Origin of the sequence: Dyella sp. AD56, from assembly GCF_002878475.1 — a bacterium.
Classification (GTDB): Bacteria; Pseudomonadota; Gammaproteobacteria; order Xanthomonadales; family Rhodanobacteraceae; genus Dyella.
In genome coordinates, this window is the sequence record NZ_NRDP01000023.1 from 1 (window position 1) to 115,343 (window position 115,343).

92 protein-coding genes and 2 tRNA genes (1 of these 94 running past the window's edge) are annotated in these 115,343 nt (G+C 62.7%); 60 read left to right on the forward strand and 34 right to left on the reverse strand.

The genetic code is table 11. The features are described from left to right. Positions 1-498 precede the first annotated feature (498 nt). Both DyAD56_RS14535 and DyAD56_RS14540 read left to right on the forward strand, forming a co-directional pair. Positions 499-1,662 carry a YXWGXW repeat-containing protein gene (locus tag DyAD56_RS14535; RefSeq protein ID WP_102303496.1) on the forward strand — a complete coding sequence of 388 codons (1,164 nt, stop codon included), beginning with the start codon at positions 499-501 and terminating at the stop codon, positions 1,660-1,662. A 171-nt stretch (positions 1,663-1,833) separates the two neighbouring features. Continuing rightward, a complete protein-coding gene (locus tag DyAD56_RS14540) occupies positions 1,834-2,421 on the forward strand; it encodes a YajG family lipoprotein (protein WP_102303497.1) in 588 nt (195 codons plus the stop codon). Positions 2,422-2,469: 48 nt separating this feature from the next. On the opposite strand, the gene lpxH is transcribed toward DyAD56_RS14540, so the two are convergent. From lpxH to DyAD56_RS14575, 7 genes are all read right to left on the reverse strand, one after another. Continuing rightward, on the reverse strand, positions 2,470-3,198 hold the full coding sequence (gene lpxH / locus DyAD56_RS14545) for a UDP-2,3-diacylglucosamine diphosphatase (protein ID WP_102303498.1): 729 nt from the start codon (positions 3,196-3,198) through the stop codon (positions 2,470-2,472). A gap of 6 nt (positions 3,199-3,204) precedes the next feature. Beyond that, positions 3,205-3,897, reverse strand: a complete 693-nt coding sequence (locus DyAD56_RS14550; RefSeq protein ID WP_102303499.1) for a peptidylprolyl isomerase — start codon at positions 3,895-3,897, stop codon at positions 3,205-3,207. A gap of 88 nt (positions 3,898-3,985) precedes the next feature. Further along, positions 3,986-5,503: a Ppx/GppA phosphatase family protein gene (locus DyAD56_RS14555; protein ID WP_102303500.1), complete on the reverse strand. Its 1,518-nt coding sequence runs from the start codon at positions 5,501-5,503 to the stop codon at positions 3,986-3,988. Positions 5,504-5,585: 82 nt separating this feature from the next. Continuing rightward, positions 5,586-7,688 (reverse strand): polyphosphate kinase 1, encoded by a 2,103-nt coding sequence (gene ppk1, locus DyAD56_RS14560; protein ID WP_102303619.1) that lies wholly within the window; start codon positions 7,686-7,688, stop codon positions 5,586-5,588. A 110-nt stretch (positions 7,689-7,798) separates the two neighbouring features. Continuing rightward, positions 7,799-9,067, reverse strand: coding sequence for a phosphate regulon sensor histidine kinase PhoR (gene phoR / locus DyAD56_RS14565; RefSeq protein WP_102303501.1), 1,269 nt, complete (start codon positions 9,065-9,067; stop codon positions 7,799-7,801). 343 nt (positions 9,068-9,410) lie between these two features. Next, on the reverse strand, positions 9,411-10,100 hold the full coding sequence (gene phoB, locus DyAD56_RS14570; protein WP_019465465.1) for a phosphate regulon transcriptional regulator PhoB: 690 nt from the start codon (positions 10,098-10,100) through the stop codon (positions 9,411-9,413). Between the two features lie 122 nt (positions 10,101-10,222). Further along, positions 10,223-11,938 (reverse strand): M48 family metalloprotease, encoded by a 1,716-nt coding sequence (locus DyAD56_RS14575; protein ID WP_102303502.1) that lies wholly within the window; start codon positions 11,936-11,938, stop codon positions 10,223-10,225. A 208-nt stretch (positions 11,939-12,146) separates the two neighbouring features. Here DyAD56_RS14575 and grxC point away from each other — a divergent pair, with 208 nt between their 5' ends. From grxC to DyAD56_RS14595, 4 genes are all read left to right on the forward strand, one after another. Beyond that, positions 12,147-12,410: a glutaredoxin 3 gene (grxC, locus tag DyAD56_RS14580; protein ID WP_102303503.1), complete on the forward strand. Its 264-nt coding sequence runs from the start codon at positions 12,147-12,149 to the stop codon at positions 12,408-12,410. Then, entirely contained in the window at positions 12,407-12,811 is a 405-nt protein-coding gene (locus tag DyAD56_RS14585; protein ID WP_102303504.1) for a carboxymuconolactone decarboxylase family protein, read from the forward strand. Before grxC ends, DyAD56_RS14585 begins: the two co-directional genes overlap by 4 nt. A 198-nt stretch (positions 12,812-13,009) precedes the next feature. Continuing rightward, the gene (locus tag DyAD56_RS14590; RefSeq protein WP_102303505.1) at positions 13,010-14,023 is read left to right on the forward strand and encodes an isocitrate dehydrogenase; all 1,014 of its coding nucleotides are present in this window, start codon (positions 13,010-13,012) and stop codon (positions 14,021-14,023) included. 153 nt (positions 14,024-14,176) lie between these two features. Continuing rightward, positions 14,177-15,271, forward strand: a complete 1,095-nt coding sequence (locus DyAD56_RS14595) for a sterol desaturase family protein (RefSeq protein ID WP_102303506.1) — start codon at positions 14,177-14,179, stop codon at positions 15,269-15,271. Between the two features lie 8 nt (positions 15,272-15,279). Here the strand turns inward: DyAD56_RS14595 and DyAD56_RS14600 are convergent, their stop codons facing one another. The 4 genes from DyAD56_RS14600 to thiD all read right to left on the reverse strand — a co-directional run bounded on the left by DyAD56_RS14600 (position 15,280) and on the right by thiD (position 18,560). Then, positions 15,280-15,744 (reverse strand): carboxymuconolactone decarboxylase family protein, encoded by a 465-nt coding sequence (locus DyAD56_RS14600; RefSeq protein WP_102303507.1) that lies wholly within the window; start codon positions 15,742-15,744, stop codon positions 15,280-15,282. 34 nt (positions 15,745-15,778) lie between these two features. Next, the gene (gene sigJ, locus DyAD56_RS14605) at positions 15,779-16,678 is read right to left on the reverse strand and encodes an RNA polymerase sigma factor SigJ (protein ID WP_102303508.1); all 900 of its coding nucleotides are present in this window, start codon (positions 16,676-16,678) and stop codon (positions 15,779-15,781) included. Between the two features lie 57 nt (positions 16,679-16,735). Beyond that, entirely contained in the window at positions 16,736-17,680 is a 945-nt protein-coding gene (locus tag DyAD56_RS14610; RefSeq protein WP_102303509.1) for an aspartyl/asparaginyl beta-hydroxylase domain-containing protein, read from the reverse strand. Positions 17,681-17,774: 94 nt separating this feature from the next. Beyond that, positions 17,775-18,560 (reverse strand): bifunctional hydroxymethylpyrimidine kinase/phosphomethylpyrimidine kinase, encoded by a 786-nt coding sequence (gene thiD / locus DyAD56_RS14615; RefSeq protein ID WP_102303510.1) that lies wholly within the window; start codon positions 18,558-18,560, stop codon positions 17,775-17,777. Between thiD and DyAD56_RS24100 the strand changes: the two genes are divergently transcribed. Continuing rightward, positions 18,559-18,759 (forward strand): hypothetical protein, encoded by a 201-nt coding sequence (locus tag DyAD56_RS24100; RefSeq protein WP_199178994.1) that lies wholly within the window; start codon positions 18,559-18,561, stop codon positions 18,757-18,759. The genes thiD and DyAD56_RS24100 overlap by 2 nt on opposite strands. Here the strand turns inward: DyAD56_RS24100 and DyAD56_RS14620 are convergent. The 4 genes from DyAD56_RS14620 to DyAD56_RS14635 all read right to left on the reverse strand — a co-directional run bounded on the left by DyAD56_RS14620 (position 18,700) and on the right by DyAD56_RS14635 (position 21,880). Continuing rightward, positions 18,700-18,993: a GIY-YIG nuclease family protein gene (locus DyAD56_RS14620; RefSeq protein WP_102303511.1), complete on the reverse strand. Its 294-nt coding sequence runs from the start codon at positions 18,991-18,993 to the stop codon at positions 18,700-18,702. The genes DyAD56_RS24100 and DyAD56_RS14620 overlap by 60 nt on opposite strands. A 48-nt stretch (positions 18,994-19,041) precedes the next feature. After that, the gene (locus DyAD56_RS14625; protein ID WP_102303512.1) at positions 19,042-20,421 is read right to left on the reverse strand and encodes a PhoH family protein; all 1,380 of its coding nucleotides are present in this window, start codon (positions 20,419-20,421) and stop codon (positions 19,042-19,044) included. A gap of 151 nt (positions 20,422-20,572) precedes the next feature. Continuing rightward, positions 20,573-21,034, reverse strand: coding sequence for a peroxiredoxin (locus DyAD56_RS14630; RefSeq protein WP_102303513.1), 462 nt, complete (start codon positions 21,032-21,034; stop codon positions 20,573-20,575). Between the two features lie 279 nt (positions 21,035-21,313). Continuing rightward, complete coding sequence (locus tag DyAD56_RS14635; RefSeq protein ID WP_102303514.1) at positions 21,314-21,880, reverse strand: glycine cleavage system protein R; 567 nt, start codon at positions 21,878-21,880, stop codon at positions 21,314-21,316. 268 nt (positions 21,881-22,148) lie between these two features. Between DyAD56_RS14635 and dapA the strand changes: the two genes are divergently transcribed. Beyond that, positions 22,149-23,042 carry a 4-hydroxy-tetrahydrodipicolinate synthase gene (gene dapA, locus DyAD56_RS14640; RefSeq protein WP_102303515.1) on the forward strand — a complete coding sequence of 298 codons (894 nt, stop codon included), beginning with the start codon at positions 22,149-22,151 and terminating at the stop codon, positions 23,040-23,042. A 38-nt stretch (positions 23,043-23,080) separates the two neighbouring features. Then, positions 23,081-23,674, forward strand: a complete 594-nt coding sequence (locus DyAD56_RS14645) for a hypothetical protein (protein ID WP_102303516.1) — start codon at positions 23,081-23,083, stop codon at positions 23,672-23,674. A 100-nt stretch (positions 23,675-23,774) separates the two neighbouring features. Here the strand turns inward: DyAD56_RS14645 and fdxA are convergent, their stop codons facing one another. After that, complete coding sequence (gene fdxA, locus DyAD56_RS14650; protein WP_102303517.1) at positions 23,775-24,098, reverse strand: ferredoxin FdxA; 324 nt, start codon at positions 24,096-24,098, stop codon at positions 23,775-23,777. Between the two features lie 50 nt (positions 24,099-24,148). Beyond that, positions 24,149-24,224, reverse strand: a tRNA-Glu gene (locus tag DyAD56_RS14655). Between the two features lie 192 nt (positions 24,225-24,416). Here DyAD56_RS14655 and pcnB point away from each other — a divergent pair. The 6 genes from pcnB (at position 24,417) to pgi (ending at position 30,259) form a co-directional block, all read left to right on the forward strand. Continuing rightward, entirely contained in the window at positions 24,417-25,778 is a 1,362-nt protein-coding gene (pcnB, locus tag DyAD56_RS14660) for a polynucleotide adenylyltransferase PcnB (RefSeq protein ID WP_102303620.1), read from the forward strand. Continuing rightward, positions 25,775-26,257: a 2-amino-4-hydroxy-6-hydroxymethyldihydropteridine diphosphokinase gene (gene folK, locus DyAD56_RS14665; RefSeq protein ID WP_102303518.1), complete on the forward strand. Its 483-nt coding sequence runs from the start codon at positions 25,775-25,777 to the stop codon at positions 26,255-26,257. Before pcnB ends, folK begins: the two co-directional genes overlap by 4 nt. Before the next feature lie 56 nt (positions 26,258-26,313). Next, positions 26,314-27,144 carry a 3-methyl-2-oxobutanoate hydroxymethyltransferase gene (panB, locus tag DyAD56_RS14670; RefSeq protein WP_102303519.1) on the forward strand — a complete coding sequence of 277 codons (831 nt, stop codon included), beginning with the start codon at positions 26,314-26,316 and terminating at the stop codon, positions 27,142-27,144. A gap of 25 nt (positions 27,145-27,169) precedes the next feature. After that, the gene (gene panC / locus DyAD56_RS14675) at positions 27,170-28,015 is read left to right on the forward strand and encodes a pantoate--beta-alanine ligase (RefSeq protein WP_102303520.1); all 846 of its coding nucleotides are present in this window, start codon (positions 27,170-27,172) and stop codon (positions 28,013-28,015) included. 100 nt (positions 28,016-28,115) lie between these two features. Then, a complete protein-coding gene (panD, locus tag DyAD56_RS14680; protein ID WP_102303521.1) occupies positions 28,116-28,502 on the forward strand; it encodes an aspartate 1-decarboxylase in 387 nt (128 codons plus the stop codon). A 113-nt stretch (positions 28,503-28,615) separates the two neighbouring features. Next, positions 28,616-30,259, forward strand: coding sequence for a glucose-6-phosphate isomerase (gene pgi / locus DyAD56_RS14685; RefSeq protein ID WP_102303522.1), 1,644 nt, complete (start codon positions 28,616-28,618; stop codon positions 30,257-30,259). 41 nt (positions 30,260-30,300) lie between these two features. Here pgi and queG read toward each other — a convergent pair whose 3' ends face one another. Next, positions 30,301-31,371 (reverse strand): tRNA epoxyqueuosine(34) reductase QueG, encoded by a 1,071-nt coding sequence (queG, locus tag DyAD56_RS14690; RefSeq protein WP_102303523.1) that lies wholly within the window; start codon positions 31,369-31,371, stop codon positions 30,301-30,303. Positions 31,372-31,431: 60 nt separating this feature from the next. Here queG and DyAD56_RS14695 point away from each other — a divergent pair, with 60 nt between their 5' ends. From DyAD56_RS14695 to DyAD56_RS14715, 5 genes are all read left to right on the forward strand, one after another. Continuing rightward, complete coding sequence (locus tag DyAD56_RS14695; RefSeq protein WP_102303524.1) at positions 31,432-32,916, forward strand: NAD(P)H-hydrate dehydratase; 1,485 nt, start codon at positions 31,432-31,434, stop codon at positions 32,914-32,916. Then, positions 32,913-33,371 (forward strand): tRNA (adenosine(37)-N6)-threonylcarbamoyltransferase complex ATPase subunit type 1 TsaE, encoded by a 459-nt coding sequence (tsaE, locus tag DyAD56_RS14700; protein ID WP_102303525.1) that lies wholly within the window; start codon positions 32,913-32,915, stop codon positions 33,369-33,371. The genes DyAD56_RS14695 and tsaE overlap by 4 nt, the downstream gene beginning before the upstream one ends. Positions 33,372-33,570: 199 nt before the next feature. Continuing rightward, entirely contained in the window at positions 33,571-35,196 is a 1,626-nt protein-coding gene (locus tag DyAD56_RS14705) for an N-acetylmuramoyl-L-alanine amidase (RefSeq protein ID WP_102303526.1), read from the forward strand. A gap of 88 nt (positions 35,197-35,284) precedes the next feature. Further along, positions 35,285-37,123: a DNA mismatch repair endonuclease MutL gene (gene mutL / locus DyAD56_RS14710; RefSeq protein ID WP_102303527.1), complete on the forward strand. Its 1,839-nt coding sequence runs from the start codon at positions 35,285-35,287 to the stop codon at positions 37,121-37,123. A gap of 80 nt (positions 37,124-37,203) precedes the next feature. Further along, entirely contained in the window at positions 37,204-38,115 is a 912-nt protein-coding gene (locus DyAD56_RS14715; RefSeq protein WP_102303528.1) for a DUF1684 domain-containing protein, read from the forward strand. Between the two features lie 61 nt (positions 38,116-38,176). On the opposite strand, the gene DyAD56_RS14720 is transcribed toward DyAD56_RS14715, so the two are convergent. Beyond that, positions 38,177-38,959 (reverse strand): enoyl-CoA hydratase-related protein, encoded by a 783-nt coding sequence (locus tag DyAD56_RS14720; protein ID WP_102303529.1) that lies wholly within the window; start codon positions 38,957-38,959, stop codon positions 38,177-38,179. Between the two features lie 153 nt (positions 38,960-39,112). Between DyAD56_RS14720 and DyAD56_RS14725 the strand changes: the two genes are divergently transcribed. The 4 genes from DyAD56_RS14725 to DyAD56_RS14740 all read left to right on the forward strand — a co-directional run bounded on the left by DyAD56_RS14725 (position 39,113) and on the right by DyAD56_RS14740 (position 41,626). Continuing rightward, the gene (locus DyAD56_RS14725) at positions 39,113-39,829 is read left to right on the forward strand and encodes an FKBP-type peptidyl-prolyl cis-trans isomerase (protein WP_233202467.1); all 717 of its coding nucleotides are present in this window, start codon (positions 39,113-39,115) and stop codon (positions 39,827-39,829) included. Positions 39,830-39,948: 119 nt separating this feature from the next. Next, positions 39,949-40,146, forward strand: coding sequence for a DUF1289 domain-containing protein (locus DyAD56_RS14730; protein WP_102303531.1), 198 nt, complete (start codon positions 39,949-39,951; stop codon positions 40,144-40,146). Then, positions 40,143-40,748, forward strand: a complete 606-nt coding sequence (locus DyAD56_RS14735) for a CoA pyrophosphatase (protein WP_233202469.1) — start codon at positions 40,143-40,145, stop codon at positions 40,746-40,748. Before DyAD56_RS14730 ends, DyAD56_RS14735 begins: the two co-directional genes overlap by 4 nt. Next, a complete protein-coding gene (locus DyAD56_RS14740) occupies positions 40,745-41,626 on the forward strand; it encodes a sulfurtransferase (RefSeq protein ID WP_102303532.1) in 882 nt (293 codons plus the stop codon). Before DyAD56_RS14735 ends, DyAD56_RS14740 begins: the two co-directional genes overlap by 4 nt. A 53-nt stretch (positions 41,627-41,679) precedes the next feature. On the opposite strand, the gene DyAD56_RS14745 is transcribed toward DyAD56_RS14740, so the two are convergent. The 4 genes from DyAD56_RS14745 to uvrA all read right to left on the reverse strand — a co-directional run bounded on the left by DyAD56_RS14745 (position 41,680) and on the right by uvrA (position 47,506). After that, positions 41,680-42,435: an enoyl-CoA hydratase/isomerase family protein gene (locus DyAD56_RS14745; RefSeq protein ID WP_102303533.1), complete on the reverse strand. Its 756-nt coding sequence runs from the start codon at positions 42,433-42,435 to the stop codon at positions 41,680-41,682. A gap of 99 nt (positions 42,436-42,534) precedes the next feature. After that, positions 42,535-43,956: a DUF4139 domain-containing protein gene (locus tag DyAD56_RS14750; RefSeq protein ID WP_233202497.1), complete on the reverse strand. Its 1,422-nt coding sequence runs from the start codon at positions 43,954-43,956 to the stop codon at positions 42,535-42,537. A gap of 140 nt (positions 43,957-44,096) precedes the next feature. Beyond that, on the reverse strand, positions 44,097-44,528 hold the full coding sequence (locus tag DyAD56_RS14755) for a thioesterase family protein (protein WP_199178991.1): 432 nt from the start codon (positions 44,526-44,528) through the stop codon (positions 44,097-44,099). Between the two features lie 71 nt (positions 44,529-44,599). Beyond that, positions 44,600-47,506 (reverse strand): excinuclease ABC subunit UvrA, encoded by a 2,907-nt coding sequence (gene uvrA, locus DyAD56_RS14760; RefSeq protein WP_102303536.1) that lies wholly within the window; start codon positions 47,504-47,506, stop codon positions 44,600-44,602. A gap of 183 nt (positions 47,507-47,689) precedes the next feature. On the opposite strand from uvrA, the gene DyAD56_RS24105 reads away from it, so the two are divergent. The 5 genes from DyAD56_RS24105 to cgtA all read left to right on the forward strand — a co-directional run bounded on the left by DyAD56_RS24105 (position 47,690) and on the right by cgtA (position 51,127). Continuing rightward, positions 47,690-48,436: a DUF2059 domain-containing protein gene (locus DyAD56_RS24105; protein ID WP_233202472.1), complete on the forward strand. Its 747-nt coding sequence runs from the start codon at positions 47,690-47,692 to the stop codon at positions 48,434-48,436. Positions 48,437-48,533: 97 nt separating this feature from the next. Continuing rightward, positions 48,534-48,848 (forward strand): 50S ribosomal protein L21, encoded by a 315-nt coding sequence (gene rplU / locus DyAD56_RS14770; RefSeq protein ID WP_038616498.1) that lies wholly within the window; start codon positions 48,534-48,536, stop codon positions 48,846-48,848. A 19-nt stretch (positions 48,849-48,867) separates the two neighbouring features. Continuing rightward, a complete protein-coding gene (rpmA, locus tag DyAD56_RS14775; protein ID WP_102303537.1) occupies positions 48,868-49,125 on the forward strand; it encodes a 50S ribosomal protein L27 in 258 nt (85 codons plus the stop codon). 155 nt (positions 49,126-49,280) lie between these two features. Further along, positions 49,281-50,051: a hypothetical protein gene (locus DyAD56_RS14780; RefSeq protein WP_146010520.1), complete on the forward strand. Its 771-nt coding sequence runs from the start codon at positions 49,281-49,283 to the stop codon at positions 50,049-50,051. Next, positions 50,048-51,127, forward strand: a complete 1,080-nt coding sequence (gene cgtA / locus DyAD56_RS14785) for an Obg family GTPase CgtA (protein WP_102303539.1) — start codon at positions 50,048-50,050, stop codon at positions 51,125-51,127. Before DyAD56_RS14780 ends, cgtA begins: the two co-directional genes overlap by 4 nt. 474 nt (positions 51,128-51,601) lie before the next feature. Here the strand turns inward: cgtA and rpsT are convergent, their stop codons facing one another. Further along, positions 51,602-51,865: a 30S ribosomal protein S20 gene (gene rpsT, locus DyAD56_RS14790; protein WP_102303540.1), complete on the reverse strand. Its 264-nt coding sequence runs from the start codon at positions 51,863-51,865 to the stop codon at positions 51,602-51,604. Positions 51,866-52,142: 277 nt separating this feature from the next. Between rpsT and murJ the strand changes: the two genes are divergently transcribed. The 16 genes from murJ to DyAD56_RS14870 all read left to right on the forward strand — a co-directional run bounded on the left by murJ (position 52,143) and on the right by DyAD56_RS14870 (position 76,880). After that, positions 52,143-53,735: a murein biosynthesis integral membrane protein MurJ gene (gene murJ / locus DyAD56_RS14795; protein ID WP_199178992.1), complete on the forward strand. Its 1,593-nt coding sequence runs from the start codon at positions 52,143-52,145 to the stop codon at positions 53,733-53,735. Positions 53,736-53,783: 48 nt separating this feature from the next. Then, the gene (locus DyAD56_RS14800; protein ID WP_102303542.1) at positions 53,784-54,737 is read left to right on the forward strand and encodes a bifunctional riboflavin kinase/FAD synthetase; all 954 of its coding nucleotides are present in this window, start codon (positions 53,784-53,786) and stop codon (positions 54,735-54,737) included. Positions 54,738-54,852: 115 nt separating this feature from the next. Continuing rightward, positions 54,853-57,735, forward strand: coding sequence for an isoleucine--tRNA ligase (ileS, locus tag DyAD56_RS14805; RefSeq protein ID WP_102303543.1), 2,883 nt, complete (start codon positions 54,853-54,855; stop codon positions 57,733-57,735). Between the two features lie 192 nt (positions 57,736-57,927). Next, on the forward strand, positions 57,928-58,419 hold the full coding sequence (lspA, locus tag DyAD56_RS14810) for a signal peptidase II (RefSeq protein WP_102303544.1): 492 nt from the start codon (positions 57,928-57,930) through the stop codon (positions 58,417-58,419). Positions 58,420-58,496: 77 nt separating this feature from the next. Then, entirely contained in the window at positions 58,497-59,456 is a 960-nt protein-coding gene (ispH, locus tag DyAD56_RS14815) for a 4-hydroxy-3-methylbut-2-enyl diphosphate reductase (RefSeq protein ID WP_102303545.1), read from the forward strand. A 52-nt stretch (positions 59,457-59,508) separates the two neighbouring features. Further along, positions 59,509-59,584, forward strand: a tRNA-Thr gene (locus DyAD56_RS14820). 498 nt (positions 59,585-60,082) lie between these two features. Continuing rightward, entirely contained in the window at positions 60,083-61,714 is a 1,632-nt protein-coding gene (locus tag DyAD56_RS14825; RefSeq protein WP_102303546.1) for a ShlB/FhaC/HecB family hemolysin secretion/activation protein, read from the forward strand. A gap of 57 nt (positions 61,715-61,771) precedes the next feature. Next, complete coding sequence (locus tag DyAD56_RS14830) at positions 61,772-71,239, forward strand: filamentous hemagglutinin N-terminal domain-containing protein (RefSeq protein ID WP_102303547.1); 9,468 nt, start codon at positions 61,772-61,774, stop codon at positions 71,237-71,239. 59 nt (positions 71,240-71,298) lie between these two features. Then, positions 71,299-72,414 (forward strand): deaminase domain-containing protein, encoded by a 1,116-nt coding sequence (locus DyAD56_RS14835; protein WP_146010521.1) that lies wholly within the window; start codon positions 71,299-71,301, stop codon positions 72,412-72,414. Positions 72,415-72,833: 419 nt separating this feature from the next. Beyond that, positions 72,834-73,319, forward strand: a complete 486-nt coding sequence (locus DyAD56_RS14845) for a hypothetical protein (RefSeq protein WP_146010522.1) — start codon at positions 72,834-72,836, stop codon at positions 73,317-73,319. A gap of 45 nt (positions 73,320-73,364) precedes the next feature. Beyond that, positions 73,365-73,874, forward strand: coding sequence for an Imm42 family immunity protein (locus DyAD56_RS14850; protein ID WP_102303551.1), 510 nt, complete (start codon positions 73,365-73,367; stop codon positions 73,872-73,874). A gap of 40 nt (positions 73,875-73,914) precedes the next feature. After that, positions 73,915-74,214 carry a hypothetical protein gene (locus DyAD56_RS14855; protein WP_146010523.1) on the forward strand — a complete coding sequence of 100 codons (300 nt, stop codon included), beginning with the start codon at positions 73,915-73,917 and terminating at the stop codon, positions 74,212-74,214. 169 nt (positions 74,215-74,383) lie between these two features. Further along, positions 74,384-74,758 carry a hypothetical protein gene (locus tag DyAD56_RS14860; protein WP_102303553.1) on the forward strand — a complete coding sequence of 125 codons (375 nt, stop codon included), beginning with the start codon at positions 74,384-74,386 and terminating at the stop codon, positions 74,756-74,758. 144 nt (positions 74,759-74,902) lie between these two features. Beyond that, positions 74,903-75,316 (forward strand): hypothetical protein, encoded by a 414-nt coding sequence (locus DyAD56_RS14865; protein WP_199178985.1) that lies wholly within the window; start codon positions 74,903-74,905, stop codon positions 75,314-75,316. A 49-nt stretch (positions 75,317-75,365) separates the two neighbouring features. Beyond that, positions 75,366-75,932 (forward strand): hypothetical protein, encoded by a 567-nt coding sequence (locus DyAD56_RS23630; RefSeq protein WP_146010524.1) that lies wholly within the window; start codon positions 75,366-75,368, stop codon positions 75,930-75,932. A 165-nt stretch (positions 75,933-76,097) separates the two neighbouring features. Next, positions 76,098-76,880: a hypothetical protein gene (locus DyAD56_RS14870; protein WP_102303555.1), complete on the forward strand. Its 783-nt coding sequence runs from the start codon at positions 76,098-76,100 to the stop codon at positions 76,878-76,880. Between the two features lie 497 nt (positions 76,881-77,377). Here DyAD56_RS14870 and DyAD56_RS14875 read toward each other — a convergent pair whose 3' ends face one another. Further along, a complete protein-coding gene (locus DyAD56_RS14875) occupies positions 77,378-79,048 on the reverse strand; it encodes a WG repeat-containing protein (protein WP_102303556.1) in 1,671 nt (556 codons plus the stop codon). Positions 79,049-79,682: 634 nt separating this feature from the next. On the opposite strand from DyAD56_RS14875, the gene DyAD56_RS14880 reads away from it, so the two are divergent. From DyAD56_RS14880 to DyAD56_RS14915, 8 genes are all read left to right on the forward strand, one after another. Then, complete coding sequence (locus DyAD56_RS14880) at positions 79,683-80,276, forward strand: GspH/FimT family pseudopilin (protein WP_102303557.1); 594 nt, start codon at positions 79,683-79,685, stop codon at positions 80,274-80,276. Then, positions 80,273-80,758, forward strand: a complete 486-nt coding sequence (pilV, locus tag DyAD56_RS14885) for a type IV pilus modification protein PilV (RefSeq protein ID WP_102303558.1) — start codon at positions 80,273-80,275, stop codon at positions 80,756-80,758. Before DyAD56_RS14880 ends, pilV begins: the two co-directional genes overlap by 4 nt. Further along, positions 80,755-81,762 carry a PilW family protein gene (locus DyAD56_RS14890; protein WP_102303559.1) on the forward strand — a complete coding sequence of 336 codons (1,008 nt, stop codon included), beginning with the start codon at positions 80,755-80,757 and terminating at the stop codon, positions 81,760-81,762. Before pilV ends, DyAD56_RS14890 begins: the two co-directional genes overlap by 4 nt. A gap of 73 nt (positions 81,763-81,835) precedes the next feature. Beyond that, the gene (locus tag DyAD56_RS14895; RefSeq protein ID WP_102303560.1) at positions 81,836-82,369 is read left to right on the forward strand and encodes a PilX N-terminal domain-containing pilus assembly protein; all 534 of its coding nucleotides are present in this window, start codon (positions 81,836-81,838) and stop codon (positions 82,367-82,369) included. Between the two features lie 66 nt (positions 82,370-82,435). Continuing rightward, on the forward strand, positions 82,436-86,170 hold the full coding sequence (locus DyAD56_RS14900; RefSeq protein ID WP_233202476.1) for a PilC/PilY family type IV pilus protein: 3,735 nt from the start codon (positions 82,436-82,438) through the stop codon (positions 86,168-86,170). A gap of 62 nt (positions 86,171-86,232) precedes the next feature. Beyond that, positions 86,233-86,688 (forward strand): type IV pilin protein, encoded by a 456-nt coding sequence (locus DyAD56_RS14905; protein WP_304529235.1) that lies wholly within the window; start codon positions 86,233-86,235, stop codon positions 86,686-86,688. Between the two features lie 163 nt (positions 86,689-86,851). Beyond that, positions 86,852-87,874: a prepilin-type N-terminal cleavage/methylation domain-containing protein gene (locus DyAD56_RS14910; protein WP_233202478.1), complete on the forward strand. Its 1,023-nt coding sequence runs from the start codon at positions 86,852-86,854 to the stop codon at positions 87,872-87,874. 1 nt (position 87,875) lies between these two features. After that, positions 87,876-88,427, forward strand: a complete 552-nt coding sequence (locus tag DyAD56_RS14915; RefSeq protein WP_102303562.1) for a PilX N-terminal domain-containing pilus assembly protein — start codon at positions 87,876-87,878, stop codon at positions 88,425-88,427. Here the strand turns inward: DyAD56_RS14915 and recD are convergent. The 4 genes from recD to DyAD56_RS14935 all read right to left on the reverse strand — a co-directional run bounded on the left by recD (position 88,424) and on the right by DyAD56_RS14935 (position 100,348). Beyond that, complete coding sequence (recD, locus tag DyAD56_RS14920) at positions 88,424-90,433, reverse strand: exodeoxyribonuclease V subunit alpha (protein WP_102303563.1); 2,010 nt, start codon at positions 90,431-90,433, stop codon at positions 88,424-88,426. The genes DyAD56_RS14915 and recD overlap by 4 nt on opposite strands. Next, positions 90,423-94,088, reverse strand: coding sequence for an exodeoxyribonuclease V subunit beta (gene recB, locus DyAD56_RS14925; protein ID WP_102303564.1), 3,666 nt, complete (start codon positions 94,086-94,088; stop codon positions 90,423-90,425). The genes recD and recB overlap by 11 nt, the downstream gene beginning before the upstream one ends. After that, a complete protein-coding gene (gene recC / locus DyAD56_RS14930) occupies positions 94,085-97,636 on the reverse strand; it encodes an exodeoxyribonuclease V subunit gamma (protein WP_233202480.1) in 3,552 nt (1,183 codons plus the stop codon). The genes recB and recC overlap by 4 nt, the downstream gene beginning before the upstream one ends. Before the next feature lie 258 nt (positions 97,637-97,894). After that, positions 97,895-100,348, reverse strand: coding sequence for a TonB-dependent receptor (locus DyAD56_RS14935; RefSeq protein WP_102303565.1), 2,454 nt, complete (start codon positions 100,346-100,348; stop codon positions 97,895-97,897). 341 nt (positions 100,349-100,689) lie between these two features. On the opposite strand from DyAD56_RS14935, the gene DyAD56_RS14940 reads away from it, so the two are divergent. From DyAD56_RS14940 to DyAD56_RS14950, 3 genes are all read left to right on the forward strand, one after another. Beyond that, positions 100,690-101,130, forward strand: a complete 441-nt coding sequence (locus tag DyAD56_RS14940; RefSeq protein WP_233202498.1) for a DUF3574 domain-containing protein — start codon at positions 100,690-100,692, stop codon at positions 101,128-101,130. A gap of 1 nt (position 101,131) precedes the next feature. Next, complete coding sequence (locus DyAD56_RS14945) at positions 101,132-102,724, forward strand: hypothetical protein (protein WP_102303567.1); 1,593 nt, start codon at positions 101,132-101,134, stop codon at positions 102,722-102,724. Positions 102,725-102,965: 241 nt separating this feature from the next. Next, positions 102,966-103,721: a hypothetical protein gene (locus tag DyAD56_RS14950; RefSeq protein ID WP_102303568.1), complete on the forward strand. Its 756-nt coding sequence runs from the start codon at positions 102,966-102,968 to the stop codon at positions 103,719-103,721. A 25-nt stretch (positions 103,722-103,746) separates the two neighbouring features. On the opposite strand, the gene DyAD56_RS14955 is transcribed toward DyAD56_RS14950, so the two are convergent. Both DyAD56_RS14955 and DyAD56_RS14960 read right to left on the reverse strand, forming a co-directional pair. After that, complete coding sequence (locus DyAD56_RS14955; protein ID WP_102303569.1) at positions 103,747-104,196, reverse strand: hypothetical protein; 450 nt, start codon at positions 104,194-104,196, stop codon at positions 103,747-103,749. Positions 104,197-104,423: 227 nt separating this feature from the next. Next, the gene (locus DyAD56_RS14960; RefSeq protein ID WP_146010525.1) at positions 104,424-105,902 is read right to left on the reverse strand and encodes a hypothetical protein; all 1,479 of its coding nucleotides are present in this window, start codon (positions 105,900-105,902) and stop codon (positions 104,424-104,426) included. Positions 105,903-106,232: 330 nt separating this feature from the next. Here DyAD56_RS14960 and DyAD56_RS14965 point away from each other — a divergent pair, with 330 nt between their 5' ends. From DyAD56_RS14965 to DyAD56_RS14975, 3 genes are all read left to right on the forward strand, one after another. Then, positions 106,233-107,009 (forward strand): TIGR00266 family protein, encoded by a 777-nt coding sequence (locus DyAD56_RS14965; protein ID WP_102303571.1) that lies wholly within the window; start codon positions 106,233-106,235, stop codon positions 107,007-107,009. Between the two features lie 259 nt (positions 107,010-107,268). Then, positions 107,269-107,967 carry a response regulator transcription factor gene (locus DyAD56_RS14970; protein WP_233202482.1) on the forward strand — a complete coding sequence of 233 codons (699 nt, stop codon included), beginning with the start codon at positions 107,269-107,271 and terminating at the stop codon, positions 107,965-107,967. A gap of 2 nt (positions 107,968-107,969) precedes the next feature. Further along, positions 107,970-109,814 (forward strand): ATP-binding protein, encoded by a 1,845-nt coding sequence (locus tag DyAD56_RS14975; protein ID WP_102303573.1) that lies wholly within the window; start codon positions 107,970-107,972, stop codon positions 109,812-109,814. Here the strand turns inward: DyAD56_RS14975 and DyAD56_RS14980 are convergent. Then, positions 109,811-113,203 (reverse strand): Ig-like domain-containing protein, encoded by a 3,393-nt coding sequence (locus DyAD56_RS14980; RefSeq protein ID WP_102303574.1) that lies wholly within the window; start codon positions 113,201-113,203, stop codon positions 109,811-109,813. The two genes, DyAD56_RS14975 and DyAD56_RS14980, sit on opposite strands and share 4 nt — an antisense overlap. A 222-nt stretch (positions 113,204-113,425) precedes the next feature. Here DyAD56_RS14980 and DyAD56_RS14985 point away from each other — a divergent pair, with 222 nt between their 5' ends. Beyond that, complete coding sequence (locus DyAD56_RS14985; protein ID WP_102303575.1) at positions 113,426-113,932, forward strand: N-acetyltransferase; 507 nt, start codon at positions 113,426-113,428, stop codon at positions 113,930-113,932. Between the two features lie 148 nt (positions 113,933-114,080). Here DyAD56_RS14985 and DyAD56_RS14990 read toward each other — a convergent pair whose 3' ends face one another. Next, a complete protein-coding gene (locus tag DyAD56_RS14990; protein ID WP_102303576.1) occupies positions 114,081-114,356 on the reverse strand; it encodes a hypothetical protein in 276 nt (91 codons plus the stop codon). A 46-nt stretch (positions 114,357-114,402) separates the two neighbouring features. Next, positions 114,403-115,343: the 3' portion of a hypothetical protein gene (locus DyAD56_RS14995; RefSeq protein WP_146010526.1), read on the reverse strand. The gene runs 4 nt beyond the window's last position; only the last 941 of its 945 coding nucleotides appear in the window; the start codon falls outside the window, past its right edge — the gene reads right to left on this strand; it ends in the stop codon at positions 114,403-114,405.

Below are 115,343 nucleotides of genomic sequence, written 5' to 3' on the forward strand. Positions count from 1 at the left end.
CCTCGTGGGGCTTTTTGCGTATCTGGCGGAGAGAGAGTTGTGGACGAACGCTCCGGTTATTCGGCGCATCCTGCGCCTCACCCTTCGGGCCATCGGCTGCGCCGATGTTCGCTCCGGCATCCTGCCTCCGCAGTCGACGAAATTGCCTGGAGCAATTTCGGACAGCCGCAGGCTGGCCCCGAAGCGCGCAGCGCGTAGGGGTGAGGCCCAAGGATGGGCCGAACAATCCCGACCTCCACGCAAACGCGGCATCCAGCGAAGCTAGCAGGGGCTTTAGAAGCGTGCGCGAATTCTTCGTCCTCGTCCTGCAAAACGTTACCGCACGATACGGCCAGCACGTTCGATTTTGCGCACCCACCAGCAAGACCCGCGCAAGAAATCATTCATCCCTCAGATCAACTGCTGAACACCTGCGAACCCGCGGTCCGTGGTGACGTACGACCTTGCGCCACCTCCCGCGTTATTTGGCCCAAGACCCACCACCTGGGAGTCGGCGTCATGGGTAACCTCACATCGGATCGTCGCAGCGTCACGTCGTATCGCCGCCTGTTTCGTCCTCTCGTCGCCGCGTTGGCCTTGGCGACAGCGGCGGCATTACCCCTGAGCGCCAGCGCTGGCGTGTCCGTCGGCATCGGCATCTCCGTTGGTGTGGCGCCGCCGCCGCTGCCGATCTACGTGCAGCCGGCCATTCCCGCACCGGGCTATATCTGGGTGCCGGGTTATTGGGCCTGGGGTGGCGACGATTACTACTGGGTTCCCGGTACGTGGATCATGCCGCCGTATGTCGGTGCGCTGTGGACGCCGGGTTATTGGGGCTGGGGCGGAGGCGTTTACGTCTTCCACGGTGGTTACTGGGGGCCGCACGTGGGCTTCTATGGCGGCATTAACTACGGCTTCGGTTATACCGGTGTGGGGTATGGGGGCGGATATTGGCGCGGTAGTTCGTTCTACTACAACCGCTCGGTCAACCACATCGACAATGTGCACATCACCAATGTCTACAACCACACGGTGGTGAACAACGTGACCGTCAACCGCACCAGCTTCAACGGTGGTCAGGGCGGCATCGCGGCGCGCGCTACGCCGCAGGAAATGAACTTCGCGCACGAACAGCATGTGGGGCCGGTGGCTGCGCAAGAGCAACAGCGCACGATGGCGAGCCAGAATCAGGCGATGCGCGCCTCGTTCAATCACGGTGCTCCGGCGATCGCCGCAACGCCGCGAGCGGGTGCGTTCAACGGGCCGGTCGCAGGTGGTTTCGCACATGGTGCAGCAGGGCAGGCGGCACCCGCTGCGATGAATGCGCAGCGCACCAATGCACCCGCGCAAGCGCCGGCCAACGCGATGGCGCTGCACTCGGCAGGTTTTGCCCTGCATAACAATGGGGCCGCGTACGTGCCGAATGCTTCGAATGCCGCGCATGCGAACAACTATTCGCCGGCGGCGAACCATGCGGCTTATACGCGCGGGCCGTCGAACCCCAGCGGTGGCTATCATGCGGCCACTCGTCCGCAGCAACCGTCCTATGCGCAACACGCATCGCGGCCGGCCCCGGCGCCTGCGTACCACTACCACGCACCTGCACCACATCCGGCGCCGCATCCGCAATCGCAACCGCACGCCCAGGCGGCGCCGCATCGCGGTGGGTCGGAGCATCGCTGATCCAAGCGTTTAATCGTGGGCATCAGAACGCCGGCTGGGCTTGTCGCAGCCGGCGTTCTTCGTCGTGCGGTGCCGTGTCCTCCACTAGAATACGCGGCAGCCCGGTTCCGGGCTGTGCGGGCGCGGGAGCGTCCGTCCATATAACCATCGAAGCATGGAGAGGGGAAATCGATGTTGAAGCGTTTCGTGTTTGTGGCGTTGCTGGCCGCATCTGGCAGTGCCATGGCTTCAAAAGACTTGAGCAACATCCCGCTGGTGTGGTCGCCGACGCAGAGCTTCGCGGAGTTCGGTGCGGTCGATCTGAACGGCATCAGCAACGTGAAAGTGCAGATCAATGGGTTCACGGACGTCCGTAAGAACCCCGCGTTGATCGCTGAGAACCACGAGAAGAACCCGGTGCGGCAGGTGACCACGAAGGACAACGTGGCGGCCTTCTTGACCGATCATGTCAAGGAGACCTTCACCAAGGCAGGCCTCAATGTGGTCGATTCTGGTGGTGACGTCGTCGTGTCGGGTGAGATCCGCGACTTCTTCGTCAACGAGAATGACCAGTACGTAGGCAACGTCACGGTCTACGTGACGGTGACCAATACCGCGGGCAAGGTGCTGTGGCAGGGCGTGGCCGGTGGCGGTGCGACCAATTTCGGTCGCTCGTACAAGGCGGACAACTACTACGAAACCTTGTCCAACTCGGTGTTGAAGCTGAGCAACAGCCTGCTCAACAGCCAGGGTTTTCACAGCGCACTGCAATCGCACTGACGCCGTGAATGGAAGATCACTCGCCGCATGCGGCGAGTGATCTTCGGATCAGTGCAGGGCGAGTCCCTGCAGTTCCACGCCCTCAGGCGTCACGCGCAGCACCGACCCCTGTTCGTACCAATCGCCCAGCACGATGCGTTCGGCCGACTTGCCGTCGACGTCGAAGCGATGGATCACCGGGCGGTGAGTGTGGCCGTGGATCAGGCGTGTAACGTCAACCTTGCGCATGGTATCGGCCACGGCTTCGGCATTGACGTCCATGATGGTTTCCATGGTGCTGCTTGTGTGCGCCTTGCTGTCTGCACGCGCCTTGGCTGCGAGTGCGCGGCGCGCATCGAGCGGCATCGCCAGGATCTGCGCCATCCACTCCGGCGTGCGTACTTGCTTGCGCATCGTCTGATAAGCGATGTCGTCGGTGCACAGCACGTCGCCGTGCATCAGTAAGGTGGGGCGGCCATAGAGGTCATGCACGGTGCCATCGTCGAGCAAGGTGAAGCCGGCACGCTCGGCGAAATTCTTGCCGAGCAGAAAGTCCCGGTTGCCGACCATGAAGTAGACCGGCACACCCTTGTCGCTGAGTGATTTCGTGGCGCGTGCGATGCGGGTGGGAAGCTCGGCGTCGTCATCGTCGCCGACCCACGCTTCGACGAGGTCGCCGAGGATGTACAGCGCATCGGCGGAGCGTGCTTCGTCGCTGGCGAGAAACTCTTCGAACAGCCGCGTGATCTCGGGGCGACTGTCGTCCAGATGCAGATCAGAAATGAACAGCGTTGTCATCGTGCCTCAGCCCTTCTTGCCGCTGGGCTTCTTGGCCGGCTGGGTGGCAGGTGCGGCCTGTTGGGGCGTTGTAGCGGGGGTTGCCGCCGACTCCTCACCCACGACATTGGCGCTGTCGATCACTATCAGCGGGTTGGGCACGTCGCCCGCGAACGGACCGAGGCCGCGCGTGGGCAGGGCGGCCATCTTGTCGACCACGTCCATGCCCTTGATGACCTTGCCGAACACGGCGTAGCCCCAAGTCAGTCCGCTCTGGTTGCCGACGAAATCGAGGCGGCGGTTGTCGACCAAGTTAAAGAAGAACTGCGCGGTGCCGGAATTCGGGTCCGCACCACGTGCCACTGCGACTGTGCCACGAACATTGGACACGCCGTTGTCGGCCTCACTGGGAATGGCCGAGCGCGTGCGCTTGGCCTGCAGGTCGCGCGTGTAGAGGCCGCCCTGGACCAGATAGCCGGGAATGGCGCGGTGAAACACCGTGCCGCTGTAGAAGCCATCGCGCACGTATTGGAGGAAGTTTGCGACGCTCTTGGGCGACTTGTCCGGATAAAGCTCCAGCGTGATGTCGCCCTGCGAGGTATGCAGTACCACTTCCGGATGCGCCGTGGCGGCGGGTACCGCGGGCGCCGGCTTGGCAGCCTGGGCGAACATCGCGGACGACGGGAGCAGCAGGAGCGCGGCGAGCAAGAATCGGGTCATGGCGGGTCGGGCGGCGTTTGGCATCAGGACATCATACGCGGCGAAGCGGTTTCATGGCCGGGCTCGTGGGAGCCCGTACCGGCGGAGGTCAGGATGGATGGACTTCCAGCAGCAGTCCCAGTTCGTTCAACGGGGACTGTTCCTGCTCCAGGTCGGCCTCGCTGAGGGGGTGCTGGTCCAGCCAGGACGAGGGAATGGTCAGGCGCAGGCGCTGGCTGGTGGCGGCCAGTTGCATCTGCGGCAGCGATTCGGCGCGGCGCGCGCGGCGGAACAGTACCGCCAGGCGAAGTAGGGCGGTGATGTACCGGGCCAGTTGGCGATAGCGCTGCGGCAAGGCCAGGAACGTGGCCTTGTCCGGCTTGCGGCGGTGTGATTCCACGATGGCCGCCAGCAATTGCTGTTCCTGCCGCGAGAAGCCGGCCAGGTCCGCATGCCGCAGGATGTAGGCGCCATGATGGTGGTGCTGACTGTGCGCGATGGCGAGGCCGATTTCATGCACGCGGGCGGACCAGGAGAGCCATTCGCGTGCCTCGGGGTCCAGCTTCCAGATGCGGGCGATCTGGTCGAAGAACATCAGCGCGGTGGACTCCACGCGGCGTGCCTGGGCGCGATCCACGCCGTAACGGTTGGCGAGTGCGTCGATGCTGGCGGTACGTGGATCGCTGCCGCCGGCGCGACCAAGCAGATCCCACAGCAGGCCTTCGCGCATGGAGCTTTCGCACACGCGCAGGCGCTCGATACCCAGCGCCTCGAAGGCCGCTTCGAAGATGACCACGCCGCCGGCAATGACTGGCGCACGGTCTTCGGCCAGCCCGGGTAGCTTCAGCGCGCCGATCTGGCCCTGTGTCAGCAGGACATCGCGCAGGGCCGCCAGCGAGGCCGGTGTGATGCCGTCATCGGAGAATCGCATGGCTTGGACGACCGAGCCGATGGCCTTGGCCGTGCCCGAGGAGCCGTAGGCTTCCATCCAGCCGGATTCGCGGTAGTCCTCGGCGAATTGTTGCAGCAGCACGCCGATTTCGTTGTTGGCGCGCTGCCAGCGTTTGCGGTTGAGCTTGCCGCCGGGGAAAAAGCGCAATGTCGAAGCGATGCAGCCGGCTTGTACGCTTTCCGTGTGCATTGGTGCGAAACCGCGACCGATGATGAACTCGGTGCTGCCGCCACCGACATCGATGATCAGGCGGCTCTCACGCGAGGCGGACAGGTCATGCGATGCGCCGAGGAAGATCAGTCGGCCTTCTTCGCGACCTGACACGATTTCCACCGGATGGCTCAGCGCTGCTTCGGCTGCCGTTAGGAAGGCCTGAGGCGAGGCGAGGCGACGAACGGTATTGGTAGCCACTGCGCGCACGCGGCTCGATGGAATGCCGGCGATGCGCTGGCCGAACCGCGCCAGGCAATTGAGCGCGCGAGCGCGATGCTCAGCGTCCAGCGTGCCGTCCGCGCGCAGACCAGCCGCCATGCGGACGGTTTCGCGCAGGCGATCAATCACGCGAGGCTCGCCGTGCTCCACGCGAGCCACCACCATGTGATAGCTGTTGGACCCCATGTCGACGGCAGCGATCAGTTCGCCGTCCTTGATCTGGATCTGATCGCCTTGGCTCATGCGGGGCTCATTCCGGGCTGCAAGGTGCAGATTCTCTCACGCGGAAACCAGGGCGAGTAGCTTGAATTGAGGCAGCGCTGCCTCAAACGGTCCCCGGTGTCAGCTTGGCCAGCAGCCACTGCTGCGCGCTGTGTGGTGGCTGATCGCCCGGTTCAGCGCGGGTGTAGCGGCCGCTGTCGTCCAGCAGCCAGGACTCGGTGTTGTCGGCCAAGTAGTTCGCCAGCGTTTCTTCGTAGACGCGTGCGGCGAGTTCCGGATTGAGGATGGGGAAGGCCACTTCAATGCGGCGCTTGAGGTTGCGCTCCATCCAGTCGGCGCTGCCGCAGTAGATTTCGGGGGTGCCGTCGTTGCCAAACCAGTAGACCCGGCTGTGTTCGAGGAAACGCCCCACGATGGAACGCACACGGATGCGTTCGGATATTCCCGGCATGCCGGGCCGTAGCGTGCAGGCGCCGCGCACGATCAGGTCGATCTCCACACCCGCCTGCGAGGCGCGGTACAGCGCCTGGATAACCTGCTCCTCGTTGAGCGCATTGAGCTTGGCCACGATGCGTGCCGGGCGGCCGGCTTCCGCATGCGCCGTCTCGCGCTCGATCTTGTCGAGCACGTTGCGATAGAGGGTGAACGGCGAGTGCAGCAGATGTTTCAGTTCGATCACCGGGCCCAGGCCCGAGAGTTGCTGGAAGATTTTGTGCAGGTCCTCGCCCATGCCGGGGTGCGAGGTCATCAAGCCGATATCGGTGTAGCTGCGGCTGTTGGACTGGTGATAGTTGCCTGTGGATAGATGCACATAACGGCGCAGCACATCGTCTTCGCGGCGCACGATCAGCAGCATCTTCGCGTGAGTCTTGTAGCCCACCACGCCGTACACGACCTGCACGCCGGCTTCTTGCAGGCGCGTGGCGAGGCTGATGTTCGCCTCCTCGTCGAAACGTGCGCGCAGCTCGATCACTACGGTTACGTCCTTGCCGTTGCGGGCTGCTTCCACCAGCAGGTCCACCAGCGGCGTGTCGACGCCGGCGCGGTAGAGGGTTTGCTTGATGGCCAGCACGGACGGATCCTGCGACGCCTGGCGCAGCAGGTCGATCACCGCGGCGAAGGACTCGTAGGGATGGTGCAGCAACACGTCGCGTTGGCGTAGCACGTCGAACTTGCAGCGGGCGCCGACGAAAGCCGGGGGTAGCTGCGGAATGAAACGAGGAAACTTCAGTTCCGGGCGATCCAGACCGTCGTAGATGGTGCCGGCGCGGATAATGTTCACCGGGCCGTCGCAGCGATAGACGTCTGTTTCTTCGAGCTCGAAGTTGGCGATGAGCATGGCCACGATGGCCTTGGGGCAGTCGTTACCGATCTCCAGCCGGACCGGACGCGCGTAGCCACGGCCGATCAGCTCTTCGCTCAGCGCGCGCGCAAGGTTGTCCACCTCGGCTTCTTCCACCATCAGTTCGCTGTTGCGAGTGACGCGAAACTGGTACGAACCGGCCACCTTGAAGCCGGGGAACATCAGATCGACGAAGCCCTGTAGCAATTCGGCGAGGAAGATGTAGTGATCGCCGCCGTCGCAGACTTCAGTGGGCAGGCGGATGATGCGGGGCAGTGAGCGCGGCGCGCGCACCAGCGCCATGTGGCCTTCGCGACCGAATGCATCGCGCCCCTTCAGCACCACGGCAATGTTCAGCGTCTTGTTGAGGATGCGCGGGAACGGGTGAGCGGGGTCCAATCCCAGCGGGGACAGCACCGGCAGTACTTCGTTCTCGAAATAGCCTTGCAACCAGCGGCGCTGGCGCGGCGTCCAGTGCTCACGCGTGAGGAAATGGATGTTCTCCGTATCCAGTGCGGGGCGGAGCTCGTGTTGCCAGGTCTCGTACTGCTGGGCGACAAGGTCCAGTGCACGCTTGCGGATGCGCGTGAGCAGCTCACCGGAGGACAGACCATCCGGACCCGGCGCGGCCGAGCCGAACGCATGGTGGTGCTTGAGCATGGCCACGCGCACTTCGAAGAACTCATCGAGGTTGTTCGCCACGATGCTCAGGAAGCGCAGGCGTTCCAATAGATGAATGCGTTCGTCGCGCGCTTGTGCCAGCACGCGGAAATTGAATTCGAGGGCGGCCAGCTCGCGGCTGAGGTAGAGCTCGGGGGCGGCACGATCGAGAATGGGCGATGGGGTGGCAGGCTTGCGACGCATCCCCACATTCTGGCCCATACCGCGCTTTGTTACATGGCGCAGTGCCGCGTAATGTGATCGTCATTCAGCCCGCGCGCCGGAAAGGCGTCCGGCGCGCTTGTACGGTCCGCTTACTCGGGGTCGCCGACCCCGGGCGCCAGCAGTCGCTCGGCGCTGAACCAGCAGGAGAAGGTGGAGCCCTGGCCGGGCTCGCTCTGGATGTCCAAGCGCGCCTGGTGCAGGTTGAGCACGTGCTTGACGATGGACAGCCCCAGGCCCGTGCCGCCGCTTTCGCGCGAACGGCTGGAGGACACACGGTAGAAGCGCTCGGTCAGACGAGCCAGGTGCGAGGCCGGAATGCCGTAGCCGGTATCGGTGACGGAATAGACCGCGCCTTCCGACGTGCGGCGCCAACGGATGGTGATGCGACCGCCGGTAGGCGTGTAGCGCACGGCGTTGCTCACCAGATTGGAGAAGGCGCTGTGCAGGTCCTTCACCGAGCCCAGCAGGTCGGCCTCGGCCGTCGCTTCCACGGTGACCTGGTGGCGACCTTGGCTCAACGCCTCGGCCTCCTTGCGGATGGTGGCGAGCAATGGCGTCATTTGCACGCGCTCGTCCTGCACGTGTTCCTGTGTTTCCAGGCGCGAGAGCGTAAGCAGATCCTCGACGATCTGGCCCATGCGCTTGGACTGTGCGCGCATCTCGCTGAGCACGGGTGCGAGTTCCGGCACGTCTTCCGGGTCGATCAGTTCGAGGTAGCCGTGGATGACGGTGAGCGGCGTGCGCAATTCGTGCGATACGTTCGCGACGAAGTCACGGCGGATCTGTTCCAGGCGCGTGAGGTGGCTGATGTCGCGCGCCAGCAGCAGTCGCTGGCGACGACCGAATGGCAGCAACGTCACATTGATGTGGCGGTTTGGATGGCCGGGCGCGGTGACGTCATTGAGCGGCTCGCGCGCACCTTCTTTCAACCAGGTGGCGAGTTCCGTGGTGCTGAGGCGCTCGTCCAGATGCGCGCCGCGATCCTGCGGGCGACGCAGGCCCAGCAGGTCTTCGGCGGCGTGGTTAAACCAACGCACGTGTTGCTCGTTGTCGAGCAGCACGACGGCATCCGGCAAACTGCCGGCGGCGCTGCGCAGGTCGCGCAAACTGGAGGCAATGCGGCGGGAGCGCGTCATGAAACGGTCATGCTGAAGAGAGGTCGGTGACGAAATCTGCATCATCATGAGCTTTCCTTGATGACGGATTCGGGTCAGTAGAAAGACGATTTCAACGATGGCGACCAGCGCAAAAAACGCGGTCGCCAAGCCTCCCGCAAGCCATCCGGCAAGCGCGCCCGCAAGCAGTCCGGCGGCGAGTGCGGCCGGCAGCTTCCAGGAGCGGTCGAAGGTGTTTGGCATGGGAGATCCGCTTGAAGTTGCCGAGCTGGCAACGCGCCAGCATCGGCAAAAGCACGCGTTACCGCAATAGGAACATAGAGCCTGCTCGGTGTCTCTGCATGGCCCGCGTTGAGTCAGTACGCCCGCCAGGGAGTGGAGCGTGGCGAAGCGCCTGACTGGCTGTCAGGTCGAGCCGCGCGCCGCTTCGTGGCGGGCGTACTGACTCAACCCTTCGGGCCGGGTCTGTTTGCCCCCAGGCCCGCGTCATCACTCGGTTATGTATCGACATACACTCCCTCGTTCTTCCTTGGCCTGCGGACAAACAGCTTCCGGCGCGGGCCATGCAGAGACACCGAGCAGGCTCTTAGACGCTGGCGGAGAAGCGGTAACCCGCGCCGCGCACCGTCTGCACCATGTCGTCCAGCTTCCATGGCTCGAGCGTCTTGCGCAGTCTTCGGATATGGACGTCCACCGTGCGTTCTTCGACGTACACGCTGCCGCCCCATACATGGTCGAGCAGTTGCGCGCGCGAGTACACGCGCTCCGGGTGCGTCATGAAGAAATACAGCAGGCGATATTCCGTGGGACCGATGGTCACCGGCTCTTCGCCGGCAAACACGCGGTGCGCGGGGCCATCGATGCGCAGGCCGCCGAGCTCCACCATGCCCGAACCGTCGTCACCCTGGCTGCGCCGAAGCACGGCCTTGATGCGGGCGACCAGCTCACGGGTGGAGAACGGCTTGACGACGTAGTCGTCCACGCCGGCTTCCAATCCGTTGACGCGGTCCATCTCTTCGCCGCGTGCGGTGAGCATGATGATGGGAACTTCGCGGCTGAGTTCTTCCTTGCGCAGGCGGCGCGCAAGGTCGAGGCCGCTGGTGCCTGGCAACATCCAGTCGAGCAGGATGAGGTCGGGCACTTGCTCAGCAATGGCCAACTGGGCCGCTCGCGCGTCGGCGGCATGGATGGCATCCATGCCGGCCTTACGTAGGGCGAAGGCGACCATGTCGCGGATCGAAGCTTCGTCTTCGACAATCAGGATGCGCTTGTGCACGCGTTAAGTCCGCTGGGGGAGGGCTGTGACGCAAATATTGCAACTGGGTAATGTTACGCCCAGATGACATTTCACGTTGCCGCAACATGACAGCGGACTCGCCGTCTCACTATCTGATGAAATCAGTGCGCGGAATTCATGGCGCTGAAGCACAGCCGCCCCTGGCAGTTTCCCTGGTTCTGCAGCTGCTGGCTGCGGCCGTCCGGGTTGTCATCGGTCTGGATGCGGCGCTTGCGTAGCTCCATCACCAGCGGGGTCAGATCGTTGATACGAGCCTGAATGCGGGCCCGGGAGTAGTAGTCGAGATCAGGCCGTTGCTGCAGGCGCTTGAGCTGCTCCATCGCATCGAAGGGGCGGCCGGAGAGGTAGGAGGCGTCCGCGTAGGCCTCGCCGGCACGTATCGGGTCGCCGGCCTTGTCGGCGGCGAGTGCGTAGGTGCGGTAGAGCTCTGGCTCGTCGTTGTTGTCCAGCATCGGCATGACCATGACCGCCGCCTGCCTGGCTTCTTCCTGGGTGCCGCCGTCCGTCAGCGCCTTGGCATAGCCCATGCCGATGGCGCGGTTGCGGGGAGATTGCTGGTTGAGGTCGGCATAGATGGCCAATGCCTCGGCGCGTCGCCCGGCCTGTAGCTTGGCGTCGGCCATGGCCAGACGCACGACCTGGTTGTCCGGGTGTGTGCTGAGCAGCGGTTGCAGCTCATCAATGGCCTTGGCTCCACGGTTGCTGCGCGTGAGTGCCAGCGCGTAGCCATAGTGGTTGGACGCTGTATCGAAGCCGCGCTCATGCTGGAGATTGTTGGCGTAGTAGGTGGCCAATTGCCCGGCGTCTCCGGAGAGTACGCGCACGCGTTCGCGCATGAGTGAGTAGGTATCCAGCCCACCCTTGCTGTCCCGGCTGGCGATGGAGGTGGGGTCTTTCACGAAGGCAATGGGCGCCGTGCTCTTTTCCCACTGGCTCTTGTCCAGGGTCGAGCCGGATGGCCGCTGTTTCTGCCGGTCGATAAGCGTGCCGGCACGTGCCTTGGCGTCGCTGATGCGGTCCAGGGTGACAGGATGGTCTTGCAGGAAGGCCGGGACATCGCCGATGTCGCCTCCGGAACCAACGCGCAGCGTGTCTTCCATACGGCCGAAAAACGAGGCCATGGCGCTGGGGTCGTAGCCGGCATTGGCGAGGGTCTGTATGCCGGCGCGGTCCGCTTCGATTTCGTCTTTGCGGGTGAAGTTGATCTGCCGCTGCAACAACAGGCCCTGACCGCCGGCCAGGATGGCGCCTGCCGCGTCGCCAGCGCCGGCACCTGCACCGGCAACGATGGCACCCAGCAGGACTAGCGCCATCAGCGGCGTGTCCTTCTTGGAGGCTTCGAAGGCGCGCTGCAGATGGTTCTGCGTGATGTGGCCAATTTCGTGGGCGATCACGCCGGCGAGTTCGCTCTCGCTGTTGGTGATGATGATCAGGCCGGAGTTCACCGCGATGTAGCCGCCAGGCGCCGCGAACGCATTGATCACGTTGTCTCTGACAATGAAGAAGGCGAAGTGGTCCTTGGGCTTCTCGCTGCCCGACACCAGGCGATAGCCAAGGTCGTTGATGTAGTCGTCCAGCATGGGATCGTCGACCACCATGTCCAGCGCGCGCATCTGGCGCAGCATGGCGGCGCCATAATCCTGGGCTTCCTGCGGCGAGATCAGTGCATTGGCTGAGCTACCCAGGTCGGGCAGGCGCACGTCCTTGTCCTGGGCGGCTGCACCGAAGGTAAGGCCGGCGCAGACCATGGCCGTCAGGAGGCGGGTGGGTGTGAAACGACGCTTGGGCATCCTGCCCGCGGGCTTTGCTTCGGTCATGTGCTCAGCTTTTTGTGTATCCGCCCCCACCTGGGACCGGGGAAACAGCTCGTTTCCGGGTGGGTTTGGTGCGGTTCGCCTAGGTGCGCGACAATACCATTACTGACATCGACTTAAGGTGTCGGTTCAGTTGCCTTCACAGTTGTTTACAGCGTCGGAGCCCCCCATTTAAGGGCACCGTAGGGTTACCAGGTTTTCGGAGTGTGTCGTGCCCAAGATTGAGGTCTATTCCAGCGCGGTGTGTCCGTACTGCGTGTCTGCCAAGAACCTGCTCAAGTCCAAGGGGCTGGAGTGGAGCGAGGTGCGCATCGACACCGATCCGTCTCAGCGTGACGTGATGCTGGCGCGCAGCGGCGGCCGCCGCACCGTGCCGCAGATTTTTATCAACGACCACCACGTGGGTGGTTTTGACGACCTCGTCGCCGCCGATCGCAGCGGCAAGCTTGCCGAACTGCTGGAGACCCATGCATGAGCGCTCCTAAGGACCAGGCCGCCAAGGATCGCGTCGCCGAATTCACGGCGTTCCGGCAGCGCATGAACGAGCGCATTCTTTCGGAGGACAACCAAGTCGTCCGTCGCTTCTTCGCGCTGGATACACAGACCTACAAGCCCGGCGCGCTGGACGTGAAGACCAAGGAGCTGCTGGGCCTGGTCGCTTCCATGGTGTTGCGCTGCGACGACTGCATCAGCTACCACGTGGCCCAGTGCAAGGAAGCGGGCGTCACCCGCGAAGAATTCTTCGAAACCTTTAGCGTTGGCCTGGTGGTGGGCGGCTCCATCGTCATCCCGCACCTGCGGCGTGCGGTGGACTTCCTTGACCAGTTGGAGTCAGGCGAAGGCGCTGAGGCGGCCGACTGCGCCAGCCACGCCTGATCAGCCGCGGGGCGGCTCACTCCTTGCCGCCCCGTTGACGCGTGCGAGTTTATTCAATGCAGCATGCGAGGATTTGCATCGGCGGCATGGCTTTCCGGTCTGGTCGCGTCGCGCCGCATCGGGGATAATTGGCGGGATTTATAACCCTGTCGTCCCCCACCACAGGGTTGCTCGATTCATATCCCAAGGAGTGTCCCCATGAGCAAGACCATTGCCGTGATTCCGGGCGACGGTATCGGCCCCGAGATCATGAACGCCACGCTGCGTGTGCTCGATGCGCTGGACTGCGGCCTATCCTATGAGTTCGTCGATGCCGGCATGGTTGCGTTGGAAAAGAGCGGTGACCTGCTGCCCCAGCCGACGCTCGACGCCATCGCCAAGCACAAGGTGGCGCTGAAGGGCCCGCTGACCACTCCGGTGGGCGGTGGCTTCACCTCCATCAATGTCACGCTGCGTCGCCACTTTGATCTGTACGCCAACGTGCGTCCGGCGATCAGCTTTCCGGGTACCAAGGCGCGCTTCGACAACGTCGACATCATCACGGTGCGCGAGAACACCGAGGGTGCGTACCTGTCCGAAGGCCAGACCCTGTCGGAAGACGGCGAAACCGCCATCTCGATGATCCGCAACACGCGCAAGGGCTCCAGCCGCATCGTGCGCTATGCCTTCGAACTGGCCGTGAAGAAGGGCCGCAAGAAGGTCACGGCCGTGCACAAGGCCAACATCATCAAGACCGCGTCGGGCTTGTTCCTCAATGTGGCGCGCGAAATTGCCAAGGAATACCCGCAGATCGAGTTCAACGAGATGATCGTTGACAACGCCTGCATGCAGTTGGTGATGAAGCCGGAGCAGTTCGACGTCATCGTCACCACCAATCTGTTCGGCGACATCCTGTCGGATCTGTGCGCAGGCTTGGTGGGCGGCCTTGGGCTCGCCCCGGGCGACAACATCGGTACCGAGGCGGCCATCTTTGAAGCCGTACATGGTTCGGCTCCGGACATTGCCGGCAAGGGCGTTGCCAACCCGTGCGCGTTGCTGCTCGCCGCCGCCGACATGCTCGACCATCTCGGCATGGTGGAGAAGGGTGACAAGGTGCGCAACGCCATCCGCGACACCATGGTCAACGACCGCGACAGCGTCACGCCGGACATCGGCGGCAAGGGCACCACGTCCAGCTTTGGCGACGCCATCGTCAAGCGCGTCAAGGCCTGAGTCTGACCTGAGCTCAAAAGCCCCTCTCTTTGAGAGGGGCTTTTTTGTGCGCGTGTGTCGCTAGCAGGGTGCATCTGAACGCAGTTTCGTGCGGCAAGATCGTGCTCCGGGTGCGGACGTAGAATCGAATCCCCGTGCTGGAAACCCGGTGCGATGAACGCATTGGACTACCCGTGGACGGCGACGCTTGCCTGGACGACCACGCACGTCATCCATCCGGCGCTGCTATCGCTGCATCTGTCATGGTTGGACAGTCAGGCGTCCGATATCGCCCGTTACTTCCTGCTCACCATCGCGCAGGTGGCGCTCATCGCGCTGGTGTTGCGCCCGCTGGAAAACGTATGGCCCGCCGAGCGCTGGGAGCAGCGGCGTACCACCGCCATCGATGGCCGCTACACGCTGATCAAGCTGTTCGTCGTGCTTCCGTTGTTCACCTATCTGGTGTTGTTTCCCCTCAACCAATGGATGGGCGGTGACAGCGAGGGTGATGGCGCGGGCTTGGTGAGCATCCAGACGGGCGTGCTCTGGCTGTCGGTGCATCCGCTGGTGTTGTTCCTGGTTTATTACGCTATCTACGACTTCGTGCTTTACGTGGTGCACCGACTGCAGCACAGCATTCCGTGGTGGTGGGCATTGCACAGCCTGCATCACAGCCAGCGCCAGCTCAGTTGCTGGTCAAACGATCGCGATCACTATCTGGACGATTTGCTGGAAGCGCTCATCGTCGCGGCCGTGGGCGTGGTAATCGGCGTGGCGCCCACCGAGTACGCGTTGCTGGTGTTGCTGGGTGAGCTGCTGCAGAACCTCGGACACGCCAACATTCGCCTGCATTTTGGACCGGTGCTGGGTCGCGTGCTGGTGGATCCGCGCTATCACCGCTTGCACCACATGCGCGTGGACCCTGATCAGCCCACGCTGCATGCGTGCAATTACGCCTTTATTTTTCCGCTGTGGGACATCCTGTTCGGCACGGCGCTATACGGGCAAGCGCAGCGGCCGACCGGCGTGTGCGATCCGACGGTGGATGCAGATAACCGGTATGGCATCGTCATGCAGCAACTGACCACGCTGCGTCGCTGGTGGGCGGCCATCCGCTGCAGGGCCGGATGGATGCCGGGAGACGTAGCGTTCGACGAGAATTACCGGCCGGTCTCCGTTCGACACGTCGACCTGCACGCGCTGGAAAGGGAAGGGCGACCTCTGCGGGCAGCCCCGGATGCCGAGGGCTCGGCATCCGCACCCACCTGATCGTGGTATCAGGCGGCCTGCTTTGCGGCGGGCTTGTAGTTGCCCGCAGGCGTCCGGAACGCCACATTGACGCGGTTCCAAGTGTTGATCATGCCGATGATCAGAGTGAGGTTGACCAGTTCCTCCTCGCTGAAGGCAGCGCGGGTACGGTCGTAGACCTCATCGAACACGCCGTGCTCCCCCAATCGCGTGACGGCTTCCGCCCAGCCCAGCGCGGCGCATTCGCGCTCGCTGTAGATCGAGGTTTCACGCCAGCCTGACAGCAGGTACAGACGCTGCTCGGTTTCGCCAGCGGCACGTGCGTCCTTGCTGTGCATGTCCATGCAGAACGCGCAACCGTTGATCTGCGAGACGCGCATCAGCACGAGGTCCACGAGCGGGCGCTCCAGACCACACTGGTGCGAGGCCTGGCTGAAGTCGAACAGCGGCTTCATGGCCTGGGGATACTTCATGAAAGAGAGACGCTTGGACATGATGGGTTCCTTGGCAGGCGGCCAGAGTGGCCGTTCAAGACAAGGACGCACCAGTCTCGGGATTCGTGACAGCTTCCAGTCGCGCGAGTTTTTCCGGGTTGCGCAATGAGTGGATGCTGGTGATGCGCTCGCCGTCGGTTTCGATCCACGCGACGGTCGCGAGCTTCGCATCCACCCAAGTGAGCAGCGCTGGCGCGCCATTGAGCCACTGCAGGCGGTGCACGATGGGCAGGTGGCGGTAGCGCTGGGCGATGATGCTGTAAAGCCGTACGACGCGTTCGCCGCCGTGCAGCGGTCGCAACGTAGCCCTGACTAGGCCGCCGCCGTCGGCAAGATGGACAGCATCTTCCGCGAACAACGCCTGCAGCGATTCGACGCTGGCGCTTTCCAGCGCATCTCGGAATTTTTCCAGCAGGCGGCGCTGGGCATCCGGAGAGTGCGTGAAACGAGGACGACCCTCGCGCAGGCGTTGCCGTGCGCGGTGTACGCGCTGGCGGCACGCATCCTCGGCGATCTGCAGCATGGCTGCCGTTTCTGCGTGGCTGTAATCGAATATCTGCACCAGCAGGAAGGCGGCGCGCTCTTCCGGGCTCAGGCGCTCCAGCAGCGCGAGGAAAGAAAGGCTAAGGCTTTCGACACGCTCTAGCTCGGCCTCGGGCTGCTCCGTTTCCCCGACCAGCGGCTCCGGGAGCCAGGGGCCGGTGTAGTGTTGGCGTTCTGTCTTGGCGCGGCGCAGGCGATCCAGCGACAGGCGCGTGGTGACGGTGACCAGCCACGCCTCGGCGTCATCGAGTGCGTTGGTGTCCTGCTGATGCCAGCGCAGCCAGGCGTCGTGCAGTACGTCCTCGGCGTCGGCCTGGGTGCCGAGCATGCGATAGGCCAGGCCGAGCAGGCGAGGACGGTGTTGCTGAAAGATGGCGGTGGCGCGGTCCATGGTGTTCTCCTACGGCTGACACGTCATGGACGCGCGAACGTCACCGTTCGTGACAGCTCAACGGAAGAACGGCCAGGGCGCCAGGAAGATGATCCAGATCAGCACCAGCATGCCGACGTACTTCGCTGCGCGGAACAGCTTGGGGAACTTCTTCTTGAAGGCTCGATTGCGGTCGCGGCTGCGCTGGTTCATGGCGAACACACGGTTGACGAAGCCGGTCTTCTCTTCCGGGGATTCGGTATTGGGCGAGGCGGTGATCTTGCCCATGAAGGCGCCGACCCGCTTGTTGATCGAGTTCATGAAACGCGTGCGCAGCGGGCGCTCCACATCAGCGAACAGGATGACGCGGGTCTGGTCGGTGCGGTTTTCCGCCCAGTGCACATAGGTTTCGTCGAACACCACGTCCTTGCCATCACCCCAGCTGTGGATCTCGCCGTCGACAAAGATCCGGCACTCCTCTGAGTTCGGCGTGATCAGGCCCAGGTGGTAGCGCAGCGAGCCGGCGAACGGATCGCGATGCGGATTGAGTTTGCTGCCCGGGGGCAGCAAGGCGAACATCGCGGCTTTCACGCTGGGGATCGAATTGAGCAGCGCTACTGTCTTCGGGCACAGCGTTTCGGCAGAGGCCAGTGGCTCGCCGTACCACTTCAAGTAAAAGCGCTTCCAGCCCTGCTTGAAGAAGCTGTTGAAACTGGCGTCGTTGTTCTTCTCGGCTGCGCGGATGTAACCCTCATCGAACAGGTGCAGCGCTTCTTCGCGGATGGCCTGCCAGTTGGCTTGCAGCAGATCCAACTGGGGAAAGCCGCGGCGGTCGAGGATGGGGCGGGCGGGTACCGCGGAGAAGGCGTACATCAGCAGGTTGTACGGCGCGAACACGGCCGAGTGATCCACCAGCTGGCGATCGAAGCGCAGCTTGAACCGTCCGCGCAGGTGCACCAGCAGCACGCACAGCACGAACAGCGCAAAAATGACCAGCAGCACGAGACGCGGAGCGAGGATCATGGACAAAATGAAGCCGGGAGCCTAAACCCCCATTCTACCCCCTGAGCCCGTGGGCGCTCGGGCGACGGTTCAGCCTGCGTGCGGATTTGCCACATCAATGGCCGAGCACATGGACTGGGCCGCCGCCTGGGCGGTAACTGCGTTCAAGCGCACGCTGCACATAGGCCACGGCCCGGCGCACGGCCGAGCGGGGCGCCTGTCCCTTGGCCAATTCCGCCGCGATGGCGGAGGCCAGCGTGCAGCCCGTGCCATGCCCCTCAATGGGCAGGCGGCGATGGCGTAGCTCCATGACGCCGCGTTCGTCGTAGAAGCGATCCACGACCTCGCGTTCGTCCGAATGGCCGCCCTTGAGTAGCACAGCGCGCGCGCCGAGGGCGAGCAGAGCCTCGCCGGCACTATCGAAATCCTTGGCTTTGCGCAGTTTGCGTCCCAGTAGCGCCTCGGCTTCGGGTAGGTTGGGCGTGAGGATGTCTGCCAGCGGAATCAACTCGTCCACCATGGCCTGCACGGCGTCTTCATCGAGCAGTCGCGAGCCGCTGGTGGAGATCATCACGGGGTCGACCACCAACCACGCTGGCTTACGCGTACGCATCTCCTTCGCGACGAGCTTGGTCACCACAGCGCTGCCCAGCATGCCGGTCTTTACCGCGCCGATCGGGAAGTCGTCAAAGACCGCGTCGAGCTGGCTGCGGATGTGTTTCGTGGGCACGGTGTGCACCGCCGTCACGCCACGCGTGTTCTGCGAGGTGATGGCAGCGATGACGGACAGCCCATGCACGCCGCGTGCGTGGAAAGTCTTCAGGTCGGCCTGAATGCCTGCGCCGCCGCCTGAGTCGGAGCCGGCGATGGTGAGGGTGATGGGTGGTGAGGCGTGGGGCATGATTCTTTGTAGTTCAAGAGCGGTGGCGGCTTATCGTAATACCGGCTTCGGCCGAAACTGGATTCCGGCCTGCGCCGGAATGACGATCAAGAGCAAACGCTTCGTACTTGCCGTCATTCCGGCGCAGGCCGGAATCCAGTTAAAGCAGCGTCGGGTAAAGATCAGCCCACTCGGGATTCTCGCCTTCAATCAGCCGTAACTTCCAAACTCGTTTCCAGTCTTTGAGTCGCTTTTCGCGGAGGATGGCGGACTCCATGGTTTCGTGCTGCTCGTACCAAACCAGGTTATGGACATGGTGGCGGGATGTGAAGCTATCTACTACTTCGTTGCGGTGCTGCCAGATGCGTTTGATGAGATCACTGGTGACACCAACGTAAAGCGTGCCGTTGTGATCTGACGCCAAGATGTACACACAGGGTTGCCGTCGATCCATAACGTCTTCCAGGCAGCGCCCCGGCGTGCCGGGGCGCTGGCGTGTTCCTTACAAGGCTTCCGACGCAAAATCCGCCAATCGCGAGCGCTCGCCGCGACGCAGTGTGATGTGCGCCGAGTGCTCCCAGTGCTTGAAGCGGTCAACGGCGTAGGTAAGGCCGGATGTCGTTTCCGTGAGGTAGGGCGTATCGATCTGCTCCACGTTGCCCAGGCAGACGATCTTGGTGCCGGGGCCCGCACGTGTGATCAGCGTTTTCATCTGTTTGGGCGTGAGGTTCTGCGCCTCGTCGATGATCAGGTAGCGCGACAGGAAGGTGCGCCCGCGCATGAAGTTCAGCGAACGGATCTTGATGCGCGAGGCAAGCAGATCGTTGGTGGCCTGGCGTCCCCAACTGCCGCCTTCTTCCGGGTTGGCGAGCACTTCGAGATTGTCGGTGAGGGCGCCCATCCAAGGCGTCATCTTTTCTTCCTCCGTGCCGGGCAGGAAGCCGATGTCTTCACCGACGGAGACCGTGGCGCGCGTCATGATGATTTCACGGTAACGCTGCTGATCCATCACCTGCGCAAGACCGGCGGCCAGCGCCAGCAACGTCTTGCCCGTGCCTGCGGTGCCCAGCAGAGTGACGAAATCCACGTCCGGATCCATCAGCACGTTCAATGCAAAGTTCTGTTCGCGGTTGCGCGCAGCAATGCCCCATACGCTGTGATTCGCATGACTGTGGTCATCAAGCAGCACCAGTGTGGCCTTGGCGTCATCGACGTGCAGTACGCGCAGTTCCACGCTGTTGTCGCCCGGCATGAACAAGCACTGGTTGGCGTACCAGTCTTCGTCGTCGCGGCGGTCGAGTTTGTAGAAGGTGCGGCCGCGCTCATTCCACGACTGCACTTCAGGGTGTCTGTCCCAGAAGTCTTCCGGCAGTTGGGTGGAGCCTGTGTAGAGCAGGGTGAAGTCGTCGAGGGCGCGGTCGTTCTCGTAATCTTCGGCGTCGATGCCGTAGATCTTCGCTTTGATGCGAAGGTTGATGTCCTTGGTGACCAGTACGACCGAGCGTTCGGGATTCTGGTCGCGCAGTTCGATCACCGCCGACAGGATCAGATTGTCCGCCTTGCCATGGCCGTTGGTGATGCGCTGCTGGAAATACAGCCTGCCCACCGCACCGCCACGCTTGAGATTGACGCCCTGTGGGTTGGACAACTCAAGGCCATTGCTAATGCCATGGCCGTTGCCGCGCACAATCAATTCATTGAGGAAGCGGCTGACCTGGCGACCGTTGCGTGAGACTTCCGAGGCGCCTTTCTTCTTTTCGTCCAGTTCCTCCAACACCGTCATGGGAATGAAGACATCGTGCTCTTCGAAGCGGAACAGCGAGGTCGGATCGTGCAGCAACACATTGGTGTCGAGAGCGTAGATGCGCTTGCTTCCGGTCATACGGAAGAAACCTCTTGAGCGTGCGAGGGAAATGAACCGCGGCATGCGGTATGCCGCGGGGACCCGGCCCATCCGGCCGGTTTGCCATGCGCCGTGGCAAATGCCCGTCCCCAAGGACGGGCGGCGACATGACGAAAGGAGCGATGCAGGGTCACTTGGCGGGAATAGCGTCGAGCACAGCCAGAGCGTGTCCTGGGACTTTCACGTTGCGCCATTCCTGGGCCAGCCTGCCTTCGGGATCGATCAGGAAGGTACTTCGTACGACACCCATGTGACGTTTTCCATACAGCACCTTCTCGTGGATCACGTCGAAGGCGCTACACCAGGTTTCGTCGGGGTCGGAAACCAGCGGAAACGGCAGCTCCTGCTTGGTCGCGAAGTTCGCGTGGGACTTCACCGAATCGCGCGAGACGCCGATCACCTGCGCGTGGCGTTTCTGGAATTTGGGGTACAGGTCGCGGAAATCCTTGGCCTCGTTTGTACAACCGGGGGTGCTGTCCTTCGGATAGAAGTACACCACCACCCATTGACCTTTCAGGCTGTCAAGCTTCAGTTCGCTGCCGTCGCCGGTGTTGCCTTTGAGCTTGGGGACTTTCTTGCCAACGTCGGGCATGGGTTCTCCTGCGAGGCCGTGGCGGGCCTCGACTGCATGTCATCGATCAAGGGGAACGGGGCAGCGGAGGAGGGCGTAAGGGCGATCAGCGCGCGCCCTGTGGTCAGTGCGACTCGACCCTCGTGCTGCATGCATGCCTCTCCAGTGCTGCCCCTGGGGAACAGACTAGCGCTTGCCACGGCGAATGAAAGCCCTTGCGGGAGATCACCGTGGGGAGCATGCTCAAAAACCCGGTCGACAGGCTGGAAAATCCGGTTTCTCAGCGCTCGCTCGCGCCGCTCAGAACTTCACTGGATCCATGATGGCGTCGAGGTTCAGGCCATCGCAGAACTCTAAGAAGTCATCGCGTAGTGCGGCGATATGCGTCGCCGCGGGAATGCCGATGGTGATCTGTGCCTGGAACATGTCCGCACCGGTCTGCATCGCCTGGTAGCGCAGTGAGCTGAGCTGTTCGATGACGATGTCGCGGCGGTCGAAGAAGTCGATGATCTTCACGAGGATGCCCGGCCGATCCGCCGAGATCACTTCGATGAGATAGGGCAGCAGGTGCGAGTGATGCTCGCGCGGCCCAGTGCGGTAGAACGACAGCCGAACGTCCTCATCGCGGGCGACCTTGGTCAGTGCGGTCTCCAGCTTGGCCACCGCGTCCCACGACCCGGTGGCGAGCAGGGTCAGTGAGGTGTCTGCGCCGATCGATGCCACGCGGGCGTCGGCCAGGTTGCAGCCGGCTTCGGCGATGCGTTTGGCCAGCGTCAGCAACGGCGCGCGCGGAGAAGGGGTCAGCGTCTGGATCAGCAGCTGGTTGTCGCTGCTGGTGCGCGCGGAAGAACGATTCAAGGAGTCCACCTGTGGCGGCCCCGCACGAAGCGGGTGAGAAAGCACATCCGCCGAGCTTACTGGCCGCCTGCGGAGCCCCGCAAGTAAGGCCTTGGGACGGCCGGTTGGCGGGTCAGGCGGATCGCGGCTGCCGTTAGGTTTTCGGCGTCATCCACAAGATGAGCGATCGCCGCAGACAGGCATGATCTTGCGGCCCGGCACATCCCCGGCCGTCTTGTATTGGCGTAAGAGGCTTTTCCAGTACCATGCGGGGTTTGAGTTTGAGCCGGAGCCGGTCTTGGATATTCGCGGAAGCATCTGCGCGCTGATAACGCCGTTCACGGCGGACGGCGGGCTTGATCTGGTGGCTTTCGGAAAGCTGCTGGACTACCAGATGGCCGGCGGAACCGAGGGCGTAGTGGTGGCCGGGTCTACCGGCGAGGCCCACATGCTCGAGCATGACGAGTACGACCGCCTGCTCGCCTTTGCGGTAGAGAGGGTGGCTGGACGTATTCCAGTGATCGCAGGCACGGGCGAGGCCGGCACCGCCAAGACTGTGGCGTTGACCCGCCGTGCGAAAGCCCTGGGCGCCCATGCGGCGCTGGTGGTGGCCCCGTATTACGTGCGCCCCACGCAGGAGGGGCTGCGTCGCCACTTCCTCGAGGTGGCCGATCACGGCGGCCTGCCGGTGTTGCTCTATAACGTTCCTACGCGCACGGCCTGCGACTTGCTGCCGGCGACGGTGGCCGCGCTGCGTGATCATCCGAGCATCGTGGGCATCAAGGAGGCCCAGGGTTCGGATGAGCGCATCAGCGCGCTTGCGGAACTTGCGCGGCCGGATTTCGTCTATCTGTCCGGCGATGACGGCACGGCCTGCAGGGCCATGCTCGCCGGAGGGGCGGGAACGATCTCGGTGGTAGCCAATCTGGTGCCTCGTGCGTTCCGCATGCTGTGCGATGCGGCAACGGCCGGTGATCGGGGGGAGGCACAGCGTTGCGACGCCGTGCTGGCTCCGCTGGTATCGGCGCTCAACTGCGCGCCGAACCCGATCGCGGTCAAGGCAGGGTTGCCCCCGCTGGGGCTGGGATCGGCGGCTCCGCGCCTGCCGTTGGTTGAATTGGAGGACGGCCCGGACCGTGCGCGACTTCGCGAAGCGCTGGCGGCTCTGGCATCCTTGGCGAATGCGGCCTGATTTTTCGGGCAACTGACACTTCTACGGAATCTGCTTACATGAAGAAATCCCCGCTTGTCGTGGCCCTGCCGGTACTGGCCCTGTCTGCCTTGCTGCTCTCCGGCTGCGGCATGTTCCGTTCGCAGAAGGCCTGGGAAACCGCTAAACAGGAAACGCCTCTCGAAATTCCGCCGGGCATGGACACCCCGTCCACCAGCGCAGCGCTGGTCATTCCTGAGACGGGTGCCAACAACCCGACGGCTAACGGTGCCACGGCCCGTGTTGGCAAGAGCAGTGCCCAGATTGCTGACGGCTTCGTGCTGAACGACAACGTCGACAACACCTATCGCCGCGTGGGTCAGTCCCTGGAGAACGGTGACATCGGCCAGGTGGTCGCGCATGACGACGCCGCCCACACCTACACGCTGAGCGTGGTGGCATCCGACGAGCCGGCGCAGAAGAAGGGTTTCTTCAGCAGCATGTTCAACGGCAAGTCCAAGCAGAGCGCGGACGCCCCGGGCGCCACGCCGCACCAGGTGACCCTGACCATCGGCACCAGCGGCGAGAAGGCCAGCGAAGTGCGTGCGCAGGGCGATGCCTCCGCGGTGGCGAAGGTGATCGATACCCTCAAGGGCCGTATGGGCGGCGGTTGATCCGCTGCCTTCCGGCCACGAAAAACGCCGCCCTGGGGCGGCGTTTTTTTGCGCGAAACCGGTGTAAAGCCTGGTTACGCGTCGCGAGCCTGGTGACGCCTCAGCGCTCGAGCAGGCCCAGCTTATCGGGCTTGTTTTCCCATTCCTTGGCGTCGGCCAGGGCATCCTTGCGCTCGGTGATCACGGGCCAGCCCTTGGCCAGTTCCGCGTTCAGCACCACAAACGATTCCTGACCCGCGGGGACGTCGTCCTCGGGGTAGATTGCATTGATCGGGCACTCGGGTTCGCAGAGAGTACAGTCGATGCACTCGTCCGGATCGATGACAAGGAAGTTGGGACCTTCGTGGAAGGCGTCGACGGGACAAACTTCGACGCAATCGGTGTATTTGCACTTGATGCAGTTGTCGGTAACGACAAAAGTCATGCTGTCGCGCGCCTGTTGGTGGAAGGACGCGGCCCGTGCCAGGCCGGAAGTGGCGCTCCCTACGAGGTTCGAACTCGTGTTCCCGCCTTGAGAGGGCGGTGTCCTAGGCCACTAGACGAAGGGAGCGAAATGCACCGGAGCGCGCTAGTATAGCGGAATTGTCTCGCCCAGCAATGCCCCGGAGGGGCCGGAATTGATAGGGTGGAACGACCGTCGGCTCTCTGGGGCAGATGGATATGCATGTGGATGCGGCGGAACGATGCCGCGAATGATCGCTTTGAATGGCGCACTGCGCCTGCAAGCAAGGATCCAAACCGCTTGAATCACGACGCAAGGACCAACGCCACGCCTGCATTGCGCATCATTCCGCGCGAGCAGCACGTGATTTCGCGCAAGAACATCAGCAAGGCAGCACTGCGCGTGCTCTACCGCCTTAATGAGGCAGGCTATCAGGCCTATCTCGTGGGGGGCGCCGTGCGCGATCTCCTGTTGGGCGGGCATCCCAAGGATTTCGACGTGGCCACCAGCGCCACGCCCGACGAGGTCAAGAAACTCTTCCGCAACTGCCGCCTGATCGGACGCCGCTTCCGTCTGGCCCATGTGGTGTACGGCCCGGAAATTATCGAGGTGGCCACGTTCCGCGGCACCGGCGAGGAAGAGGGCGAGGGTGACCGCCATATCGTCGACGGCCGCATCGTGCGCGATAACGTGTGGGGCACCATTGAAGAAGACGCGTTGCGTCGCGACTTCCGCGTCAATGCGCTTTACTACGACATCAGCGACTTCTCGGTGCGCGATTACGTGGGCGGCATGCAGGACGTGCAAGACCGCGTGTTGCATCTGATCGGCGATCCGGCCACCCGTTACCGCGAAGACCCGGTGCGCATGCTGCGCGCCGTTCGTCTCGCCGCCAAGCTCGATTTCCGCATCGATACTGCGGCGGCCGCGCCGTTCGCCGAGTTGGGCCCGCTGCTGGCCGATGCCGCGCCGGCGCGCCTGTTTGACGAATCGCTGAAGATGTTCCTTTCCGGCCACGGCCTCAAGAGCTTCCGCATGCTCGAACAGACGGGCCTGCTGAAGTTCATGTTCCCGGCTACGGCGCGCGCGCTCAAGCGCGGTGACGAGGCGCTGCGCGCACTGGTCGAGCAGGGGCTGGCCAACACCGATGCCCGCGTGGCCGAAGGCAAGTCGGTGACGCCGGCCTTCCTGTTCGCCGTGCTGCTGTGGGGCGAAGTGCGCGATTTGGCGCACACCTGGATGACCAAGGATATGGAGCCAGTGGCCGCGTGGGAGCGTGCCGCGACGCACGTCATCGCTGAGCAGTGCCAGCGCGTGGCCATTCCACGTCGTTTTACGCTCACCATGGAAGAAATCTGGGGCATGCAGCCGCGCTTCGAGCAGGTGCAGCGCAAACGCGTGTTCCGCCTGATGACTCATCCTCGCTTCCGCGCCGCGTTCGATTTCCTGCTGTTGCGCGCGGCCGAGTCGCCGGCGGTCCGGCAGTTGGGTGAATGGTGGGATCACGCCCAGCAGTTGCCGCCCGAAACGCTGGCGGCGGCTTTGGCGTCGGGTGGTGCCTCGGGTGGCGCGATTGAGAGCAACACCCCTGCGCCTAAGCCGCGCAAGCGGCGTCGGCGCAAACCGGCCTCGAAGTCGGGTGGGAAATCGGATCAGGCGTGACCAAAGGATTCGTTGCGCTGGGCAGTAATCTCGGTGACGCGCGTGGCCAGGTGCTGAGTGCGTTCGACGCGCTGGCCCGCCTGCCGCAAACCCGGCTGCTCGGGCGTTCCTCCTTCTACCTGACGCCGCCGTGGGGCGTACTGGATCAGCCGGCCTTCATCAACGCGGTGGCGTACATCGATACCGCGTTGTCGCCGCATGATTTGCTCGACGCCTTGCTGGACATCGAGCGTGCTGCCGGGCGCGTGCGTGACGGTGAGCGCTGGGGGCCGCGCACGCTCGACCTGGACGTGCTGTATCTGGATGGTGTGGCGATATCCGATGAGCGACTCACGTTACCGCACCCCCGCATAGCCGATCGAGCCTTTGTGCTGCTGCCGCTCCATGACCTGGCGCCGGACCTAGTGTTGCCGGGGCAAGGGCGTGTGGCCGACCTGCTTGCCCATGTCGATACCGCTGGTTGCGAGCGTCTGCCTTGAGCCATTCACGTCCCACGCGGGATAATCCACGTCTGCTTCCGTTCTAGGAAATCATCGTGTACGCGCAAAAAGCGAACGCACCCACGCGCAAGTCAGTCACCGTGCCAGCGCTGCGTGCGATGAAGGCGGAAGGCCGTCGCATCGTTATGCTGACCTGTTACGACGCGAGCTTCGCGGCGCAGTTGGAAATGGCCGGTATCGACGTGGCCTTGGTAGGCGACTCGCTGGGTATGGTTATCCAGGGGCACAAGAGCACGCTACCGGTCACGCTGGATCACATGGTCTATCACACCGGCATCGTGGCGCGCGGACTCGACGCGACGCTGCTCATTGCCGACCTGCCTTTCATGGCCGATCGCGATGTTCCGCATGCGCTCGAAGCCGGCGCGCAGTTGGTGGGCGAGGGCGGCGCTGCGATGGTGAAGATCGAGGGTGCGTCGCCGCATATCCTGGAAGTCATCACGGCACTGGTCGAGCGAGCTATTCCCGTCTGCGCGCACTTGGGGCTTACCCCGCAATCCGTACATAAGTTCGGTGGGTTCCGTATTCAGGGGCGTGCGCAGGATGCCGCCGACCGGCTCGTTGAAGAAGCCAAAGCGGTGGAAGCTGCTGGCGCCGACTTGCTGGTACTGGAAGGCATTCCCACGGTCCTGGGCGAACGCATCACGCGGGCCGTCTCCATTCCGACCGTTGGCATCGGTGCCGGCCCGCATTGTGACGGGCAGGTGCTAGTCATCCATGACATGCTGGGCGTCACGCCGGGTAAGCGACCGAAATTCAGCAAGGATTTCCTCGCAGGACGCGACTCTGTGGCTGCGGCGATCGCGGCCTATGCCGAGGACGTGCGCAGTGGCGCCTTCCCGGCACCGGAACATTGCTTCGACTGAAGCGACAGAGCAAAGCAGAACCGATATGCAAACAGTGCAAGATGCCGCGCAACTGCGCGCCGTCATCCGCGGCTGGCGCGGCCAGGGCCTTACCGTGGGCTTCGTGCCCACCATGGGCAATCTCCATGCCGGTCACCATTCGCTAATCAAGCTGGCCCGCGCCCGGGCAGAGCGCGTGGTCGCAAGCGTCTTCGTCAATCCGACGCAGTTCGGGCCGAACGAGGATTTTGAGCGCTACCCCCGTACCTTGGTGCAGGATCAGGTCGGCCTGGCAGAGCAGGATTGCGACCTGCTGTTCGCGCCGGAAGTCGCCACGCTGTATCCATTCGGTTCCCAGAACAGCGTAAGCCTCCACGTGCCCCAGCTCACCGAGACGCTGGAAGGGGCTCATCGCCCCGGCCACTTCGACGGCGTCGCCACCGTGGTGTGCAAGCTGTTCAACCTGGTTCAGCCGGACCTGGCCGTGTTCGGTCAGAAAGACTTCCAGCAGCTTAAGGTTATCGAGCGCATGGTCCGCGACATGTCGCTGCCAGTGAAGATCATGGGCGCGGCCACCCTGCGTGCCGATGATGGCTTGGCGCTCAGTTCGCGCAATCAGTACCTCACCCCTGATCAGCGAGCCCTGGCACCTCAGGTCTACGCCACCTTGCAGCAGATGCGTGAGCTCATCGCCAAGGGCCATGCGTGGCACGTGGTGGAGCAGGCCGCTGCGTCCAAGTTGGCGCGGGCGGGCTTCGAACCTGATTACGCAGCCATTCGTCGCGCCGAAGACCTGGCTGAGCCGGGCGAAGGCGAGACCGACGGCCTCGTCGCCCTGATCGCGGCGCGGCTGGGTTCCACCCGCTTGATCGACAACTTGCCTTTCGACTGACCGGCCCCATCTGGGGCTTGCCGGGACTGTTGTTGCGATGCGGCGCGTCCCGGCGGGATAATGGTGTGCTACGCGGACTGTACCTGCCGGAATTGAAGTCATGAACCTGAACATGCTCAAGTGCAAGATTCACCGTGCCACGGTGACCCATGCTGAGCTCCACTACGAAGGCTCCATCGCCATCGACGGCCTGTTGCTCGATGCCGCTGGCATGCGTGAGTACGAACAGATCCATGCGTGGAACATCAACAACGGCAAGCGTTTCGTCACGTACGCGCTGCGTGCGGAGGAAGGCTCCGGCATCATCTCGGTGAACGGTAGCGCCGCGCATCGTGCACAGCCGGGTGACCTGATCATCATCGCTGCGTTTGCCCAGCTGTCCGAAGCGGAGCTGGAGCAGTTCCAGCCGACGCTGGTGTACGTGGACGCCAACAACGCGATTTCGCACACCAATCGCTCGATTCCGAAGCAGATGGCAGCGGCCTGATGCGTCAAGCCTCGCCTTGGTGCGGGGCTTGAGTGCGGTGCAACAAATCTGCTGGCGTGTGGCGCGGAAAGCTGCGTAAGATCGGGATCTCTCCAAGCCAAACATGAGATCCCATGTCGCCCGAGCGCCGTCCGTCCTTCCTGGCAGAACACGTCGACCGTCTGGCCGGCACGCATCTTCGCGACCTGTTGAAGGACGCCGAGCGTGGCAAGCGACTGCGCCATCGTCTTGGCCCGATCCTGCTCGACCTCAGCCGACAGAAGCTCGACCTCAAGGCGTTGAACGCCTTGGGTGCGCATGTCGAAGCCTCCGGTTGGCAGGCGGCCCGCGACGCTATGTTTGCGGGTGCACCCATCAATACGTCCGAAAACCGCGCGGTGTTGCATACCGCGTTGCGTGCTAGCGGTTCGCAACTGCGGTCACCTGCGCCGCAAGATGCGCTCACGGAAATCGAACAGACCCTGCAGCGCATTGATGCGCTGGTGAAAGCCATGGAGCTTGGCGATGCCAGCGCCTTCGGCGTCGCTCCAGGCATCACTGATGTAGTGAACATCGGCATCGGCGGCTCGGACCTCGGGCCGCGCTTGGCGGTGCGCGCATTGGCGCCGTATCACGTGCCGGGCCTGCGTAGCCACTTCCTTACCAATGTGGACGGCCAGTCGGCCTACGAGTTGATGCACCAGCTCGATCCGAAGCGCACGCTGGTTATCCTGGTGTCCAAGACGTTCACCACGCAGGAAACGCTGCTCAATGGCACTGTTTTGCGCGACTGGATCAGTCGTGCCTACGGCGGCGACAAGGCGGCTGTATCCCGCCATTTCCTGGCGGTCAGCGCCAACGTCGCTGAGGCGGAAAAGTGGGGTGTGCCGGCCGCGCAGGTTTACCCCATGTGGGATTTCGTCGGCGGCCGTTTCTCGCTTTGGTCAGCGGTGGGGTTGTCGCTGGCGATTGCGATCGGCTCGTACAACTTCCACGAATTGCTGCGTGGCGCGGCATTGGTCGACGATCACTTCCGTTCTGCCGCGTGGTCAGAGAACCTGCCGGTGCTGCTCAGCCTGGTGGAGTACTGGAACCGTAACGCTCAGGGGCGCGGCAGCCGCGCCGTGGTGCCGTACGCGGATCTGCTGACCGACCTTACGTCCTACCTCCAGCAATTGGAGATGGAAAGTCTGGGCAAACAGGTCACGCCGCAGGGGCAGCACGTGACGCAGTCCACCTCGGCGGTGGTGTGGGGTAGCGTGGGAACCAATGCACAGCATGCCTACTTCCAATCGTTGCACCAGGGCACGGATGTCGTGCCGCTCGAGTTCATCGGCGTTGTAAAGCCCGCGCACGATCTCAACGCCAACCACGAGGCTTTGTTGTCGAACCTGCTCGCGCAGGCCGCGGCGTTGGCGCTCGGCAAAACGCTTGACGAAGCACTGGCCGAAGCGACATCCGGTACAGAAGAAGAGCGTCGTGTGCTTGCAGCCCAACGCACCTTTCCGGGCGACCGCCCGAGCACCGTGATGTTGCTGGATGCGTTGACGCCGGAAAGCCTAGGCGCATTGATCGCCCTGTACGAACACAAGGTGTTCATGCTCGGCCATCTGTGGGGCATCAATGCGTTCGACCAGTGGGGTGTGGAGCTCGGCAAGGCGATCGCGCGACAGATTCTTCCCGCGTTGGGCGAAGACGGCGCCAAGCACGCAGGCGCCTTTGATTCCGCAACGCAGGCGTTGATCGAAGCGATCCACGAGCGCCGTACCGCTCAATAACCGTCGTGCCGTGCGGGAGCCCTGTGTGCTCCCGCACGGGGTTAGGCGGCCTGACGGGCGAGCGCCCAGGCCACGTGCTCGCGCACGACGTCCGAAGGATGATCGGCACGCGCAAGCAGCGCCTGTCGCACGTCTTCCGAATGCGGGGCATTGCCGAGGGCGACGGCGATGTTGCGCAGCCATCCTTCGTAACCCGTGCGACGGATCGCCATGCCTTCCGTTCGCTGCAGGAATTCCTGTTCGCTCCAGCCGAACAGCTCCACCAGCTTCGCGCCGTCCAGACGATGGCGCTGCGCGAAATCCGGCTCTGTCGCCTCCTGCGCAAATTTGTTCCACGGGCAGATCAGTTGGCAGTCGTCGCAACCGAAGATACGGTTGCCCATCGGTTCGCGCAGTTCTTCGGGAATGCTTCCGCGTAATTCGATGGTGAGATACGAGATGCAGCGCCGCGCATCGAGCTTGTACGGGGCCACGATGGCCTGCGTCGGGCAAATGTCGATACAGCGTCGGCAGCTTCCGCAATGCGCGCTGGCCGGCGCATCAAGGGGGAGCGGCAGATCCGTATAGAGCTCGCCAAGGAAGAAATATGAGCCGGCGCTGCGATTGATCAGCACGGTGTGCTTGCCGATCCATCCGAGCCCGGCATTGCGTGCCAGTGCCTTTTCGAGCACTGGTGCCGAGTCGACGAACGCGCGATAGCCAAAGTCGCCGATGGCACCGTGGATGCGTTCGGCCAGTTTCTGCAACCGGTTGCGCATCAGCTTGTGATAGTCGCGTCCCAGGGCGTAACGCGCAACGTAACCAGCCTCGGCATCGTGCAATACGTTCCATGCGTTACGCGTGCCGGGTGGGATGTAATCCATGCGTACGGAGATCACACGCAATGTGCCCGGCTCCAGTTCGGCCGGGCGGCTGCGCTTGTCGCCATGGCGGGCCATGTATTCCATCTCGCCGTGATGGCCATCGTCGAGCCAACGCTTGAGATGCAACTCGTCCTCGCCCAGATCGGTGCCGGCGATCCCACAATCGGCAAAACCGAGCTCACCCGCCCAGCGCTTGATGTCGAGCGCGAGCGCAGCGTAATCGGTAGATGGGGTGGAAACAGAGGACATGTGCGTATTGTAGGCGCTACGGGCATCGACCCATTCGTAGGCATGCCTATAATTCCCGTCATGACCGCCTCCATCCATCGTCATGAGCTCTACACCGTTGAACAGGTGCGGGCGCTCGACCGCCGCGCCATCGACGTGCTCGGCATTCCAGGCTATGAACTGATGCAGCGTGCCGCCGCTGCTGCCTTGGTCTGCCTGCGCCAGCATTGGCCGCACGCGCGGCGCATCGCGGTGTATTGCGGGCCGGGCAACAACGGCGGGGATGGTTTTTTGCTCGCCGCGCTCGCCCGCGAGGTAGGTATCCATGCGGATGTCTTCACGCATGGCGAGAGCCGCGGTGCGGATGCCATTCGTGCGCGTCGCGAGTTCGAGCATGGCGGCGGCACGGTGCACGCATGGCAGGAGGACCGCGAACTTCCGCTGGCCGAAGTGCACGTGGATGCGCTCTACGGCACCGGTCTGCAGCGCGCGCTGACACCGGATGTAGCCGCGCTGGTGAACCGCATTCATGCCACGGGGGTACCCGTGCTTGCGCTCGACGTGCCATCCGGCGTGAACGCCGACACGGGCGATGTGCCCGGCGATGCCGTGCAGGCGAGCGTCACCGTGACGTTTATCGCCGCCAAGCGTGGCCTCTGCACTGGGCTCGCGCCGGGTTATGTGGGGAGCGTGCAGTGGGAATCGCTGGGTTTGCCCGACACGCTGTGGCAAGGGGCTGATGCGGATGCCGAACTCATGCGGCCCTGGACCCTGCCGCCGCGTCCGCGTCAGGCGCACAAGGGCAACAACGGACATGTGCTGGCGATCGGCGGCGATCACGGCACGGCAGGTGCGATCCGGTTGTGCGGCGAAGCGGCGTTACGCGGCGGTGCGGGACTGGTCAGCGTGGCCACGCGTGCCGAACATCTGATCGCGCTCAACAGCGCCCGGCCCGAACTGATGGCGCACGACGTCAACGGCCCGCAGGCACTGGAAGCCCTGCTGCCGCGCGCCACCGTGCTGGCAGTGGGGCCGGGGCTGGGGCAGGGTGCCTGGGGTCATGCCTTGTGGCTGACCGCGCTCGAGGCCGACCTGCCGCTGGTGCTGGATGCCGATGGCTTGAACTTGCTGGCGCACGAGCCGCGCGAATTGCCCGGCACAGCTGTGATTACGCCCCATCCGGGAGAAGCGGCACGCCTGCTGGGTTGCGATACCGCGGATGTCGGCAAGGACCGTTTTGCGGCCGTGCGCGAGCTGGCTCGCCGCTATCGCGTGGTGGCAGTCCTCAAGGGTGCCGGTAGTCTGGTGGCCGATCCCGCAGGCCGCGTGGCGGTATGTCCGTGGGGGAACCCGGGCATGGCCACGGGTGGCATGGGCGATCTGCTGACCGGCATCATTGCCGCGCTGATCGCACAGGGCTGCGATGCCTGGCAGGCGGCTTGCCTTGGCGTGGCGCTCCATGCCCGGGCCGGGGATCTCGCCGCGCGGCAAGGTGGCGAGCGCGGTCTGATGGCCAGCGATCTGCTGGAGCCACTGCGGCGGCTGCTCAACGGACAGGAAGCATGACGGATCCAACCTGGAATCTACCCGACGAGGCGGCCACCGCCGAGCTAGCCACCCGCATGGCCGGTGCCCTGGACGGTGGACTGGTGGTCTATCTGCACGGCGACTTGGGCGCCGGCAAGACGAGCTTTGCCCGCGCCCTGCTCAGGGCGCTAGGTGTGGGGGAGCGGGTCAAAAGCCCAACCTACAGTCTGGTCGAGTCCTATCGTGCCAACGGGCGCGCCGCGTGGCACCTGGACCTCTATCGCATCGCTGATCCGGGGGAGTTGGAGTGGCTGGGGCTGGACGCCTTGTCAGACCCTGCCGCCCTTGTCCTGGTCGAATGGCCGGAGCGTGGAGCTGGGGCGCTTCCCGCGCCCGACCTGATCGTGCATCTGGGTTATGCGGGCACCGGGCGCAAAGCCCGAATGGAAGTGCGCACGGAGCGTGGCGCGGCCATCACCTCACACCTGGGCTGAACTCGTGTTCGGCGGTCGATGCGCCTAAGTATCGGTACTTGCTGAGATTTTTGTCATGGCTTGAGCTGGCAGCTAAGCCTTCAGTTTGCGTGGCTTGCAGCCGATAGCTGGATGCTGACTGACGAAAGCTGTGCAGGTTATGGAAATTCAAGGGAAAACCTCTTGCAATCGTGAGGCCGCTGGGCTTCAATTCCGCTCCATGAAGGGATTAAGGACGCATCCTGTTTTGCTCGGCGCCGTGGCCTTGCTCGCCGTGGTGCCTTTTTGCGTCGCCCGCGCGGCCGACGTGAAGTCCGCCCGTGTGTGGGCCGGCCCCGAATACACCCGTGTCGTGCTGGACGTGTCCGGCCCGGTCACCTACAAGCTCAACCAGGACGGTGACGAGCTGACGGTGGACGTCAACGCCAGCACCATCGCCAGTGGCTTCAGCTCGCCGGGTGCCACGGGTCTGTACAAGGGCCTGAGCGGGGCAAAGCAGGGCAACAACGTCCATCTGACTGCGAAGATCGACCCCTCCAGCAGCGTCAAGAGTTTCCTGCTCAAACCGCAGGCCGACTATGGCTACCGGCTGGTGGTCGACCTGTACCCGGGCAATGGCAGCGTGGCCAAGTCGGCGCCGGTGAAGTCATCCGTATCCACATCGGCCCCATCAGACAGCGATGGGGACAGCGACAGCGCCACGACCGCCGCGAACGTGGTCCCGTCGCCCGCAGTCGTTCAGGCACCGGCTCCCGCGCCTGACCCGGTGCGCAGCACGGGCAAGTCCTCGATCAAGCCGACCCAGAGCGGTATGGCCTCCACGCGCGCCGCTGCCGCATTGCTCAACGGCGAGCGCAAAGTGGTCATCGCCATCGATGCCGGTCACGGCGGCGAAGATCCCGGCGCACACGGCCCTGGCGGCACGCTGGAAAAGAACGTCACCCTGGCGGTGGCTCGCCAGTTGGCCGACCAGATCAACCAGCAGCCCGGTATGCGCGCCGTGCTGACGCGCAGCGCCGACTTCTTCATCCCGCTGGCGCAGCGCTACCAGATCGCCCGCAACAACTCCGCCGACCTGTTCGTGTCGATCCACGCCGACGCCTTCATCAACGGCGACGCCAAGGGTTCCTCCGTGTGGGTGCTGTCGCCGCGCGGCAAGACCAGCATGGCGGCCCGCTGGCTGGCCGACGGCCAGAACCGCGCCGACCTAATCGGCGGTGTCACGCTGGACGACAAGAACGACGGCTTAGCCGCCGTGCTGCTGGACTTGCAGCAGGGCTATTCCATGCAGGCGAGCGAGTCGGTTGCCGGCAATGTGCTCAAGGCGTTGGGCAATATGGGTCCGACGCACCGTGGCTACGTGGAGCGCGCGAACTTCGTGGTGCTGCGCTCGCCGGACGTACCGTCGATCCTGGTCGAGACGGCCTTCATCAGTAACCCGGACGAAGAGCGGAAGCTGCGCGACCCCTCGCACCAGGCGCGCCTCGCCACCGCGGTGATGGGTGGTATCCGCGGCTATTTCGAATCCACGCCGCCGCCGGGTAGTTGGTTCGCCGCCCAGGCATCCCGTCGCAACGGCGTGGCGAATGTCGCCACCTCGCAGGGCGACGACGAGACCTCGGCCAAGGCGACCCGCGCCGTGGCCCAAGCCATGGCTTCCACGCCCAGCGCTTCCTCCCGCGCCGATGACGGCGTGCAAGACCTGCATCGTGTGGAGCGCGGCGAAGACCTGCGCAGCATCGCCAAGCAGTATGGCGTCAGCATCAGTGCGATTAAGAACGCTAACAAGCTCGACAGCGACAGCAGCGTGCATGTCGGCATGATGCTGGCCATCCCGGCCAGCTGAGCCGGGTTTGCCAAGGCTTGAACGAAGCGCCGCCCCTGGGGCGGCGCTTTTGCTTTCGCCCCGGGGCGACAGGCTCTAAGCTTTGGTAATGCCAGTCATTCGTCCCCTCCCACCCGAACTCATCAATCAGATCGCTGCCGGTGAAGTGATCGAACGACCGTCCTCCGTCGTGAAGGAACTGGTCGAAAACAGCCTCGATGCGGGTGCGACGCGCATTGAAGTAGATATCGAGCAGGGCGGTGCCCGGCTGATCCGTGTGCGCGATGATGGTTGCGGCATCGTTCCTGACGAGTTGCAGCTGGCGGTCGCCTCGCATGCCACCAGCAAGATCGGCAGCTTCGACGATCTCGAGCATGTCGCGAGCATGGGCTTTCGCGGTGAAGCGCTGGCCTCGGTTTCCTCGGTGGCGCGGTTCGCGCTGACGTCGCGCGCGCAGGGCATGGATACGGCATTCCGCATCGAAGTGGATGGCGGCAAGATGCAGGCCACACGGCCGGCGCAGCACCCGCAGGGCAGCAGCGTGGAAGTGCGCGACCTGTTCTACAACGTGCCGGCGCGACGCAAGTTTCTCCGCGCCGAGCGTACCGAGTTCGCGCACATCGATGATCTGCTGAAGTCGTTGGCATTGGCGCGCAGCTCGGTGGAATTCCGCTTGAGCCACAACGGCAAGCCGGTACGCATCCTCAAAGCAGCGCGCGACGAAGGCGCGGCGTTGCTGCGCGTGGCGGAAGTGATGGGCGAGGATTTCCCGAGCCAGTGCCTGCGCATCGACCACGCAGCGGCCGGCCTGCATCTGTCGGGCTGGGTGGGTTTGCCAACAGCGTCGCGCTCGCAGGCGGACTCGCAATACTTCTACGTCAACGGACGATTGGTGCGCGATCGCATCGTTGCGCACGCTGTGCGCCAGGCTTATGCCGATGTGCTTTTCCACGGGCGTCATCCGGCGTTCGTGCTGTACCTCGAACTGGATCCTGTCGGTGTGGATGTGAACGTGCATCCGGCCAAGCACGAAGTCCGTTTCCGCGAGCAGCGGTTGGTACACGATTTTCTGTTCCGTACCCTGCACGAAGTACTTGCGCAGACGCGCGCCGGCAACACGGGTTTGCCCGCGAGCGAACCGTCGTCCCCCGTCATGGCGTCGTCTTACGGTATGGCGCCACCGTCGGCACAGCCAATGTCCGCACCGGCATGGCCGAACGCTTTCAGCCAGAGCCGCTTGAGTCTGGGTGTGAGGGACCAGCCGCTGGCCGGTTACGCCGCGTTGCTGGGCGAACCGGCTAACGCACCCACGGCGCTGGCCTTCGCCACCCATGCACCGCTGCCCGAAGCCAGCGAGGAAGAGGCGCCGCCGCTGGGCTTTGCGCTCGCCCAGCTCAAGGGCATCTACATCCTCGCGGAAAATGCGTTTGGGTTGATCCTCGTGGATATGCACGCGGCGCACGAACGCATCACCTACGAAAAGCTCAAGACTGGCCGTGCGTGCAGCAACCTGCGCTCGCAGATGCTGCTGGTGCCGTTGAACGTATCGGTGAGTGCGAAAGAAGCCGCCGCTGCGGAAGAACATGCGGACGCTTTGGCGGAGTGGGGCCTGGAACTGTCGCGCAGTGGTCCGTCCGGCGTCGTGGTGCGGCGGATTCCCGCCTTGCTCGAAGGGGCCGACGTCGCCCAGCTGTGTCGCGACGTACTCGGCGAACTGGCGCAGCACGGCAGTTCGCGCCGCCTGCAGGAGTTGGAAAACGAACTGCTCGCCACCATGGCTTGTCATGGCTCAGTGCGCGCCGGTCGGCGTCTCACCCTTCCTGAAATGAATGCTTTGTTGCGAGAGATGGAGGCGACCGAACGTTCCGGGCAGTGCAATCATGGACGTCCAACCTGGACCCAGCTCAGCCTGCCGGAGCTGGACAAGCTGTTCCTGCGCGGACGCTGACCGTTTCTTGCGCTGGTGCGCGCTTGCCACGTCGCCAAATGGACGGCCATACTCGGAACCTCGTTTCGACGGACCTCATCATGTTGCGTACCGCCGTACTCGCTTTGGCCCTGACCCTTGGAGTTGCCACCGTGCAAGCCCAGACCAGCGACGCAGCCGCGTCGACCGATTTCTCCCAGCAGAACACCCACTGGCGGAACAAGCGCCTGGCCAGTCTCACGGCGCCGAACGGCTGGTTGAGCCTGATCGGCCTGGACTGGCTCAAGGATGGCGCCAATCGTGTAGGCAGTGCGTCCGACAATGACGTCGTGCTCAAGGCCGGCCCCGCGCATCTTGGCGTGGTGACGGTGGCGAAGGACGGCAGCCTCCATATCGTCCTGGATAAGCACAGCGCTGCCACCGTCAACGGTCAGTCCGTTACCGAGGCGGCGCTGATCGATGACGCCCACGCCGGCGACGGCAGTCCTTCCGTGGTGGCGTTTGGTTCGGTGAGCTTCCTTGTCATCGAGCGCGACGGCCGTAAGGCGTTGCGTGTGAAGGACAGCAACGCCGAAACGCGTTCGCATTTCCAGGGGCTGGACTATTACCCGGCCGACCCCTCGTGGCGCATCGTGGCCGACTGGGTGCCGTTCAATCCGCCGCACGAGCTGGAGATCGGCTCGGTGCTGGGCACGATCAACAAGGAAAAGGTGCCGGGCAAGGCCGTGTTCCATCGCGACGGCCACACCTATGAGCTGATGCCGATCCAGGAAGAGCCCGACTCGCTGTTCTTCGTGATCGCGGATCGCACGTCAGGTAAGGAAACCTACGGCGCGGCGCGTTTCATGTATGCGGATCTGCCGAAGGACGGCAAGGTTGTGCTGGACTTCAATCGCGCCTACAACCCGCCGTGCGCGTTCACGCCGTACGCGACATGTCCGCTGGCACCGCCGGAAAACCGCATGGACCTCGCGGTGACCGCGGGCGAGAAGAAGTACAAGGGCGGTCACTGACCGCAGCGCCCACGGAGTCGCCACGACGGCCAGCCTTTGCGCTGGCCGTCGTGCTTTTGCGTCAGCGGCCCTTGAACTCAGCCTTGCGCTTTTCCAGGAACGCCGTGGTGCCTTCGCGCATATCCTCGGTGGCGAAGGCCAGAGCGAACGCCTGTGTTTCAAACTCCAGGCCCTGGTCGATGCTGGTTTCACCGCCTTGCAGGACTGCGTCCAGAATGCCGGCCGCAGCCAGCGGGGCGGCTGCCGCCAACTGGTCAGCTATGGCGTTCACGGTGTCGTCCAGCGCCTCAGGCGCTGCCACGCGCGTGACCACGCCCAGTTCGTAGGCGCGCTGGGCGCCGATCGGGGTGCCCAGCAGGCACAGCTCCAGCGCTGCGCCGCGGCCGGCCAGGCGCAACAGGCGCTGCGTGCCGCCGAAGCCGGGAATCAGGCCGAGGTTGATCTCGGGTTGGCCGAACTTGGCTTTCTCGCTCGCTACGCGCAGGTGGCAGCACATGGCCAGTTCCATGCCGCCGCCGAGGGCGAATCCTTGGATACGGGCGATGACCGGCTTGCCCAGGCGTTCGACCAGGCTCATCAGACGCTGGCCGGCGCGCGAGAAGCCCTGCGCCTGGACCGGCGTGTAACCATTCATTTCCGAGATGTCCGCGCCGGCCACGAAGGCCTTCTCGCCAGCGCCGGTCAGCACCACCACGCGCACGGCGTCGTCCTGGGCGGCCTGGGAGAACGCCAGGGTCAGCTCGTTGAGCGTCTCGCGGTTGAGCGCATTGAGCTTGTCCGGGCGGTTGACGGTGATGGTGCGCACCGCGCCGCGGTTGGCGATTTCCAGGTTGCGATAGGCCATGATTCCACTCCGGCAGGAAAAGCGACGATGGTACCAGCGGGAACCTTTGGCGCCCCGGATGTTCTCAGCAGGGACGCCGGATCGTCCGGTTCCGCTGCATGAATCGCCCGGACGGCTTAGGATGGGCGAATTGCGGCTGCAATGGAGGAAGGCATGGCACAACTGCGTTGGCTCGCGCTGGGCATCCTGATGTGGGGTGTCGTGGCGCATGCCCAGGACAGTGGGGCCCCGCAGGACCAGTCCCAGGTCAAGCTCGACAAGAACAAACTGTCCTACGCCATTGGCTACCAGATCGGCAGTCAGTTCGCCAACGGCGATCCGGACGTGGACATTCCCACCTTGGTGCGTGCCATCCAGGACGCATACACCAAGAAGCGCCCGACCGTGCCCATGCGGGACATGCACGATCAGCTGCGCGAACTCGACGAGCAAATGCATACGCAGGCGTTGGCGCAGTTCAAACAGGCTGCAGAAAACAATGCGCGCAAGAGCGCCGACTACATGGAGCGCAACAAGGCGAAGCCCGGTGTCATCCAGCTTCCCTCAGGCATCCAGTACGAAATAGTGAAGAAGGGCACAGGCACCAAGCCCGTGCCGGAAGGCTCGGTGGTGACCGTGAACTTCCGTGCCATGCTGATCGACGGTACCGAATTCGATAGCTCGTGGGCGCATGGTTCGCCAGTCAGTTTCGTGGTCAACAACAAGGTGATCCCGGGCTGGCAGGAAGTGATCCAACGCATGCACGTGGGTGACTTGTGGAAGGTCACGGTGCCGCCCAGCCTTGCCTACGGTGTGAAGGGTGACCCGCCGCGCATCGGTCCCAACGAAGCACTCGTCTTCGAAATCGAGTTGCTCGAAATCAAGCCCTGATGCCTCGCGGTCGCGGGCCTGGCGCACGTCGCCAGGCCTCGGCTGAGTGGCCGCCGTGATAATATGTGCGCTTCCTAGGCACGCTCTGGTGCCGCACCTCACCGGTAGTTTCCCGCGGCATGACGGCAGCTGACAGCTCCCCTGTTTCTCCCAGTAATCCACTCAGTCCGTGCATCGGCATTTGCCGTCTGGATGAGCGCGGTTACTGCGAGGGCTGCCTGCGCACCGGTGACGAAATTGCCCGCTGGCGTGGCATGGGTGAGCAGGAACGACTCCACTACATGCGTGACGTGCTTCCCGCGCGGAAGCAGCCGTGACGGCGGAGTGGCTGGCCGATCTGAATCAGGCCGTGCTGCCGTTGTCGACACCGCCGAGCGGGCCGGGTTGGAACCATACGGACATGGCCGAGCTGATCGGCGACAAGCCGCGTCGGCCTGCAGCGGTGTTGGTGGGCGTACGTGAAGGCGTGCAGCCACGCTTGGTGCTGACCGTACGAACCGACCACCTGCAGGACCATGCCGGTCAAGTCGCGTTTCCCGGTGGTCGCACGGATCCCGAAGACACTGACGCCATCGCCACTGCCTTGCGCGAAAGCGAGGAAGAGATCGGCTTGGCGCGCCGTCTGGTGACGCCGCTAGGCTTTTTAGACCGCTTTGAAACCATCAGCGGCTACACCATTACGCCGGTGGTGGCGCGCATCGATCCCGAAGCGCGTCTGTATCCGGCGCCGGCCGAAGTGGCCGAAGTATTCGAAGTGCCGTTGTCGTTCTTCCTTGAACCGCGCAATCTCAAGCGATACACCATGGACTTCCGAGGCCATCGTCGCGACATGGTGGAGTTCGTGCACGGCGGCCACCGCATCTGGGGTGCCACGGCCGCCATGGTGTTCAACCTCCTGCAGAGGATGGGACGCATATGACATTCAAGACCACGCTGATCAACGTTGAAGAACTGGCCGTACTCGCGCCCGACGATGTGCTGATCGTGGACTGCCGTTTCGACCTCATGGCGCCCGGTAGCGGCGAGCGTGACGTCGGTAAGGGTGAACGTGATTACCGCGAAGGACACATTCCCGGTGCGGTCTACGCCAGCCTTGATACCGACCTGTCCGATCTCTCGCGCAAAGCAGAGGGGCTGGGGCGTCACCCGCTGCCTCTGGAGAACGCCTTCTCTGATGTGCTGTCCCGATGGGGCTGGCGCGATGGCACGCAGATCGTGTGCTACGACGCTGCGAATGGTTCGCTGGCCGCGGCGCGGTTGTGGTGGTTGCTGAAGCTTGCTGGCATTCGTGACGTGGCGGTACTCGACGGTGGCTATCAGGCGTGGGTAGCAGTGGGCAAGCCGGTGGAGTCGGGCGATGTGCATCGGACGTCCCGCCCGATTTCACTGCATTTCGATACCAGTCGATACATCGTGGATCACGCCTCGCTGCGCAATGATGCGCATCGCATGCTTATCGATGCACGCGCTACGCCACGCTATCGCGGTGAGGTCGAGCCGATCGATCCGGTGGGCGGCCATGTGCCGGGCGCATTCAGTCGCCCGTTCTCGGAAAATCTTCGCGTGGATGGCCGTTTCAAACAGGCTGCCGAGCTGCGTAAGGAATTCGAGGCCTTACTCGGCACGCACGCGCCGCAAGATGTGGTGCACATGTGTGGCTCTGGCGTCACCGCGTGCCACAACCTGCTGGCGATGGAGCATGCGGGCCTGTCAGGGGCGCGGTTGTACGCGCCGTCCTGGAGCGGTTGGGTGAGTGATGCGAATCGCCCTGTGGCCAAGGGCGCCGAGCCGGGCTGATGCCGCTTTCATCTGCAGAAGCGCACGTTGTGCGCTTCTGCAGGAAAGAGGTATTAGTCTTTCTTCTTCAGGCGTGCAACAAGCTTCTCCAGCACCGCCTGAGTTTCCGGATGGAAGTACGCGTCGACGAACTCGTCGATCGGCAGCTTTTCTGGATGTGCCCAAATCGCTGTGAGGTCCGCGCGCGCGATGGTGCGTGTCCTGAGCATGGCGTTGGAGGGCAGGGCGAGCATGGCTTGCATCCAAGCCACTGCGCGTGTCACCACCTGATCGACATGGGTGAGTTCGTCCACCAGGCCGATGGCCAGGGCTTCAGCCGACTCGACCATCGCGCCCGCCACCATCAGCCGTTCGGCGCGATAACTACCCACAATGCGGCGCAGCGCCATCTGGATGCTTTCCGGCACCACCAAGCCGACCTGCACTTCGTTGAGGCCGATACGGAACGGACCTTCCGCCATCACGCGGTAGTCGCAAAACAGCGATAACACTGCGCCGCCTGCGGGGCTGTGTCCGGTGATGGCCGCGACGACGGGCACTGGCGACGTGGCGAGCTTGGAGCAGGTGAGGAAAAACTCGCGCCAGAAATCGCGCACGCCATCGCGGTCACGTCCGAGCAGCGAGGGTACATCGACACCGGCAGAGAACATGCCGGGCATGCCCGACAGCACGAGGCCACGTGCACCACCAGCGACGGCGTTGTCGACTGCATCGCGGATCGCGCGCAACAGGTCGACATTCAGCGCGTTTACCGGCGGACGCGTCATGTTGATTTCGGTGATGGCGTCGTGCGTGATCAGATTGAGCATGGCGATAGGCCGGGAATGAGTGAGAGAGGTGAGTGGCGAGAGTAGCAAAGACCACGAGGCCCCGCTTTCTCCCGCCACTCAGTCCGTTTCACTCGTTGCTCACCCCTGCGGGTTGTCGTCTGCCGTCCACTGGTAGCGCACAGCGTAATCGAGCGTCGCCTTGCCGTTGGCGGGCACCGTCACCTTGAATTCCAGTGTGTCGGTGGTTTGCGAACTCGGCTTGCTGCTCGAGGACACCAGAGTCCACTGGCGCCACCGCTGAGGGTGCTCACGCACCGTCACCGTGCGCGGACTGTCGCCAGCATTGGTCAGCGTAATGCGGAAGGATTCGTCCAGCGTGCGGCCGTTCTTGTCGACGTGGAACGCGGTACGTTCGTGATTGCCACGCAGGTCGAAGGACTGGCCCAGCGTGATGCGTGCATCCTCGCCCTTGGGTGTGTCGTTGATACGGCCTTCGCCGATGAATTGCGGCGTGCCGTTGCGATCAGCGGTGAGCACGCGGAGATAGCCGGCGGGCAGGCTGTCGAAGGCATGGAACTGCAGCGTGCTGACGATGCCTGTGTTCTCACCGCCGGGTGCGAAGTCCTGGCCGATCATCGGCTGCGGTGGTACCCAGCCGCCGCCATTTTCGTACAGTGACGTGCGTTCGCATTCGATCGTGCGCGTGGTGTACAGCGGCACCTGGCTCACGCTGCCGTCCGGCAGGTCCACGGCGCCTGGCAGTGTGTAGGTGCGGTAGTCGGCCAGGGTCGACTGTTCGGGCATGGCCCTGTCAGCGGCCTGGGCCTTCATGGTAAAAGCCATGGGGCGCGGTCCACCGACGGGCTTGGCGATCTGCGGCTCTCCTGCGACCAGGGTCAACTGCACATTGCTCCAGTCGCGACCGCTGCGGTTGGCGATGCTGGCGCGGGATTCGAACTGCATCTTGCAGCCATCGCCCGGTGCCAATGTACCCACGTAAGCGGCACGCCAGCCGAGTCCCGACGTGGTGTAGCTCAAGGTGGCCTGTGCCTTGCCGGCGCGTTTGGCGTCGACGCGCAATTGCAGGCTGGCGCCAGTCTGGAAGCTGCCTTGCGCGCGCACGGCGGCGTAATCGCGGATCAGGCTGGTACGGCCGGAGGCATCTTGCACGAGCAGCCCGTCATCAGCGCGCAGCAGCGTGCCGTTGGCCAGCGGCTGACCGCTGGTGGCGAGGACTTCTACGGGTTGGCCGATCAGGCTCCCCAATGCGGCGTTCTGGCCCTGGCCGAGGCGCAGTCGCTGGGAAATCACCTGGGCGGCATCGCCGTCGACACTCAGTGCCATGGCTTCCGGGTCAAGGTACTGCGGCAGGCCGCCGAGGCTGATGTCCTGCGTGCCGGACTTGAGGTCCAGTTGGCGGGGCTCGCGAGCCACGGCGTAGCCAGCATGCACGCTACCGCTGTCACCGGCGCTGTAGAGCGCGGTGTCGTCACTACGATACAGGGTGAGCGTGGTGGAAGAGGGGGCGGCGATGGCGCCAGCGCCGGTGCCGGCGGCCATGGCAAAGGCAAGGGTACGAAGGGGAAGCGGGATCACGGTCGAACTCCTTTCGGGTGGTCGCCGTTGATAGTACGGATGCCGCATGAAGCTGCGGCATCCGTCGAGCAGAAGGGTTTAACCCCGAATGCCGGCTGGGTCGTTCAAGCGCCCGCTTCGGCAGCGTCGCGGATCGACTGCGGTAGCGGCACGGGTTTGCCCGTGGCCGGGTCCATCCACACCATCACCACCTTGCCGTCGCTGTAGAGCGCGCCATCGTTCGCGTTGACGATGCGGTGGGCGATGGTGACCGAACTGTTGCCCAGGCGCTCGCAGTACAGCTCCACGTTCAACTGGGCCGGCCATTCGATCGGGCGGCGATAGTTCAGCTCGCTCGCCGCCAGCACGGGCATCGAATGCTCGTCGAACCAGCCCGGCACGTGCTGCAGCCACTGCAGGCGTGCCTCTTCGAGGTAGGTGAGGTAATTCGAATTGTTGACGTGATTGAACGCATCCAGGTCACGCCAACGCACGCCGATGGGGGCGACGAACAAGGGGCCGTTCGCCGTCTCCGGTGCCTGTGCGTCGTCCGTCATGGCTGGGGCGGCTTCCTGCACCTCGGCCTTGCGGGAACGTGTGCGCTTCTCAGGCACTGTTTCGGTGGAACTCATGCAGTCTTCTTCCGTAATGCGGGTTTGCTCTTGCCATTGCTCTCGGCCTTGGTCGCCTTGGCCGCCTTGGTAGGCTTCATATCGAGGTGCGGGGCAAGGAAGTGTCCGGTATGCGAACCCTGCGTGGCAGCCACCTGCTCCGGCGTGCCGGTTACGAGGATGCGACCACCACCGGCACCACCTTCCGGGCCGAGATCGACCAGCCAATCGGCGGTCTTGATCACATCGAGATTATGCTCGATCACTACCACCGTGTTGCCCTGTTCCACCAACTGGTGCAGCACGTCGAGCAACTGCTCAATATCGTGGAAGTGCAGGCCAGTGGTCGGCTCGTCAAGGATGTACAGCGTGCGGCCTGTGTCGCGCTTGGACAGCTCCTTGGACAGCTTCACGCGTTGCGCTTCACCGCCGGACAGCGTGGTCGCGCTCTGGCCGAGCTTGATGTAATCCAGGCCCACGGCGCGTAGCGTTTCGAGCTTGCGTGCGATGGTCGGCACGTTCTCGAACAACTTCAGCGCATCCTCCACTGTCATGCCGAGTACGTCGGCAATCGTGTGGCCCTTGTAATGCACTTCCAGCGTTTCGCGGTTGTAGCGCTTGCCGTGGCAGACGTCGCAGGGCACATACACATCCGGCAGGAAGTGCATCTCGACCTTGATCATGCCGTCGCCTTCGCAGGCCTCGCAGCGGCCGCCGCGCACGTTGAAGCTGAAACGGCCTGGCGTGTAGCCACGGGCGCGTGCTTCCGGCACCTGCGCGAACAGTTCGCGCAGCGGCGTGAACAGGCCGGTGTAGGTGGCAGGATTGGAGCGTGGTGTGCGGCCAATCGGCGATTGGTCGATGTCCACCACCTTGTCGAATAGCTCCAGGCCTTCGATGGACTTGTACGGCGCCGCCTTTTCGCCGGAACCATTGAGTTCGGTGGCGGCAAGGCGGTACAGCGTGTCGTTGATTAGCGTGGACTTACCCGAGCCGGACACGCCTGTCACGCAGGTGAACAAGCCCGCGGGAATGGCGAGGTCGACGTTCTTCAGGTTGTTGCCGTGAGCGCCCTTCAGGTGCAGCCAAGAGTCGGGGTCGAGCTGCTGGCGGCGTTCTTCTGGCACCTTGATGCCGCGCTTGCCGGACAGGAACTGGCCGGTGACGGAGCGCGGCGAGGTCAAGATGTCCTTGAGCGTGCCTTCTGCGACGATTTCGCCGCCATGCACGCCCGCACCGGGACCGATATCGAGAACGTGGTCCGCCATGCGGATGGCGTCTTCGTCATGCTCGACCACGATCACCGTGTTGCCCAGGTCGCGCAGACGCGTCAGCGTGCCCAGCAGGCGCTCATTGTCGCGCTGGTGCAGGCCGATGGACGGCTCGTCGAGCACGTACATCACGCCGACCAGGCCGGCGCCAATCTGCGAGGCGAGACGGATGCGCTGGGCCTCGCCACCGGACAGCGAGTCCGCCTGACGATCCAGCGTGAGGTAGTTGAGGCCCACATCGTTAAGGAACGTGAGGCGCTCTCGGATCTCCTTCACGATCTTCACGGCGATCTCGCCGCGCCAACCGGTAAGGGTCAGCTTCTCGAAAAAGGCGAGCGCATCGTCGATGGAGCGCGAGGTCAGCGAGGGCAGGGCGTGGTCGGCCACGAACACGTTGCGTGCCGAGCGGTTCAGGCGCTGGCCTTCGCATTCGCGGCAGGCCTGGTCGCTGATGTACTTAGCCAATTCCTCGCGTACCGCGGGGGATTCGGTTTCCTTGTAGCGACGCTCCATGTTCGGCAGGATGCCTTCGAACGCGTGTTCGCGCGTTACCCGGCCACCGCGTTCGGTGATGTACTTGAACGCGATCAGCTCCTTTCCGCTGCCGTAAAGCACGGCCTTCTGGACGTCCGTCGGCAGCTTGCGCCACGGCGTGTCCACGTCGAACTTGTAATGCGCAGCCAGCGACAGCAACAGCTGGAAGTAGTGCGCGTTGCGACGATCCCAGCCACGGATGGCACCACCCGCGAGCGACAGCTCCGGATGCGCCACGACGCGCGTGGCGTCGAACACCTGCGTCACGCCCAGGCCGTCACAAGTCGGGCAGGCGCCGACGGGTGAGTTGAAGGAGAACAGACGCGGCTCCAACTCCGGCAGCGAGTAGTCGCAGACCGGGCAGGAGTAACGCGAGGACAGCAGTTGTTCCGACGCCTTGGCATCGTCCATGTCGACCACGATGGCCAGGCCGTCGCCCAGGCGCAGCGCGGTCTCGAACGATTCGGCCAGGCGCTGCTTGATGTCGTCGCGCGGACGGAAGCGGTCGATCACCACTTCGATGGTGTGCTTTTGGCGCAACGTCAGAGGCGGCACGGCATCCAGATCGAACACGGTTCCGTCGACGCGGGCGCGCACGAAACCTTGCGCGCGCAGCTGATCGAACACCTGCACGTGCTCGCCTTTGCGCTCGCGGATCACGGGCGCAAGCAGCATGAAGCGCTTGTCGGCGTCCATGGCGAGCGTAGAGTCCACCATCTGGCTCACCGTCTGCGCTTCCAGCGGAATGCCGTGGTCCGGGCAGCGCGGCGTGCCCACGCGGGCATATAGCAAGCGCAGGTAGTCGTAGACCTCGGTGATCGTGCCCACGGTCGAGCGCGGATTGTGCGAGGTCGACTTCTGTTCGATGGAAATCGCTGGCGACAGGCCCTCGATATGGTCGACGTCAGGCTTTTCCATCATCGACAGGAACTGACGGGCATACGCCGACAGCGACTCGACATAGCGGCGCTGACCCTCGGCATAGATGGTGTCGAAGGCCAGTGAGGACTTGCCCGAGCCGGACAGCCCGGTGATCACGATCAGCTTGTCGCGGGGCAGGTCGAGGTCGATGTTTTTGAGGTTGTGCGTGCGCGCACCGCGAATGCGGATGGTGTCCATGTCGCCCGGGATAGTCGATGGGAGAAGGGGGAAACTGTACTATATCAAACTTGTCAGTACGGTTATTGCCGGCTGACCCCATCCAACAATCTCTTAAGACGAAGATCCGGCCGAGTATGGCCTAATGGAATCTTTCGTCGGTTTCCGGCCGACATAACGGACTAGAGAGTGCGGATGGGCAAGTTGAGCAGATGGGGTGTCGCCATTGCGCTTGCAATGGGCGTGGGGCAAGCGATGGCGTCATCGGCGCCGGCGACCGAGGACCAGGTTCGCCAGCTGATGGAAGTAGTCGGGCTTGGCAAGATGCTGCTGCAGATGAACACCCAGGCAGTGACCACGCTGGAGCAGTCGATGCCCTGCGTGCAGCCCGAGTTCTGGCAGAACTATATGGACGCCAACCAGACCCAGCTGTTTATCGGCCGGTTGGTGCCCGTCTGGCAGCGCCATTTCACCTCCGACGAGATGAACGGCCTGCTGAAGTTCTACCGCTCACCATTGGGCCAGAAGGTCATTACCGAAATGCCCACCACCATGGCTGAAGCCAACCAGGCCGGCCAGCAGTGGAGCCACGAGCGCAGCGATCAGATGGTCAACGAGCTCAAGCAGATGGGCACCTTGGACAGCACCGGCCGCTGTCCCGCCAAGATCGCCGTAACACCAGCACCTGCCGCTTCCGTGGCTGGGGCAGCTGCAATCACGAAGACCGAAACAGGATCCGACGCGGAAGAGGCCAAGCCGGCGGCGCACGCCACCCATTCCACCTCGCACGCCAAGACCCCGGTCAAGAAGACCACTGCCAAGCCTGCGCCCAAGAAGACCACGCCTGCCAAGACCACCAGTAAGGCGCCAGCCAAAACGGATAACAAGGCCGCGCCGGCGAAGAAGGACACCAAACCCGCCAGCCAGCCCAGCGGGCAGAGTGGTCAGTAATTGACCAGATCCCTTCAGGCTCGCTATACTCCCGAGTTCGCCGGTGTCCAATTGGGCCCGGCGAGCCCAAGAGAATAACGACAGAAGGGATATTCCCATGAGTTACGCAGTCATCAAGACCGGCGGCAAGCAGTACCGTGTTCAGCAGGGCGACGTCCTGCGCGTGGAGCTGCTCAACGCCGAAGAAGGCGCCGCCTTCACCTTCGACCAGGTTCTGCTGGTCGGTGCCGGTGAGTCGATCACCGTGGGTGCCCCGATTGTGGCCGGTGCCACCGTCAGTGCCACCGTGCGTAAGCACGGCCGTGCCGACAAGATCCGCATCATCAAGTTCCGCCGCCGCAAGCACCACAAGAAGCAGCAGGGACATCGTCAGCATTTCACCGAAGTCGAGATCACGGGCATCAACGCCTGATTAGCCGGAGCAAATAGTCATGGCACATAAAAAAGGCGTAGGTTCGTCCCGCAACGGTCGCGATTCGAACCCCAAGTACCTCGGCGTCAAGATCTACGGTGGTCAGGCCATCGAGGCCGGCAACATCATCGTGCGTCAGCGCGGCACCAAGTTCCATGCCGGTACCGGCGTGGGCGTGGGTCGTGACCACACGCTGTTCGCCTTGGTTAATGGCACCGTTGAGTTCAAGACTCGCGGCGCCGAAGGCCGTAAGTTCGTCAGCGTCGTCAAGGTTTGATTGCCTAGGCGTTGAAGCGAAAGCCCCGCTTCGGCGGGGCTTTTTGTTTCCAGGAACGGGTTTATCGGAGGACTGCAGGGATGGTCAGGCCTAAGATTTGCCGCTGGGTTTCGCTCGTAACGCTACTGTTTGTTGCGGGTTGCGGTTCCCACTCCATGGAAACTCAGGAGCCGCCCCTTCCTGATGTTCGGTATGACCGTTTGCAGGGCCATGTCGAGCAGGCAAGCGTCAAGATCTATCTGCTTGAGCGCCCAGCCGATATGGCCGCGGCGCTCGCTTCTCCGGAGGCCTTTTCGCCGCCGACTGACCTGCCGGCCAAGTCGAAGGACGGTGAGGATGTCACCGAGAGGGCCGTGGAAATGCACTATGGGCCGACTGGGAATACACTGACGTCCCGCACAGTCTTTCTGTCTCTGGGTGGCAGTGAATATACGGTCACTACATCCCCCAAGGCGCCGGGGTTGCGCAGCCTGCAATGCGACGGCGAGCTGGTTTACAAAGGTGGTCCCAAGCACCCGTTTTCATGTGGTCATGGCGAATGGAGCTATCGATCGCCAGGTGTTTGGCGAATGATGATCGATAGCCAAGCAAGCACGTCAGTCATTGAGCGGCAGGTCGATTCGCAGGGGCGCGAGACGGTTTTCGATCTGAAGACAGATGGCAAGAAAGCGCCATCGGGTGAAAAATCCAAGGATATTTCGCTGCACGCGGTTTCCCAGGCTTTCGACGATGGTGGTCGGGTGACAGTAGCCCGCGAAACCAAGAATGGCCAACTAGGTTACCGTTACACAACTTATTCCCAATTTGATCATCACGGTAATCCGCAGCGCGGAGTGGTTATGTCGTCAACATCGACAGACCCACACGATCGGACATCGGTGGTGAAAATCGAGCTGCGGCTCTACGCCTATAGTTATTACCAATGAAATTCGTTGACGAAGCCATAATCAAAGTTCAAGCCGGCGACGGCGGCAACGGGTGCATCAGCTTCCGTCGCGAAAAATTCATTCCCTTCGGCGGGCCTGACGGCGGCGACGGCGGCAGTGGCGGCTCGGTGTGGCTGGTGGCTGATGAAGGCCTCAACACGCTGATCGACTTCCGACACCAGCGCTCGTTCAAGGCCGAGCGCGGCCAGAATGGCATGGGCAGCCAGATGTACGGCAAGGGTGGTGAAGACACCTTCATCCGCGTGCCAGTCGGCACGGTGGTCATCAACGTCGATACCGACGAAACCATCGGTGACCTCACCCAGCATGGCCAGCGCCTGCTGGTGGCGCTAGGTGGCAAGGGTGGCCTGGGTAATATCCACTTCAAGAGCTCGGTGAACCGAGCGCCGCGCAAGTCGACACCGGGTACGCCGGGCGATTTGCGTGAACTGAAGCTGGAACTGAAGTTGCTGGCGGACGTGGGTTTGCTGGGCTTCCCCAATGCGGGTAAGTCCACTTTCATCCGCGCCGTGTCTGCCGCTACCCCACGCGTGGCGGATTACCCGTTCACGACGCTGCATCCGAACCTGGGTGTAGTGAGTCTGGGTACGGACCAGAGCTTCGTCATCGCCGATATCCCTGGCCTTATCGAGGGCGCAGCAGATGGCGCAGGCCTCGGCATCCAGTTCCTGCGTCACGTATCGCGTACGCGTCTATTGCTGCACGTGGTCGACATCGCTCCTATCGATGGTGCAGATCCGGTGGAGCAGGTGCAGGCCATCGAGCAGGAGCTGGAGAAGTTCGATCCGGAACTGTTGGAGCGTCCCCGCTGGCTGGTGATGAACAAGGCCGACGTGCTGCCGGAAGACGAGCGCCAGACGATGGCCGAGGACGTCGTGAAGCGGCTGGGTTGGACGGGTCCTTGGTTCCTGGTTTCGGCGATTGCCCGAGAGAACACGATGCCGGTGTGCCAGAAGGTTTGGCAATTCCTGTCGGAGCAGCAGATGGCGCACCAGGAGCGTGCGGATATGGTGCCGGGGGATGTGCGGTTGAGGGGCGAGGGGCACGCTGAGTAGGCGTGGCGCTTTGTTTCCTCAGCTTAAAAAGGCGGCCATATGGCCGCCTTTTTTCTTTCCCCCTCTCTCCTTTGGGGAGAGGGTTGGGGTGAGGGGCGGGTGCTCGCCTCATCGTTTCGATGAAACCGTCATCCCGGCGTAGGCCGGGATCCAGTAGCTGTGCGTGCGGTTATCGCCTTGTGCCTTCTCGCGATCTGGCCGCTTACGCAGCGGGCGTTTCGATCGTCTGCCGACGACGCGAAGCTAGTCCCCGTGGGACGCTCGAGTCACTTTTCCTTGTTGGCCCACGCACGCGCTCCTGCGTGTGCAAGCAAAGAAAAGTGATCCGGCCTCCGGTAGGAGGACGGAAGCCCGCCGCAGGCGAGCCAGACTGCCGCAACATCACGGCAAGACGCCCACCTTTTATCCCACCCACAAAAAAGCCGGCTTTCGCCGGCTCTCTCGCCAACCCGAGATTCAGTACGCGGAGCTGGCTTACGCCAGCTCGCGGATCTTCGCGTTGAGGCGGCTCTTATGGCGAGCAGCCTTGTTCTTGTGGATCAGGCCACGGGCAGCGTAGCGGTCCATGACCGGCTGTGCAGAGGCAAAGGCCTCAACGGCTGCTGCCTTGTCCTTGGCCTCAATGGCCTTGACGACCTTCTTGAGGGCGGTGCGGACCATGGAACGTGCGCTGACGTTGCGCAGGCGGCGCTGCTCGGACTGGCGCGCGCGCTTCTTCGCGGACTTGATGTTGGCCAAGGTAGAACTCCGAAATGAAATGCTGGGTTGGAAAAAGACTGGCAATTATGCGGGTAATGGGCCGCAGCGTCAACAGCTTAGCGTTGTCAAGGCGTCCTGAAGGGCGCCGAGCCGCCGAATGGGCGGTCATAAGTGAACCGAAGGCCCTGATTATGCCACGTATAAGCTGTCATCTTGCCACTCGGGGCTGTCACACTACGCGCCTTTCGGCGCCGGGCAGAGGGGTCAGGCGCGTCTCATCAGAAAAGGCACGTAAAGAGGCATGAAGTCTCCCAGCATGTTCCGTGGGCTGCTGTCCTTCAGCAGCATGACCATGATTTCGCGCGTACTCGGTCTGGTCCGGGACATGTCGATCAACGCCACGTTCGGCGCCAATGCGGCGACCGACGCCTTCTGGGTGGCGTTCCGCATTCCTAACTTCATGCGCAGGCTGTTTGCGGAGGGTTCGTTCTCCACGGCCTTCGTGCCTGTCTTTACCGAAGTGAAGGAAAAACGCCCTCACGAGGACCTCAAGCAGCTGATGGCCCGTGTGTCGGGCACCTTGGGTGGCGTGCTGCTGGTCATCACCGCGCTGGGTGTCATTTTTGCACCGCAGGTGGCGGCACTGTTCTCGCAGGGCGCGGCTGATACGCCGGAGAAGTTCGCGCTCACCGCGCAGCTGCTGCGACTGACTTTTCCATTCCTGTTGTTCGTATCGCTGACCGCGCTGAGCGGCGGTGCGCTCAACAGCTTCCACAAGTTCGCGCTTCCGGCGCTCACGCCGGTGATTCTCAACCTGTGCATGATTGGTGGCGCGTTGTGGCTGTCGAAATTCGTGCGCCCGCCGATCATGGCGATGGGCTGGGCGATTCTGGTGGCCGGCCTGTTGCAGTTGCTGTTTCAGCTGCCGTCGTTGCGTGGGCTGGACCTGCTCACGCTGCCACGCTGGGGCTGGAGTCATCCGGATGTGCGCCGCATCCTGACGCTGATGGTGCCGACGCTGTTCGGCTCCTCCATCGCGCAGATCAACCTGCTGCTGGACACGGTGATCGCGGCCTATCTGATGACGGGCTCGCAGAGTTGGCTGTCGCAGGCCGATCGCTTTCTTGAATTGCCGCTGGGTCTGTTCGGTGTCGCATTGGGCACGGTGATCCTGCCGTCGCTATCGCGCCATCACGTAACCACCGACAAGGAAGGTTTCTCCAAGGCGTTGGACTGGGGTCTGCGCATCACGCTGCTGATCGCGGTGCCGGCCATGTTTGCGCTGATGCTGTTGGCACGGCCGCTGGTGGCCACCCTATTCCAGCATGGCCAATTCACGCCGTTCGACACGCATATGGCGACGCTATCGATCACCGCGTTGAGCTTCGGCCTGCCGGCGTTCGCGCTCGTGAAGGTGGCGCTGCCTGCGTTCTACTCACGCCAAGACACCAAAACACCGGTGCGCGCCGGCGTGGCGTCGTTGGTGGCGAACATGGTGATGAACGTCATCTTCGTGGCCCTGCTTTACACGCTTTGGGCAACGCCGGAACAACGCCAGCTGCCCTGGATGGATGGCATTGCCGCCGTGCCCGGCCTGCATATGGCGCTGGGTATGGCGAGCGCCATCGCCAGTTACATCAATCTCGGCTTGCTGTGGCATTGGTTGCGCCGGGCAGGGGTGTACCAGCGCCAGCCGGGCTGGGCGCGCCATACGCTGCGCCTGGTGTTGTCGTGCGCCGTGATGGTGGCGGTGCTGCTGGCTGGCATGCACGTGTGGCCGGATTGGACCGATGCGGGCAAGTGGACGCGCGTGTGGCGTCTGGCCGTGCTGGTAGTGGCGGGCGGTGGTGCCTATGTCGTCACGCTGTTCGCGGCCGGTTTCCGTTTGCGCGAACTGCGCGGCGTCTGAGCTCAGCTCCGCGCCGAAACCCCGGGCGTGAGCCGTTATACTCGGCAGATGATGAGACTTTCCAGGGATGTCGCCGGTTCCACTCTGGCGCCCGGCGGCAGCGTGGTAGCCGTCGGCGCGTTCGATGGCCTGCATCGTGGTCACCAGGCACTGCTTGCGGAGGTGCATGAGCGCGCCGCCGAGCTTGGCCTTACCCCCATCGTAGTGAGCTTCGAGCCGCTACCTCGTGCCTTCTTTTCGCCGGAACCGGTACCCCGGCTTTCCAGCGTCCGCGAGAAACTGCGCGGGTTCGATGCGGCGGGTATGGAGCAGGTGCTCTTGCTCCGCTTCAATCGCGCCCTTACATCGATGTCGGCGGACGATTTCGTGCGTCGCGTGCTGGTAGATCGCCTCAATGCGCGGGAGGTTTGGGTCGGTGCAGATTTCCGCTTCGGCCACAAGCGCAGCGGCGACGTGGCGATGCTGGAGCGGGTAGGGCCGGAATTTGGCTTCACCGCGCGCACCATGCCGTCGGTGTTGCTGGATGGCGCGCGCGTTTCGGCCACGCGGGTTCGCATGTTGCTGTCGGCGGGTGAATTTGCCGGCGCGGCGCCCCTGCTGGGTCGCCCGTTTGTGATCGATGGCAAAGTGGAATACGGCCAGCAACTGGGTCGCCAGCTCGGCTATCCCACCGCCAATATCCATCTGCGCGACCGCACCAGCCCGGTCCACGGCATTTTCGCCGTGCGCGTGGGGCTGGGCGAGAGCGAATGCAGCTGGCCGGGCGTGGCCAGCTTGGGCGTGCGGCCCACGGTGAACGAGGTGCCGGAGCCGCTGCTGGAGGTCCATCTGTTCGATTTCGACGGCGACCTGTACGGCCAACGCATGGCCGTGGAGTTCGTGGCGAAGCTGCGCGACGAGCAGAAATTCGACAACCTGGACGACTTGACCGTCCAGATGGCCAAAGACGCCCGCCAGGCTCGTGAACTGCTGGGCATGAATCCGCGTCTCAGCGAGGCGTAACCGGCTCAAATCCGGTAACGTTGGCGCTTTCGCCTTAATGGTTGAAGCGTCGGCCCCATGGGCTACGGCGCCCACCGGGCGACACCCGTACAACTGATCAGAGCGTCCCCAGGCAATGACCCAGGATTACAAGAACACCATCAACCTGCCGCAGACGGAATTTCCGATGCGCGGCGACCTGCCCAAGCGCGAGCCCAAGTGGTTGGCCGACTGGCAGCAGGTGAACCGCTACGCGCAGATCCAGGAGCACGCAGCCAATCGTGACAAGGTGTTCGTGTTGCACGATGGCCCGCCGTACGCCAACGGCGTGATCCATCTGGGTCATGCCGTAAACAAGGTGCTCAAGGACGTGGTGGTGAAGTCGCGCCTGCTGGCCGGTTTCCGCGCGCCCTATGTGCCGGGCTGGGACTGCCACGGTCTGCCGATCGAAGTCGCCGTGGAAAAGAAGTTTGGCCGCGTGGGTGACAAGCTCGACGCCGCCGCCTTCCGCCAAAAGTGCCGCGAGTACGCGCAGCAGCAGATCGACCTGCAACGTACCGACTTCAAGCGCCTGGCCGTGCTTGGCGATTGGGAAAACCCCTACCGCACGATGGACTTCAAATACGAAGCCGACATGGTGCGTGCGCTGGCGAAGATCGTCGGTAACGGCCACGTGGTGCGCGGCGCCAAACCCGTGTACTGGTGCTTCGATTGTGGTTCGGCGTTGGCCGAGGCCGAGATCGAGTACGCCGACAAGGTATCCCCGGCGGTCGACGTTGCCTACGACGCGGTTGATGCCAAGGCACTCGCGCAGAAGTTTGGCGTCGATGCGAGCGACGCGATCGTCGCCATCCCCATCTGGACCACCACCCCGTGGACGCTGCCGGAAAGCCAGGCGGTGTCGCTCGGTGGTGAGCTCGAGTACGCGTTGATCGAAGGCCCCGCACGCGAGGGTCATCGTGTGCTGCTGGTTGTCGCCAGTGCGCTCGTCGAAAAGGTTGCGCAGCGTTACGGCATCGAAGGCGAGGCCAAGGTGCTCGGCCACGTCGCCGGCCAGGCGCTGGAAGGTGTGTTGCTCAAGCATCCGTTCTATGCGCGCGAAGTGCCTGTGTTGATCGGCGACCACGTGTCTGCCGAAGACGGTACCGGCGCCGTGCACACCTCGCCCGACCACGGCGTGGAAGACTTCATCGTCTCGCGCAAGTACGGCATCGAAACGCTCAACTACACCGAGGCACGCGGCACCTACCGTGCCGATACGCCGGCCGCGCTCGATGGCACTGTTATCGCGGGCAAGCATCTTTGGAAAGCCAACGACGAGATCGTCGAGTTGCTGCGTCGTCGCGGCGTGCTGCTGGCTTTTGCCAAGATCGAGCACAGCTATCCGCATTGCTGGCGTCACAAGACCCCGGTGATCTTCCGCACCACGCCGCAGTGGTTCATCAGCATGGAGAAGGAAGGCCTGAGCCGGACTGCCCTCGATGCAATCAAGCAGGTGCGTTGGGTGCCCTCGTGGGGTGAAGAGCGCATCGCCGGCATGGTGGGCGATCGCCCCGACTGGTGCATCTCGCGTCAGCGCACCTGGGGTGTGCCGATCGCGCTGTTCATCCACAAGGGTACGCAGGAGCCGCATCCGGATTCCGTCGCGCTGCTGGAGCAAGTAGCCAAGCGCGTGGAGCAGGGCGGTATCGATGCGTGGTACTCGCTGGATGCCGCCGAACTGCTGGGTGATCAGGCGAAGGACTATGAAAAGGTCCTCGACGTGCTCGACGTGTGGTTCGATTCCGGTGTCAGCCACTTCGCCGTGGTGGGCCAGCGTCCCGAACTGCAGCAGGGCAAGGCGTCGAGCTACAAAGTGATGTACCTGGAAGGCTCGGACCAGCACCGCGGTTGGTTCCAGTCGTCGCTGCTCACCTCGTCGGCCATGCTCGCGAAGGCGCCGTACAACGACGTGCTCACCCACGGTTTCACCGTGGATGCGCAAGGCCGCAAGATGTCCAAGTCGCTGGGCAATGGCATCGAGCCACAGGACATCATGAAGAACCTGGGTGCGGACATCCTGCGCCTGTGGATCTGCTCGACCGATTACCGCAACGAGATGTCGCTGTCGGACGAAATCCTCAAGCGCGTTTCCGACACGTACCGCCGTATCCGCAACACTGCGCGCTTCCTGCTCGGTAACCTCGACGGTTTCGATCCCGCCAAGCACCTAGTGCCTGTGGAGCAGAGCCTGTTGCTGGACCAGTGGGCCGTGCAGCAGGCGTACGACACGCAGCAGGCCGTGATGGCCGCTTACGATCGCTACGACTTCCCGGAGATCGTCCAGCGCGTGCAGAACTTCTGCACCAACGAGCTGGGTGCGCTGTACTTGGATATCACCAAGGACCGCCTCTACACGATGCCGACCGAAAGCCACGGTCGCCGCAGCGCGCAGAGCGCGATGTATCGCATCGCCGAGGCGCTGGTGCGTTGGTTGGCACCGGTGCTCACCTTCACTGCGGAAGAGATCTGGCAGAACATGCCTGCTACGAGCGGGCCGGGCGAGCGTAGCGAAAGCGTGCTGTTCGAAACCTGGTACGAAGGTCTGGTGTCGACGCAAGGTTCGCCGGAACAGCGCCGCTACTGGGCCGACCTGCTGGCCATCCGCGACACCGCATCGCGCGTGCTCGAAGGCATGCGCAAGGGCGAGCAGATCGGTGCCTCGCTGGAAGCGAAGCTGGCGATCCATGCCGATCCGGCCATTGTTGCGCGCTACCAGCCGGTGGCCTCTGAACTGCGCTTCTTCTTCATCACCTCCGAGGTGCGTCTCGATTTGGCCGGCGGCCAGTCGCCGGACGCGGTGCTGACGGAGCTGGAAGGTGCGGACGTGTGGGTCTCGGCCACGGTCAGTGACGCCGCCAAGTGCGTGCGCTGCTGGCATCGCCGCGACGACGTCGGTACGCATGCGAACCATCCGGAGCTGTGCGATCGCTGCATCAGCAATGTGGATGGTCCGGGTGAGGATCGTCGCTGGTTCTAAGGCTCTTCTTCCTCTCCCCTCCGGGGAGAGGACCGAGGTGAGCCCCCAAAAGGGGGTAAAGGTCGGGTGCTCGCGGCAGAGCTTTTAAAGAGCAGACGTCGCTTCGCTTCAATCCCACTGCAAGATCGGCCCCTCACCCCAACCCTCTCCCCGGAGGGGAGAGGGAGTTCAGCTCGTTACACCGAAGTACTTATGAAACCCAAACCCAACGCCCTGTCCTGGCTCCTGCTCTCCACCGTCGTCATCGTGCTCGACCAGCTGAGCAAGTGGTGGGCGCTCGCCACGCTGCAGCCCGCGGGTATGCCACATCCAGTGATCCCGGGTTTCCTCAACTGGACATTGGCCTTCAACAAGGGCGCTGCCTTCAGCTTCCTTGCAGCCGGTGATGGGTGGCAGCGCTGGTTCTTCGTGGCGCTCGCGGTGGTGATCAGTGGTGTGCTGGTGACGTGGCTGTCGCGCACGCCGCGCGGCGACTGGAAGACCGCGGTGCCCGTGAGCCTCATCGTGGGCGGTGCACTGGGCAACCTTATCGACCGCTTGCATGCTTCGCAGGTCACCGACTTTATCCATGTCTATTTCCGCGAGTGGAACTACCCAGTGTTCAATCTCGCCGACTGTGGGATCACCGTAGGTGCAGTAGCGCTGGTGGTTTTCGGCCTGTTTCAGGGCAAATCCAAGGTCTGAACACACCCTCACGTACGGCCCCACCGGCCGTGCGATAATCCGGCCCTGTCAGTCGACCCGATAGATCCGGAGCATCCGTGGACATTCTGCTCGCCAATCCCCGTGGCTTCTGCGCTGGCGTAGATCGCGCAATCGCCATCGTCGAGCGTGCGCTCGAATCCTACGGCGCCCCCATCTACGTGCGGCACGAAGTGGTGCACAACCGCTACGTGGTCGACAAGCTGCGCAACGACGGCGCCGTGTTTGTGGAAGAGCTGCATGAGGTGCCTGATGGCGCTACGGTGATCTTCAGCGCCCATGGCGTCTCCAAGGCTGTGCGTGAAGAAGCCGAGCAGCGTGGCCTGAAAGTATTCGACGCCACCTGTCCGCTGGTGACCAAGGTGCATATGGAAGTGGCGCGCCTGGGTCGTACTGGCCGTAGCGTGGTGCTGATCGGCCATGCCGGCCATCCCGAAGTGGAAGGCACCATGGGGCAGTGGAACCCCGCCAATCAGGGCGAGATCCTGCTGGTCGAATCGGTGGAAGACGTCGCCGCGCTGGCGCCCAAGTTCCCACACCAGCTGTCCTACGTCACGCAGACCACACTGTCGGTGGACGACACCAAGGCGATTATCGAAGCGCTGCGGACCACGTTCACCGACATCGAAAGTCCGCGCAAAGACGACATTTGCTACGCCACGCAGAACCGCCAAGACGCCGTGCGCCGCCTCGCGAGTGCCGTCGACTTGATGCTGGTGGTCGGCTCAGTCAATAGCTCCAACTCCAACCGTTTGCGCGAACTGGCGGAGAAGGAGGGCGTCCGCGCCTTCCTCATCGACGGTGCCGAACACATCGAGCGCAGCTGGCTGGATGGCGTTACTCGCATCGGCCTCACCGCCGGTGCCTCTGCGCCGGAGAAGCTGGTGCGCGACGTCATTGCACGCCTGCAATCGTGGGGCGCCGGCGCCGTGCGCGAACTCGACGGCGAGCCTGAGACGATTACCTTCGCGCTACCCAAAGAGTTGCGACTCGCGGGTGGCGTCTCGGCGAGTATCTGACCGGCAACGTCTTGCGCGGTTTCGATCCGCTACGTAGAATTGGCGGTTCAATGCCGGAATAGCTCAGTTGGTAGAGCGGCGCATTCGTAATGCGTAGGTCGTAGGTTCGATTCCTATTTCCGGCACCAGCAAAATCAAAGGCTTGCGTAGGTTTTTGCCTCGCAGGCCTTTTTTGTGCCCGCGTTTTCCACGCGCACTGTAGTCCTTGAGCTCGCCTTGCGCGAATGGGCTTCCGTCAGCTCCTTCTTCGTAAGAACATATCTAAAGTTCTTGCGAATACTGCCGAAGAGCGGATGTGGCTTTTCAGCTTTGTCCCATACAGGGGGACTGCGCGCCCTTAGCCTTTTCGTCGCTGCCAGGCCTATTGATCGGACTTCCATCGCCTGGAACGGCCATCGCCTGGAACGGCCGATGAGCCAGGTGGCGCCGGATTCACGTGACCACGCTACATGTGGCCGCGCGGGTGCTTGCACGCCCCTTCAATGGTCTGGATAGGTAGCGATGTTGTCGCTGCTTGTTCGTATCTGCAGTGAAAGGAAAGGGTTGTGCTTCAAGGACGAAAGAGGGCGCCGGTGTGGCGTCCATGGCTGACATGCGTGGGTTTGTGCTTGCCGATGGCATCCGTCATGGCGCAAGTGGCCGATACGGCGACACAGGAAATCCTGCGTCAGCAGGAACGCGAGCGCGCATTGCGCGAACAACAGGCATCGCGCCCCGACGTGCGTTTGCCCGCGCCAGAGCAGACCGTCGAGGATCGCATTCCCTCCGACGAAACGCCGTGCTTCGCGATCCAGCACATTCGCCTGGATGGCGATGACGCATCGCAGTTCGATTGGGCGCTGAAAGCGGCAGACACGTCGCACGATCCCGCTACCGGTCGATGTCTGGGCACGCAGGGCATCAACGTCGTGATGAAGCGCATCCAAAATGCCATCGTCGCTCGCGGCTACGTCACCACGCGCGTGCTAGCGAAACCGCAGGATTTGCACGGCGGCGTGTTGACCCTCACCGTCGTTCCGGGTCGCATTCGCGCCATCCGGTTTGCACCGGGTGTGGATGCGCGCGCCACCTCATGGCGCGATGCGTTGCCCGCGCGCCCCGGTGACTTGCTCAACCTGCGCGACATCGAACAGGCACTGGAAAACTTCAAGCGCGTTCCCACCGCGGATGCCGACATCAAGATTGCTCCCGCCGATGGTGATGCCCAGGCGGGCGAAAGCGATCTGGTGATCGAGTGGAAGCAATCGTCGCCCATGCGGCTGACGTTCTCGCTCGACGACTCAGGTAGCCAAGCGACCGGAAAACTCCAGGGCAGCGCCACGTTGTCGCTGGACAACCTGCTGACGTGGAACGACCTGTTCTACGCCAATCTGGGACAGGACGTGTTGGACGGCAACCGCAAGGGCACGCATAGCTACACCGTGCACTACGACGTGCCCTACGGCTACTGGCAACTGGGCGCCACCGCCAGCAGTTACACCTATCAACAGACCGTTGCCGGCTACGAGCAGAACTACGTCTACAGCGGCACCAGCCACAACGCCGATGTGCGGCTGAGCCGTCTGCTTTATCGCAACGCCACACTCAAATGGGGTGCGTATGTGCGAGCGTGGGAACGCGATTCCAACAACTTCGTCGACGACACCGAAGTGCTCGTGCAGCGTCGTCGCCAGGGTGGTTGGGAAGCTGGTTTCACCTATAAGCAGTTCATCGGCGCAACCACGCTGGATGCCAATGCTGCCTATCGCCGTGGCACCGGCGCCTTCAATGCCTTGCATGCGCCGGAGGAGGCCTTCAATGACGGCACCTCGCGCACCAAGCTCATCACGGTCGATGCAACCCTCACCGCACCATTCCAGCTCGGCAACCAACGCTTCCGTTACATCGGTAGCTGGCGTGCGCAATGGAATAAGACCCCGTTGGTGCCGCAGGACCGCTTCGCCATCGGCGGCCGCTACACGGTCCGCGGTTTCGACGGCGAGCTGTCGCTCACCGGTGATCGCGGCTGGCTGTTCCGCAATGACCTGGGCTGGAGCGTCGGCAGGGTAGAGCTGTACCTGGGCGCGGATGTCGGCCATGTGAGTGGCCCGCCGACGCAATGGGAGCTCGGCCAGACATTGGCCGGTGGCGTGCTCGGCCTGCGCGGCGGTTGGCACGGCTGGGCGTGGGATGCCTTTGTCGGCGCACCCATCAGCAAGCCGCACGGTTTCCAGACCGACAACCCCACCACCGGTTTCACCCTCAGCTGGTCGTACTAAGCCAGCGGCGCGGATGTGCGCGCCTTGTGTCGTTTGTTTGCCTGACAGGGAAAGTCCATGAACAAGCATCTGTATCGCATCGTCTTCAACCACGCGCTAGGTGTATTCCAGGTCGTATCGGAGTTGGTTCGCCGGCCGGGACGAGGCGCATCACGGAGCGACGGTGTCGTGGCGGCAAACGTGCGTCCTGTCAGCCTGGGTCTGTGGGTTGCCTTCGGCTGGATCGGCCTTGCCTCCGTTGCGAGCGCACAGATCGCAGGCGACGCGCAGGCGCCGGGCAACCAACGCCCCACCGTCATGGCCGCGCCCAACAACGCGCCGTTGATCAACATCCAGACACCCAGTGCTGCGGGCGTATCGCGCAACACCTATAACCGCTTCGATGTCGGCAACGAAGGTGCCGTGCTCAACAACTCGCGCACCAATACGCAGACGCAGTTGGCGGGCACGGTGTCCGGTAATCCCTGGCTCGCCACTGGCACGGCGAAGGTGATTCTCAATGAAGTCACCGGACCCCATCCCAGCCAGTTGAACGGCTATATCGAGGTGGCCGGCGATCGCGCGCAGGTGGTCATTGCCAACCCCTCCGGCATCGCGTGCGATGGTTGCGGCTTTATCAACGCCAACCGCGTGACTCTGACCACCGGTGTGCCCGTACTCAATGGCGGCTCACTGGATGGCTACCGCGTTACTAGCGGAACCATCCAGATCAACGGCAAGGGCATGGACGCCAGCCGTGCCGACTACGCCGACATTATTGCTCGCGCCGTGCAGGTCAATGGCGGCATCTGGTCTCCACAGTTGCAGATCACCACCGGCGCCAATCAAGTAAGCGTGGATCAGTCGCAGATCAGCGCCACCAGTGCCGACGGCAACAAGCCCGCTTTTGCGCTGGACGTCAGCGCGTTGGGCGGCATGTACGCCAATAAAATTGCCCTGCTCGGCACCGAACACGGCCTGGGCGTACGCAATGCAGGCACCATCGGCGCACAGGCTGGCGAATTGATCGTGACCGTCGACGGTCGGCTGGAGAACACCGGCTCGCTGCAATCGCAGGCCAATACGCAGATCGCCGCCAGTGGCGGCGTCGCCAACGCAGGCACCATCAGTGCCGCGCGCGAACTGACCGTCGCCACGCCGGGTGACGTCGACAACAGCCAGGGCACCTTGAATGCCATGCGTATCGCCGTCGACGCGGCATCCCTGCGCAATGCTGGCGGCAGCATCGCGCAGACCGGTTCGCAGGGTATGGCACTTAACGCTGGGGTGCTGTCCAACCGTAACGGCGGTCGCATTGGTGTGACCGAGGCTGGTACTGGAACAGGTTCCGGCGGATCGACCGATACGCCAGCTAATGGCACCGGCACTGCTGGCAGTGGTAATGGCAGCACGAGCGAAACGCCTTCGAGTGGCAACAACACCCCTAGTGTTGTGCTGCCTGTTCCGCTGGCCGATGGCGCACTCCACATTGCGGGGTTACTCGACAATGACGGCGGCCGCATCAGCGCCGCCGCTGGGTTCGATCTCAATACATCGAGCGGTCTTGCCAACGACGGCGGTCAGCTGGCGCTGCACGCGTTGACGTTGACCGGTGGCGATCTGAGCAACCACGGCGGCACGCTCGTCATCGATGGTGCGTCCACCGTCCACGCCAATCAGGTGTCCAATGATGGCGGTCAACTTTCCTTCGCCAAGGCCGTGGCCTTCGACGCGCAGAGTCTGTCGAATCGAAGTGGTTCGCTCACGCTTGCCGATGCTTCGCCGATGACGCTGACGGTAGCCGGCACGCTCGACAACACCGACGGCACGCTTGCCACCAATGCAAAGGAGTTCACGCTCAACAGCGGCGCACTGATCAATGCGCACGAGCTATCGTCCAACGGGGGCGTGATCAACCACACGGGCACGGGCGGCTTCACCTTGCTCACGGGCGACTGGCAAGGCGCCAACGGCACGGTGGTGACCGCAGGCACGGCCAACGTGACGGCCGGCCGTATTGACCATCGTGGCGCCACGCTGAGTGCTACGCAGCTGACCCTTCACGCCACCGACCTCGACAATCGTGGTGGCGTCATCGTGGTGTCCGATGCCGCGCCCAACACCTTGCTTGTGGCGGGCACGCTAGATAATGGCGAGCGGGGCATCATCCAGACACAAGGCGATCTGACGATCACGGCCGCTACCTTGGGCAATGCCGGCGGCATCGTGTCCCAGGTTGGGGCCGGTGCACTCTCCATCCAGGCCGCGGCGGTCCAAGGGCAGGGCGGCACGCTGGCCAGCAAGGGCGACCTGACATTGGTGGGTGGTGCCATCGATCTGCGTGGTGGCAACACTTACGCGCAACGCATCGATGCCAACGCCGACACGCTCACCACGGCCGGTGGCACGTTCACCAGCCTCGGCAACGCGTCCCAAGAGGGGACTAGCTTCGCATCGCCGATGAACCTCACGGTGCGTGGGTTGCTGGACAACACCGGCGGCGCGATTAGTTCCAACGGTGCATTGCAGCTCAACGCAGACGCGCTCGCCAATACCGACGGCCACGTCATCGCCGCTGGTGTCGACGCGTCTAACATCACGGTCGCCAACGTGCTGGACAACACGCGCGGCGAGCTCGCCACGATGGGCGCCACCACCGTTCGGGGCGGAATCATCCTCAACCAGGGTGGCACCCTGCAGACCGGTGGCGGCGCAACCCTGACCGTTACAGCCAGCGGCCTGCTCGACAACAGCCAGCACGGCACGCTCACCAGTAATGGCGACCTCACCCTTGCTGCGTCCACGTTCGACAACACACTCGGCGCCATCTCACACGCAGGCAATGGCACGCTGACCGTACAGGCCTCCAGCCTCCACGGGCAGGGCGGCAGCATAGGCAGCAATGGCAGCCTCGTGATGAAGGGGGGCGTGCTTGATCTGCGCGGCGGCGTCACCCAGGCGCAAGCCCTCAGCGTCGATGCCGAATCGCTCAATCTTGCTCAGGGCAAGCTCACCATCCTGGGTGGTTCCTCCCAAGAGGGGACTAGCTTTGCGTCGCCGCTACGCTTCAACGTGCGCGGCCTGATGGACAACACCGGTGGTGAGGTAACCACCAATGGCGCGTTGCAGCTCAACGCTGGATCGCTTGCCAACGTTGGCGGCAAGTTCGTCGTCATCGGTACCGACGCCACGGTCATCGCCATCGACAACGTGTTCGACAACACGCGTGGCGAGCTGACGACGATGGGGGCCACTACGGTTCACGGCAACACCATCGTCAACCAAGCCGGCACCATTCAAGTGGGTGGTGATTCCGCATTGACCGTCACTGCAGATGGCCTACTCGACAACAGCGCCAAAGGCACACTTACCTCCACGGGTGATTTGCACGTCACGGCGACAACGCTCGACAACACAACGGGTGCCATCCAGCACGCCGGTCAGGGCATGGCCGCCATCACCGCCAACACCCTCAATGGACAAGGCGGCACCATCGCGAGCAACGGTGCGCTTACGCTCACTGGCGGCGCTATCAATCTGAGCAGCGGCACCACTCAGGCACGGGCCATTACTGTTGAGGCAGACTCCCTCAACACCACGGCTGGAGCCACGCTGCAAGCGCTGGGCACCGATCCACTGACACTGCATGTGCGCAACACGCTGGATAACAGCGGCGGCAAGATCATCACCAACGGCGCACTTGCGTTCAGCGCGGGCTCTCTACTCAATCGGAGCGGTACGCTCGCAGCGGCGGGCATGGGCGCCTCCGATCTGCGTGTGAACGGCATCTTCGACAACAGCGGTGGCCTGTTCGCAATCACCGGCACCACCACGGTACACGCAGGCTCACTCGACAACACGGCCGGTACCGTGCAGGCCGCCGCCAGCGACGTGCTGACGCTCACCACCGATGGTGCGCTGACCAACGATCAGGGCAGGCTGGTCACCAACGGTGCGCTATCTCTCGCATCCGGCAGCGTCAGCAATCACCGTGGCACCCTCCAGGCCCAGCAAGGCATCAACGCAAACGTCACCGGCACGCTGGACAACAACAGCGGCACCCTGGTCGCTGGTGGCAACCTGGATGTACAAGCTCAGTCGCTGCTCAATCACGGCGTTCTTTCGCTTGACACGTCGAGCCCTGCCGTGGGCCTCTACGGCCAGCGCGTCACACTCCGCGCCGACAACCTGGACAATACGCAGGGCCACGTGCAGGCCGCCGGCGATCTGACCATTACCGGAGCCACACTCAACAACACCGGTGGCGTGCTCGACGGCACCGGCACGGTCAGCGTCAGTGCCGACACCGTCGACAATACGAGCGGCCAGCTGATCCAGCATGGGGATAGCGGCGCGTTGACCATCCAGGCGAATCAGGCGCTGACCAACAAGGCCGGTGGCCTCGTCGGCGCGGAAGGCACGGCTAACCTCAGCGCAGGCAGCATCGACAACAGTGGCGGCACCCTCTTTGCGCAGCACAATCTCAGCGTGGGCAGCACCGGTGCCTTGCTCAATCGTGATGGTGGTCAGGTGCAGACCCATGGTGCACTCACGCTCAACGCCCGTGGCACCCTGGACAACAGTGGTGGCCATATCGACGCCACAGGTGTCGCCAATCTGAGTGCCGGCACCATCAGCAATGCTGGCGGCCAGATCCTTGCAGGCAACAGCAGCAACCCCAATGCAGGCCTCAACGTAACGTCCGCCAGCAGCATCGACAACCGTGGCGGTACCATCGGCAATCGTGTCGGCGACGTCACGCTGAGTACAACGCGCCTCGACAATAGTGCGGGTGGCACCCTGGTTGCGCTGCGTGATCTGGCCCTTGGCAGTGTCGGTACGCTCAACAACGCAGGCGGCACGACCTACGCAACGCGCGACCTCCGCTATCAGAACGGCAACGCCACCTTGGATAACACCGGCGGTACGTTCGGTGCGGGCGGTACGGCGTGGCTTACGCTGGGCACGCTCACCAACACGTCGGGCCATGTGCAGGCCGATACGCTCTGGCTCACCACACCGGTGCTAAACAACGGCGGCGGTGCCATCAGCGCCAATGCCTTGCATGCCACGCTGACTACGTTGAATGGACTGGGCACTCTGCGCGGCGCCAACTCGCTGGACGCCCATATCCTGGGTGACTACACCCTGGCCGCCGGACAACAACTGCAAAGCGACGGCACACTGTCCCTCGCCGTCGATGGCACCCTGACCAACCAGGGCACCTTGCAGACGCAAGGTACGTTGAACGTCACCGCCGCCAACCTGATCAACCAGGGCACCATCAACGCTAGCAACGGCAACGGCTCTGCCAGCGCCACTGTGTCGGCAGGCGGTCAGATCGACAACCGCGCCGGCGCCTCCATCGAAGGCGACACGCTTACACTCAACGCCTCCGACGTCACCAACACCAGTAGTCGGGGCATCACCGGTGACGTGGTGCGCATCAACGCCAACACCCTGACCAACGGGCGCGACCTGGGTACGGGTGATGCTGCCGTGGCCTACGGTGAAGGCTTCATCGGCGCGTCGCAGAAGCTCGACCTCCGCATTGCCCAGCGCCTGGCCAACCTCGACGGCGACATCTACAGCGGTGGTGATCTCACCATCGCCGGTCGCGCGGATGGCGCCCGCGTAGCCACGCTGGATAACGTCTCCGGCCGTATCCAGGCGGAGGGCAATGGCAGCATCGCTGCCGACGCCATCAACAACCGCCGCCGTGTTGTGGAAACCGCGCAGTACACGCTCAGTGCGGATGAGCAGTATGCGCTCAGCTCTGAACGTGCCTACGACAACGCGCTGACACCTGCAGAAGTGCAGCGCATGTCGGATCTATACACGAAGAACAACGGCAGCAGCGGCCTTACCATCGCTGAGCGCCAAGAGCTGATTTCCTACGTCCATCGCCAGGGCTACGTACATGTGGATCAGGTGGATGACACCGCGCTGGCCGCCATGAATGTTGTGATCAATCAGGACGCCATCCAGAATCACGGCCACCAGGGGGCGTACATTGTCGTCGGTTCCGGCGGTAATCCCGGCGCGGAATTCAAGCAGATCGATACCTATCTCACCGGCACGCGCGTCACGCGCGCGAGCGCCGACAGCCAGATCCTCACCGGTGGGAATCTCGCTATCGATCTGGGTACACACCTGACCAATTTCGCCTCCACCATTGCCGCCACCGGTGACTTGAACATCAACGGCCAGCACGGCGACCCCACCGCCGATGCGCGTATCGAAAACATTGCCGTGCTCGGCCAATACACGTTGCAGCGCGAGACCGACATCTTGTCGCTCTCCGCATTGCCGGTCCACTACTGGGACAAGGGCGGCAAGACCGGTGAAACGCACGCGGATTTCTTCACCAACCTCGGCACCGAAAACATCACTGCTGCCGGCCCGGCACTGCTCGCCAGCACCATCACGGGCCGCCATGTGTCCATCAGTGGCCGTGACATTGCCAACACCGCCGTCGCCGTTGGCGGAGGCATCACCACCTGGAGCGGCGATGGCCTCAGTGGGCCGGCTAGCGTTTCGCTGGGCTCCACCTCGCGAGCGCAGGCCGGTGGCGCGGGTGGTGTCATTGGTGCGCAAGGGCAGGCCGTCGACGGCATCGGCAATGTTCACGGCGGCCAAGGCAACGGAGTAGGCAACGCAGGTACGGTAAGCGGCAGCGGCGCACAGGTGGTCGGCAGCGCCCAACAACCGCTACCCGGGCTCGTGGCGCCTTCCAGCGGCAAGTACACCCAGAACGGTGACCCTAGTGCGCCGTTCCTGGTCACCACCACGCCGCGCTTCGCGAAAGGGCCGGTGACCAGCTCCGACTATCTGCTGCGCGCCCTGGGGCAAGACCCCGATAACATCCATAAGCGCCTGGGTGATGGCTACCTCGAGCAGAACCTCGTGCTCGATCAACTACTGCAACTCACCGGACGCCGCACGCTCACGGGCGACGATGGCCTGGCCCAGTATCAAGCGCTGATGGACGGTGCGGCCGCGGAAGCTGCCCGCCAAGGCCTGCAGTTGGGCGCACCGCTCACCAGCGCGCAGATCAATGCACTGTCTTCCGACATCGTATGGCTGGTGGATCAAGTGGTGGATGGCCAGCATGTACTGGTGCCTGTGGTTTACCTCAGCAAGAACACGGCTGACCGCCTGCGTTCGGACGGTGCGCTGATCGCCGGCGACAACGTCGACATCAAAGCCAGTGGCACCGTACGCAACGACGGCACCATCACCGGCACGCAGAGCATGAACCTCAGCGCCGACACGCTGATCAATCGCGGCACCCTCAATGCGGGCGACCGGCTCGCCATTGCCACCCAGAACGACACCATCAACAACGGCGTGTTGAAGGCCAACTCGATAGGCATCGTGGCGGGTGGCAGCGTCGTCAACGCCCCCGTTTTCGATGGCCTTGCCGCTCACGGCGGCACCATCGCGGCCGGCACGGGGGGCGCGCAGATCATCGCCGCCAACGACGTGATCAATCAGGGCAAGATCAGTAGCGCGGGTAGTGCCGCCATCGTCGCTGGCCGCGACTACGTACAGAACGCCGCAACCTCCACCGTCGGCTCACACGCGCCAGCCGGCAGCCTGAGTGCCGGCGGCAATGCCACCGTCATCGCCGGGCGGGATGCGATCTTTGATCAGAGCACCGTGAACGCGGGCCAGGTTGCCGTTATTAATGCTGGGCGCGATGCCCACTTCACCGCAGCCACAGTCAGCGGTGGCACGGGTGTGGGCGTCGTCGCCGGTCGCGACATCATCAGCGACACCGTCACCAGCAGCACCACAACGGCCTCGTTCGACAAGCAAGGCAAGACCGTCACCAAAACCGAAACCACCGAAACCACCACCAAGGGCAGCACGTTCCAATCCGGTGGCAGCATCAGCATGCAGGCGGGGCGTGATCTTGATCTCACCGCGGCCACCGTCGACGCGGGTGGTGCAGTGGGCTTGAGTGCCGGCCGCGATATCAACCTCGGCGCCGCCCAGAACACCCATGCCGAAACCCAAAATATCAGCAGCAAGCATGGCAGCACCCGCACCGACACGCACAGCGCGGTGGAAGACACCGCGATGGTCGGCACCACCATCAGTGGCAAGCAAGGCGTGGTGATGTCTGCTGGTCAGGACATCAACGCGCTCGCTGCGAACATCGCCAGCAGCGATGGTGCGGTCGTGCTTCATGCCGATCGGGACATAAACCTGCTCGTAGGTCAGAACACCCATAGCGAAACAGTTGATACGCAAACCACCAAGAAAGGTTTCTTGAACAAGAAAGAAACCACCACGCACGATGCGACCTATGACGCCACTGCCGTCGGCACCACCATCAGCGGCAAGAGCGGCATAGCGCTGGACGCAGGCCACAACGTGCTCGGCATCGGCACCACGCTTGAAAGCAGTGCGGGTGGTATCGCCATCACGGCGGGCAACCAGGTGGCCTTCCTTGCGGCTTCAGATACGCACAGTACCGAGCACAGCGAAAAAGTCCGTCGCTCCGGCGTCGAATGGGTGCCCAACCCCAAACAGGGCACACAGAAGAAAACCACGACGACAGAACAGATCACTGCCGTCGGCAGCACGCTTGATGCGGCTGGCCCCATCGTGGTGGTGAGCGGTGGCGATCAAACCTGGCAGGCCGCGAACATCAAGAGCGACACCGGTACCGCACTGGTCAGCGGCCGCGCCATCAACTTCGTCACCGCCACCAACAGCGACACCTACCAGCGCGACTCCAGCAAACACAACGTGGCCTATCAGGCGCAGGACCATCGCCTGCGTGTGGATACCACGGAGCAACAGACGTCCATCACCGGCCCGGTGACCATGGCGGCGGCCAATGGCATCAACGTAGCCATCGGTCAGCGCGCCGGAGAAACTCAGGCCGAGGCCATCGCACGATCTGCCGAGGCCAATCCATCGTCGGCATGGATCTATGCTTTGCAAGACAATCCCCGTGTCACGTGGCAAAGCGTCGATGAAAAACACATCGATGAGCATCAACACCAGGAGGGCGTGACGAAGGCAGCGGCGACAGTCATCACGGTGGTGGTGAGCTACTTCACGGCAGGCGCGGCGAGCTCATGGATCGGCGGTACGCTGGGCTCCAGCGGAGGCACTTTCGCAGCCGCCACCGCCACCACCTCAGCCGGCATGGGCAATGCAATCCTCACCGGTGCGGTCACAGGAGCCGCCGCAGGTGGTGCCAGTGCGGGTGCCCAGGGTTACAACGTCGGCCAAGGCATGTGGCAAGGCCTCTATACAGGGGCTGTCAGCGGCGGCCTGTTTCATGCTGCGGGTCAAATAACGACGGCTAAGGCCGCTGGTGGCTGGGCAGATGCTACTTATAAAGCCGGTAGCTTGGAGAAAGTAGCTGCGCATATGGCAGCGGGCGGCATCAACAGCGGCCTCATGGGTGGCAACGTGTGGAACGGCGTGCTCAGCGGTGGTTTCTCTGAATGGAGTAGTCCGTATGTCGACAAAATGGGGGGTACGTGGGCCCAAACGATGGGGCATGCGGGACGGGTGCGATAGCGTCCTGGCTTTCGGGTGGTGATGTGGGCCAAGGGGCGCTGAACGGCGCGGCGGGGTACTTGTTCAACCGCATGATGTCGCCTCAGGAAAACGCTGCCGTTGAAAAGCTGAGCGCAGACGGGATGGACCGCACCAAGGCTCAAGCCGTGGCTTGCAACGAAACGAAATGTTGGAGTGGTAGCGACCTTGGTGTGATGAGTGGTTACACCAAAGACCAGATGGATGCTGTCCTGCAAACGATGAGCCCTGAGGAGTATCAAGGCACGCTAGCGCAACTGAAACAGACGGCGCCAGGGCAGTTCAACTACTCCTTGATCGACGGGTTCCATGACGGATGGACGGACAACGGCATAGGCGCGCGACTGGCAGGGACGCTGCAATGGCTTGGTGGTGGCATACAAGCAGGTGGTGCGCTGGCTTCCATGCCGCTCGCTTGTACCACCGGTATCGCGTGCGGCACAGCTATCTACCTGTGGACTAGCGGCTGGGACAATGCCTTTGCAGGCGCTTATGCCATGAATAATGGCGTTCCGGCTTATACCTGGGGCGGTCAGGCACTTCAGCATGCAGGGCTGTCGCCAGGGACTGCGGAGTTGGTGTACGGCGGTACGCAGCTTGCCCCCATGGCATTGGAGGCGTACGCGACGAACAGAGCAGTCAATGCCTGGATTCAAGCAAATGCCGATACACGCGCATACAACTCGGCCTATACGAGTACGCAAAATGCGTTGACTCAGCAGGTTAGCGACCTGCGAGCATTGTTACCCGGCAGGATGCAGGGCAGTGGAAATATGGGGGTCGCGCAGATTGACATTACCGGTGTCCAGTCCACGATGGCCGCATATAGTGGTTTGAATGATGTAACGGCCACCCAGCAGGCATCTGGCTTAGTAGGCAAAGTTGCAGAGACTTTCACCAGCTCAACCGTGCCTCTCGCGAACGGCTACCCGTTACTCCGTGACGTGGATTCTGAGGCTAAGATTCTGAACAACGTAGCGTTGCAGTTGGGAGAAAATACATCGGCGCGGGGAACGATAAATCTGCTTACCGAAAGAGCGCCATGCGACAGCTGCTCCAGTGTAATTCAGCAATTTCAGGCGAAGTATCCAAATATAAAGGTAAATGTGTACGATAACGGCGGAAAGATTATTTCACCCGCGAATAGAGGTAATTAGGCGATGGAAGGTAATGGGGTGGGTGCGTCTTATTCCACGATTAAGGATTGGGTGCTTCAGTGCTACTTCGATGGCTGTCGAGACCTGGCCCTAAAAGAAGGTAGAAGTCATGCCGAGGTTTTGGGCTATGTGACTTATCAGTTCGAAAACTCGTTCGAAACTCCCGCTGAAAACGTTATGTGCTGGCTTGCGCAGATAGTCTTATCTGGAGGTTGGTATCCGGAGGCAGAGACATACATGCGACAGCAGATCGCCAGTCAACTAGATACTCACGGTGTCGAAGGTCTCCTGTCGTACACCTCAATTGAGGATAGAGAAATAATGCGCCATGACCTTAGTTTGCTCAATTTTATCTAGCCCGAAGAGTGCAGGAGGTGAACCGGGCACTGTCCTCCGAGTAAGTATCTCCGAGCCAATTCATGGAAAGTAATGCACTCATGCTCGATGTTTTGAGGGGGTTGCAGGCCCTGCCACCTCTGACGCCTTTGCTCAGCGATATCCTTGACGCAGGATTTGTTATTAAGGATGGCTGCTACTTCGTAGCAGCGCTCATGCCAGATTCCACGAACGTCAGTCTATCAAGCTTCCCCGATCGCACCGGCTACGAGTGTTTTATAAATTCGATACATGTTGAGGATTACGACGACAAAAACCCCGTGGGTCAGGCCATTCAATCGATAATGCATATGTTTGACTCATGGCGTTTTTTCAATTCAAAGCACACGCTGGTTGCGATTATCAGCGTCGATGATCTTAGTGTTGTCGTCAAATTTCATGTAAAACGATCAGCAGAGCGTTGGCTTGGAGTGGACTTCAGTGCTTACGCAGATCCCGTGATGTCAATTGATTCTTCAGAGCCGATGGATGCATCGACGATCGTTGGAGTTGTAACGGGAGCGAAGTGAGGGTATTCCATTAGGCTCTTTTCGAGTCGCTAGGATTCTAGACTGATGCTCTTTGGTGAGAAGAAGGAATTTGCCGTAGAGGTGTCCCTCAACGGGGATTACGGTGGCGCTTGGCTCTTTGGAAGGATTTGCTTTTGGATCGGTGGAGCGCAAATTGGCGCCTATCAGCTTGGAACATCACTGCGCGACCTGATCCCAGATCTGCGGCGGATCGTCATGGACGCGGGGCACAGGTCGATCAATACCTCCATGAGCGACGAGGAGGTGATCGATCACATCAAGCGACTAAGCGACGAAGCACCTGAAGATCAGGAGGATTTCGGAAAGCAGCTTGGTGTTGAGATGCCGGCTCAGCTCCTTATACGCATGGGAGTAGACGTGTTTGATTCTTGGACTATTTATCTCTTTGATCGACGAAACTATTCCAGGATCACTTATTGGAAGAGCGACTCCGCGCGCGATAGCATCCATCAAACGCTTCCTCGTGGATACTTTGACTCCGTAATTCGAGAGGTTTTTTTGCACATCGACTCCCTCTACGAAAAGGAAACCTGAGTTGGTCAGCTCGCGGAAAGCTGGTAACACGGTAAGAGACATGAATCCCCATGATTTCCTGAGTGAGCAATTCGACCAGGCTGGTATCGTGCCGGCGGATATGAAAATTCTTCGCTATAGCGAAGCTGTTTTTGGTGACTTTGTGGCCGAAGTGTCCACCGATGTAGGTCTGCTGAGAGTAGAGCGAGAGAGGGGGCAGTGCTTCGTCGATTTCTTTGATGGGAAGAGTGGGGCCTTCACTCGAGGCGATATCAAGTGGCCGCATCTGCTGCTGACTTTCAACAAAGGGACTTGGGAGCTAAGCGACCTACTTAAGGTCATCGCGGGACACACCTGCTAACCGGGTGGTCCCGTAGCAAGGGAGGCCTCGCTCTATCTACGCTGTCCTAAAGTTTCTGCTGCCATCGCCGACTACGACTGTGATGTTGCCGCCCGCTTCCTTCGGTAAGAAGGGCTTGCGTGTTCACGACGCTTCAGTCTCCAATATTTGATAAAGAAGGTAGTAAAGGATGATTTACAAGAACGGATTTCTCGCTGTTGCTTCAATGGTGCTTCTGGCTGGTTGTAGCACTCAGGCAGCGCAAGCAGGTAAGTCGGCCAAGAGCTGCGCGGAACGCTTGCAGTTCGCGCAGAAGGCGAATGATTTCGCGTCGCGAAATTTCATCAAGAACTATTCGAGCGATCTGAAGGGCGCTGAAGCTCAGCTTTTCCTGATTCAGGAGAAAGGGCCTGGGAGCTTCTCCGCTAACTACAACGTCGCTGAGCGTGACTATGCGGATAACCTGCAGGCAGCGAACGCCGCAGGGTGCGATACGGCCGCGTACCCTCTATCGCCAATCGCCGAGTTCAAGCAGCAACTGGGCCGGTTGAAGGCAGCGCAGTAAGGAGTCATGGCCAGGGTCGGTGTGATTCATTGACCTTCGCCTTATCAGTTCGATGGCGATGTTCGGCTATCGCCATCCGCACCCATTCATCATAACGGGCATCCCATACCGGTCATGTCCGTTTGCGCTATGCAAGGACGCACCGTGAAGAAGACATCTATCGTTTTGCTAGGCCTGCTCGCCTCTGTGGCGCATGCGGCTGAGCCAAAGTGCTCAAGCCAGACGCTCAATGAACATACCGGCGAACTTTGCGTGACCGGTGCGCCATTTCAGCATGACTATTACGCGCTCAAGGTCGATCGCGCGCTGATCTTCGTGCTACCCGATGACTACGTTGAGGATGTCGCGCTTACGCACTCGGTGCCCGTGGATGCGGGGGTAGAGTTTCCCCTGTCGGTTCAGGGGTCGCCAACTGTGAAGATCAGTGGTGGATGCACACCCATAAGCGAGCCGCAGCAGATGGGCAGCAAGACTGTCCATGTCGAGGTCGGCCGTACCTGCTCGTTCACATGGGGCAGCGTCGACATACTGAAGGGTTTGAAGGTCACCAGCGAATGATGTTTTCGCGCGTTCCGTTTCTTTCAACTCTCTCTCTTTGGTGATCTCCATGATTCGTTTCGCTTCACCTGCAGTCAGCGCGATGGCTGCGATCATTGTCACTCTTCCGCTTGCTTTACTCTCGTCGTGTACGACGGTAATGCCAACGGCAAGACAACCGGTCGACGGGCCGCGTGCAAGAGTGCGTCTCGCCTCTTTCGCAGACGAACTCACCGTCGAGGTTGTGCAGCCCGACGGAAAGAAAGGGACGCTGTACACGCGCAGTGGCTTTTACCCAGGGAAGTCTGATCTCGATATGCCGAAAGGCTCTTCCGGCTGGCCTGGTCATAATGAGTACTACGTCGTAGGAAACCAGATGGTTTTGGCACATTCGGAGATCACGCGCGTGCCTTCTGGTGTATCAGTGGTCGCGTCACATTGCGAAGTGTCTGGTCGAATTTGGCTAGATTCCGGCAAGGACTACGAGATTGGTGTGGTTACCGGTCAGGGGCAAAAGGGTTGGGATATGACCAGCTGCTTCATTACTGCGACGGAACTCATTGCTTCACCCAACGGCGAGACCACCATGAAGCCCGTCCCCGTTCTTCCCGTACTGGCTCCGCCGCGGCGAGGTTGAATACCTGCCTATTGATGTGTCGCCGTGAGGCACATCAGGAGTGATCAGACTGGGAAACACAGGTCAGAGTGGACTTTTGGTAGGTCGTGCGGCAGCGCGCTAGAGAAGTGCACTCTGACCTCTGTTTTTTGCCCTTGTAGCGCTCACCTGGCGAGGCGTGATCGTATGACCCATCTGTTGATACATGGCGGCGAAAAGCGGGCTCTGTTCCGTATCTCTGTGCGCACGAGGATCGTTATCGCACTTCTGGTCGGCCTGATCACCCCTGGGTATGGCTGGGCGGGTGAGATCTATCGCCTGCATGTCGATATGGACGGGGATGGAAAGCCGGAAACGGTTCAAGTGCTGACGCTTCCTGCCCCGCAGGATTGGCGTTCGCGGGTCATCGTGAAAGTCGGTGCGGCGACGTACTCCACGGAGTTCTTTTCTATCGACTCGGACCTTCCTGACATCCAGGTGGTTTGGATAGATCGTGGACGTAGGCAACGACAACTTCTTATCGATGCGCCAGAAGCGGGCACGTGCACCTATCACTTGTTGCCCTTCGATGGGCACAGACTTATTCCGCTCCTGAAATTCTCATCCGGTCCGGACTGCAAGGCCCCCCAGGCATTGGGCGATGGGCAGGTCAGCGTCTCGACGTGGCAGGGTTTCTGGTCGAAAGAGGATAGATATCGGCTGAGTAATGATGGAAAAGTGCTCACCCAAGAGCGGAGCTCCACCTATGCCGTCGGGGTCGCTGGCGCAGCGAGCAGGTCATTTTTGTTGCAAGGCGCGGAGTGCGCAGCTAGCTGGGTTCAACCAGGGACTTATGTCAAGGTAAAGCTCTACGAACCCGATAGCGATAGATATCGTTTGGAAACCATCGCGGGCGGTTGTGGATGGATCTCCTCTGCTGACATGAGTGGGATGGACTCACCGATCAGGGAGCTGCCATGGGCCGGTTAACTTCATGCGGCCGCGTGGCGTTAGGTTTGTTCTAGCTGCTGAGTTCGTTCGTGATGCTGTAGGGCTATTCCGGCCTACTTGCACCGTAGCCCATACTTCAGAGCGATCTGATTGATGTAGCGAGCGCTGCGGGGTGACACTCCAACCGTCAGATCCGCTGCATGCACATCCATTGGTCCGACGTGATGTCGTTGCTGTGCTGCGGTTCCCCCTGTTAAAAAGCCTTGGTTTTTCACCTTTCCGAGGCGCCGCCCGCTGAATCTGACGAACCGACCCTGCCTTGTGCAGGGTTTTTTCTTTGGTGAGCGGTTGGCAAGCCTGCCTCGTGTCTTAAGGAAGGTTGGAGTTTGTATAGGTCGGCGTGTTGTGAGATGGCGGCTGCGTGTGGGCTGGCCGCCATGAAGAGGCGCACACGCTTGCCGATCTTGGCGGGCTTAAAAAAACAGGGCCCGAAGGCCCTGCTTGCATACTTTCTCTGATGTGCCCCTGCGCAGCGTTTAGCCGTCCGTCGTAGCCTGCGCCGGGTCCTTTGCATCGGCGGTCGGGCAGTAGGGCTTGGGGTCAGCCGGCCAGATCACCTTGCCGTTACCGTCCACCAGTTGTTCAGCACCACATTGGGTGTGCTTGATGGTGAACAGCGTCTTGCCCTGCAGGTCGTAGGCGGCGCGCAGCATGTGTACGGCATCGTCGCCGGTGCCGTCGAGGTCGTAGCCGAGGATCACCGCGTCGTCCTTGTCGATGCTGATGTCCTGCCATTCGGGGGCGATCAGCTGTTTGCCGTCGAGATCTAGCAACGCGACGTGGGCGTTCTCCAGGCCATCGCGTGCGCGCAGGTAATGGCCGCTGTCGTCGAGTTGGATGTCGGTGAAATGTTCCGGCTTCAGCAGCACCTTGCCGGTGGCATCCATCAGGCCCACGGCGGGTGTGGCGTCGTTCTGGCCGAGCATGGCCACGTTGACCATCGGTGCATCGGCGCCGCTGAACACGAAGCGCTCTGGCGTGAGCATGCCGAGTTGCTTGTAGGTAGTGGGGATCAGCTCGCGACCCTGGTTGAGGTCGTAGATGCCGTACGTGTACGAGAAGGTCGACACCTCCTTGAACACCGATGCATAGCCCGGCACGTGGTCGAGCATGCCCAGCATGGAGCGGCCCGCTTCGCCCGCGTAGTCATACGTGGGCTGCACGAGCCAGACGCCGGTGCGATCGATCACGCCGTACTTCTTGGTGGCGCCGTCAGCGCCTTCGTTGGTCTTGGCCAGTGCCCCCTTTTTGCCGAACGGCATGCAATCGCCAAAACGCGGCTCGATCACTACCTTGCCGGTGTAATCCATATAGCCGCAGGGGCCGTCGTTCTTTTCGCGGAAGCTCACCAAGCCTTCGCTGGGCGTGCCGAGCAAGTCGTACTTGAGCGGGATGGTCAGCGTGCCGCTGGCATCGACCAGACCCTTGTACCTGTGGTCGGGCGAGGTCACCACCATGTGCCCGTCCTGCATTTCGTCCATGTCGGCGTAGCTCACTTGCTTTTGCGTGCCGTCCTTAAGGCTGATGGCCCACTGCTGCTCGCCGCGCTCGCCAATGACCCAGCCGCCGCGCTTGGCGAAATCCTGGCGCACGATCAGCGTGTCGTAGAGGGCATCAGTAAGTTGCTTGCCGTGGGCATCGAGGATGCCGTTCTTGCCGTTGAGCTCGTAGCCGATGTATTGGCCATCGCCACCAAGGAACAGATCATCGAAGCGCGCAGGCTGCACTTCGCTGCCGTGGAAATCCATGATGCCCATCTTGCCGTCGGCGCCGAAGCCGAAGTAGCCGGGCGATAGCTGGTAGATGTCTTTGCCCAGCGTCTTGAGCGGGGTCTTGGTTTTTGTATCGAGCAACTGCCACTGCTCGCCTTTCTGCAGCAGCATGGTGTCCTTCATGAGGAACGACGCATAGGTGTCGTACTGGCTGTTTTCGAATGGAACGAGCAGCGACGCGTTTTGGTCAATCACCGCGCAGTGGCCGTTGACGCAGATGGTGCTGTTGAAAGGCTGCGGCGGCGGTGTTTTCTGCTCTTGCGCCTGTGCCTGCTGGGCGTCGCCAGTGAGCTTGTCGCCCGAACCGCAGGCGCCGAGCAATAGGGCGGAAAGGGTGGTGGCGAGCAACGCGGGGGATACGCGGGGACGATTCATGTCGATGAGCTCCTTAGGGTAAATCTGCACAACGTGGTGTGTGTGCACGTGTGTTCCGAGAACCGGTTATTCCCTCGCGCGGTGACGCGTGCGGCGATGGAAGGGACGACGGCGCGTGCACGGCGACAAATGATCGGGTGGGGTGTCGTGCAGGTTGTAGTGATAGTAGCCAATTGCCTAGGCGGAATCAGTGCGTGGCGGGCACTGTCCTGCTGGAGCTGATGCCTGGGATTCGGAAGCGCCATGGCTTCACCGATCACGGGCTGTTGGTTTGGGGGATGGTGGGCTGCAACTGCCTGAATTACGTAAATTATTGCGACTGCAGCATCTTCCCGTCGTGGGGCTGTCCTTCCGCCTTCGAGACCCTGACTTGCTGTTTTCATCGAACGGAAGGGTCGCGCGGGAAGGAAGAAAAAGTACGTGAAAACAAGGGCTGGAGACTCGTGCTCCGATCGGAGGGCCAGGTCGCCACCTGAGCCGGAGGGCCCCGGCTTCGTGATGGGTGTCACGATTCGCCTCGTTTTGTAGCGTAAGTCTTACCGTTTGTCCGAAAGAACCTACCGTTCGTCGGATCGGAAGTTTCTTAAAGCTGACGACGCTGTAAGTTCTTGCGCCCATAACAGGGGGCAAACGTATGAACAGGCCGCGCGGGCAGCAGGGGGGCAAGCTAGCTCCGGACAGGGGTGGGCGGGCCGCGGGATTCACGCTCGTCGAGATGGTGGTCACGCTGGTGATCGTTGCCGTGCTGTTTGCGCTCGCCGTGCCGAGCTTCCGCTCCATGGTGATTTCTAACCGGCTGACCACGGCGGCGAACGAAGTCATCGATGCGATCAACATCGCCCGCGTCGAAGCCATCAAGCGTAACGGCAATGTGCAGCTATGCAGCAGCACGGCGTCCCTGAATACGACTGACACCCTCGGCACCAAGTGCGCCACCAGCGCGGGTGCCGTGTATGGCGCTAGTGTCGGCAGTGACGGCGCTGCAGTGCTCGATCAGATACGTGGCCCGTTCATCGGCATCGCGTCGCCGCTGAAGATCTCCGGCGACTTCAATGCCCTGCGTTTCAATGGTCAGGGCATGGGCATGAAGGCGGGCAGCAGTGGCCCGTACAACGGTGCGGTGATCGACATCTGCACCAGCAGCCTGAGTGCCAATAACCACCGCAAGGTGACTCTCGTGGCGGGCTCGATTGCCCAGATCGAAGTGTCATCGGAGACCTGCACATGACGACCAACAAACGCGCTGCAAGGGCTATGGGCCGCAGGCAGAAGGGCGTGGGCCTGATCGAGGTGCTAGTTGCGGTGCTGATTCTGTCCGTTGCATTCCTGGGCATCGCCGCATTGCAGGCGATGTCACTGTCGGCCAACAACAGCTCCATGTCCAAAAGCATGGCGACGGTAGCGAGTTATTCGATCCTCGATGCCATGCGGGCCGATGTGGACAACGCCACGAAGGGCTCCTACAACACGTCCACGGTGTTGAAGGCCAGTGCTTGTCCTTCCGATGTGAGCACCCTTGCCGCGAGCCACCTGGCGCAATGGTGCGGCCAATTGGGCAACACGCTGGGTGTGGCCGAGACCACCACCGGCGCCATCAAGTGCGTGGGCAACGATTGCACCGTCACCATTTCGTTCATTGACGTACGTCCGGGTCCGGGTTCGGATTCAAAAACGAAACAACAGACCGTCGAGACCAGGGCGCTGCTATGAGCGGATACCGTTTTTCTGTTCCGCGCGGTCACGTGCGGCGGCTTGGCTGCGCACGCGGCTTCACCCTCGTCGAGCTGATGGTGGCCATGTTGCTGGGTGCGGTGGTGATTGCCGGCGTGATCAGCGTATTCCTGACCAATCAGCAGGTTTATCGCACCAATCGCGGACTCAGCGACGTGCAGGCCAGCGCACGCATCGCATTCGAGCTGATGGCGCGCGACATCCGTGCAGCGGGTTTGACTGGCTGTGGCAATAGCGCGCGCATCGCCAACGCGATCAATAGCGGCACGACCTATTGGTATACCAACTGGGGCACGCCGGTCATGGGCTACACCGCCAGCCAGAAGGACCCTGCCTCGGGCACTGGTGGCACGGAACGCACGACGAATACCGAATCGCTATCGCTGCTGGGTGTGGACGGCGTGGGTTACAGCGTCAAAGCCAATAGCGAACCTGCGGGTACGTTCACGCTCAATGAGTCCAGCACTCCCTTGAAGTCGGGCGACATCGCGATGGTCTGCGACCCGGACCATGCCGCCATCGTCCAGATGACCACCGTCAGCGGCAGCACGCTGACGCATGCCAAGTCGGGCACGCCGGGCAATTGCACGAATGACTTGAGCTATCCCACGGTGTGCAGTAGCGGCAGCAGCTACACCTTCAGCGCCAACGCCTTGGTAGCACGGCTCAGTGCGGTGGACTGGTACGTGGCAACGAGCGCTGGCGGCACATCGCTCTATCGCATGTCGCTGACTACGGATGACAAGGGCGCCACCATTCGCACGGATGAGATGGTGCGTAACGTCACCAGCTTGCAGTTCGGCTATCACCTTGCTGGGAGTGCGTCGTACCTCAGCGCCGATAAGGTGACCAATTGGGCCAACGTAGACGCCATCCAGATCAACCTGACCATGGTCAGCACGGACAGTCGGGCTGGCGTCGACAGCAAAGCCATCTCCCGCTCGTTTACCTCTACCACCACGTTGCGCAACCGGGTGAATTGATATGACGCATCCTTCCGTCGTGCGGGCAAGCGCCCGGGTTCCGGGGTGTGGTGGCGGCCGTCATCAGCGGGGCGTGGCTCTGGTGGTGGCGATGATCTTGTTGATTGTGATCACGCTGGTTGGCTTTGCCGCCGTACGCGGCACGCTGATCCAGCAGAAGATGTCCGCCAATATGTACGACCGCCAGATTGCGTTCCAGAACGCGGAGGCGGCGATGCGTGCCGCGCAGAAGCGCGTACTGGCGAACCCTGGGGATATCGCGCGCAACTGCCAGGCAGGTGGCGTGGTGTGCCCCGCCAACCCGTTCTCCGATACCCAGTTGGACGCGAGCAATGTCATCAATGTGGTCGCGGGCTCGGATGCCGGCCAGTACACCGCCAGCAGCCTGGCTACGGGACAGCCGCAGTACGTGATCGAGAATATGGGCAAGTGGCAGGATCCGGATTCCAGCACGGGCTACAACCAGAGCGCCAATGCGCACAACTATGGTGCCCAGGGTCTTTCGACCATGGTGACGTACTACCGCATCACCGCGCGCAGCGGTAATCCCAAAGATGCAGGCACCCGTTCGGTGGTGACGCTGCAAGCCATGATCAAGCAGAAGTGATTCGTGCGAATCGCATCTCGTAGTGCTTCCACTCCACACGCCGTAGTCACTGACAGGCTTTCTTTCATGCGCATGCCATTTCATTCGAGCCAGACGCTCGCCAAGTTCCTGGGTCGGCTGGCCGGTACCAGCGCCATGGTGTGCGCACTTGGCGTGCTGAGTGCGCCCGCGCAGGCCGCCGTGACGGTAGATAGTTCGCCATTGATTCAAAGGCCAACGGTGCCGCCGAACATCCTGCTGATGCTCGACGACTCCGGCTCGATGGCGTGGGACGTGATGCCCGACTACGGGTATTTGAGCGATACGTCGTCTAGCGGCCTCGCCAGCGCAAGCGTCAACGGCGTCTATTACAACCCTCAGACCACGTACACAGCACCGCCCATGGCGGACGGCACCTATTACCCCAATGCCAGCTTTACCAATACATGGGTCAACGGCTTCAATCAGCCCGATGGAACCGTGAACCTCTCGCGCTATGACGGCTCGCAGGACAGCAGCAGGAGCGGCTACAGCTCAAGCAGCATTGCGTACGTCAAGAGCGTCAGTGGTTCATCGAATACCTATTCGCCGACCATGGTTTGCGCCAGCGGTGATACGGGGCCACTTACCAGCGGCGACAACATCGGCAAATGCCAGAAAACCAGCGGCAAGATCATCACCTATTACGCGCCCAATGTGCCAACGTGTGATAGCGGATCCACCTACACCAGCAAAAGTAAGCTTTGCACGCAGAGCCCCGTCAGCGTGTTCACCTATACAGTGCAGTCGGCGACGAATTCTTCGTCTTACACCCGGTATTACATTGCCAGCCACGCCGGCGACTGCAGCGCAGCGGGCCTGAGCAACTGCAGCGAAAGTGCGGCAGATCAACAGAATGCGGCCAATTGGTTCGCGTACTACCACACACGAATCCTGATGGCTAAAAGCGGCCTGATGGCAGCCTTTAGCGGGCTCAGTGAAAAATATCGCGTCGGTTTCGGATCTATCGACGGTGGTGATAGCAGCAAGGGCAATGGCAATTACGCCAACCTGCCATCCTCTCGGTACAAGTACGCTGATGGCTACAACGGCGGAAACAATTACATCGCCCAGGTGACGCCGTTTGGTGACGGGTCCAGCGGTACTGATCAGAAGAATGCGTTCTGGAACTGGGTGTCCAAAGCGACGGCTTCCGGTGGTACCCCGCTGCGTCAGGCGCTTACGGCAGCGGGAACGTATTACCAGCAGGCTCAGCCCTGGTCGGCGATGTCGAGCGACCCTCCGACCACGAAGGGAGCTGAGCTCGCATGTCGTCAGTCGTACACCATTCTCACGACGGATGGTTTCTGGAATGAGAGCGACAAGAACTTTTCGACTCCAGGGAACGCTGACAATACGAGCATGGGCACCGCCATTACGGGGCCGAACCAGGCGACCTACAAGTATGTCGCTGCTACCCCCTACGCTGATGGCAACTCCAACACGTTGGCGGATGTGGCGTTCACTTACTGGAGCACCGACCTTCGCCCCAATTCGTTGAACGAGGTGCCGACCAGCGATGACGATCCCGCGTTCTGGCAGCACATGGTGACGTTCACCATGGGCCTGGGGTTCACCCCTACCGGGCTTTCGCCGTCCGGTACCACGATTGAGCAGGTTTTCAACTGGGCCAATGGCACGTATAAGCCAACGCAGTCTTGGATCACCAGTTTCAGCTGGCCTACGCCCAAGGCTGACAGCATCAACAACATCGCGGATCTCGCGCACGCCGCGCTCAATAGCCGCGGTGGTTTCTATTCGGCCACCAGTCCTACCAGTTTCTCCGCAGGTCTTGCAGATGCGCTCAAACGGGCCACGTCGCGTACCGGTTCGGCCGCAAGTCTATCGTCCAATTCCACGCAGTTGCAGACGGGCACGGTGACGTACCAGGCCACCTACACGACCTCCAAATGGACCGGTGATCTGTTGGCCTACGACGTCAACTCCACCACGGGTGCCATCGACACCAAGTCGAAGTGGACTGCTTCGTCGAAGCTGCCCGCTGCGGCCGACCGGAACATCTACACCACCGCCGACGGCACCACATCGATTGCGTTCAAGGTTGGAGCCGACGGCGGCTTGCCCAAGCTCTCGACTGCCCAGCTTACGGCGCTTGGTGCAAGCACGACCGCTCAGACAGACGTGATCAACTATTTGCGCGGCGATCAGACCAAAGAAGGTACGACAGGAGCAGCCTTCCGCAAGCGCGAATCGTTGATTGGCGACATTGTCAGTTCGCAACCGGTGTATGTGGGGGCACCTTCGGCCAACCAGTTCCTGGGGCAGACGTTCACCGGCACCGACACGTTCAGCACGTACGCCAGTGACAACGCCAGTCGCGCTGGTCGTCTCTACGTGGCCTCTAACGATGGTTATCTGCACGCCTTCGATATCAATGGTGCCGAAACCTTCGCCTATCTTCCTGGCGCAGTGATCCAGTACGGCGGCCCTAACGGCATCGCAGACCTGACCAACAAAAGCTATGGAGACAGCAATACGGGTAGCCCGCTTCATCAGTACTTCAACGATGGCGAACTGGCCATATCGGATGTCTACACCGCCAGTGGGTGGAAGACTGTGCTGGTCGGTACCACGGGGCGTGGTCTTGCCCGGACGGTCTATGCGCTGGACGTTACGGACCCCACCAAGTTCAAGCTGTTGTGGGAGCGCTCTGCCAACGACGGCAATTCGGATGGCAATAGTAAGTACATCGGGCAGATGATCGGCAAGCCGGTAATTGCGCAGACCGCGGCCGGCAAGTGGTCGGTGTTGATGGGCAATGGCTACAACAGCGCGGCCGGCACGGCAGCATTGCTGCAGTTTGCGTTGACCGACGGCTCGATGACCGTCTACAGCACCACGGATGGAACGGGTCTGGCGGCACCTGCTGTCTGGATTGGCACCGCAACCAACGGCGTGAGCACGGCAGCCTATGGCGGCGACCTCGATGGAAATGTGTGGAGTTTCGACCTGACCGATGCGAGCAGTGCGGGTACGTTGTTGTTCACCGCAACGTCGGATACGGCGGCCAAAGCCCCTCAACCGATTACTGCGGGCATGCTCATGGGCAAAAGCTCGGCGGGCGATCTGTGGCTGTTTTTCGGTACGGGCAAGTACCTCACCTTGTCGGACCTGACGGATACGAGCACGCAGAGCTGGTATGGCCTGATCATTGCCAAGGGTACCAACAGCAGCAGCACGCCCATCACCGACCAGACCACCAAGACACGCGCAAAACTGGTGCAGCGGGCGATCACGTCAGAAACGTCGGCGACCGTTGACACGTCCGGCAACCTCTCCAAATCCGGTGGTCGTACCGTTACCACCACGGACGAGGCCAAGTCGATGACGGGACTTTCGGGTTGGTATATGGACCTGTTGCAGCCCGTCACTGGTGGAACGACCAAGGCGCAGGGCGAGCGCATGGTCACGCCCAACCAGTTCCAAGGCAGTTACCTGCTGGGCACCACGCGCATCCCCAACTCTGATGATCCGTGCAATCCCGCGGGTACAGGCTGGGTCATGGCGGTGGATCCCTTCACCGGTACCAACCCGCAGACGAGCTTCTTCGACCTCAACCATGACGGCAAGGTGGACTCTTCTGACTATGTCAACGGTAAGCCTTCTGCTGGTATCGGCTTCAACTCGCTGCCCAACAACCCGATCTTTGTGGGCAGCTCCATGCTCATGAGTTTCGACAACGGCTCCAACGCCAGCATCCAGACCTCGGGCGGCGGCAACAATCTCACCCGTATTTCCTGGCGCGAGATGATCAATCAGTGAAGGGGCAGCGTATGACTAAGCAGGCTCGGGTCCGTACGCGCATGCGCGGACAGGGAACAGTGATGACATCTCGGGATGTGTCACTGTGGCGCCACGCGGGATTCACCCTGATCGAGGTGATGATCGTGATGGCGATCATCGCCATTCTCGCTGCGGTGGCTTTCCCCTCGTACCTCAAGCACGTGACCAAGGCCAATCGCGTGGCTGCAGAGGGATGTCTCTCGCAGTTGTCGAGCTATATGGAGCGGTACAACGCCACGTATTTGCGCTACGACAAGACGGGGAGCGACAAGTCCGCTACGGATGTAGCGTTGCCTAGTCTGGATTGTTCATCGAGCCAGCAGACCGGTCGGTTCTATAAGTATGCGTTCGATAGCACACCGACCCAGACCACATACAAGATCAATGCAGCACCTCAGGACGCGCAGAAGACGCGCGATGGCATGTGCGGCACGTTGAGCCTTGATCAGGCGGGAAATCGCACCACGAGTACGGGTCAGACATCCGATTGCTGGTAAGGGCGGCACCGCCGTCAGCTCATCAGGGCTGACGGCCGTCGTATCCGCCAGAACATCATGCTGGCGGATAGGTAAGGGATAGCGCACACCACAAAGCGTTCTGTACCCTGCGTTGATCGGGGCGTCGCGCGCTATACGGCCTTCGCCAAGGCATGGAGTATCGGTGGCTTCGCCATCTGTCTCCGGAGCCATCGTGTCGTCGTGTTCGCTAGCGCGCCCATCGCGATATGCCGGGCGGCGAGGCTTCAGTCTCATTGAGCTCATGGTCGCCATGCTGATCGGGGCGATCGTCGTCGTGGGCGTCAGCAGCGTTTTCCTGGCATCTCAGCACATTGCCCGCACCACGCATGCCTTGGCCGATGTGCAAGACAGCTCGCGCATGGCCTTCGAGCTGCTGGCGCGGGATATCCGCAATGCTGGCGCTACGGGATGTGGCAACCGACGCGTCGCCAATGTACTGGCCATCGGGCCAGACAATGGCGGCGTTATCTGGTGGGGTGATTGGCGCCGCGCCATCCTTGGGTTTGATGGCAATGATCCGGATACCCCCGTAGGCAAGGCCGCAGGCGACCGTGTGGCGGGCAAGCCGTCGCTGCAACTGCTGGGCAGCAAAGACACGAGCTATAGCGTTGCCTCACACGATGAGGCCCGGGCGACGCTCACTCTGCGTGAGGCGAGTGCGGACCTCTCCACTGGCGAGGTGTTCATCGTGTGCGATTACGATCACGCGGCGATCTTCAAATCCAGCAGCGTCAGCGGGCGCACCGTGATGCATGCCAAAGGCGAGGGCAACTGCTCGGCCGGGCTCGGTTATCCCGCATCGTGCGAGTCACCCAACAGGTATGTCTTCGGCCCTAACGCCATGCTGGCGCCTGTCTACGTCTCGGATTGGTACCTCGGCATCAATCCGGATAAGGGACTGTCGCTTTATCGCCTGGGGCTGGAGGGCGGCACGCTCAAACGTCAGGAGATGGTACGAGGCGTGACGGATCTGCAATTGGCTTATCAGCAGCGCGACCATGCAGGGCCATTCAGCCGCGCAACCGAAGTGACCGATTGGGAAAACGTTATCGCGGTGCGTGTGACGTTCACTCTGCAGAGCGCCGACCCACGAGCGGGCGTGAACAATGCACCCATCTCGCGCGAGTTCGGTATGACGGCCACGTTGCGCAATCGGGTGCAGTGAGATGGCTCGGCGACAAACGAGGGCGCGCGGCTTCGCGCTTGTGGCGGCTCTGCTACTGCTCGTCGTGCTCACCTTGGTCGCCTTCGCGGGCCTGCGCGGCACGCTGCTGCAACAGAAGATGTCGGCCCATCAGTATGATCGTCAGATCGCGTTCCAGCATGCGGAGGCAGCGCTACGCGTGGCGCAGTCACGTCTGATCAGCCATCCCGAAGAGAGTGCGCGCAACTGTCAGAGTCAGACAGTGGCCTGCCTTGCCAACCCGTTCAACGATCCCGGTTTGCCGAAGGGCAGTATCCATACCGTGGATAGCGGTGACTTCACCGTGTCGCAAGTCGCCCCTGGCCAGCCTCAGTACGTGATCGAGAACATGGGTGACTGGCTCGATCCGGAGCAGGGTGCGGCGGTCGAACAAAGCGCGAATGCCCGCAACTACGGGGGCCACTCGGAGAGTTCACGGCGGTATTACCGCATCACGGCGCGGAGTAGCGATCCGGTCATCACGGACGGCCGCGTGCTGGTCATCTTGCAGGCCACGCTGGAGCAGCGCCGCTAGTCGCGGGCACTGCTCGAATTCTGGTGTGCGTCCGCTGATGACCAGCGCTGATACAGGCCGGAGTGGCGGTGCACGGGCTGCTCCACGGACTGTCGTACGATGGCGGCCGGCGTCAGCAGGCTGAACCAGCGCCGCGCGCGCGTGATGCCGGTATAGAGCAGTTCGCGCGTAAGCACGGCATTGGCCTCCGCAGGTAATACGAGTGCGGCGTGGTCGAATTCCGAGCCCTGCGACTTGTGCACCGTCATTGCGTAGACGGTTTCCCGTTCGCTCAGGCGCGAGGGCAAGACGAAACGGATGCGCGACGCGTGGTCCGCCGCGTCGCCGGCGACTTCGAACGCCACGCGCAATTGCATCACACCCTGTTCGTCAGGCACGCGCAGGGCGATGCCTACGTCACCGTTCATCAGTCCCAGGCTGTAGTCGTTGCGCGTGACCAGCACGGGGCGGCCTTCGTACCACTCGTGACTGCTGTCGATCAGTTGAGCCTGATGGAGAATGCCTGCGATCTGGCGGTTGAGTCCTTCCGCACCGAACGAGCCTTGTCGCAACGCGCACAGCAACTGGAAGCTGCCGAAGGCACGCAACACACCCCGGGCCCATGCGTCGAATACATCGGGCGCGGCTGCCGCCGACGGGCGTTCGCACCGCAACCATTCAATGTAGTGGCGATAGCCGTGCGGTTGTTCGCCATCGGCGCGCGGCAGAAAGCGCGACGCGCCGCCGTCGAGCACCAGGTCAGTGAGTGTGCGCGCATCGGCAGCGGCATCGACCCAGGCGATATCGGCGAGCCGTTTGGAAAGCAGTGCCTGCACCTGTGTTGCATCACCTTCGTTTACACGCTGCGCGAGCGTGCCGATGCCGCTGTCCGCGCCGAAGCGATGGCTGTGGCGAAGCATCGCCACATGTTGGTCCAGCGCGCGGGCGTCATCGCATACCCATGTATCGATACGATCGCCGGTGGTATCGCGCAGCCATGCCGCTGTGGCCGCACTGTAATGGCCGGCTTCGGCGCGGCGACACAGGTCGCCAAGCACGGCACCAGCCTCCACCGATGACAATTGGTCTTTGTCGCCGAGCAGGATCAGGCGGGCGTTGTCCGGCAGCGCGGCCAGCACGGCGGACATCATCTCCAGGTCGATCATCGACGCTTCATCGATGACCAGCACGTCCAGGTGCAAGGGATGACTGGCGTCGTGACGGAAGCGCCGCGTATCTGGCCGCGCACCCAGCAGGCGGTGCAATGTATCTACCTGGCTGGGAATGCTGGCGCGCACGTCGCTGTCGACGTCCAGTTGCGCGATCTGTGTGCTGATGGACGACTGTAGCCGCGCCGCTGCCTTGCCGGTCGGTGCGGCGAGGCGGATGCGCAAGGGGCGTGCGGTTTCTTTGCGATGCAGGGTCTGCAACAGGCCGAGCAGGCGCACCACCGTTGTCGTCTTGCCGGTACCCGGCCCACCGGTGATCACCGTGAAGGCGCCTCGCGCGGCAAGTGCGCACGCCACGCGTTGCCAGTCGGGCGCCTCGGTGGAGACGGCGGGGAACAATCGAGTGAGTTGTGCCGACAGTAGCGGTGATGCTTCCCACGTATTGGCCAGGCGCTGGCTGATCGCCTGTGCGACCCGTTGCTCGTGGTTCCAGTATCGGCGCAAGTAAAGCCGGTCACCGTCGAGCACCAATGGCGAGGCGCTGCGCGCGGGATCATCAATCGCGGCCAGCAGCATGGATGAGAGCAACGTTGACGGTGCGCGCGCGGCCTCGGCGAGCATCGCCTTCCAGTCGGAAGGCCAGCCACCGTCGTCCGCCAGGGATTCCCACGATGACAGGTCAAGGCAGAGATGGCCGTCTGCTTGCTGTCGGCTGACTAGCGCGCCGAGCAGGGGCAGGGCAGGCGGGGCGTTCGGATCCTGTGCATCGAGGAAACGCGCAAAGGCGACGTCCAACGGTCGCAACCAGTTGCGCTCGATCGCCTGTTCCATGGACGTGAGCCGGGATTCAGGCGACATGGGCGTGCTTTCCGGTGGCGAACAGGTGATCCATCGCTTCGATCAGCGCTTTGGGCAGGCGCTCGATATGTACGCCGTGCCCGGCCTCGTCCACACCACGCAGGTACAAGTAAGCCACGCCTCCCATATGCCGCTCGTAGTCGTAGCCGGGCAGGCGAGCGCGCAGCTGCCGGTGCAGTGCCAGCGTGTACAGCGCGTACTGCAGGTCATAGCGCTCGCGCAGGATCGAATCGCGCATCGCTTCCGTCGTGTACGCGGTGGCGTCGTTACCCAGCTTGTTGGATTTGTAGTCGATCACGTAGTAGCGGCCCTGTTGCTCCACCACCAGATCGATGAAGCCCTTGAGCAAGCCGTTGATACGCTCAGCGAGCAGCGGCAAGCGAGGGCGCGCATCCAGTGTATGCGTCGTCACCAGCCGATCAAGTGCCAGCGTGTCGACGTGCATCGCCTCAAACCAGAACTCCAGTTCGGCGTAGTGGCTGTCCATCTGTGCCAGCGATGCACGTGTGCCATCCGGCAGAGCGAGTGGCGTGCGCAGCAGCTCCGCCATCCATGCGGTGAGCATGGCAATGTGCGATTGCCAGCCGCGCCGCTGGCAGCGCCGTGCAATTTCATTCTCGAGCGCCGACGGGTCGTCAGCGGTCTGTGCAAAGCCTTCGTCGGCGGACCATTCCAGCAGGTCATGCAGGAACGTGCCGGCTTCCGCACCGGCGTGGAAAGCGTGGATGCCTTGCGCCGGTGCCGCAACGGCGTTGGGCAGCACGGGTTGTTCGGCGCTAGCCTCGATCAGCGTGTCCTGCGCTGCTGTTTCCGGCGCGGGGATGTGTATGTGCTCGACCTCGGCGTACTTCAGGCCGCTGTAGCTCGATACGCGCCAGCGCTCCGTGGTCGGGCCCTCGTAGTTGCGCGCATCCCACAATGGTTTGATCTCGGACGGCGAGGCAGGCACGGGCTGGGTGGCTGGCGTGTCCAGCAAACAGATGGTCATGTCGCTGCCGTCGCCGCGCAAAGCGTCCAGTCGCGGCAAGAGCTCGGCGGGCTCGATCTTCGAGCCGCCTGACAACACATGACCGAACGCCGATTTGTGCAGCGTCGATGCCTTGCCCTGTCCAGCGCGCGTGCAGGCCACGCCCAGCCAGCAGGCGTACTGCGCGCGGGTCAGGGCCACGTAGAGAAGGCGTAGGTCTTCCTGCAGGCGTTCACGGTCTGCGCGTGCGAGCGCAGCGTCATCGGCGCGCAGGTCCATGCGCAGCTCGCCATCATCGTCGTGCCAGGTAAAGCTGTCGTCGGCTTTCAGTTCGCGCGCCGAACACACGAAAGGCAGCAGCACCAGCGGATATTCCAGGCCCTTGGACTTGTGGATGGTCACCACCTTGATCAGCGCCGCTTCGCTTTCCAGGCGGACGATTTGCTCGTCGGCGGTGTCGGAGTGCGGGTCGCTGGCGGTCGCTATCTGCGCGGCGAGGTAGCGGATCAAGGCGTGCTCGCCATCCAGCGTGGACGCGGCGTGCTGTAGCAGTTCGGCTAAATGCAGCAGGTTGGTCAGTGCGCGCTCGCCGTCGAGATGCGACAGCAGTCGCCCGGGCAGGTCAAAGGCGTGTAGCAGGTCGTGCAGCATGGCGAGCACGCCGTGGCGTTGCCACGTGGCGTGCAACAGGCGGAACCGGTCGCCGCAGGCTTCCCAATGGTGTTCGTCAAGGTTGAGGCGATCGAGCTCGGCATCGCTCTGGCCCAGCGTTGGCGTAGCGAGCGCGGCGCGCATGGTGCGATCCGAGCCGGGCTCGGCGCAGGCGCGCAGCCAGCGCAGCAGGTCGGTGGCTTCCGGCGAGGCGTAGACCGAATCGCGGTCGGAGAGATACACGCTCTTGAGACCACGACGCTGCATTTCCTCGCGCACTTTCGCCGCTTCGGAGCCACGGCGTACAAGAATGGCGATGTCGCCCGGCTGCAACGGGCGCAGCGTCCCGTCCTCGCGCCGAAAACCGCAGCGCCCCTCCTGCGCGGCGGTGAGCAGATCGACTAGATAGGCGGCGGCGTGCTTCGCCATCAGGTCGGTATAGGCCGTGCCGCTGATCGCGTCGTCGCCCGGCTGCACTGCCAGTTGCATGGGCGGTAGCGGTTGATCATCCAGCACCAGCTCGTCGCTACGGCCACGTGCGGCCACGGGGAAGAACGGCAGCGCATCCTTGCCACGGCCGAAGTCGAATGCACCGTTCTCGTGCGTGTCGGCAAACGCGAATACACGATTGACGGCATCCACCAACGGCACAGTGGAGCGGTAGTTGGTGCCCAGTGTCCACATCGGTTGCCGCGCACTGGTGCGGGCACGCAGGTAGGTATGGATGTCCGCACCGCGAAAGCCGTAGATCGCCTGCTTGGGGTCACCGATCAGCAGCAGACCGTTCATGTCGCGATGCGCGTATATGCGATGAAAAATGCGCCACTGCAGCGGGTCGGTGTCCTGGAACTCGTCGATCAGCGCCATCGGATACTGCGTGGCGATGGTGTCGGCCAGGCGCTTGCCGGTATGCCCGTACAACGCGCTGTCCAGGCGCTTGAGCATGTCGTCGAAGCCGAGCTGCGAACGGCGTTGCTTGGTTTCCTCAAGTTTGGCCGCGACCCAGCGGGTGGCGTGCGCGAGCACGGGTGCGCGCCAGGGCGCGACCAGTCCGTGCGCTTCCACGCAGGTTTCGATGGCGTCGAAGGCGGGATGCTGCAGCGCTTCGGCGCTCTTGTTCTTTGCCGCTGCCAACGCGGTGCGCGTGTAGCGGGGCAAGGCGATGGATGCGTCCGCGCCATCGCTGGCCCAGGCGCGGAGCAGGGCGAGTTCGTCGATCACCTTCTCTTTGCGCATCTTGTTGCCATTGAGCGCGCCGGCTGCCAGCGCCTGCGCAAACAGGGCTTCGATGGCGTCGACGTCGTCCAGCCACCGCTGTCGGGCTTGTGCCTCGGCGATGGCTGAAGCGCCGACCCGCTCGCGGAATTCATCGAGCGTCCGCTCGGCATCGGGCAGGGGGCGACCATCCAGTCGCAAGCTCTCCGGCGGTTGCCGCAGCAAGGGTTGCAGGTCGCTCTGCAGGTCGGCGGGTGTTTTCCACCAGCGCGAGATCAGTGCGGCGCCGTCGCGATCCAGCGGAAAGAAGTGGCAGCGCCAATAGTCGCGTACGACATCGGCGAGCAGCGCGCTTTCGTCGGTGTCCGTGTCCTGCACGAACGGATGCCCGCTGTCGAAGGCGTGCTGGCTCAGCATGCGCTGGCACCAGGCATGGATGGTGTGGATGGCCGATTCGTCCATCCATTGCGCTGCCAGGTCGAGTTGGCGCGCGGCGCGTGCGCGGCTGTCGTCGTCGGGATAGACATCGATCAGGCTGCGTAGGAATTCATCCGCCTCGCGGCGTCCGCGGAACGCATCCGCCGCTTCGCCCAGGCGCTCACGGATGCGCTCACGCAGCTCCGCCGTGGCTGCCTTGGTGAAGGTGAGTACGAGGATCTGCGAAGGCAGCAACGCCTTCCCTTGATGCGTGCCGTGACCAAGCACCAGTCGCAGATACAGCGCGGCAATGGTCCAGGTTTTACCCGTGCCCGCGCTGGCTTCGATGAGCTGGATGCCTTGCAGGGGCAGTTGCAGGGGCTGGAGCGGTGCGGTCGCCGTCATGCATCCGCTCCATTGACGATGGCTGGTAGCATGGGCTGGTAGAGCGCCAGCCAATGATGGAAGCCTCCGGCTTCGAGCGCGTCGAAGCGCGGCCATGCACGGGCGAGATAGGCGTCTTCCTGCACCTCGCCCACGCCGCCGAAGCCGCTGCCTTCATAGGCTAGCTGCGCCTGCTTGCGTGCCTTCTCCGGATCGTCCGGATTCTGCAGCCACGCGAACGCTGTTTTGCGTGCGACGGGCAGCGGCATGCGCATGCCTTCGAGCAGGCAGGCCAGCATGGCGTTGAGGCACATACGGGCGTCGTCAGCGTCCAACGGTTTCAGCACCAAGGTCGTGTCGGTACCGATGATGCGCGACTGCAGGCGTAGGCCTAGCGCGTGCGCCACTACATGGATAACCCAGGCGTTGATTGCCTTGTCGTAGCGGATGTCGTTCTTCTGTTGCAGCTTTCCCGTGGCCAGTTCGAGGCGCACGTAAGGGGTTTCGTCCCCGCGGCGCAAGTCGGTCAGCCAGTCTTCGAGGCGTACGCCGTGCGCCTCGTGCAGCACTTCGATCTTTTCATCCACCAAGGGCCAGCGCTCGCAGGCCAAGCGCCAGCGGGTGGCGAGGTCGCCGCTTTCGCGGGCCAGTGCATCGCGTGCGAGTTCGCCAAAGCCGCCGGGAGGCAAGCTGCCCTGGTCGACGAGTTGGCGGGTAGCAACGTCGACGGCAGCGCGAGGGTCGGCCGACGTCACGGCGGCACGCAGAACGCTGGTCGTGGCGACGTGGCGTTCGAGCGCATTGAGGCCGAACGGCTCCTCGTCCATCGCTTCCTCGTTCCATGTATTGAAATGGACTTTGAGGCGATGGTTGAAGAAGTGGCGTACCGGCCGCGCCACGAAGCCCTGCAACAAAGCCAGGCTCATGGCGGCATCGGGCTCCCACGGTGCCAGCGATCCGTTCATCGCTGCATCGTCGTGGTCGCGAAGTGCCTGGCGCCATTCACGGGCATAGGTGAACAGGTGGGCGTCGGCATCCGCGTTGAAATAGCGGCGGCTGAAAGGTTGCAGCGGATGCACGGTGGTCATCGCGTCCAGCAGATGTTCGCCGCTGCGGATGTCATCCGGATCGTCACCCAGGCGATGCCAGCCGGCGGCGATGTAGTCGCGCAGTTGGCCGACCAGCACGGAAGGTGGCAGCACGCTGTTGTCACGCACGTTGCGTCCCACCCAGCTCACGTAGAGCGTGTCGCGCGCGGAGGCCAGCGCCTCCAAGAACAAGTAACGATCATCCTCGCGGCGTGAACGGTCGCCAGGGCGCGCGTTGCCGGGCTGCGCCATCAGGTCGAAGTCAGCGGGAGCTTGTCGTCGCGGGTAGTCGCCGTCGTTCATGCCGAGCAGGCAGACCACGCGGAACGGAATGGCGCGCATCGGCATCAGCGTGCAGAAGCTCACCGCGCCGCCCATGAAGCGTTGTGACAACCGGCTTTCGTCCATGGCGGAAAGCCAATGCTCACGCACGATGTTGAGTGGCAAGGGCAGGGCGAAGCCTGCCTCCGCGCAGGCCTGCTTCCACTCGTCCAATGCATCGTTGAGGCGCGTGAGGCGGTCGCTATCGGCCGGGTCGTCTGCATCGAAGAAGTCGAGCAGCAACTGTTGCAGGCGTTCGTGCCATTGATCGGGTGCAGCAGGTTCGCGCATGCGCGCCCACCATTGCTCCAACTGGTCCATCAGCAGGATCAGCGGGCCGACCAGCGCGGCATCCAATCCGCCCACCTCACCGTAAGGCGCGATGCCATGCCAGGTGTCGCCTTCACCCACGGCGTAACCCAGCAGCATGCGGCGCAGGCCGAAGCGCCAGGTGTTCTGTTCGATGCCCGGCAATTCCAGGCTTTGTTTCTGCGTGCGGTCGAGGCCCCAGCGGATGCCTGCGCCTTCGATCCAGCGCCGCAGCGTGTGCAGGCCGTTTTCGTCGATGTCGAAGCGGCTGCGCAACGCCGGTACGTCGAGCAGGTCCAGCAGGTCGCTCACGGCAAAGCGCGATTCCGGCAGCGACAGCAGATGCTCCAGCGCCACCATCAATGGCACGGCACCACGCGCGGGTTGATCGGCGACGGAGAAGGGCAGGTGGCGCGGATCATCCGGCGGCAGACGGCCGAAGACGGCCTGTACGTGCGGCGCATAAGTCTGGATGTCCGGCACCATCACGATGACGTCGCGCGGCGAAAGCGGCTCGCCGCGTTGTGCCGCGTCCTGGAACATCGCCAGCAACTGGTCGTGCAGGATCTCCACTTCGCGTTGCGGGCCGTGCGCGACGTGAAAACGCAGCGAGGTGTCATCATCGCGCCACAGCTTGCGCTGGGCGGCTTCGACTGGCAGCGGCTCCAGGTCCAGAATGGCCTGCTGCATCTGCCGCAGCAGCGTGCTGCCATCGGTATCGGCAAACAGGTCGATGCTGCGGTTCCATGCAGTGAACTGCGAGCGATAGCCCTCCGGCTTGTCGAACGCGTCGAGCAGGCGAATGTAGTCGCGCCCCTGTCGGCCCCAGGCGGCCAGCAGCGGATTGGCATGCAGGTGCAGATCTTCGTAGCGCGGCTCGGCCGGTAAGCCGGGCTTCTGGTCGTGGCGGCGCTGGCTGGCCTTGAGCAGTTCGCGATCTTCGATGATATCGGCCCAGTAATGCCGACAGGGGTTGGCCACCAATAGCATCACCTGGCTGAAGCGAGCCAGTGCGGTCAGCGCTTCCAGGGTCTGCTGTGGCAGCGAGGAAATGCCGAACACCACGATGCGGCGAGGCAGCGTTGCAGGCCGCGTCGTCATCGTGTCGATGCGATCGAGAAAGGCCTGGTGCACGGCGGCACGATGGTTGTGGCGCTCCTCGCCCACGTCGTCGAGCAGCAACTGCCATAGGCGAGCCTGCCAGCGTTGATCGGCGGGAAGCTCGGGATGCTCGCCGCGCAGATCGTTGCGCAGCACATACCGCCCCTGTTCCCAGTCCGCGAGCCAGTCGGCGCGATACACCTGGTACTGGTCGAACAGGTCGGCCACGCGTTCGGCCAACTGGAAGCGTTTGCGCTCGTCGGGGTCGTCGCGAAGGAAATCGCGCAGCGGTGCGAACTCGGCCTCGTGCAGATGCGCGGGCAGCAGGCGCAGCAGTCGCCAGCTCAAGCGGGATTTGTCGAATGGCGACGTGGTGGGCACCGCATCACGCCCCAGTACGCTGCGATAGGCCGCCCACAGGAATCGGCCGGGCAGTTGCACGTCGATGGCGGCACTGATGCCCAGGCCTCCGCCTACGCCGGTGGGCCGAGCCAGCGCCCACTTCAACCACTGCGCGATGCCGTTGCTCTGCACCAGCATCAGCTCATCTTCCAGCGGACGCAGCGGCGCGCGGGCAAGCCAGCCCGTCAGCAGATCACGCAGGTCTTCCATGCGATTGCCATGGATAACCATCAGGCCCGGCTGGATCGGGCTCTCCAGAGGCAGGTCCAGGGTGTGGCTCATGGTTGGCAGCGGCAGGTATCGCTCATAGCGGGCATTCTCGCCGAGTGGGCGAGAGATGTCCCGCATACTGCCGCCGTGCCGTCCCATGGCCTGAGACGGCGCAGGCGCTTAGAGCAGGCTCTTGGAGCCTGTTCAAAATCTCCAACCCTGGCGGGCGTCATTCCGGCGTAGGCCGGAATCCAGTGACGGACGCCATCGGTTATCGCGTCGACTTCAAGCGTTTGGCTCTACTACGAAAACCGAGCTACGTGGTCACTGGATTCCGGCCTGCGCCGGAATGACGGTGAGGGGAATGAGCGCGCATGTGAAATTTTGAACAGATTTTTAGAAGGTGTAGCGCACCCGCCCGTACCAATAGGCACCGTTGAGGCCGATAGGCGAGATCACGTCATAAGGGAAGTTGCCCGCGTAGTTGATCTCGCTGTTGGAGCGGGTGGGGTATTGGTCCGTGAGGTTGTAGCCGCCCACGGCGAAGCTCAGTTGCGTCGTCGCCTTGAATTCCACTTCCGCATCCAACTGCCAGCGGGGCGCGTAGGTCTGCGTGGGCACGTCGCCGCCGCCGAAGTCGAACACGCGCACCACGGAACCCTGGCGTGTCACGCGCCCCAGCAGGTTCCAGCGCGTGTTGCTCCAGTTGGCGGTAAACGAGCCGCGTTGGCGCGGCGCGGCATCCGTCAGCGTGTTCTGTTCCTCCACGCCGAACAGCACGTTGCCGGCGCCGGTTGCGGCGAGTGCCTCAGGTGTGGGAATCACATGCAGGATATCGGTGTGGTTGTGGCTGTAGGCCAGGGTGAGCAACAGACCGCCGCCGGCGAGCGGCGTGCGGTAGTTGCCGACCAGTTCCGCGCCGCGCGTGCGCGTGTCCACCGCGTTGGTGAAGAACGCGATGCTTTGCACGCCGGGTACGCCGAAGTGCTGCAGGATGTAATCCTCCAGCCCCGGGCTGTCGATGGTTTCCGACAGCGTGACCCGATGGTCGATGTTGATCTGGTACGCATCCAGGCTGAAGTCGAAGTGCTCGCCCACCTGGCCGGTCAGGCCCAGGCTGGCGTTGCGCGACTTCTCGGGCTTCAGCGGTTCGGCGCCTAGCCCGCGCGCGATGGGGTTGTTCACCGAAAGAATGCGTCCGGTGACCAGCTTGCCGTCCGCGCCGTAGCCGGTGGTAGTGGCCTCGTAGCCGATCTGGCTGAGCGATGGCGCGCGGAAGTTGTTGGACCAGGCACCGCGCAATGCGAACCCAGGAGCGAACTCCCAGCGGCCGCTGAGCTTGCCGCTCCAGTTGCCGCCGAAGTCACTGTAGTGCTCGTAGCGCGCGGCGGCATCGATGAACACGTGTTCGGTCACGTCGCTGGAGAGCTCCGCATAGGCCGCGCCCACGTCGCGCGACAGGTTGGCGGCATCCTGCGGCTGCAGACCACCACCCGCCTGCGCGCCGACCGGTGCGTCGACGTAAGGGCCGGCGATGTAGGACGCAGGGTCACCCGGACGCGTGCGGAAATTTTCGTGGCGGTATTCCGTGCCCAATGACAGCGTGACGTTGCGCGATGCCACGTTGAAATCATGGCTGAAATCGCCGTTCACGCTGCCCTGGTTGAAGGTATAGCTGCCGATATGGAACGAGGTCGGGCTGTCCGGGCCCAGCGACGCATTGAGCGAATCGCGCAGGTCGTAGTCGAAGCCATTGCTGCCCCAGTTAAGGCTGCCGTCGTAGTGCCAGTCACCGAGCAGGCCGCGTACGCCGGCGGCGGTTTGCAGGTCGCGATCGCTGCCGACGGATTTGGGCAGGTAGCCGTCCGGATAGACGGAGGTGATGTTGGCGCTGCTGTCCGGGTAGCGGAAATAGTTGTCGCCCACGCTATGGCGTTGCGTGTACGTGCCGAACCAGTAGAACGTTGCATTGCCGCCTAGCGGCACTTCGCTGTTGAGCCAGCCGTTGTAACTCTGTGCGGCGGGGTCACCCGCGGCGTAATTGCGCCGCCCGCGTAGCGCCAAGTTTGACGGCGTGGGATCGGCTAGCCAGTCCGGCACGGTGTCGATGCCGGCCCGGTTGGTCGAGCCGTGGTTGTTCGCCTCGATACCGAAGCGGAAAAAGCCCGTACCGGCCAAGCGCGTGCCCCACTTGGCGGCGGCGTAGCCGGAGTCGCCATCGGTGATGTCGCGGTCGGCCGGGCGAAAATGCGTGTGGTAGGCGCCACCCGTGGCAGTGACCTCACCGCCCTGTGGCGCATCGTCCAGGATGATGTTGACCACGCCGGCAATGGCATCGGAGCCGTATTGCGCGCCGGCGCCATCGCGCAGCACTTCCACGCGCTTGATCGCGCTGATGGGGATGGCGTTGAAATCCACCGGCGTGGTGCCACGGCCGATCTTGGTATCCGTGTTCACCAGCGCGGAGGTATGGAAGCGCTTGCCGTTCACCAGCACGAGCACCTGGTCAGGCGAGAGTCCACGTAGCTGCGCTGCACGCACGTGATCCGAGCCGCCCGAGTTGGATTGGCGCGGAAAGTTGAACGAGGGCAGCAACGTCGCCAGCGCCTGGCCGAGTTCGCCATTGACCGCGCCGGCAGCGCGCAGGTCGTCCTGTGTCAGCACGTCGACAGGCACCGGTGATTCCAGTGCCGTGCGATGGCTGGCGCGGACACCGGTGACCACAACCTGATCGAGCGTCTTGGCCTGTCCGTCGCCGGCCTGGGATTGGGCCTGCGCCACTGGCGCGAGCAGCCCGACAATCAGGGCCGGCAGGAGTCGGCGGCGTAGGGCCGCGGTGTTGATCGGCATCGGGTTTCCTTGGAGCGCAGCAGTCCATGACGCCCTTGGATCGGGCGCCGGAGGATGGATAGAGAAAGGGAAGGGCGCCCATCAGGGCGCCAGAGCGTCAGCCCGGGCAACATCGCCGCATGGCATGACCATGCGGCGTCGAGCGATGTCCAGGTGTAGCGACGTTCATGTCAAACAGACCTTGTGTCCCCGGTGAAACTGGCAGTGGGCCCGTATGGCTACGTGACCGTAAGTTATTTGTTGCATTGCGCAAGTTCTGTTGTCAATACTTTGCGAAGACATCCATGGATTTTTATCCGTCTGGATGTCCAAACGAACATAAGGACATAACGATGCGTCATATGCTTTTTGTTTCCGCGCTGCTATCGGCGGCGCTGCTGTCGGGCTGCGCAACCACCGCGCCGGTGACCCAGGCCACCCTGCATGGCGATGCGGCGCACCCCGCGCAGACGCAGGGCTGGGTGGAAACGCGGCTGTATTTCGGGCTTGGTCTGGTGGGCGACGACTCGCACGGGGTGACCGAACAGGGTTGGCGCGCCTTCCTGGACGCCGAAGTGACGCCGCGCTTTCCCGATGGGCTGAGCGTGGTGGATGTCTATGGCCAGTGGCAGGGCAAGGGGCAGGCAACGCCTGAGCGCCTGCGTTCGAAGATGCTGGTGATCGACTACCCCGATATCCCCGCCAACCGCGATAAAGTGGAGGCCATTCGCGCCGCATGGAAGCAGCGCACGGGCGATCAGTCCGTGTTGCGCGTGACCCAACCGGCCGAGGTGTCGTTCTGAGATGAGTGTGACGGTACGTGAGCGCTGGATATCGCCGGGCGACCTCAACGGGTTCCTCGGGTTGGTGGTGGACAATCTGTCGGTGCTGGCGTTTCTCGCCACGGCGCTGATCGGCGTCTTCGGGTTTCCCGCCGACATCGTGTTCATGCGCATGGTGCCCGGCACCACCTTCGGCGTGTTGCTGGGTAACCTGGCCTATACGGCCATGGCCCGACGACTCGCGCGTCAAAGTGGACGGACGGATGTCACCGCGATGCCGCTGGGGCTCGATGCGCCCACCAGCATTGGCATGGCCTTTCTGGTGCTGGGGCCTGCGTTTCTGCACTTCAAGCAGATGGGGCTCGATCCACAGGCGGCCGGGCTCGCCACTTGGCGATTAGGCATGGCGTCGCTGGTGATCATGGGCGTGTTGAAGTTCGTGCTGTCGTTCTTCGGCGGCATGGTGCAACGGCATGTGCCACGCGCCGGCCTGCTCGGTTCCATCGCGGGCATTGCGCTGGTGTTGATGGGGTTCTTTCCGCTGGTGGAAATCCTCAAGCACCCGCTGGTGGGCTTTGCGGGATTGGGCGTGGTGCTCTATGCGCTGGTGGCGCGCGCACGCATGCCGTGGAACTTGCCGGGTGTGCTGGTCGCTTTCGTGGTGGGTGCGCTGCTCTATTACGTGCTCGGCCCACTCGGTGGGCTAGGCAGCGGCTATGAGCCGCCCAAGCCGTGGACGTGGCGCTTCGCGCTGCCGCTACCGACGCTGGAGTGGATCGGTGGCTTGGGATCTGCGGTGCCCTATCTGCCGTTGATCCTGCCGTTCGGCCTGTTGATGGTGGTGGGTGGCATCAACGTGACAGAGAGTGCGCGCGCCGCCGGGGACGAGTACCGCACGCGCGACATCTTGTTGGTGGAAGCAGTAGCAACGCTAGTGGCGGGTTTCTGCGGTGGCGTGGCGCAGACCACGCCGTACATCGGTCAGCCGTCCTACAAGGCCATGGGTGCAGGCACGGGCTATACGTTGCTCACTGGCCTGTTCGTGGGCCTGGGCGGCGTGTTTGGTTATCTATCCAATCTGGTGGAGTTGATTCCGCTATCGGTGCTGGCACCTATCCTGGTGTTCGTCGCCATCGGCATCACCGTGCAAGCGTTCGAGGCGACGCCGATGCGTTACGCGCCCGCCGTGGTATTCAGCTTCTTTCCCGCCATTGCGCGCATGGTGGCGATCAAGCTGAGCGACCCTACCTATGTGTCGCCCGAGCACGTTGCTGCGTTGCTGGGCGATCGCACGCACGGTTTCTCCGAGCTGGCCATCATCAATGCACTGGGCAACGGCTTCATCATCACGTCGATGGTATGGGCAAGCTTCGTGGTGGCCATGATCGATGGCAAGGCGTTGCGTGCGGCGTTGATTCTGCTGCTTGGCGCGGCGCTCAGCCTGTTCGGCGTGATCCACTCGGTGGAGCTGAGCGGCGGCATCTATCTGCCGTGGCAGCTCGATGAGGCCCAGCGCCAGCTCGCGTGGCAGTTCGCGGCTGCGTACGCGGTGCTGGCGGTGGTGCTGGTGGCACTTTCCCTGAGTGCTTCGTCACGACGGGCAGATACGGCCTGACGCATCTGACGAATTTGCGATTGGACGCAAGGACGCGTCGCGTCGTCATCGACACAATCCGCGAGCCTCGTCGTGCTGATGCGCGGGTGTGTGCCTAGGAACACATGTCCGACATCACGCGACGAGGCACCGTGGAGGCGTGGGTGTCGCAAGAACATACTTCGCGCCGTCGTCATCCTTCGTACGCCAGTCAAGGTTAGGATGTGCCGTCATTGAACAAGGCACATCAACGGAGACGGGTATGACCACGCAAGGACGGCAGGGCAGCTTGATCGCATGGACGTTGGCCCTGTTCATGGCCGTCGCCGCGCCGCAGGCGTGGGCGCAGTCGGCGGACACCGCCGCGGAGAGCGACACGCCGCCGACCGATGCCGATCTTGCCGGCACGCGCTGCGTGTCTGGCGAAGAGAAGATCCTGCCGGGCGACTACTTTTATTGCCTGGGCACGCAGACCTACGGGCTGGGCAAGTACGCCACCTCGCAACGCTTCTTCAAGACCGCCGCGAGTTGGGCAAGCAAGCCCGCGCAGTACGTGCTCGGCGTGATGGCACTCAACGGCGACAATCAACCGGTGAGCCCGGCGTTGGGTCTGGCCTGGCTTACGCTGGCGTCGGAGCGTGCCAATTCGCCATTCCGGCAGGCGTACGACACGGCGTTGAAAAACGCCACGGAAGCCGATCGGCACGCTGCCGAACAATTGCTGGTCAGCATGCGCCCGGTCTATGGCGATGCAACCGCTGGGCCGCGCGCGGAGCGCCGTTACACGGACGGCATGGCCACGCTGAACCGCCTGAGCGCGCGTGGCGCGAAATTCTGCATGGCGGGCATGACCGACCCATCGCGACCCGTGGCCGATCCCAACGGCTGTCCGCCGATAGAGACCGTGATGAAGGCCTTGGACAAGGCGGCAGTCAATGTCTTCGATGGCTGGGTCGGCCACGTGCAGGTGGGACCGTTGGAGCAGGTGCCCGCCGCAGACGCGCCGAACAAGAAGTAAGCCTTCTGTCGCGGCGCGGCAGATCTTAGTTCCGTGCGTCCATCACCCACGCATGGGTCAGGCTGGTGATGTCGGCCAGGTTCATGGAGCGCTCCGCGCGCTCCAGTGCGTTGCAGGCCGATTCCGCGGCATAGCGCATCAGGTAAGCGAGATGCGCACGGTACTGCGAGCCGATGCCATGCGCGCGGATCATGCCGGCCGCTTCGGCCAGGCACTCTAGATCGTTGTAGGCACGGTCGAGCTCTGCACTGCTGGAGCACTGTACGAATGCACCGGCGTCACTGGGATCGCGTGAGCGAAGGCTCACTACGTCTTCCACCAGTCGGGCCGCCTGCCGCGCCGCGAACATCAGCACGTCGGCGGCAGCGTGGGACAGCTCACTGTCGGAGACGGCTCGGTCGGTCAGCTCGACAAGGCTGCGCGTGACAACAAGCAGTTGGGCCACGGGGCGGCCCGCGGCATCGCTATGAGTCATGGTTCCGGCTCCCCCCGGACTGATGGGCCGGCACATTGTCCACGGAGTCGTGACGTTTGTGTACACGGCGGCACTAGGAATTTGTGACAGCTCGCTCACCTTGACAGGACGATTTCCCCCCGCTAGCGGAGTCGCCCGGCGGCGTGGAAGACGCAGGTTATTGAAAGCACGGGCCTAGTTTGCCCGTGAAGCATGGCTTTGCGCCGACGTGGGTGCGGCATCCGCCATCAAGGAGCAAGGTCATAGGTGTAGATATTGGGGTCTCGACTGCTGTACCCGTCGCCATGGGCACCCATGACCCGGTCATGAGCAGGATCGAAACCGAGGATGCCCTCGGATCCCTGCAAGCCAAGCTTCTTCCAGCTTCTGCCGCCATTGGTGGAGTAGTAATTCGCGTCGGCGTAAATATGGGCTGCGTGCTCATCGAAGGGAGTGAACAGGCGAGGGGCGTTGTAGGCGCTGTCTGTCGTCACCACGATGCTCTTGTCGCCCACCGAGAATGTGTAGGTGGCATTGCTGCGCAGTGTGGTTCGGTTATCCAGAGGCCAGAATGGGCTGGGCAAGGAGCCTTGTTCTTCCCACTTGCTGTTGCCTGCATTGAAACGCTCGATGGCCTGCCCGTTTCGTTGGTCGCGGGACGTGACAGCAAAAAAATCCCCTCGCGTATTTTGCGTCACCTTTTCCAGATAGAGACCGTCGTCGCGGGTCGAGCTGGTGATTTTCCAGGTGTTTCCATCCCTGGATAGCTGCACGCGTGTCGTCACGCTGTAGCGCGCTCGCTTGTCGCTGTCCGGCCAACTTGCATCGAAGTATTGCGACAACCAGCCGATGGCGTGGGTGTCGTCCAACTGCCGGATGACGCGCTTGGCGTCGCCGTCACTGATCGATGCATCGGCGGGAAGGTGTTTCTGCGCTTCGTCGTCGGAAACAGCGACAGGCAATGTGGTTTCCACCGGAACAACGGTCTTGCCCAGGTCGGCCGAATAGAAAAGGCCGATACCCTGGGTGTCGCCATTGGGAGCGTCCCAGACCCAGACCCAGACCTGGTCACCCTTGAAAAACTGGGGCTGCATCGCCCACGCGACGAGGTTCGCCTGTGGAAAAAAACCGTCCTTGAGCCATTGCCAGCTCTTGCCCTGATCATCGGAACGAAAGACGGCCGACTGACGGGGCTGGGTGTCGTCCCCGGGCGCGTCGAGGCCAGTCAGCAGAAAGACGTGTGCACCATCGGCACTGGTGATCAGGCAGGCATCCTCGCCCACGGTGGCGACCAGCTTGAAATGGCCTGCGTCATCAAGGCGCGATATGTAACTTTGCTTGGAATGATCGCGGAGGGCGTAGCCGGAGAACGATGGCGACGAATCCGCCTGCGAGTCGTCCTTGGCGTTGTTTCCCGGCGGCGTGCTTTGCAACAGCGCATCGATGTCGACGGCCTTGAGCTTCTTGAGCTCGTCCGGGACATAGTCATCCATCTTGCCGACCAGCCAGGTCGAAGCCGGCGTTGTTGTGACCCCGGTGCAGTACTGATCCATGTTTCGCAGGTAGGGGGATTCCGCCGTGCCGAGCAGTTTTTCGTTGGGCCTGGATCCACCCCATTCCAGTTTTGCAGCGCTGAGTATCAACACGTAGGTTGCGCCGAGAAGAACGGGAAGTCCTATCAGGCAGCCGAGCCCGATTGAGATTTTTTTCTGTGCTGAAAAAGGCATGGTCATGTTCCCTATGAAAGCCGCACCCGATCCAGTTGGGGCGACGCTGATGCCGATACGAGATGATGGGGACGTTGCCAAGCGAGGCGACGTGCCGGTGTTGATAGCCGCAGTCAGTGTGCCACTGTCGTCCCGGGGCGGCTATGACGCCGTTGGCTTGATGTAAGCCTCAATTTCTTGCGTTCTGCGACGCCTGTTCGTCTTGCAGCCATGTCGCCGCACGGATAGCTGGCGGTCATTCCGCGGCGGCGGTAATGTCCGCCACGATCCGGAACCGGTACACGCGCTCCGACACCGGGAAGCCCTCGTCCAACATCAAGAGAACAGCTCATGCAGACTCGTATTCAGGGCACCGTGATGCCCGTACTGGAAGTATGGCTTGAACCCAACGAAAGCGTCTTCGCTGAGAGTGGGGAGCTTTCGTGGATGACTTCTTCCATCCAGATGACCACGCACACGCAGATGGGCGGCGGCGGTGGCTTGTTCGGCATGTTCAAGCGTGTGGTCGCCGGCGGCAGCCTGTTCATGACTGAGTATCGTGCCGCGCAATCGCCCGGCGAAGTGGCCTTCGCGACCAAGGTGCCGGGCCACATCGTGCCGATCTCGGTGAGTCCGAGTGACGAATACCTGGTTCATCGGCATGGTTTTCTTTGCGCAACGCCGCAAGTCACCATCGGCGTCGGCTTTCAGCAGTCGCTGGGTGCAGGCATCTTTGGCGGCAACGGTTTTGTGCTGCAAAAGATCGGCGGCTCGGGCACGGCGTGGCTGGAGCTCTCTGGCGAACTGATCCGCAAGGATCTGGCTCCCGGCGAAACCCTGCGCGTGCATCCGGGGCATGTCGGAGCGTTCCAGGCGTCGGTCAACTTCCAGATCACCACGGTGCCCGGCATCAAGAACGCCATCTTCGGTGGCGATGGCATCTTCCTCGCCGCGTTGACCGGTCCTGGCACGGTGTGGCTGCAGACCTTGCCCATCTCGCGCCTGGCGCACCAGATCGCCGAGTACCTTCCCGGTAGCGAGGGTGGCAGCGGCACCGGGCGGGCTACCGTCGGTGGTGCACTGCTGGGCGGCATCGTGGGCTCTTTGCTGAGCGGCGACGACAACTGATATTCGGAAGGAAGGGCAGGGTGAGGGCGGATACGCCTTCGCCCCGCTGGTGGCTCGTCGGCTATCGGCTTATCTCATTGATAGCAAACGACATGGTGTTGCCGCTCCGCAGCCCATCGGCTCGGGCCCACGCGCTGCGGAGCCGCGGCAGCGAATCGTCGCCGGACTGCATGCCAGCAGAAAACCGTGGTCTGGTGGGTGTCGCCAAACTATGATCGCCCTCGAACGTCGCTTGGCCGGATCGGCCGATGGGGGGCGCGTGGATTCCACAGAAGAGCACGTCGCATTCCGGCCGGCGCTCATCGTCGAAGATGATGAGGCGACGCAGCATCGTCTTGCGCGTCTTCTGCTGGAATTGGTTGGCACGGCGGATGACGTCACTGTCGTAAGCAGTGTGGCGGCTGCCAAGGCTGTCGTTTCTTCGTTGAAGCCCCGTCTTGCCCTGGTCGATATCGGGCTGCCGGATGGCAGCGGGCTTGAGTTGATCGACTGGGTGGAAACGCATCATCCCGACACGACGACGGTGGCCATCTCGGCCTGGGGCCACGAGGAAGTCGCGCTGGCGGCGTTGCGTTCCGGGGCTGTCGGTTACCTGATGAAAGAGCGCGACGACGTTGAACTTCGCGCGGCCCTGCAGAGCATTCGTCGTGGCGGTGCCTTGATTGATCCGCTGCTCGCGCGCCGCATTCTCGCCCATGTTTCGCTCGCATCCAGAGACGATGCGACGCCAGCGGTTGCGACCACCGATTCGCCGGCTAAACGCGATATTTCGCTCTCGGAGCGAGAGTCGGAGATCCTGCAATTTGTGGCGCGTGGATTCAGCAATCGCGAGATCGCTAATCTCACCAGCCTTTCGCGCTTTACCATCGAAGGCTACACGAAGAGCATCTATCGCAAGCTGGCGGTGAGCTCCCGCACGGCTGCTGTTTTCGAAGCCAAGGCGATGGGGTTGCTCTAGACATGCGTGCGCTGCTCGCCCTGTGGCTGGTATGCGCCATGCTCGCGTTTCCAGTCTTTGCGCAGGAATCCGCGCCGGCTGCCGCTGCCACGATGGATCTTCGGTCCGCCGACGCGGCAGCCGCGGATTGGCTATCGCCATCGCCACCGGCGGAAGGCTGGACGCCCGTCCAACTCGTCGATACGTGGGATGGACGCTGGCCGCAGCACGATGGTGTCGTGTGGTACCGCCTGCATTGGAATCAGGCGAGTGCCGACCGGCCGGTAGGTTTGCTGATCGACTATGTCAGCTCGGCCTACGCGCTTTACGTCAACGGTAGCCTGGTTTACCGCGATGATCATCTGGTCGAACCGCTGTCGCGCGTGTGGGTTCGGCCGCAGTATTTTCTGCTCGACAAGCCACTGCTGCGCCAGGGAGAAAACACGCTTTGGGTGCGCGTGTCGGGTTTGGGCGCTTATCAGTCGGGGCTGGGCGTCGTCACGGTCGGGGTGCCCGAGTTGGTACAGGCGCGACAACGTCAGGGTGAGTTCTGGCGCTACGACATGCAGTTGTTCGGCCAATCCGTGGGGCTGGTGTTCGGCGGATTGTTCCTCATCCTCTGGTTGTTTCGGCGCAAAGACACCTACTACGGCTGGTATGTGCTGTGCACGTTGTTCTGGTCGCTCTATTCGTTCAACTTCGTCGCCTACAGTCCGTGGCCGTTTGACAATACCGACGCTTGGGAAGCGGTCAATGCAGCGGCTTATGTCGCGGCATCGGTGACCTTTTCGATCTTCCTGCTTCGCTATGCTGGCCACCGATGGCCGCGCACCGAACGAACGCTGTTGGTGCTATGCGTGGTGTTAGGCATAGCAGCCATGGCATGGCCGATCTGGGTTGGGCACCATCGCGCCGTCGCGTTCGTCTTTGGCTGCGGCACGTACTACGCGGCGGTGTTTGGTTTCCTGGGCTACTCGCTGCGACGCCGACGCACGGATGGCTATGTGCTTGCCGCGAGTCTGTTGATTCCCCTGTTCGTCTCCGCGCACGACATGCTTTTGTTCTTCGGTGTCATTCACGACCAAACGTATTTGATGACCGTGACATCGCCATTGACGATCATTGGCTTGGGTTTCGCGCTTGCCTATCGGTTTGCGGCGGCCATGCGGCGAGCTGAAAATTTTGCCGTGGAACTACAGCGCGAAGTGGATGCCGCCACCCGGCAGTTGACCGAAACGCTGGGGCGTGAGCATCACCTGGCCTTGAATAACGCGCGTATCGGCGAACGCCTCAATCTGGTTCGCGACTTGCACGATGGGTTCGGCGGCAGTCTGGTTGCGGCGATTTCAGCGCTGGAGCATCCAGGGCGCCCGGTCGGCCCGGCGCAGGTCGTCGCCACGCTGAAGGAACTACGGGACGATCTGCGCCTGATCATCGACACGACGACGCACGAGCAGGACATCGATCTGGCCGGTTTGATCGCTCCGCTGCGACATCGTTGGAGTGAGCGCTTCGAGGCCATGGCGATGGAAAGTTCGTGGACCGTGGAAGGCGTGGACGGTATTCGCCTTGGCGCCATGCGGGTGCTGGAATTGCTGCGCTTCCTTCAGGAGGCGTTGACCAACGTACTCAAGCACAGCGGTGCATCGCGGGTGCAGGTGTCCGTCCGTTGCGAGGGCGAATACCTTGCCGTGGATGTTCGCGATGACGGGCGCGGATTTGATGCGGAAAGCACGGCCACTCAGGGCGCAGGCCTGCCGAGCCTGCACGCTCGCGCCAGCCGCCTCGGCGCGAGGTTGCGACTCACCACATCGCCGGGGCAGGGGACGCGCCTAAACTTCGACGCGCCCTTGGCGTCCAACGCTTAGAACTGTTTGCTCAGGCCGATGCGTATGCCCTGGTCATGTGCATGCGGCATCAACAGGTATTGGTATTCGGTGGTGATCATCAGGTGGTTCGAGAGTTGCAGGTCACCGCCGAAAGCGGCTTGCACCGTGGTGCCATTGGCCGAATAAGGGTTGCTCAGCACATTCCAGGAGCCCGCCGACGGCACGAAGGCATAGCTCAGTGCGGTGTCGCTGGTGCCCTGGAAATCATGGCCGACCTCCAGGCGCACATGCGGTATGAACATGCTGTCCTTCCAGGGAATCGTGCCGCTGGCACGTATACCGGCGACCACCTGCGAACTGCGTACCGTTTGTGCACCATAGGCCAGTGCTTCGGCGGCATCACCGCTTTCCGAGTAGCCGTTGAGCGAAGACAGTGACCACGCCAGTCGACCGTAAGGCGACACCGACCACACGCTGGTTTTGTATTCGTATCCCGCCGTCAGCGAGGCGAACCACTGGCTGCCGTTGCGCTGGCCGATGAGCCCGGTGCCACTGTCAGCGGAGTAGCGCCGGCTATCGAAGCGCAGGCCGCCACCGCCCAGAACACCGTCGATATACACCTGCGATAGCGGCTGGTAGCTGCCGTAGATGGCAGCGCTATAGTCCTGTGCGACGCTGCGGGTGCCGTCGTTGCCGATATCGCTGTGGTCGTGGTTGTAGCCAAGGCTGAAGCCCACCAGGGCGTGCTCGCCGATCCGCTGGTCGACACCGGTATTCACCGCGATGGTGTCCGAGTCGAATCCAGCCGATTGACGGTATGTATCGAACGAGCCGAAATTCGCCGCACCGTCGATCCACACGCCAAGGCCAGAGGATGCTTGCGTGGTGGGCGCTGGGGCCTTGGCTTGAGGCGGCGTATCCGCGCTGGCCGAAGTGCTTTCTGCGGCGCCCATACCCGGGCGAGCGCCGAGCGGCGTCGAAGCCCCGGAATTCGACGTTCGCCCGGCGCTGGATGCCGTATCGCCGGTTGCCTGCAGTGGCTTGCCATCCAAGCTAATGGATAGATGGTTGCTGAAGCTTGCTGAGGTATTTCCGTCATGCAGGCTGTCCAGCCGGCTCTGAATATTGCTTAGCTGGTTCTGCGCGAACCGTTCGGCCTGCATGGTCTGCGCGTTGATCAAGCCCAATGCATCCGGGTTGTGCGACGGATCAGGCTGACTGCTCACCAGCACCAGTACATCGACCACTTGCGGTTGCCCATTGGCGGAGATCAGCACGGCCGTTATCTGTACCAGGCCGTGGAAGGTCGAGGCGGGCGTGAAGGTCAACGTCGCAGGTTGGCTCAAGGTCGTGCTGCCCGCACCGGCCGGCGACAATCCAAGCAACGCCGATGATGCGTAGGTGCCGGGCGCGATCCCAGCCAGATTCACCGACACAGCACTGCCCGGCCGCGTGGTCACGGTCTGGCTCAGGCCGGCAGCGCTGCCGGCGGCAGTGACGGTGACCGTGATCGTGCCGGGCGTCGACGTGCCGAAATGGTTGCTCAGTTGATAGCTGAAACTGTCCGTACCCACGAAGCCTGCAACGGGTGTGTAGAGGATCTGCTCGCCGCTGACCGTGGCGGAGCCGTGCATCGGTTGCGTCGCTACGCTGGCGCCGGTCAAGGGTTGCGTGCTGTTGGCCACGGCCGCCGCTTCGATCAGTACAGGCGTTGCCTTCGTGGTGGCGACGGAGAGTGGCGGGGCGGTCGGCCCGTTCAGCGGCGTCACCGTAATCGTCACAGTGGCGGGTGCCGAATGTCCGCCCGGGTTGATCGCGGTATAGGTGAAGCTGTCGGTGCCGCCGTAGAACGTGGCCGATGGCGTGTACGTCACCGTGTTACCCGTGACGCTAGCACTGCCATGCGTAGGCGCGCCGGCGATGTCGATGCCGGTGATGTCTGCTCCCGATATCGCACTGGAGAGATTGATGCTCATCGACGTGTTGTAGGGCGTGGTAACCGTCTTCGCCGTAGCCGTCGGCGCGGGCACGGTGCCGATGGTTATCGTGATGGTTGCCGTAGCCGATGTGCCGCCGGCATTGGTTGCCGTGTAGGTGAAGCTGTCGGTGCCCCCATAGAACGTGGCGGAAGGCGTGTACGTTGCGGTTTGGCCCGAAAGACTTGCCGTGCCGTGCGATGGTGCATTGACGATGTGCACCGCCGTGATGCCCGCTCCGGAAATCAAACCCGCCAGGTTGATGTTGGTGGGCGTGTTGTACGGCGTCGTGGCCGCATGGCCTGATACGGTCGGCGTGCCCACCGTGCCTACGTTTACGGTGACCGTAGCGGGGGAGGAGGTTCCTCCCGCGTTCGTCGCCGTATAGGTGAAACTGTCGGTACCGCCGTAAAACGTTGCGGAGGGCGTATAGGTCACCGTTTCACCCGACACGCTCACAGTGCCGTGCGAGGGCGCGGCAGCGATGTTGACGCCGGTGATGTTCAGCCCGGAAATCGCGCTTGCGAGATTGATGCTGGTCGCCGTGTTGTACGCCGTCGTCGCCGACGCGGCAGTGACAGTGGGTGCTGGCGGTGGACTGACCGTGATGGTTACGGTGGCGGCAGTCGAGGTGCCGGCGGCGTTGCTGGCCACATAAGTGAAGCTGTCCGTCCCGGTGTAGCCCGTCGTAGGCGTATACGTGATCACCGTGCCGGCGGCGTTTGCCGTGCCGTGAGACGGTGCGCTGGCCACCGTCACCGAGGTGGGATTCCCACCGAGGTTGAGTGTGATGGGGTTGTTGCTGCTGTTGAACGCCACGCTGGCGCTTGCTGACCCTGCGCTGGGTGGGAGGAACTTAAATGTCCCACCGCTGTAAGTGCCTGTGTCGGTAACCACGGTGATTGCGACCGTACCTGAGCCGTTGGGTACGGTCGCGGTGATGCTCGGGCTGGCGCCGTAGTTAACGCTGAATGCGGTGGCGGGTATGCCGCCAAAGAGTACCTGCGTTGTTCCCCAGAAACCGGAGCCGGAAAGGGTGACTGTGCTGCCGACGGTGGCCGAAGAGGGGCTGACGCCCGATATCGTGGCACCGACCGATGTGCAGGTAATGCTGTAGTTCGTTGGGCTGCCAAGCAAGTTGTCGATGTTGTCGGCGCTGGCGCCCGAGCCGCTCTCCGTGCCACTGACGGTGTTGTTGTTAGCGAGCATTTGCAGGAACGAGCCACCATAGAAAATCTGGCCCGACGTGGTCAACGTGACGTAGTCGCCTTGATTGACCTGCTGACTGTTGGTCAGCAATTGGATGTAGCCATTCGCGGGAATGGTGCCGGATAGCCCGTTGAGCGCCTGGCACCCAGGCGATGCCTGCGCCAGGCCCGGCAAGCCAAACACGCCAAACAACGCGAGCCAACCTAGCCCACGCCCCACCCGCCGCGCCCATGTGCTGCTCATGCCCCTGCCCCTGATACTCAACACCGTGCATTGTGTTCGGGGGTGGCAGTGCAGGCACCCCCGATTTCAGGGGTGTACATAGCGCGGGATACGTTTCTGATATTCCCGGTGGCCGCTCCTTTCGGTTGGGTAGATACCCACGCAGCAGCCATTCCTGTTCCTTTGGCAGTGGCGTCGTAAAGGATGGCGGCTCAAGATGAGGCATTACTTGGAGCCCCCTTCATGACCGTGCTGATCCGCCCCGAGACACCTGCCGATGTCGACGCCATCCACGAGCTCACCGTGGCGGCGTTCCTCGATGCCGAACATACGTCGCACACGGAGCAATTCATCAACGATGCCTTGCGCAACGCGGGGCAACTCACCTTGTCGCTAGTGGCGGATGACGGTGGCGCCATCGTCGGGCATGTCGCCATGTCCCCCGTGTCGCTTTCGGATGGAAGCGTGGGTTGGTTCGGCTTGGGGCCGGTGTCGGTATTGCCTGCGTGTCAGGGCGAAGGCTTGGGCTCCCGACTCATCCGGCAGGCGCTGGACGCGTTGCGCGAGCAAGGTGCGGCGGGTTGCGTCGTGTTGGGCAATCCGGATTACTACGGGCGTTTTGGTTTCCGCGCCGATCCGCGCCTGGTGCTGCCTGGCGTGCCGCCGGAGTACTTCCAGGCGCTGGCTTTCGTTGGCCCGGTACCCGACGCCAGTGTCCGCTACCACGATGCGTTCAATGCCAATGCATAGGATCGCGATGCGGAGCAGTACACGTCGATGGACATTGAGCTGGACAGGATGCGCGTGTTGAGGCTCGTTCACCGCTATTTCGGCCAGTGATGAGCCTTGTCGATGCACGGTCGATACCTCGCTTAGGCGAGGTATCGACATGGTGCGGTTACTGCGCCAACACCCAGCCATCGTCCGTCTTGACGAAGCGTTGCCGCTGTACGCCTGTCGTGCCTTGCACGTCGCACTCGTAGCCGCGGTCGGCTGACTTGCAGCCGAGCACTTTGATCGAATCGATTTCCTTGGCGTATATCTCCGTCGCCTGGCTGCCGGCCAGTGCAGTCATCTGTTTGCGCACGGCAGCCTTGACGTCGTCGGTGCTGGGGCCGGACGAGCAGGCGGCAAGAGTCAGTGTGGCGATCGCCATCGTCAGCAGTCGTTTCATGGGTGTTCCTTGAAGTGGGGTAAGCGTGTTTCGCGCGCGGCGCGCATCAGCACGGCGATTCACTGGAGGCGGCCATGCTCCAACCCGCGCCGGCCGCTGCGGGTGCTGCGAGGTTCAGTGCCTTGCGGGTGGTCGAGCATTTCACCTCGATGGGGCCCAGCTCTTTGCCGCCGAGGGTGAACAGCGGTTTGCCGGTCTTGCGGTCGACGGCGGTAATAGCGTCGATACCGAGGATGACGGTGTCGTCCTTGCCTGGGCCCCAGATCGTGCCCAGCGTATGGCCTTCGTATTGGGCCAGCACGGGGACCCAGTCGCCACCGCCGGCGCTGCGCTGTGACGCCAGTGTGGCCTCGATGGCGCGGGCCTCGTCTTCGTTCTTTGGGTGATAGGCGTAGCTCGTGCCTGCGGTCATGGCCGGGATGCCGACGAAGCGGAAGTTCCACGCGCCATAAGGGTGCGGATTGCCCGTGTTCTTGAACACGCCGATGCTGCTGCTCTCGCCGTCCGTGGGGAACGCGATCTTGAAGCTGCCCGTGGCTGCATCGTACGGATACACCTGCATGAGCGAGCTGGTGCGCACGGCGTAGTCCTGCCGTTGCCGGGCCGTTGAGTAACTCTGCTCCAGTTCTGCAGCATGTGACTTCACGATATCGGTGCGTTTGAAGCTGTCGTTCTCTTGCCGGTAAGCGTCGATGTAGTCGTAGGCCAGCTTGTCCATGTCCTTGGGCGCAGCGGACCAGAACGCGGCGCGTACCTGCCGGATCAGGCCTTGATAGACCGGCTCAGCGTAGCTACTGGGAGAGAGATCGATCAGCTCATAGGCATCCATGGGCTTGGCATCGCGGCGCTCGGGGGCGGTCGGTGCCCCGGCTTCGCTGTGCGCGGGTGCGGCAGCCGTCAGTGCCGCGCCGGCAGGCGCATGGTGCTTGCCGCAGGCAGCGAGCACGGCTGCGGCAAGCAGGCAGGGAAGGAGCAAGGCAGGGCGTT

Bases quoted from the DNA above. Each gene is read 5' to 3' on its own strand.
- DyAD56_RS14535 (WP_102303496.1), top strand. From the start codon at position 499: ATGGGTAACCTCACATCGGATCGTCGCAGCGTCACGTCGTATCGCCGC.
- DyAD56_RS14540 (WP_102303497.1), top strand. From the start codon at position 1,834: ATGTTGAAGCGTTTCGTGTTTGTGGCGTTGCTGGCCGCATCTGGCAGT.
- lpxH (WP_102303498.1), bottom strand. From the start codon at position 3,198: ATGACAACGCTGTTCATTTCTGATCTGCATCTGGACGACAGTCGCCCC.
- DyAD56_RS14550 (WP_102303499.1), bottom strand. From the start codon at position 3,897: ATGACCCGATTCTTGCTCGCCGCGCTCCTGCTGCTCCCGTCGTCCGCG.
- DyAD56_RS14555 (WP_102303500.1), bottom strand. From the start codon at position 5,503: ATGAGCCAAGGCGATCAGATCCAGATCAAGGACGGCGAACTGATCGCT.
- ppk1 (WP_102303619.1), bottom strand. From the start codon at position 7,688: ATGCGTCGCAAGCCTGCCACCCCATCGCCCATTCTCGATCGTGCCGCC.
- phoR (WP_102303501.1), bottom strand. From the start codon at position 9,067: ATGCCAAACACCTTCGACCGCTCCTGGAAGCTGCCGGCCGCACTCGCC.
- DyAD56_RS14575 (WP_102303502.1), bottom strand. From the start codon at position 11,938: ATGACCGAAGCAAAGCCCGCGGGCAGGATGCCCAAGCGTCGTTTCACA.
- DyAD56_RS14585 (WP_102303504.1), top strand. From the start codon at position 12,407: ATGAGCGCTCCTAAGGACCAGGCCGCCAAGGATCGCGTCGCCGAATTC.
- DyAD56_RS14590 (WP_102303505.1), top strand. From the start codon at position 13,010: ATGAGCAAGACCATTGCCGTGATTCCGGGCGACGGTATCGGCCCCGAG.
- DyAD56_RS14595 (WP_102303506.1), top strand. From the start codon at position 14,177: ATGAACGCATTGGACTACCCGTGGACGGCGACGCTTGCCTGGACGACC.
- DyAD56_RS14600 (WP_102303507.1), bottom strand. From the start codon at position 15,744: ATGTCCAAGCGTCTCTCTTTCATGAAGTATCCCCAGGCCATGAAGCCG.
- sigJ (WP_102303508.1), bottom strand. From the start codon at position 16,678: ATGGACCGCGCCACCGCCATCTTTCAGCAACACCGTCCTCGCCTGCTC.
- DyAD56_RS14610 (WP_102303509.1), bottom strand. From the start codon at position 17,680: ATGATCCTCGCTCCGCGTCTCGTGCTGCTGGTCATTTTTGCGCTGTTC.
- DyAD56_RS24100 (WP_199178994.1), top strand. From the start codon at position 18,559: ATGATTCTTTGTAGTTCAAGAGCGGTGGCGGCTTATCGTAATACCGGC.
- thiD (WP_102303510.1), bottom strand. From the start codon at position 18,560: ATGCCCCACGCCTCACCACCCATCACCCTCACCATCGCCGGCTCCGAC.
- DyAD56_RS14620 (WP_102303511.1), bottom strand. From the start codon at position 18,993: ATGGATCGACGGCAACCCTGTGTGTACATCTTGGCGTCAGATCACAAC.
- DyAD56_RS14625 (WP_102303512.1), bottom strand. From the start codon at position 20,421: ATGACCGGAAGCAAGCGCATCTACGCTCTCGACACCAATGTGTTGCTG.
- DyAD56_RS14630 (WP_102303513.1), bottom strand. From the start codon at position 21,034: ATGCCCGACGTTGGCAAGAAAGTCCCCAAGCTCAAAGGCAACACCGGC.
- DyAD56_RS14645 (WP_102303516.1), top strand. From the start codon at position 23,081: ATGAAGAAATCCCCGCTTGTCGTGGCCCTGCCGGTACTGGCCCTGTCT.
- fdxA (WP_102303517.1), bottom strand. From the start codon at position 24,098: ATGACTTTTGTCGTTACCGACAACTGCATCAAGTGCAAATACACCGAT.
- panC (WP_102303520.1), top strand. From the start codon at position 27,170: ATGCAAACAGTGCAAGATGCCGCGCAACTGCGCGCCGTCATCCGCGGC.
- panD (WP_102303521.1), top strand. From the start codon at position 28,116: ATGAACCTGAACATGCTCAAGTGCAAGATTCACCGTGCCACGGTGACC.
- pgi (WP_102303522.1), top strand. From the start codon at position 28,616: ATGTCGCCCGAGCGCCGTCCGTCCTTCCTGGCAGAACACGTCGACCGT.
- queG (WP_102303523.1), bottom strand. From the start codon at position 31,371: ATGTCCTCTGTTTCCACCCCATCTACCGATTACGCTGCGCTCGCGCTC.
- DyAD56_RS14695 (WP_102303524.1), top strand. From the start codon at position 31,432: ATGACCGCCTCCATCCATCGTCATGAGCTCTACACCGTTGAACAGGTG.
- tsaE (WP_102303525.1), top strand. From the start codon at position 32,913: ATGACGGATCCAACCTGGAATCTACCCGACGAGGCGGCCACCGCCGAG.
- DyAD56_RS14705 (WP_102303526.1), top strand. From the start codon at position 33,571: ATGAAGGGATTAAGGACGCATCCTGTTTTGCTCGGCGCCGTGGCCTTG.
- mutL (WP_102303527.1), top strand. From the start codon at position 35,285: ATGCCAGTCATTCGTCCCCTCCCACCCGAACTCATCAATCAGATCGCT.
- DyAD56_RS14715 (WP_102303528.1), top strand. From the start codon at position 37,204: ATGTTGCGTACCGCCGTACTCGCTTTGGCCCTGACCCTTGGAGTTGCC.
- DyAD56_RS14720 (WP_102303529.1), bottom strand. From the start codon at position 38,959: ATGGCCTATCGCAACCTGGAAATCGCCAACCGCGGCGCGGTGCGCACC.
- DyAD56_RS14725 (WP_233202467.1), top strand. From the start codon at position 39,113: ATGGCACAACTGCGTTGGCTCGCGCTGGGCATCCTGATGTGGGGTGTC.
- DyAD56_RS14730 (WP_102303531.1), top strand. From the start codon at position 39,949: ATGACGGCAGCTGACAGCTCCCCTGTTTCTCCCAGTAATCCACTCAGT.
- DyAD56_RS14740 (WP_102303532.1), top strand. From the start codon at position 40,745: ATGACATTCAAGACCACGCTGATCAACGTTGAAGAACTGGCCGTACTC.
- DyAD56_RS14745 (WP_102303533.1), bottom strand. From the start codon at position 42,435: ATGCTCAATCTGATCACGCACGACGCCATCACCGAAATCAACATGACG.
- DyAD56_RS14750 (WP_233202497.1), bottom strand. From the start codon at position 43,956: ATGGCCGCCGGCACCGGCGCTGGCGCCATCGCCGCCCCCTCTTCCACC.
- DyAD56_RS14755 (WP_199178991.1), bottom strand. From the start codon at position 44,528: ATGACGGACGACGCACAGGCACCGGAGACGGCGAACGGCCCCTTGTTC.
- uvrA (WP_102303536.1), bottom strand. From the start codon at position 47,506: ATGGACACCATCCGCATTCGCGGTGCGCGCACGCACAACCTCAAAAAC.
- rplU (WP_038616498.1), top strand. From the start codon at position 48,534: ATGAGTTACGCAGTCATCAAGACCGGCGGCAAGCAGTACCGTGTTCAG.
- rpmA (WP_102303537.1), top strand. From the start codon at position 48,868: ATGGCACATAAAAAAGGCGTAGGTTCGTCCCGCAACGGTCGCGATTCG.
- DyAD56_RS14780 (WP_146010520.1), top strand. From the start codon at position 49,281: ATGGAAACTCAGGAGCCGCCCCTTCCTGATGTTCGGTATGACCGTTTG.
- cgtA (WP_102303539.1), top strand. From the start codon at position 50,048: ATGAAATTCGTTGACGAAGCCATAATCAAAGTTCAAGCCGGCGACGGC.
- murJ (WP_199178992.1), top strand. From the start codon at position 52,143: ATGTTCCGTGGGCTGCTGTCCTTCAGCAGCATGACCATGATTTCGCGC.
- DyAD56_RS14800 (WP_102303542.1), top strand. From the start codon at position 53,784: ATGATGAGACTTTCCAGGGATGTCGCCGGTTCCACTCTGGCGCCCGGC.
- ileS (WP_102303543.1), top strand. From the start codon at position 54,853: ATGACCCAGGATTACAAGAACACCATCAACCTGCCGCAGACGGAATTT.
- lspA (WP_102303544.1), top strand. From the start codon at position 57,928: ATGAAACCCAAACCCAACGCCCTGTCCTGGCTCCTGCTCTCCACCGTC.
- DyAD56_RS14825 (WP_102303546.1), top strand. From the start codon at position 60,083: ATGGCGCAAGTGGCCGATACGGCGACACAGGAAATCCTGCGTCAGCAG.
- DyAD56_RS14830 (WP_102303547.1), top strand. From the start codon at position 61,772: ATGAACAAGCATCTGTATCGCATCGTCTTCAACCACGCGCTAGGTGTA.
- DyAD56_RS14845 (WP_146010522.1), top strand. From the start codon at position 72,834: ATGGAAAGTAATGCACTCATGCTCGATGTTTTGAGGGGGTTGCAGGCC.
- DyAD56_RS14850 (WP_102303551.1), top strand. From the start codon at position 73,365: ATGCTCTTTGGTGAGAAGAAGGAATTTGCCGTAGAGGTGTCCCTCAAC.
- DyAD56_RS14855 (WP_146010523.1), top strand. From the start codon at position 73,915: ATGAATCCCCATGATTTCCTGAGTGAGCAATTCGACCAGGCTGGTATC.
- DyAD56_RS14860 (WP_102303553.1), top strand. From the start codon at position 74,384: ATGATTTACAAGAACGGATTTCTCGCTGTTGCTTCAATGGTGCTTCTG.
- DyAD56_RS23630 (WP_146010524.1), top strand. From the start codon at position 75,366: ATGATTCGTTTCGCTTCACCTGCAGTCAGCGCGATGGCTGCGATCATT.
- DyAD56_RS14870 (WP_102303555.1), top strand. From the start codon at position 76,098: ATGACCCATCTGTTGATACATGGCGGCGAAAAGCGGGCTCTGTTCCGT.
- DyAD56_RS14875 (WP_102303556.1), bottom strand. From the start codon at position 79,048: ATGAATCGTCCCCGCGTATCCCCCGCGTTGCTCGCCACCACCCTTTCC.
- DyAD56_RS14880 (WP_102303557.1), top strand. From the start codon at position 79,683: ATGAACAGGCCGCGCGGGCAGCAGGGGGGCAAGCTAGCTCCGGACAGG.
- pilV (WP_102303558.1), top strand. From the start codon at position 80,273: ATGACGACCAACAAACGCGCTGCAAGGGCTATGGGCCGCAGGCAGAAG.
- DyAD56_RS14890 (WP_102303559.1), top strand. From the start codon at position 80,755: ATGAGCGGATACCGTTTTTCTGTTCCGCGCGGTCACGTGCGGCGGCTT.
- DyAD56_RS14900 (WP_233202476.1), top strand. From the start codon at position 82,436: ATGCGCATGCCATTTCATTCGAGCCAGACGCTCGCCAAGTTCCTGGGT.
- DyAD56_RS14905 (WP_304529235.1), top strand. From the start codon at position 86,233: ATGACATCTCGGGATGTGTCACTGTGGCGCCACGCGGGATTCACCCTG.
- DyAD56_RS14915 (WP_102303562.1), top strand. From the start codon at position 87,876: ATGGCTCGGCGACAAACGAGGGCGCGCGGCTTCGCGCTTGTGGCGGCT.
- recD (WP_102303563.1), bottom strand. From the start codon at position 90,433: ATGTCGCCTGAATCCCGGCTCACGTCCATGGAACAGGCGATCGAGCGC.
- recB (WP_102303564.1), bottom strand. From the start codon at position 94,088: ATGACGGCGACCGCACCGCTCCAGCCCCTGCAACTGCCCCTGCAAGGC.
- recC (WP_233202480.1), bottom strand. From the start codon at position 97,636: ATGCGGGACATCTCTCGCCCACTCGGCGAGAATGCCCGCTATGAGCGA.
- DyAD56_RS14935 (WP_102303565.1), bottom strand. From the start codon at position 100,348: ATGCCGATCAACACCGCGGCCCTACGCCGCCGACTCCTGCCGGCCCTG.
- DyAD56_RS14940 (WP_233202498.1), top strand. From the start codon at position 100,690: ATGCTTTTTGTTTCCGCGCTGCTATCGGCGGCGCTGCTGTCGGGCTGC.
- DyAD56_RS14945 (WP_102303567.1), top strand. From the start codon at position 101,132: ATGAGTGTGACGGTACGTGAGCGCTGGATATCGCCGGGCGACCTCAAC.
- DyAD56_RS14950 (WP_102303568.1), top strand. From the start codon at position 102,966: ATGACCACGCAAGGACGGCAGGGCAGCTTGATCGCATGGACGTTGGCC.
- DyAD56_RS14955 (WP_102303569.1), bottom strand. From the start codon at position 104,196: ATGACTCATAGCGATGCCGCGGGCCGCCCCGTGGCCCAACTGCTTGTT.
- DyAD56_RS14960 (WP_146010525.1), bottom strand. From the start codon at position 105,902: ATGCCTTTTTCAGCACAGAAAAAAATCTCAATCGGGCTCGGCTGCCTG.
- DyAD56_RS14965 (WP_102303571.1), top strand. From the start codon at position 106,233: ATGCAGACTCGTATTCAGGGCACCGTGATGCCCGTACTGGAAGTATGG.
- DyAD56_RS14975 (WP_102303573.1), top strand. From the start codon at position 107,970: ATGCGTGCGCTGCTCGCCCTGTGGCTGGTATGCGCCATGCTCGCGTTT.
- DyAD56_RS14980 (WP_102303574.1), bottom strand. From the start codon at position 113,203: ATGAGCAGCACATGGGCGCGGCGGGTGGGGCGTGGGCTAGGTTGGCTC.
- DyAD56_RS14985 (WP_102303575.1), top strand. From the start codon at position 113,426: ATGACCGTGCTGATCCGCCCCGAGACACCTGCCGATGTCGACGCCATC.
- DyAD56_RS14990 (WP_102303576.1), bottom strand. From the start codon at position 114,356: ATGAAACGACTGCTGACGATGGCGATCGCCACACTGACTCTTGCCGCC.